This window comes from Candidatus Thiothrix putei, from assembly GCA_029972225.1.
In the GTDB taxonomy this organism is placed as follows: Bacteria; Pseudomonadota; Gammaproteobacteria; order Thiotrichales; family Thiotrichaceae; genus Thiothrix; species Thiothrix putei.
Map to the genome: position 1 here is coordinate 2,970,801 of CP124756.1, position 115,343 is coordinate 3,086,143.

Genomic DNA, 115,343 nt, shown 5'->3' on the forward strand with positions numbered 1-115,343 from the left:
ACGTACCCGTGCCATCAGCATTGAACTTGGCAGCGTACAATTTGCCGGCATCCATGTATTTATCGCCTGCGGCTGCTCCGGCATTCGCATCAGCAGCACTCCACAATGCAGTGGAAACAAACTTATAGATATATTCGTTACGCGAGTCATCACCCATGTAGAACACCACCGGTTTGCCCACTACTGGCTTGGCAGGCCAACAACCTTCGTGACCAAAACGCCCAAACGCGGTACGTTTTTTCGGGGTAGACGTGGGGTTGAACGGGTCAATTTCCACAATCCAACCAAAGGTGTTCGCCACGTTGCGGAAGTCATCGGCAGCCGTTGCGCCCGTTGCACCCGCATTCCAGCGGCGGTACAAGTCTGTGGTATCGTTTGCCCCTGGACGTGACCAGTTGTAACGCCCAGAAGTCGCACCACCTACCCCATAACGCTTAAATGAAGCAACTTCTTTAGGAGTACGTGCTGTATCGGCTTCTCGGCGGTAGAAATAACCCGCCCAGTTTTCTTCACAGGTTAGGTACGTACCCCACGGGGTGTAGCCGTTACCACAGTTGTTGATCGTGCCACGGGTATTGGTTCCGGCAGTGGAATAGGCGGTGGTCATCATCGCACCACGCGCAGGGCCGGTGATTTCCATATCAGTCGCCGCGTTAATACGGCGATTCAGGGTAGAAGCGCGATTCAACTGATAGGTAGCACCGTTTCTAGCTACTTCAACGACCGTGACACCGTGCAGTGCCACTTCCTTGTCGATTTCAGTGGTCGGGCGAGCAACAGTACCTGTGGTGTCGGTGATACCTGTAGGACCATTCGCGTGTACAAACCCAAGATCTTCCGCAACTTCATGGTTGCTGCACAATACGCCCTTGCTGGAGTTGCTGGAATCAACACCTGTACCGGCAGCATTCAGACCGAAATAATGCATACCGTCATGATGATCGCCAACACGGAACGCAAAACTGGCAGCATCATCGGTTCCCTCGTTACTGTAAGCTGGGGTACTGGCATTGATCGGGTCGCCAGTGGCCATCAAGACAGTCGCGGTGTAACCTGCTGGCACGGTCAATGCATCGGCAATACTTTTAGCAACGGGGTTAAAACTCAATGTCAGGCCACTCGTGCCATCACCAGTAGTCGCTACCGTTGCATCATCACTACCACAGCCACTCAAACCCACGCCGAGTACTGATGCTGCCATTAAGGCAAAACTGCCACGCAGCAATCCACGACGGGTCATTCGAGCTTCAAGAATTTGTTCAAAGGAAGGATTATTCGAGGTGTTGTAACCAATGTCATCTGGATCAACCAAATTACTCATGCCTATATCCTCAACAAGTGTTGGTAAAGGGAATGTACGGGCAAAAGCCTAACGCTTCATTGTGAAGGTTATATTTCAATTGGATTAAGAGATGATGTCAGTGTTTGGGTAAGCCCCAGGAATGCCGTACACTGCTTGGCATAGAGCCAATCAACTAATGAAGTCACCACTAGCATGAAAAATCTTGCCCTCCATTCCCAAACGGATGACAGCATCCGGGTACGTGCCGCCTTAATCGGTAGCCGCATTGATACCAAACCCTTCCGCGCTGATGAAACTCTTGCCATCAATCCTTTGACCATTGCGATTCCCGGCGGTGGCTGTGTGGTGTTATTCCGCTACGGTGTCATCGTATTCTTTGGCATGAGTACCGAACAAGAAGCCGCTTTCATGGAACGCTTGCTGCCACTGACACACGATGTACGTACCTGGCCTGACGAGGAGTCAGTCAACTTACGCATTGACTCCACACAGTTGGAAGGTGTTGATGCCCAAGGTTGCTTGTGGTTACACGATACCTCAGTGCAACGCTTGCAATTGGTGGCGGAAATGCTGGCACGCAGCACGGTACTCTCCGATGACGAAGCCCGCTTAACCAAAACCTTCGAGAAGATCGAACCTCTAGCACAAAACCTTAGTAAACAAGGGCATGTGCGGCAAAAACAGCAGGAATTGCTAACCTACATCGGTGATTCATTACTCAGCCAACAACGCATGGTCGGGCGTGCCGAAGTTGCTGATAAACCTGATCTGCTGTGGGAACGCCCCGAACTGGAAGGCTTATACCTGCGACTGGAAGATGAATTCGAGTTGCGCGAACGTCATCTGGCATTGGAACGCAAGCTGCAAGTCATCTCGAATACCGCCGAAACCTTGCTGGATTTATTGCAAACCCAGCGCAGTTTACGGGTGGAGTGGTATATCGTCGCGTTGATCGTGATTGAGATTTTCCTGACACTGTATGAAATGTTTTTTCGGGGGCATTAATGATCGCGTTCAGGCAAGGCAATATTTAATTCCAACACATCAAAATCCGCGCCTTTCTCGAATTGGACATTGACCTGTTCATCGCTAATCGGTACGTATTTGCGGATGACCTCCATAATATCACGGCGTAATTGCGGCAGATATTCAGGTCCATTACGGTCAAGGCGCTCATGAGCAATGACAATTTGCAGGCGTTCTTTAGCAACCTTGGCACTGGTGGGTTTCGATTGCTTAAAATAATTAAACCATCCCATAAATCACCCGAACAACTTTTTAAAGAAGCCCTTTTTCTCCACTTCCAGGAAGCGGTGCGGGACGGTTTCGCCTAAAAAGCGGCGTACAAAGTCATCATAGGCTTGGCCTGCGTCACTCACTTTATCGAGAATAACGGGTGCGCCACTGTTAGATGCCTGTAATACACTTTGTGACTCTGGAATCACCCCAATTAAGGGTACTGCCAGAATTTCCAGAATATCCTCCATCGCCAGCATTTCACCTGCCTGAACCCGTGTGGGCGAATAGCGTGTAATCAACAGGTGTTCCCGCACGCTTTCGCCACGTTCTGCCCGATGTGTTTTGCTTTGCAGCAAACCTAAAATACGGTCTGAATCACGTACTGAGGACACTTCAGGATTAGTCACCACAATGGCATCATCGGCATAATACATCGCCATGTGTGCCCCTCGCTCAATACCTGCGGGGGAATCGCACACAATGAAATCGAAGCCTAGTTCGTGTAAGTCATCCATGACTCTACCTACACCTTCCGGGGTCAGTGCATCCTTATCACGGGTTTGAGAGGCAGGCAGAATATGCAAGTTTTCAACATGCTTGTCGCGAATCAAGGCTTGCTTGAGGGATGCTTCATTATTAATAACATTGACAAAATCGTATACGACACGGCGTTCACACCCCATGATCAGATCAAGATTGCGCAGCCCGACATCGAAATCAATGACAGCAGTTTTATAACCATGCATAGCAAGCCCCGTAGCGAACGCCGCACTGGTGGTGGTTTTACCAACGCCACCTTTGCCTGAGGTAACGACAACTATTCTGCTCAAAAGATGCTCCTTCTTATTGACACGGTATAACGGGTACTTACCACGAAATACCTCAGCGATACTACCAGATAACGCACATATTATTTAGCATAAAAACCCGAAATATTTAGAATATGGGGGTAATTTTCAATTTTTCGCCATCCAGCCAAACCATCGCCGGAGAGCCTTTCAGATTCGTGTCCATGTCATCCAGCAAACGGTAATGTCCTGCAATCGAAACCAATTCTGCCTCTAGCTTCTGGCAAAAAATGCGGGCGCTGGTATCCCCGGTAATTCCAGCCAATACCCTGCCACGCAAGGAACCGTACACATGTACTGAACCACCCGCGAGAATTTCTGAACCTGCACTAGTATGCTGCAATATCACCAGACTACCTTCAGGGAAATACACCTGTTGACCTGAACGTAATGGGCGATCAACTACCTTCACACTCGTGGCGGTGCTGGCGGTAATATCTGGCTCTATCGCTACCATTTCCGGCTCTACGGAGCGCTCTGGGCGGCTGGGAGCACCGGTAGCTCGTCCTGCTCGTAATACCGCCCAACCTGCTTGCATGGCTTTTTCGACACACTCTTCAGCAATGTTGCGTATCCCAACAGGGATAAAACCCAAAGTCAGTAACATTTCCCGCAACCCTGCCATATCCAACGCTACACAGGCTTCTCCCAAAGGACTGCAATCCACCAATAACGGGCTGTTGTCGAATAATTGCGGCAAACTGTCGCGCTTCTTTTGCAGTTTTTCCCGAATGGTCTCCAAATTAGCAGAAGCCAACCGCAACACGCTGAGCAAGGTCATTTCGCCCTTTATTTCAACCAATTCTCCAGACAAACCGCGTACTCCTGACTAAACAAATGCATGAACCTGACAGTAACCTCAACCGACAAAAGGTACAACATTGCTGGCATATTTTGCACAAAATCATTTTATTGAAATATTTTATGTGCGTATAATTGACACAATAAATGCTTTTGCTGATTTTTTGCACTAGAGGCTTCAATTATCATGTACAGGGGTACATCTTCGTCAACTCTCGGCGTAACTGCCGCGTTACTACTGGTATTAGCTATACCAACACTGGCTGCCACAGGGCAAACTGCTATTACAACAACATCCTCCCCAACACTCACAACATCTGATGACACACAAGACGAGCCAATCTATTTCGACAAAGCCACCACACTCTTGGTTTCTAAAAACGGCAGCAAACCAGACTTAAGCAATGGCCTAAAATGGCTCGAACGTTCTGCGGCACTTCGTTACCCACCCGCCTTGTTTGAGCTTGCTAATCTGTATGAAAACGGTGTTTACGTAAAGCAGGATACCCACAAAGCGGTCAGTTTTTATGAACAAGCGGCGCAACAAAGGCATGTTGATGCCCAATACAATTTAGGGATGCTGTACTTACGCACACTCAAAGAAACAGATAAAGCACGTTACTGGCTGGAACAAGCAGCACAGCAACAAGATGCTCAAGCCCAATATAACCTTGCGCTATTGCATGACTTCGCCACAGATAAACAAGCTGACCCAGAGGAAGCGACGCATTGGTATCGCCAAGCCGCACAAAATAAACATATCAATGCCCAGTTCGACTTAGGGGTACGCTACCTGCAAGGCATTGTCTTGCCAAAAAATCTTTCACAAGCCGCTTACTGGTTCCGCAAAGCGGCCGAACAAGGTGACCCCGCTGCGGCTTTCAATCTAGGCTTGATGTACGAAGAAGGTAAAGGCTTAACTCAGAACCTGCCAGAAGCGATTCGCTGGTATCAAGAAGCCGCCCAACAAGGTGAAGCCGGGGCGCAATATAACCTTGGCATTAAGTACCTCATGGGTCAGGGGATTACACAAGATATGCCCAAGGGTATTGATTGGATACGCAAAGCGGCTGAAGGTGGCAACCCTGCTGCTCAGTACACGGTAGGCTTCATGTATGACCAAGGTTCAAATCTGCCTAAAGACGACCATATGGCGCTGCACTGGTATCGTCAATCCGCCGAACAAGGGTATACCGATGCACAAATTGGGCTGGCTATCATGTTCACACAGGGGCAAGGTGTACCCGTCGATCTAACAGAAGCCCAGCAATGGTTCCTTAAAGCAGCAGAATCAGGCAGCGCTGTTGCTCAATTCAATTTAGGTACACACATGGCACACGGTATTGGCACGGCTAAAGATTTGCTATCGGCAGCCTTTTGGCTCTCCCGTGCAGCCGCGCAAGGGCATGAAGCCGCAATTGCCAACCGCGATTATGTATTACAACGTCTGACTAAACAGGAACATGATGAATTAGTACGTCGATTGAAAACGGTCACAGACACAACACGGATTCAGGACAAGCAACTCGCCATCCAGTAGAATGCGGGGCTTTAAGAAAATAAGCTCGTACTCATGTCTGCATTGCTCAAGCCCCAATTCCCCGCAAACCCCAACGGTCACATCCGCTGGGGACAGTTATACGGAGCATCCCTCGACTGGCTGATTGCCCAATCTGCACAAGGGTTTGATGGCTTGACCCTGCTGGTTGTGCCGGATGTGCATACGGCTTACCAGATGGAATCCTCGCTACAATTTTTCGCCCCGGAAATTTCCCGCCACATTTTCCCGGATTGGGAAACCCTGCCCTACGACGTGTTTTCGCCGCACGAAGACATTATTTCCGAACGCTTGAAAACGCTGGCGACGCTGCAAAACCTGAAGCGCGGCATCCTGCTCGTACCTGCCACGACGATGCTGCACCGGGTTGCACCGACCAGTTACGTACACGGACATACCTTCGTGGTGCGCAAAGGCTCGCCGCTCAATATCGACAAATTGCGCAAGCAACTGGAAGAAGCAGGCTACCGCAATGTCAGTCAGGTGATGGCACATGGCGAATATGCCACCCGTGGTTCGCTGGTCGATTTGTTCCCGATGGGCAGCCATACGCCGTATCGGATTGATTTGTTCGACGAGGAAATTGACTCGATCCGCACCTTCAACCCGGAAACCCAGCGTACTGAAGAGGTGGTAAACAGTATTGAACTGCTGCCTGCGCGGGAATTTCCGCTGGATGAAGCAGGGATTCGCACCTTCCGCCAGAACTACCGGGCGCAAGTTGAAGGCGATTTGACCCGCAGTCGCATTTACGAGGGCGTGAGTCAGGGCAAGCCGCCAGCGGGGATTGAGTATTACTTGCCGCTGTTCTTTGAGCATACCGCGACGTTGTTTGATTATTTGCCGAAGAAGACGCTGCTGGTGTTGGCGGAGGGCGTGGATGCGGCGGTTAAGACATTCTGGGAGACGGTGGAATATCGCTATGAGCAACGGCGGCATGATATTGAAAGGCCGTTGCTTGCGCCGGAGAAGTTGTTCCTGACAGCAGAGATGTTGGGGAGTTGGGTTGGGGATTATCCTCGGGTTGAGGTGCAGCGGTTTAAACACGAAACCGAAGGGCTGAACTACCCCATCGCTGCCCTGCCCTCGCTCCTAATCCACGCCCGCCAAGAACAGCCCCTGTTCCTGCTATTCAACTTCCTCAAAGACCTGAAAGGGCGGGTGCTATTCACCGCCGAATCTGCCGGACGGCGCGAAGCCTTCCTCACCCTGCTGAAAGACAACGGTATTGCGGTCAAAACGCTGGAAACCTGGCAGGATTTCCTCAACAGCAAAGCGGAAATGGCGGTCACGGTCGCGCCGTTGGAAAACGGTTTCTGGCTGCCCGATGCGAAGATTGCGGTCATTCCCGAAAACCTGCTGCACGGGGTGCAAATCCAGCAGCAACGCCGTCGCCGTAAAGCCACCCGCGATGCCGATGCCATTATCCGCAACCTGACCGACCTCAACGAAGGCGCACCCGTAGTCCACGAGGAACACGGGGTCGGGCGGTATCTGGGGCTGGAAACGGTCACGGCGGGCGGGGTGACGGCGGAATATTTGCTGATCGAATACGCCAACCACGACAAGCTGTACGTCCCCGTTGCTGCGCTGCATCTGGTCAGCCGTTACACGGGCGCAGACCCAGAACACGCGCCCTTGCACCGCCTCGGCAATGAGCAGTGGGACAAGGCACGGCAAAAAGCGGCGGAAAAAGCCCGCGATGTGGCGGCGGAATTGCTCGACATCCATGCCCGCCGTGCCGCGCAGCAGGGGCATAGCTTCCCGTTTGACGACAACGATTACCGCCTGTTTGCGGGCGCGTTCCCGTTTGAGGAAACGCCGGATCAGGCACTGGCGATTGAAAACGTGATCAAGGATATGCGTTCTGCGCAGCCGATGGATCGGGTGGTGTGCGGCGACGTGGGTTTCGGCAAGACCGAAGTGGCGATGCGGGCGGCGTTCGTGGCGGCGAATGCGGGCAAGCAGGTGGCGATGATTGCGCCGACCACCTTGCTGGCGCAGCAGCATTTGAACAATTTCCGTGACCGTTTTGCCGACTGGCCGTTCAATATCGAATCGCTGTCGCGCTTCAAGACTGGCAAGGAAACCAGCAAGGCACTGGAGGCACTCGCCTCTGGCAAGATCGACATCGTGATCGGTACGCACAAGCTGTTGCAGGACGATGTGCATTTCAAGCAACTGGGGCTGGTGATTATCGACGAAGAACACCGCTTCGGGGTGCGCGACAAGGAGCAGATGAAAAAGCTGCGTGCCAATGTCGATATGTTGACCATGACCGCGACGCCGATTCCGCGCACCCTGAATATGTCGCTGTCGGGCTTGCGCGATTTGTCGATCATTGCCACCCCGCCGACGCAACGCCACGCGATCAAAACCTTTGTGTGCGAGTGGAACAAGACCATCATTCAGGAGGCGTGTGCGCGGGAATTGTCACGCGGCGGGCAGGTGTACGTGCTGCACAATGAGGTCAAAACCATCGACAAGGTGGAGCAGGAACTGAGCGCGATGTTGCCCGGTGTGACGGTGCGCCATGCCCACGGGCAGATGCGGGCGCACGATCTGGAAAATATCATGAGCGACTTTTACCACCAGCGTTTCCAGATTCTGATTGCCACCACCATCATTGAAAGCGGCATCGACGTGCCGACCGCCAACACGATTTTGATCAACCGTGCCGACAAGCTGGGGCTGGCGCAGTTGCACCAGTTGCGCGGGCGGGTCGGGCGTTCGCACCACCGCGCTTATGCCTATTTGATTGCGCCGCCGAAATCCGCGCTCACGCCGGATGCGGTCAAGCGGCTGGAAGCGATTGAATCGCTGGAAGAACTGGGGGTCGGTTTCACGCTGGCGACGCACGATCTGGAGATTCGCGGCGCGGGCGAATTGCTCGGCGAAGGGCAAAGCGGGCAGATTCAGGAAATCGGTTTCAACCTCTACAACGACCTGCTGGAACGCGCGGTGAAGGCGTTGAAATCGGGCAAAGTGCCGGAACTGAGCGCGACCAGCCGCCGCACCACGGTGGAATTGGGTGCGCCTGCGCTGATCCCTGACGATTATTTGCCGGATGTCCATGCGCGGCTGATCCTCTACAAACGCATTGCCAGCGCGGAATCGCAGGCGGCACTCGACGAATTGCGGGTGGAAATGATCGACCGCTTCGGGCTGCTGCCAGAGCCGACCAAGACGCTGTTCAGCGTCACGCGGGTCAAGCTGCTGGCGCAGGAACTGGGCATCCGCAAGCTGGATATGCACATCAAGGGCGGGCGGATTATCTTTGACGACAAGCCGAATATTGACCCGATGAAGGTGATTACGCTGATCCAGAAACGCCCGTGGGTGTTTAAGCTGGATGGGCAGGATAAGTTGCGGTTTGAGATTGAACTCCCGACGGTGGAGGAGCGAGAGGAGTGGGTGATTGGGTTGATGGGGGAGATTGGGGAGTGAAAAAACGACATTTAACAGTCATAAAAAATACATTGACAAACAATTAAGCTATCTATATAAATCCTGCCTATGGAATTTACAGACAGGAATTTTACGTGATAATTGACCTAAGCAAGCAAGCAAGCAAGCAAGCAAGCAAGCAAGCAAGCAAGCAAGCAAGCAAGCAAGCAAGCAAGCAAGCAAGCAAGCAAGCAAGCAAGCAAGCAAGCAAGCAAGCAAGCAAGCAAGCAAGCAAGCAAGCAAGCAAGCAAGCAAGCAAGCAAGCAAGCAAGCAAGCAAGCAAGCAAGCAAGCAAGCAAGCAAGCAAGCAAGCAAGCAAGCAAGCAAGCAAGCAAGCAAGCAAGCAAGCAAGCAACTAATTCTCTAGCCTCATGGCTGCTATTGCCAGCCGTTTTCCTGCTCTTTTCATCCCCTGCCTCTGCCGACCTTCCGCTCACCGTTGAAAACCTGCTCAGTGACAAGGGCAAGCTGCGCCTTGAACTGTCCGCCAGTTATGCCAACTCCGAACGCCGGGGCGTGGAAACGAGTGATCCGGTAGAAATCCAAACCGGGGCGAATAGTTTTGTGTACATCCCCACCTTGGTAGGCGAACGCCTCAGCAACAGCGACGCGCTGGTGACTACCGCAGGCATCCGCTACGGGCTCACCAAAGACACCGAAATTTACGCCCGCGCCTCCGCCATCGGCATTGACCGCCGTGCCGAAACCGCCAGCGGGGACACCCTCAAGGATAGTGAAAGCCGTTTTGCCGACGCATGGCTGGGGGTGAATCAGCGTATCCGCGATGATGCTGACAAGCCCGCCCTGTTTGTATTTGGCGAAATTCAAGCGGCTGAACGCCAAGACAGCGGCAAAAATATCTATGGCAAATCCCTGACGGCAGGCTTCACCACTTACCAAACCTATGATCCAGTTGTGCTTTCCCTCACGGGGGCAGCCCAACTCAATGCCACGCGCAAGGATGGCAGCACAGAACACCGACCCGGCAATAGCCTGAGCCTTTCGCCTTCCGTGGGGTTTGCGGTCAATGACAAGGTGACGCTCACAACAGGTCTGACGTGGCGACTGCGCCAAGCTGACAATGTTGACGGGAAAGAAACAGGAATCCGACGCACCACCACCAGCCTTGATCTGGGGCTGGGTTATGCGCTGGGCAAGCGTGACACGCTTAACCTCAGCGCACGTCCCCAAGTTTCCGGCAACGGTGATGTCCAAGTTGTAGCGAACTGGATTCACCGACTGGAAAAGTAGCGAAAGCTAATTTCAACATGACGCAATCAATTAAGGAGTTAATGTCATGAAAAAACTGTTGATCACATCTCTCTTGGCAACGAGCCTCGCTTCCGGTAGTGTACTGGCAAACTCTGCCTCGCAGCAAGGCGACCTCGACCAAAGGGTGTGAACAAAAGTGCGGTGTCCTGTAGACTAAGATGGCATCCCCTAAAACCAGAGAAAAAGGACTTTCCCATGTTGACAGTTAGCTCCCGCGACCAAAAACTTTTAGAAGCCTTGAACCGCAACCCAGCATTAAAAGCTCGGATGGAAGGGCTAATCGAGGTGGTTGAAAATGCCGGTGATGACATTATCAAAGCAGCAGACGCCGAACAGCGGGTGATAGAAGAACTGCGCCAAATGGGAAATGATGCGATCACTGCATGGGCAAACAAACGTGTAGAAAAATGCACAGCCCCAGCCTGTGAAGAAGGCATTGGGAAGTATGTAAAGAGTGGAAAAAAAACTGTCATTGGCACACGACCTACGGAAAAATCCACATAAGCGAACCGGTCTACCGGATTCCCGGCAAGCGTGTCCGCCCCTTTAGCCAGAGTGCCGAGGTTGTTTGCCGAGGCTGTTCGCTCCCGCTGCAACGGGCGGTGACGGACTTTGGGGCGGACTGTTCATTTGCTCAAGTGCCTGATAAATTAGAAGAACATTACGGGATACGGCTGGCATCCAGCAGCATCCGACACATCACCGAAGGTCACGCCAAACGCATCCATGAACAGGGCAATCGCTTGAAAGTTTGGTTGCAAAACATGCATAAATAAGGTTTTTCCCGAAAGGACAAAACCGATGCCGAACTTGCCGTCCAGCGCTATCAGCCGCCTACTGGAGGGTGTGAACAAAAGTGCGGTGTCCTGTAGACTAAGATGGCATCCCCTAAAACCAGAGAAAAAGGACTTTCCCATGTTGACAGTTAGCTCCCGCGACCAAAAACTTTTAGAAGCCTTGAACCGCAACCCCGCATTAAAAGCTCGGATGGAAGGGCTAATCGAGGTGGTTGAAAATGCCGGTGATGACATTATCAAAGCAGCAGACGCCGAACAGCGGGTGATAGAAGAACTGCGCCAAATGGGAAATGATGCGATCACTGCATGGGCAAACAAACGTGTAGAAAAATGCACAGCCCCAGCCTGTGAAGAAGGCATTGGGAAGTATGTAAAGAGTGGAAAAAAAACTGTCATTGGCACACGACCTACGGAAAAATCCACATAAGCGAACCGGTCTACCGGATTCCCGGCAAGCGTGTCCGCCCCTTTAGCCAGAGTGCCGAGGTTGTTTGCCGAGGCTGTTCGCTCCCGCTGCAACGGGCGGTGACGGACTTTGGGGCGGACTGTTCATTTGCTCAAGTGCCTGATAAATTAGAAGAACATTACGGGATACGGCTGGCATCCAGCAGCATCCGACACATCACCGAAGGTCACGCCAAACGCATCCATGAATCCCAAGTGTTGATAAAAGACTATCCAAGCACGTTGGGAAAAGCCTATGTCATTGCCGAAATGGACGGCAGCATGATCCCCATCGTCGAGATTGACGAAACAGCCCCCGACAAGCGCAAAGGCAAAAAGGAAAGCTGGAAAGAAGCCCGCCTGTGTCTTGCCCACGCCAAAGGCAGTGCTACGCCAACGTTTGGCGCAATATTCGGTGGCACGGTAGAAGATGCTGGAAAAATCTTATTCGACACCGCCTGCCGTGCTGGATTTGGAAAAAGCACGTTCCTCCATGCGGTGGGTGATGGGGCAAGCTGGATCAACCGTCAAGTGGATGAACAATTTGGCACACAAGGACATTACCTGATTGATTTTTATCATGTTTGTGAATACCTATCAGCAGCATCCGCAAGCTGTTCATGCCTCAAGGACAAGGATAAATGGTTTGCCAAACAGAAAAAAGCCCTACAGGATGGTCAAGCTCAAGCGGTCATCGACACACTGAAACCTTTCCTCGAAGCAGAAACGGTAGAAGACAGTAACGCCCCAGTACGAGCTTGTCACCGTTACCTGAGCAACCGCATTGAGCAACTGGATTACCCGACAGCAAAATCCCTCGGATTGCCCGTGGGGTCGGGCGAAATAGAAAGTGCACACCGTTACATCATCCAGCAACGCTTAAAAAAATCGGGGGCATGGTGGAAAAGTGATAATGCGGCGGATATGTTGGCGTTGAGGGTCATGCGGGGAAACCAGCAATGGAAGCATTATTGGCGAAACACCGCTGAGGCGGCATGAGGTTTACCGCACTTTTGTTCACACCCCCTACTGGAACAGTTGTCAGTTTTAGAAGACCCACGCCAGCAAGCCAAAGTTCTCTACCCCCTACCTGAAATCCTATTGCTGGGTTTGGCAGGCAGCTTAGCAGGGGCAGACGATGTGGTGGAAATGGTGCGCTGGGCAAAGCTAAACGCGGATTTCCTGCGCCGCTATTATCCCTATGCACGGGGCTTTCCCAGCCATGACACGGTGAGTGACGTGTTCAACGCGCTGAATGCTAAGCTGTTTTCGGAACTGTTTATCCGTTGGACAAACAGCCTGTCCGCAGGGGAGGCTGACCTATTGAACATTGACGGCAAAACCTCACGGCGCAGTGGTGGCAACGGGCAGAGCCCTCTGCACCTGGTGTCAGCGTGGGCAAACCAGCAAAATCTAGTGCTGGGGCAGGAAGCCACCGACCAGAAATCCAATGAAATCACTGCCATCCCCGCCTTGCTACGCAAGCTCGACATTGAAGGCTGCTTGATCACCATTGATGCGATGGGGACACAAAAGGCCATCGCCAAGCAAATCGTGGAAGCAGGCGGTGATTACCTACTGGCAGTCAAAGACAATCAGAAAACGTTAGCAGAAGACATCGCCCTGTTTTTCGAAAAGCCGCCTGCCGGTTATGTGCTGGATGAAGACACCCAGGTGGAAAAAGACCACGGGCGGCTCGAAACCCGCCGTTGCCGCATTTGCACCGATGTTGCTTGGTTGGAACAACGGCAGGAATGGGCAGGACTTGCCAGCATCATCTGTATCGAGTCCTGGGTCGAAAAAGCAGGAAAATCAACCTATTCCATCCGCCACTACATCTGTTCACTGGCGATGATCGCCAAGGCCGCACAATATGCCGTCCGCTCCCACTGGGCAATCGAAAACAAGTTGCATTGGGTGCTGGATGTCCTGATGCGGGAAGATTTGGCGAGAAACCGTAGCAACCATGGCGCACATAATCTCGCCATCCTGCGCCACATGGGTACTAACCTGCTGCGCAATGACAAAACCAACAAACATAGCCTCAAAGTCCGTCGTAAACAGGCAGGGTGGTCAACTGACTATCTGGCACAACTGCTGGAGCAAGTCATGTAAGTAAGGCGATTATTCAAGCGATTGCCCTACATCCATGAATCCCAAGTGTTGATAAAAGACTATCCAAGCACGTTGGGAAAAGCCTATGTCATTGCCGAAATGGACGGCAGCATGATCCCCATCGTCGAGATTGACGAAACAGCCCCCGACAAGCGCAAAGGCAAAAAGGAAAGCTGGAAAGAAGCCCGCCTGTGTCTTGCCCACGCCAAAGGCAGTGCTACGCCAACGTTTGGCGCAATATTCGGTGGCACGGTAGAAGATGCTGGAAAAATCTTATTCGACACCGCCTGCCGTGCTGGATTTGGAAAAAGCACGTTCCTCCATGCGGTGGGTGATGGGGCAAGCTGGATCAACCGTCAAGTGGATGAACAATTTGGCACACAAGGACATTACCTGATTGATTTTTATCATGTTTGTGAATACCTATCAGCAGCATCCGCAAGCTGTTCATGCCTCAAGGACAAGGATAAATGGTTTGCCAAACAGAAAAAAGCCCTACAGGATGGTCAAGCTCAAGCGGTCATCGACACACTGAAACCTTTCCTCGAAGCAGAAACGGTAGAAGACAGTAACGCCCCAGTACGAGCTTGTCACCGTTACCTGAGCAACCGCATTGAGCAACTGGATTACCCGACAGCAAAATCCCTCGGATTGCCCGTGGGGTCGGGCGAAATAGAAAGTGCACACCGTTACATCATCCAGCAACGCTTAAAAAAATCGGGGGCATGGTGGAAAAGTGATAATGCGGCGGATATGTTGGCGTTGAGGGTCATGCGGGGAAACCAGCAATGGAAGCATTATTGGCGAAACACCGCTGAGGCGGCATGAGGTTTACCGCACTTTTGTTCACACCCTGATTCACCCATTGGTCATAACGTTGCTTGAGTTCAGTCATTTGCTCCAGCGACAATGCCGTTTGTTGCGCGTCTTTTGCTTCAGCCACTGCGGTCTTAGCATCAATCAAGACCTGTTTGAGTTGTGCAGGCCATTGATGTTTGAGGGTTTCATCAAAGTAGTTCAACTCCCGCAGCAGATGCGCCCCACAAAGGCTGTGTACCACCTGATCAAAGCGGAAATACGGTTTCCAATGGTCATGAACCGCAACGCCTTGGAATACCGGCAGGATTCCCGCCGCTGTCATGGCCTCGTATCCGCGCCGTGCATGGGCAGTGTAGTAAACGGCTTCGGGTGTTGCGGCTACATGCAACCATTGGGTTTTGCCTTGCGCCCGCATTCCGCTTTCATCAAAGTGAGCCACGTCGCTGCTACTAATGGTGTTCTGAATAGCTGTATAAGTGGCCGTCAGGTTTTCACTCGCCTGACCGATCCAGTGCTGCACACTGCCATCGGAAGGCTTAACACCGTATTGGTCGAATACAATCTCGCTTGCCCGTGACAGCGAAATGAAATGACCTTGTACCAAACCCACCGTATAGGCCTTTAAACGTGCGCCGTAACTGATGTAAGGGGCGAGTGTTGCCGGGAATTCGCCTTTATGAACCTTGCCACAACCACACGTGCAAATCAGTTGGCGGTGTTCCGTGACCACGATTTGGGGTTCGGGAATGTCCCACTGTTGCCGACATTCACCTGTCTCAATCAGGGCTTCGGTTAGCGGCAAACCACAGTCGCAATGCCCGGCAACACCGTAATATTCCACGTGATCGGGTGATGGGTGCATCACGAGGCTATGCCCTTTATGACCTGGCTGGCCACCTTTTGGGCGTTGTCCAAGCTGACGCGGCTGTGCGGGTTGGCGTTTCAGTCCATCCGATGACGGGGGCTTGTGTGAATTTTTACTGTTTTTGTTGAGCTGTGCTTCCAGCTCATTCACGCGGGCGGTCAACTGATCAATACGGTCAAACAGCGTCAACACTAACTCCACCAATTCGGCGTGGCTTAACTGCTGGAGACTTTCTCGTGTTGGGCGGGGTAGCTGGTTCATATCGATAGTGTAGCTGATTTTTTAGGAGACTGAGTAGTTACGATAAATTAAATAATATTGGTTGTTATAATGTTGAAATATTCGATGATATTGAAGTTAAAATCAATATAGATCTCAATTTCTTTGGAAAAAAAACGTGCGTTGATATTTGGTTTTCAGATTATGACTTAACCAGTATTAAATCACAGGATTTTATAATTAATAGTTTACATGAGTTTGAAGCTGGCATTTCTTTGGTAGAGGTTGAAATTGATGAATATATTACAAAGGAGCGACTTGCAAAATCCGACAAACTGAGTTGCTCAATTTTCAGCATTGACCGAACGCCGCATATTCAGCCGATTTTTTACTCAATTTGACCAACGAAACCTGAGCTTTTTCAGTTTTACCGTAACTTTTGCTAAATTTCACCCATACCAATGCGACTGCTCCTGTTTTTCAGTCAGTCTTCCCGTGTTTTTTCAAAACCAGTCGCCTTATAACAAGACACGCATCAGTTGATCAGCACTCAACACCAAAATCCCAAACATCAGGTGGCTGTAAACTTTTTGTGCGCCTTGCACCCACACATTCCGACCACCAAATTCATCCTTCAGGCGGGCATTGGTTCGTTCTACGGTGCTGCGAATTTTGTAACGCTCGGCATCAGCAGGTTCAAACGCTTCTTTCTGTCCGCCGCGAGGATTGTGATCAATCAGAGGGACATGCCCCAGATGACGGCTGTATTCGTGCAAATCAGCACTGCAATAGGCTGCATCCATCAGGTCGTAGAGACTGGTGACACGTTGGGCACTGATTTGAGAGAGTGGGATGGCTGCCCCGCTGTCGTGAAAGGAGGCGGAAGACAGAATGGCTGCTATCGGGACACCACAATCGGCGGTATCGATATGCAGTTTGTAGCCGTTCCAACTGTGCTTGTAGCCTTGGGCATTCTTCTTCGTCCCCCGGTTACACTGAACCGGTATCTCATCGAGTGCTTGCTGAAGTGACTGTTCCCGTTGGCGCTGAATCCGTGTTTGCCCTTGTTTTTTCTTTGGCTTTTCCTCGGCAACAGGCCGTTCACGTGCCTCAATGGCTGTTGAATCCCGACACAGGTGGCCGATCAGCGCATCGCCCAAATACGTTTTCACCAACGTTTCATGCACACGTTCCGCTAAACGCTGTTCAGCAAATTCAGCGAAGGCACGTGAAAAGGTGGATTCGGAAGGCAGTTTCTTGGTCAGGGGAAACCCGCAGATGCGTCGCAGGGAGCGATCGTTTTGCAGCCGGTCAATGAGTGCTCGCGTATTGACAATATTGAGCACGCTTTTGGCGACAAAAGCATTGGCAAACCAAGATCGCTCCGTCGCTGGCCGTCCAGACCCATCACGAAAAGAGCGCACAAAATCTTCAATGCGCGTCAGCTCCAGTACGTGAATGAGTTTTTCAAGCTTGGGGGTCAATGTGCCAAAGGTATCATTGAAGCAAGGTAGTATTTCAATTTGCAGCAAACTCCAGCGTTGTGCAATCAGGGCGCGTTCGGTAGAATTCATAGCGTGGGCTTAATGGTTGTTTTGACGCTTCTATTATCGCCGAAAACGGCAGCCCACACTTCTTTTTTCCTTCAGATGAAGGAAGGTTCACGCTGAAAATGTAATTTTGCAAGTGGCTCAAAGGTAAACGGTCATTCTAGGGGTGTGAACAAAAGTGCGGTAAACCTCATGCCGCCTCAGCGGTGTTTCGCCAATAATGCTTCCATTGCTGGTTTCCCCGCATGACCCTCAACGCCAACATATCCGCCGCATTATCACTTTTCCACCATGCCCCCGATTTTTTTAAGCGTTGCTGGATGATGTAACGGTGTGCACTTTCTATTTCGCCCGACCCCACGGGCAATCCGAGGGATTTTGCTGTCGGGTAATCCAGTTGCTCAATGCGGTTGCTCAGGTAACGGTGACAAGCTCGTACTGGGGCGTTACTGTCTTCTACCGTTTCTGCTTCGAGGAAAGGTTTCAGTGTGTCGATGACCGCTTGAGCTTGACCATCCTGTAGGGCTTTTTTCTGTTTGGCAAACCATTTATCCTTGTCCTTGAGGCATGAACAGCTTGCGGATGCTGCTGATAGGTATTCACAAACATGATAAAAATCAATCAGGTAATGTCCTTGTGTGCCAAATTGTTCATCCACTTGACGGTTGATCCAGCTTGCCCCATCACCCACCGCATGGAGGAACGTGCTTTTTCCAAATCCAGCACGGCAGGCGGTGTCGAATAAGATTTTTCCAGCATCTTCTACCGTGCCACCGAATATTGCGCCAAACGTTGGCGTAGCACTGCCTTTGGCGTGGGCAAGACACAGGCGGGCTTCTTTCCAGCTTTCCTTTTTGCCTTTGCGCTTGTCGGGGGCTGTTTCGTCAATCTCGACGATGGGGATCATGCTGCCGTCCATTTCGGCAATGACATAGGCTTTTCCCAACGTGCTTGGATAGTCTTTTATCAACACTTGGGATTCATGGATGCGTTTGGCGTGACCTTCGGTGATGTGTCGGATGCTGCTGGATGCCAGCCGTATCCCGTAATGTTCTTCTAATTTATCAGGCACTTGAGCAAATGAACAGTCCGCCCCAAAGTCCGTCACCGCCCGTTGCAGCGGGAGCGAACAGCCTCGGCAAACAACCTCGGCACTCTGGCTAAAGGGGCGGACACGCTTGCCGGGAATCCGGTAGACCGGTTCGCTTATGTGGATTTTTCCGTAGGTCGTGTGCCAATGACAGTTTTTTTTCCACTCTTTACATACTTCCCAATGCCTTCTTCACAGGCTGGGGCTGTGCATTTTTCTACACGTTTGTTTGCCCATGCAGTGATCGCATCATTTCCCATTTGGCGCAGTTCTTCTATCACCCGCTGTTCGGCGTCTGCTGCTTTGATAATGTCATCACCGGCATTTTCAACCACCTCGATTAGCCCTTCCATCCGAGCTTTTAATGCGGGGTTGCGGTTCAAGGCTTCTAAAAGTTTTTGGTCGCGGGAGCTAACTGTCAACATGGGAAAGTCCTTTTTCTCTGGTTTTAGGGGATGCCATCTTAGTCTACAGGACACCGCACTTTTGTTCACACCCTCATTCTAGCCCGTCGTTGACATCCGCAAACAAATCCGAGCGCAATGGCTTATCCGCAAACCGTTGTTTCCAACATCTTGGCGTAAGGTCTTGCACCTGAGAAGCGGGATGCTCACTAACGCGCAACAGAACATCCATCAGATAGACATACGGGTTAATGTCATGCAGGCGGCAGGTGGTGATCAGGCTTTGGATGATGCCCACGTGTTCCGCGCCGAGTTCTGTCCAGCAGAACAACCAGTTTTTCCTGCCCATGGGGATGGGCCGCAGGGCGCGTTCGATGTGGTTGGTATCCATTGGCACGTCGGGATCTTCCAGAAACACGCGCAGTTCGTGTTCGCGGCGGATGACATAACCAAGGGCTTTGGTCAGCGGGTTGGAGGGGACTAAATCGGCACGTTGTAATTGGGTTTGGCACCATTCAAAGAACTGGTCGACCAACGGCTTGCTGTGGGTGAGGCGGTAGGTACGTTTGGCTTCCCCGTCGAGTTTTTTCTCGTTAATCTGGGCTTCGTGCTGATAGAGTGCCGCGATAGTGTCAAGGGCTTGGCGTACTGCTTGTGGTTCAGTAGTTTCGGCGGCAATGAAGGTGCGACGGCTGTGTACCCAGCATTGGGCATGGGTAATCTTGTCATTGGCGTTGACGTAACTGGCATAAGCACGGTAACCGTCGCTGAGCAGTGTGCCGCTGAACTGTTGGCGAAGGGTCTTTTCAATGTGTTGCCGCCCACGGCTGGCGGAGAAGGTGAAGACGATTTCGTCCTGATCCCCGTACAGCGGCCAGAAGTAGCCTTGCTTCATCTTGCCGTTGCCTGCGGGGCTGGCTTTGATGGGGGTTTCGTCCATCGTCAGCAGCTTGCTTTGCAGTACGCTGGCGAGTTGCGCTTCGGCAATGGGCTTGAGCAGGTCGATGGCACGTTTCACCGCATTGGTCAGCGTCGTGCGGCTGAGGGTGATCCCCGCCTGGGTCAGGCGTTGGTGCTGGCGGTACAACGGCAGGTGGTACTGGAACTTGTCCACCAACATCCCCACCAAAAAGCTGACATCGGTGACACTACGTTCCAGCACGTTGGCGGGTGCAGGGCTGGGAAGTGGTGGGTTGCTGAGCGAAGCCGAAGCACTGCCCTTGCGTTTGATCACGGGGCGCTCGTATTGCAGGATGAGGTAGCTGGCAGGGCGTTGCGCCACCCGATGGGTCACCTGGGTGCCGATCACCTCATACTGGTCAGCCTCTTCCCCCTGAAGTTCCGGCGGGGTGAGGTGAATCACCTTGACCGGGACATCGGCGGTAAAGCGTAACCCGCTGTCATTCACGCAGTCATCGGGGCGCAGCTTGGGGGCTTTGCCGCGTTGGTAGGTGACGGTAATGCTTTCACCCTCGGGTGCGGCAACCGGGGTGGCGGCGGGGGCAAACAACGGCAACTGCGCCACCGGTATCTCAACCGGACGCTTTTCCGATTTGCTGCCAAAGACCTGTTGCCTGAACCACACCAGTTGGCGTTTTAATTCAGAGACCGCCTGTTGCAGGACGGCATTGTCTGCACGTAACCCCGCATTTTCCTCACGCAACGCCAGCATTTCCGCCACAATCGGCGGCATGGGAACGCTGGTGTCAGACGGGGTGGATGGCTTTAAAATCATGGGCTTATTGTACCAGAATGTGGCTGCACAGGGTACTGGTAACGCTTGAATTGTCTGGATTTTTGCACCTCAATGCCTGCTAAAATCAACTGCAAATCCGTCCGGGTCAGTTCGCGCTGCCCGCTGGTTGTCGGCTGCACCCGGTATTGCCCCTGCTCCAAGCGTTGGCTCCATAAGCAATAGCCGCTGGGTTCAAAATAGAGGATCTTCATCTGGGTTTTACGCAGGTTCACAAACACGAAATAATGCCCACTCAGGGGATTTTGCCCTAACTGGTTTTTCACCAAAGCGGTCAGCCCCGTAAAGCTTTTGCGCATGTCGGTGGCTTGGGTGCATAGCCAGATGCGGGCGGTGGCTGCGGGGGCAAACATCAGCGTTGGCTCAGGCGTAGTTCAACACCATTCCCCAAACTCAGCACAATGTGCCAGCCTTGCCCCAGCGCGGCATGACCCGCCGATAATGCTCCCAAGTCGATGAAGGTATTGGCGGGAACGGCTGGTTCCTCCACGCCATCTGCGGAGCGTAGACGCTGCCGCCATTGGCAAAAACTGGCGTAACCGATACTGTGCTGTTCACAAAATGCCGGGGCGGATAAGCCGCTGGCTTGCCATTGGCTAATGAGGGTTTGCCATTCGCTGGCGCGGCGGTGAGGGCGTTTCATTGAGGTTTCCTTCGGTTGTTCAGGTTGGAAACCAGTTTAGGGCGTGGAAATCGCGAGGGCTAGACGTGCTGAAATGGTCGCTTACCTGGGTGATGCGCCCGGCACTTACGTGCGCCAGAAAGTCTAATCCGCCAGCATCTGCAATACGCCTTGCAGCGCGTATTGCACTGCCTGATAGCGTACCGCCTCCCGATCACCTTGAAAGTATTGGGTTGCGGTACGAACTTCCCCATTCTGCGCTGCCCAGCCGAAACAGACCATGCCGACAGGTTTGGTGGTTGTGCCGCCACCCGGCCCCGCAATACCACTGACGGATACCGCGACTTGCGCTCGCGAATACAGTAACGCACCGGTTGCCATCGCCGCAGTCACGGCTTCGCTCACCGCACCGTGCTCTGCCAACGTTGCTGCTGGCACACTCAGCATTTCCTGTTTCGACTCATTACTGTAAGTAACGAAACCGCGTTCAAACCACGCCGAACTGCCCGCTAAATCAGTACACGCTTTAGCAATTGCACCGCCGGTACACGATTCTGCGGTGGTGAGCATCCAGCGCTTGGCTTGCAATGCCGCTACCACTTGCACCAGCAGGGTTTCCATCAACGTAACACCGTGCGCGGTGTGGAATCCAGCGACATAAGTGACTGTACAGAGGTTTCGACACGTTCACTCAAACGCTGAAAGAAATCTTTTTTAGCGCTGAAATCAATCATTTCCTCAGCTTTTATCAACTCACGTGCCACGTAAGCATCACTACCCAAACCGTCGATCAAACCCAATCTGACCGCATCCTCACCTGTCCAAAACAAACCAGAAAAAATATCCGGGTTGTTTGACAAACGTTCGCCACGCCCCTCTTTCACCACCTTGATGAACTGCTGATGGGTTGTGTTTAACATGTTATTGACATGCGCCACCTGTGCTTGGTTTTCAGGCAAAAACGGGTCAAGCATCCCCTTATTCGCCCCCGCAGTGTACAAACGGCGCTCAACCCCTAATTTTTCCATCAACTCAACCGCACCGAAGTTATCCATGCGCACCCCAATTGAGCCAACAATGCTGGCTTTATCTGCATAAATTTCATCAGCAGCCACGGCAATGTAATAACCACCGGAAGCACACAAATCAGACACAACCGCGTAGACAGGAATGTCCTTATATTTCGCCTTTAAGCGCTTGATTTCATCATTAATTATGCCTGACTGCACTGGGCTACCACCGGGGCTATTAATCCGTAAAATCACGCCCTTGGTTTTTTCATGCTCAAACGCATCTTTCAGCGCAGGGATCAGCATCTCGCCGCTGGCTTCTGCGCCATCCATAATCACGCCGTTAATGTCGACTACTGCTGTGATTTTGTCCGCGACCGTCAATTTACTATCCGAAGCACCACTGCCGATCAGCGCAATCAAGCCAATCAACAAATACGCCACAAAAAATAGCTTGAAAAATATCCCCCAACGCCGCGCCCGCCGCTGCTCTTTGATGGACTCCATTGCTACCTCTTTAAGGGCTTGCAATGCTTGCGTATTTTCTTCGTTCATTCTGTAACCTTTTGTTTTTCTAGCCAATCAGGAATATGCGTCACATCATCCACGTACCCACGCGGTTGTGCTTGTTGTAACCGTGCCAAATCATGCACGCCGTAACTAACCGCCAGTGAATCCATTCCGATAGCTAAAGCCATGTGTAAATCGTATTCGCTGTCACCGATCATCAACGCATCATGTGGTGCTGCATCATAGTCTGTCAAAATCTCTTCCAACATTTGTGGATGCGGCTTGGAACGGGTTTCATCCGCACAGCGTGTGATCGGAAACAACTCGCGCAACCCGGTTTCATCCAACACCTTATCCAGACCCCGCCGCGATTTGCCTGTCGCCACTGCCAAGTCATAGCCTTGTTCGGCGAGTGTATACAACGTTTCACGCGCCCCCGCAAACAACTCGCTACCGTGCGTGGTGCGCACCAAAAATTCCTGGCGATATTCATCCGCAATCGCCCGAATCAAGCTCGTGGGCGCTTGAGGGTACAAGGCGCGAATCGCTTCATCCAAGCCCAAGCCGATAATATGGCGAATTTCCTGATCAGTGCGCGATTCTGCGCCCACCAACTGAATCGCATTGCGCATACATTGGGTAATGTGCGCCGCTGAATCCATCAACGTGCCATCCCAATCAAAAATCAACAGGGAATAAGGTTTCATTCGGTACGCTCAACTGCGTTAATTTTTATATTGATCAATACTTCTTTTAAATCATCGGGTAACGGCGCTTCCACCACGTAACGCCGCCCGGTGGCTCGTAAGGTAAAATCCACGCTGGCAGAATGCAAAAACAAACGTTTTAAGCCCATCTCACGAAACTTACGGTTCAGCGCGAAATCGCCATAACGGTCATCGCCCAAAATCGGATGCCCCAAATTTTGCAATTGCACCCGGATTTGATGCATTCTTCCGGTGAGAATTTGTGCTTCCAGCAACGACGCGCCGTGCAGGTTTTTCAACGACGAGAAAATGGTTTCCGACACTTTGCCTTCGCCCTCTTCCACGCGCTGCACTTTCTGGCGTGTGCCTTCTTCCTGACTCAAATCCATGGTTACGTGTTGGCGACCGTGTTTCCAACGTCCGGCAACCAAGGCTTTGTAACGCTTGTCGATCTTGCCGTCGCGAAACAAGCCGTGCAATTCGGTCAAAGCTTGGCGCGATTTCGCCAGAATCATCACGCCGCTGGTGTCACGGTCAATGCGATGCGCCAATTCCACATACGGCAAATTTTCGCGTAACTGGCGAAATGCCTCAATCAAGCCCAATTTATAACCGCTACCACCGTGTACCGGCAAACCGGATGGCTTATTGATGAAAATAAGCTGCTCATCTTCATGCAATACCGCTGCTTCCAACACCGCTAATAAGGATTCGGATGCCAGTGCGGGCTTATCCGGAGGGTTCACTTCAGTTTCCAACTTAATCGGGGGAATCCGAATAATTTCACCTAATTCCAGCTTTTTTTCCGGCTTCACCCTTTTTTTATCAACACGCACCTCGCCCTTGCGCACAATCCGGTATAAGGCGCTTTTGGGCAGTTGCTTCAAATGCCGCAGCAGGAAATTGTCGATGCGCTGCCCGACTTCGTTTTCAGTAACTGTGTAATATTCGACTGCCATAGTGAAAAAACATACCAACTAAATTTAAATGCAAATTGAATATAATTAACCGAATTGATATATTCGCAACAGGCAAACGTTAAGGTGCAAACCTGACACAATGGGTTCGATCAAATCAGAACACGATGATATGACCCATGCCTGATTGATTCAATCACAAATTCTAGCGGTCAGAACATTCCCCAGAATTTGTGCAGGGGTAAACAGGATAAAAGTATTCTGCCCCCGATAACTCAACGCTTGTTATGCAGTTTAAAAATTAAGCAGACAGGTGTGGCATTAACAGCAGAACTTGTTGCTGATGTCTGTTGCAAGAATGCGCCAGCGGTTTACAATTTTCATGCGCCCTTATGAGGCAGTTCCATGACCCGTAACAACCGAACGATTCTTTCTGAAGGTAGGCCCGATTAAGGTTAATCCATAGCTTGGCGAAAAGAACATTTCTAACGCTTTGATATTAAACGAAATAAACTAATCGACTCCACCTGAAACAAACAGGTAACAGGTGCTGCATAACCAAGGCTTATGTAGTACATGAAACGTATTTTAATTAATGCAACCCAACCCGAAGAAATTCGCGTTGCCATGGTTGATGGGCAACGCCTATACGACCTCGATATTGAACATTCCCTACGCGCTCAGAAAAAGGCCAATATTTACAAAGGGGTAATTACCCGCGTCGAACCCAGCTTAGAAGCCGTCTTTGTTAATTATGGCGCACAACGCCACGGTTTCCTCTCCTTCCGCGAAGTTGCGCCTGAATTTTACAACCCGAACGCCAAGTACACCGGTCGCCCTAACGTCAAAGACGTGATGCGCGAAGGTATGGAAATTCTGGTACAAGTCGATAAAGAAGAACGCGGCAACAAGGGCGCAGCCCTGACCACCTACCTCAGCCTTGCCGGGCGTTATTTGGTGTTGATGCCCAATAACCCTAAAGCGGGCGGGGTTTCTCGGCGCATTGAAGGCGATGACCGCCAGCAAATCAAGCAAACCCTGAGCGAGTTAGACATCCCCGACAGCATGGGCGTGATCGTGCGCACCGCCGGTATCGAGCGCGATGCCGAAGAACTCTCATGGGATTTGGACTACCTCAAAACCTTGTGGAATGCCATCCAGCAAGCCTACCAACAGCACAAAGGTCCGACGCTGCTGTATCAGGAAAGCAATGTCATTATCCGCGCCTTGCGTGACTATTTCCGCCGCGACATCGGTGAAATTGTCATCGACAATGACAAGGTATTCAACCAAGCGCGTGATTTTATGCAGGCGGTGATGCCGCACAATATCCGCAAGCTCAAGCTTTACACTGACGGCACACCGCTATTCAGCCGCTTTCAGGTGGAAAACCAGATCGAAACGGCGTATCAGCGCACCGTTGCCCTGCCCTCTGGCGGCGCAATCGTCATTGACCATACCGAAGCGCTGATTTCCATCGACATTAACTCGGCGCGTGCCACCAAAGGGCATGACATCGAAGAAACCGCGCTCAACACCAACCTCGAAGCGGCTGACGAAATTGCCCGTCAATTGCGTTTGCGTGACTTGGGCGGCCTGGTGGTGATTGACTTTATCGACATGCTGCCCAGCAAACACCAACGCGAAGTCGAAAAACGCTTGCGTGATGCCATGAAACTTGACCGCGCACGGGTACAAGTCGGGCGTATTTCCCGCTTTGGCTTGCTGGAAATGTCACGCCAACGCTTGCGCCCGTCACTGGGCGAATCCAGCCAGATCGTCTGCCCACGTTGCACCGGTCAAGGTCACATCCGCAGCACCGACTCGATGGCTCTGTCCATCCTGCGCTTGGTCGAAGAAGAAGCCATGAAGGAAATGACCGGCAAAGTCATTGCCCGCCTACCAGTTTCCGTTGCGACCTTCTTGCTGAACGAAAAGCGTCAAGCAATCACCGACATTCAACAACGTCGCAATGTCGATTTGACCATTATTCCCAACCCGTACATGGAAACACCGCATTACGACATCAGCCGTATCCGCAATGACAACCTCGAAGACGAGGAGGGGCAAAGCAGTTATCAATACATTCCTGCCCCTCCCGCGACGGAAGAGACTGTCCAGCAAGATACCAGCAAACTCCAGGCGCCAACTGAGGCTGCTGTCACCAATGTCATGCCCAGTACACCTGCACCTCAAAGTGCACGCAGTTCTCAAACTGAAACCAGTGCCGCAACCTTGAGCGTGACAACAGTTACCCAGATCAAGGGGCCTGGACTCATGCGGCGCATTTTTAATAGCTTATTTGGCAGCAGCCCCAATGTAGACAAAGCGGCAGAAGTCGCTGAAAGCAAAGCAGAAACGGCAGCACCAGCAATACCTAAGCGCAACGATCAGCAGCAACGTAATGATCGACGTGGTGAGCGGAATAGCGAACAACGTAACCGTAATCGCAATAATGGCAGAAGTGACGTAGCGCCCGATGCTGAACGTACAATCAACGAGGGTTCACGCAACCGCAACGCAAATAATGCACAGGAAACCCAGCAACCTCGCCAGAATCGCCAAGACGAACAACGCGGTAATGAGCGGAACAACGACCGCCGCAACGAGCGTCAAGTAAATGAACGTCCTGCTGGCAATACAGAGCGGAACAACGACCGCCGCAATAACCGTAACCGCAATGAGCGAGAGGAAAGTAACACCGGCAATGTTGGTGATAACCGTCGTCCACCGCGTGAGCCACGTCCGCCTAAAATACAGGAACAGGAGGCAGTAACAACAACCTCCATGAATGAACAAACACCTGTTGAAATCGTATTACCAGCACCTCGCGAAACACGCGAGAACAGCCGCGATTACGGGCAACAGCAACAGCCCCGTCGCGACCGTTCCCGCCGCGAATCACGCAACCGTTCAGCGGGTGCGGGTAACGAACTTGATACTCAAGCCCTCACTGCCTCACCCGTAAACGAGACTTCAATAGAACAACTACAGCAACAGCATCTGCAAACTAACAATGATGCTGACAACGCAGTTGCCGAAGCTGAAACTGCCATGAAGGATGTAGCGCAAGCTGAACCGGCATCTTCCAACGATAGCCAGAGTAACAAAGATATCTGCCAACAATCTGATTTACCAACGCCAGAGATGGACGATAATATTGACGACATCATCGCAGAAACTGACAACGACAACGACAACGACAATGTGACTACTGAAACCCAACCACGCGGGCCACGTGAACGCAGAGGACGCACTCGCCGTCCACGCGGTAATCAAAATCGTCAACAGCGCCCGCCGCGCCCCGCATCTACGGAACAGGATTCTCAGCTTGCGGCTGAAAACATGGAACCGTTCATCATTGACCTAACCGCAGCACAACCTGCACATCAGCCACGCTATGAACGACAACCTGCCACACCTGAGCCAATAGCTGTAGTAGCACAGAAAATATCCGTAACCGAACCGGTCGTAACCGAACCTGTTCACACGTTAGCGGAGCCTGCCCCCGCAACAAACATGCCCTTAGTTGAAACGGATACAGTAAAACCCACTGCGCCAGAAGTGCCACTTGCACCTCCTACAGCAGAAGCACCTGTAATCGCCACTACTTCAACCACAGACAATGAGGCTGAAAAAAGTGCTCCGCCCGCTGTGAAAAAACGCCCATCATGGATGCACACTGAGCCAGAGTAACCCCCCAGCAGCTTGTCTAAACTGACAACTACAAATGAGTGCGGCGGATGTGCGCTAACAAGCCTTCCGCTGCATCCTCTACCATATCCAGCACCCGCTCAAAGCCACTGCTGCCACCGTAATAAGGATCTGGCACCTCGTCAGTATTCCAGCGCGTCGCAAACCTCATAAATAGATAAATTCGCTCTTGCTGTGGCGGAAAAGCCAACTGCTGCAAATCTTGCAAATTGGCACGATCCATCGCCAAAATGTAGTCAAAACGCTCAAAATCTAGCATATCCACTTTGCGGGCGCGTTGTTCTGACAAATCCAAGCCACGATCTTTTGCCGCTGCCTGCGAACGAGAATCGGGTGGCTTGCCGATGTGATAAGCATGAGTTCCTGCTGAATCAATCAAAATACGATCTGCCAAACCTTGCGACTGCACTAAATGTGCAAACACACCTTGCGCCGTGGGTGAACGACAGATATTGCCCATGCATACAAAAAGAACCTTCACTTTTTCCATAAAATCACACAGCTCTTAACATTTAAGGTTTTAACAATATACCCATTGCCCATGATCGTTAGCAATAACAGACTAAGACTTGGGTGGCTGTTTCGTGGGACTCACATGAATATGTCCCGGCGGGTGCTTGACCATAATAGGTTGAGAACAATAGGGGCAATGTGTGTAAGTCTGTAAACGGGTTTCTTGCTTAACCTCCTCAAATACCAAACGGGCATCTGCACGGCTAATACCGATTTTCACCCGCATTTTTTCCAGATAACGTAAGCCGCCAAAATCCAGCTTACCATTTTCCATCGCACGTACTAGCTCGAAACGGAAGTTTTCACGGCGACGTTTTAGTTCATTAATCATGCCAGAAGCTAAAATAGCGGCAGGCAGTGCTGCCACTGCAATCCCGGTTACGATAATAGTTCCACTGAATACTTTACCCACTAAAGTCTGCGGCACAACATCACCGTAACCCACGGTTGCTACTGTAACGGCTGACCACCATAATGCCCGTGGAATGCTGCCAAACTCATCAGGCTGGATATGCCCTTCCGCTAAGTAAATTCCAGTAGCTGACAATAAGATCAACATGCATAAAATAAACAGTGCTGACACCAAATTATCAGCTTCTTGATGCAGTACCGCCACCAACAACCCTAGGGACTGAGAGTAACGTGTCAATTTCAATAAGCGCAATAAGCGCAAACTACGTAGTACCCGTAAATCTAACCCAGCCACGAAAAAACTGAGATAAAAAGGCAAAATCGCTATTAAGTCCACTACAGCCATTGGTGACAGCAAATAACGCCCGCGACTTCTGATTGGATACTGGAGATTCCTGTGATTAGACTCCACACACACCCAAGCTCGAACAAGGTACTCTAACGTAAAAACGCCAACTGAAAAGATTTCAAACCACTGAAAAGAAAGCGCATAGGCTTGATAGATACGGTATTCAGATTCTGCTACCACCACGCATACATTGACGACGATTAACAGCAACAGGCAACGATTCAAGCATTTCGCCAAATCGCTGCCTTTTTGTTCTTCCAATGCCAGATATAACCACCGCCGGATATGAGCTAAGCGCATACTATTTAAAAATGACTACGGATTTTCCGATAAAGCTCGGCAAGTTCCTCGCCCACTTCATGCAACTCCTCCACCACTTCCAGACGAATATCTTCCACTTTATTACCGATTTTATGTTGTAACTTATCGACATCTTCACCTAAGTCATGAATTTCTTCCTTAGCTTTCAGGTTCAGCTCCCAACCCGCATCACGTAAGCGCAACTGCATGTTTTGCCATTTCTCTTCTGCTTGTTCTAATTCTTCCTTTGCCTCCAAACCCAACAAATGCAAACGCACGCGCAACTCCTCACGCTCACTAGTCAGCACCTGCATAAGCTGCTGTAATTTCTCTTTCATGACATCAACCTCCTGTGTTATTTACACTAATAACTATACGCTTTTAGCCAAATTAAGCACTGGCATTGCTCAAAGAATGGAACTTTTCAATATCAACGAGGCTCTATCAACTTGAATCCATACAGGTATTCTGGCGTGAATACCTTTTTTATTTTACAAGGACACAAGGGCTTGTCATGAAAAAAATAGCATTGTCACTGGTTGTTATTGCTGGTTTAGGGTTATCTGCCTGTGCACCAATGAGCCAACAGACGCCTCCTACACCAACAGTGGTTCCCGCCAAAGACTTGAATTGGATTGCCGACAAGGTTTATCGCAATGAAACCAGTGGTAACCCCGCGTTACTAGTGGTGTGGAATGACCGCGAAGAATTCGCCTCACTCGGTATCGGACACTTCATCTGGTATCCAGCAGGGCATCGTGGCCCTTATACCGAAACCTTCCCCGGCCTGATCGACTACACCAAAGCACAAGGTGTTCCCGTACCACAATGGCTAACTAATCGCACAGTACGTACCGCACCATGGGCAAACAAAGCGGCGTTTGAACGCGCTCGCAATGACCCGGAAATGCAGCAATTACGCACATTCCTGCAACAAACCATGAATATTCAGGCCAATTACATGGCAGAACGCCTCACCCGCGCTTTACCCATTATGCTGGCACAAGTCGCCCCACAAGACCGTGACCGCGTACTGCAAAACTACCAAGCGATCGAAAAAACTCAGCGCGGATTATATCCACTATTGGATTACGTCAACTTCAAAGGAGAAGGCACTAGCCCTACTGAACGCTACAACGGTCAAGGTTGGGGCTTGCTACAAGTACTATTGACCATGCGCCCGGTTCAAGCAGGTTCACAGGCTTTAGATGAATTTGCACGGGCTGCCGAAGAAGTTTTGGTGCGTCGTATCGCCAACTCCTCACCCGAACGCGGCGAAGCCAAATGGCTCCCAGGCTGGCGCACTCGTCTGAATACGTACCGTGCCCAATCATTGTTAAGCACCTACTAGTCCTGTATCAGCAACCGCTTATCTTTAAAACCTTAGCGGTCAGAAACGTCATCCTTGTTACGCCAGCTTTGTCTGGCGTATTTTTTGTGCAAAATTCACAAATGGATTTTTTTCAAAGGATTGATCAACACAAGGATTCATGACATGCAAAACATTGACAACAATACCCGCTCCTCATCCCAAGGATACGGGCAAACTTCCGCCTCAGGCAGCACCAGCGGCATCCTGACAGCCACGCCGCAAGCCATCAGTGCATTGCTTCAGTTACCTGGCTACAACGGCGGCAATAAGAACGCTTTGCAGAATGTAGCGAATTTGATTCAGCAACTGCTGGCGCAACTCGAAAACAAGTACAACCCCAAACCTCAGCCACAACTCACTGAATACCGCAGCATAGATGGCACTGGCAATAACAAGAAAAATCCAACATGGGGTTCGGCTGGCATCCAACACAAGCGCAGCATTCCCCAAGACAGCAGCCGTGAACCCGGTGGCGCTACCGAACAACGCCTGCCTAACCCGCGCACCATCAGTAATGCTGTTGCGGCACAAGATGGCGCAAATACCGTCAACCAAAAAGGCTTAAGCGACCTATTCTGGATGTGGGGGCAGTTTCTTGACCATGACATCACCGAAACCCCCACAAACACTGCCGAAAAAGCACCAATTGCCATTCCAGCCGGTGATCCACAATTTGACCCTGAAGGCACAGGCACCGCTTCTATCCAACTATCACGCAGCGCTGCTACCTTAGATGCCAACGGACAACGCCAACAAAGCAATCACATTACCGCATTTATTGACGGCTCCAATGTGTATGGCTCAGATGCTGAATATGCCAGCAAACTACGCACCCATGAAGGCGGAAAATTGCAGATGTCTGCAGGGGACATGATGCCCATGGAAAACGGGCAATTCATCGCTGGGGATGTTCGTTCTAACGAAAACATTGGCTTAACGTCGATGCACACCTTATGGGTACGTGAACACAACCGTCTGGCGGATGAGATTGCACAAAAGAATCCGTCCATGAGCGATGAACAAATCTATCAAGAAGCGCGCAAAGTCAACGTCGCACAAATGCAAGCGATTACTTACAACGAGTTCCTGCCGAATCTGATCGGTAAAAATGCGATTCCAAAATACACCGGCTACAAACCCAACGTTGATCCGTCGATTGACAATGCTTTTGCCACCGCCGCATTCCGCATGGGTCACACCATGCTGTCTCCTAATCTGCTGCGCTTGGATGAAAACGGGCAAACCATCGAGCAAGGCAATGTAGCGTTACGTGACGCTTTTTTCCGCCCAGATAAAGTCATGGAATCCGGGATCGACCCTATTTTACGTGGTGCAGCGTCGCAAACCGCGCAAGCCGTTGACCCCATGATTGTGGATGATGTGCGTAACTTCCTGTTCCCACAAGGTGGTTTAGACCTCGCCGCCGTCAATATCCAACGCGGTCGTGATCACGGTTTGGCAGGCTACGGCGATACCCGTGAAGCCTTAGGGTTGCGCCCAGTCAATAGCTTTGACTCCAATGTCTGGCGCGAAGGCTTTGGCGACAAACTGGCGAGTGTTTACGATAAGCCTGCCGATGTTGACCTGTGGGTAGCCGGTTTAGCAGAAAAGCCGGTCGGTGATTCCTTATTCGGGCAAACCTTCACCAAGATCATCGGTGATCAATTCACCCGTTTACGTGATGGTGACCGTTTCTGGTATGAAAACCAGTTCTCCGGTAAAGAGCTACAAACTATTAAAAACACCAAACTGTCTGACATTATCGAGCGCAATACCGACTTCGATAATGTGCAGAAAAATGCGTTTGTTGCGTCCAATAGCCATTTGAGCGAACAACCGCAACCCACCACACCAGCACAGCAATCGCCTGTGACACAAAGTTACAGTGTCACCCGCTCACTAGGGGTGGATACCCGCAACAATAGCCGCTCACAGATGAGCACGATGCTTCAGCAAATGATGCAATCAGGCCAACCGCTGACACCGCAGCAAGTCCGAGACTTCATGCAATCACTCAGAAACGGTTTCCTTGGTTAAACACGTGCTGCAATAGCGCAAGGGTGGCGTAGGACTCACTACCTGCGTCACCTTGCAACACCGTGAAAGGCGCATCCGCCTCACCAAACTGATCCACCACCAACACTGCTTTGCTGAAATCGTGGTCGCGGGTGTAATCGTTAATGGTCACAATGGTTTTCAGATTGGCTGCTGTGGAAGAGCGAATGCCATTATCAGAATCTTCAAACGCCAAACACTCTTCAGGCTGCAAGCCCATTTGTTGCATGGCATACGCATAAATATCCGGCGCAGGCTTTTTCTTAGGCACAATATCACCCGCCGCAATGCACTCAAACCAGCCAATAGATTCCTCACCCAAAGTAGCTTTCAGCAAATAAGTAACATTTTCAGGCGTCGTCGTGGTAGCAATTCCTAAACGTAAGCCAGCCGCACGCGCTTCCCGAATCAAGCGTTCTGCCCCTACACGCAAAGGAATTTCACCCGCTTGCAACATCTCCAAATAAAAATGGGTTTTGCGTTTATGCATCCGTGCTGCAAACCCGGCAAGCCCCTCTTCGGGAGTAAAACTTGGCAGGTATTTTTCGACGAAATAGCGAATACGCTCTTTACCACCGGTTACGGTCAGCAGATCGGCATACAGTTCCACCGTCCAATCCCAATCTAAGCCCGCTTCGGCAAAAGCCTTGTTGAAGGCGGGGCGATGTCCATCACGTTCGGTATCCGCAAGCGTACCGTCTACATCGAATAACAGTGCAGTGAGTTGTGGCATGATTTTTTCCTAAAGTTATATTGGGCAAGGTAATTTATGGATTTTTTAACCACTCCGCCACCTGCTTGGCGTAATACGTCAAAATCCCATCCGCACCGGCCCGTTTCATCCCCAACAAGGCTTCCAGCACACATGCCTTTTCATTGATCCAGCCATTCATGCCCGCCGCTTTCAGCATCGCGTACTCCCCGCTGACATGGTAAACGTAGGTCGGTGCTTTGAACTCTTCTTTGATGCGGCGCACGATGTCGAGGTAGGGCATCCCCGGCTTGATCATCACCATATCCGCACCTTCTTGCAGGTCGAGCGCGACTTCCCACAAGGCTTCGTCGGAATTGGCAGGATCCATCTGGTAACTGTATTTATTACCGCCCTTCAAGTTTGCTGCTGAACCAACGGCATCCCGGAACGGACCATAAAAGCTGGAAGCGTATTTCGCAGAATACGCCAGAATCCGTACATTCAAATGCCCGTGCTGTTCCAACACGTCACGGATTTCACCGATGCGCCCATCCATCATATCAGAAGGCGCAACCACATCTGCTCCCGCTTCAGCATGGGAAAGTGCCTGTTTCACCAGTGCAGATACCGTTTCATCGTTAAGGATGTAGCCATTCACATCCATCAAACCGTCTTGCCCGTGCGAAGTGAACGGGTCAAGCGCCACGTCGGTAATCACACCCAGTTCCGGCACGGCAGCTTTGATTGCCCGCACTGTGCGTTGCGCCAAGCCATCTGGGTTCCACGCCTCTTCCGCCTTATCGGTTTTAGCTGCTTGCGGGGTCACGGGGAAAATCGCCATTGCCGGGATACCCAGTTTGAATGCCTCCTCCGCTTCTTTCACCAACAGGTCGATGCTGATGCGTTCCACACCGGGCATAGAGGCAATGGCTTCGCGCTGATTTTCGCCTTCCATCACAAATACTGGCCAAATCAAATCATTGGCAGTCAACACGTTTTCGCGCATTAAACGGCGGGAAAAATCATCACGGCGCATCCTGCGCATACGGGTGTAAGGGTACATTCCGGGATAAATAGCCATTGCAAGCCCTGTCTATGAATAAAAGGTGCCTTATTTTGCCCGTTTGTCGGGGGAATGCCAACTATTGGCGTCTGTACGGGTGTGAACAAAAGTGCGGTAAACCTCATGCCGCCTCAGCGGTGTTTCGCCAATAATGCTTCCATTGCTGGTTTCCCCGCATGACCCTCAACGCCAACATATCCGCCGCATTATCACTTTTCCACCATGCCCCCGATTTTTTTAAGCGTTGCTGGATGATGTAACGGTGTGCACTTTCTATTTCGCCCGACCCCACGGGCAATCCGAGGGATTTTGCTGTCGGGTAATCCAGTTGCTCAATGCGGTTGCTCAGGTAACGGTGACAAGCTCGTACTGGGGCGTTACTGTCTTCTACCGTTTCTGCTTCGAGGAAAGGTTTCAGTGTGTCGATGACCGCTTGAGCTTGACCATCCTGTAGGGCTTTTTTCTGTTTGGCAAACCATTTATCCTTGTCCTTGAGGCATGAACAGCTTGCGGATGCTGCTGATAGGTATTCACAAACATGATAAAAATCAATCAGGTAATGTCCTTGTGTGCCAAATTGTTCATCCACTTGACGGTTGATCCAGCTTGCCCCATCACCCACCGCATGGAGGAACGTGCTTTTTCCAAATCCAGCACGGCAGGCGGTGTCGAATAAGATTTTTCCAGCATCTTCTACCGTGCCACCGAATATTGCGCCAAACGTTGGCGTAGCACTGCCTTTGGCGTGGGCAAGACACAGGCGGGCTTCTTTCCAGCTTTCCTTTTTGCCTTTGCGCTTGTCGGGGGCTGTTTCGTCAATCTCGACGATGGGGATCATGCTGCCGTCCATTTCGGCAATGACATAGGCTTTTCCCAACGTGCTTGGATAGTCTTTTATCAACACTTGGGATTCATGGATGCGTTTGGCGTGACCTTCGGTGATGTGTCGGATGCTGCTGGATGCCAGCCGTATCCCGTAATGTTCTTCTAATTTATCAGGCACTTGAGCAAATGAACAGTCCGCCCCAAAGTCCGTCACCGCCCGTTGCAGCGGGAGCGAACAGCCTCGGCAAACAACCTCGGCACTCTGGCTAAAGGGGCGGACACGCTTGCCGGGAATCCGGTAGACCGGTTCGCTTATGTGGATTTTTCCGTAGGTCGTGTGCCAATGACAGTTTTTTTTCCACTCTTTACATACTTCCCAATGCCTTCTTCACAGGCTGGGGCTGTGCATTTTTCTACACGTTTGTTTGCCCATGCAGTGATCGCATCATTTCCCATTTGGCGCAGTTCTTCTATCACCCGCTGTTCGGCGTCTGCTGCTTTGATAATGTCATCACCGGCATTTTCAACCACCTCGATTAGCCCTTCCATCCGAGCTTTTAATGCTGGGTTGCGGTTCAAGGCTTCTAAAAGTTTTTGGTCGCGGGAGCTAACTGTCAACATGGGAAAGTCCTTTTTCTCTGGTTTTAGGGGATGCCATCTTAGTCTACAGGACACCGCACTTTTGTTCACACCCCGTCTGTACTGGTCATCAGACACCTAATTGACAGTGACCTTAAGTACGAACTTACCTTTCCACGGATCAGCCTTCTTACACTCGACCACCTGAATGTTGTAGTCGCCTGCAATAGTCGGCTTGACCGTTGCATTGCTGTGGCAGGACAAATCCATATCGTTAGCGTTTTCACCCTTGGGGTCGGTGATGTAGATGGAAACCTTGCCATCACTTTTACTGCCAAGCTGTTCAACGGTCATGGCTTGGCCTTTGCCCACCCCGATGACGTAGTTTTGTTCGCTGTCAAAGTCCGCCAACTTGCCTGTAACGGTGGCACTGGATGCACCCTTGGCAAATTTGATGCGTTCAGCTGCCTTACTGGTTTCCGATAGGCTCGCACGTTCATCCGCCAACGCCTTGCGGGTGGAATACAGCCTTTTGCCATCGGGATACAGAATGTCGTCCGCCACCCATTGCCCGTTTTCCTGCACCATTCGCATCTTTGACGAAAGTAAGTACTTAGGCATCAGTTACTCGGAACTTTGCAATCGTAACCGATTGATTTGTAAGGGGTGGTTTTTCCGAAAAACTTTTGCATAAGTACTTAGCAAGGTAACGCTCATAAAACCCACGCACTGTATCAACAGCCGTAGCCGCTTTTTCGATGGTTTTTCCTGGTGATTTTTCAGCGGCAGTGCTGGTCGCACATCCAGCCAATGGCAATAAAACACACAACGCCGTCACCACTAGAGAAATACGCTTCTTCATAGACAACACTCCACCGTTATTTCAAACCTACCCAAATCTACTTATAGCTAACTAAAAGTAGTCATGGTGTTGAATTCCTGCTTCACGGGGGCTGGTTTCGTCTTCGGCTTGCGCCCAAGACCAGAGCCTTCCCCTCCACAGGCAGACACCGTGTAACTCACGGCATATTTTTTCAAATTTTTGGCGGCATTGATGTCACGGTCATGGACTGCACCGCAAACGGGGCAAGTCCATTCACGTACCGACAGTGGCAGCTTGTCCACTTTATGCCCACAGCCAGCAGTAGAACAGGTTTTGCTGGAGGCAAAAAACCGATCAGCCACCACGACCACCGCACCGCGCATTTCCGCCTTGTATTCCAGTTGACGGCGAAACTCGAAAAACCCCATGTCACTGATGGCACGCGATAAATGACGGTTTTTCACCATGCCCGATACGTTCAAGTTTTCAATGCCGATGGTGTGAAAACGGCGGGTCAAATCCGTGGTGAGCTGGTGCAAACTGTCTTGGCGGATATTGGCGATACGGGCGTGAAGTTTTGCCAGCTTCTGCTTCGCCTTGTGGCAGTTGGCACTGCCTTTGACCTTGCGGGACAGGCTGCGCGAGAGCCGTTTTAGGCGGGAAAGCAAGGCTTTATGCGGCTTTGCCCCAACTACTTTTTCCCCCGTTGATAGGGTTGCCAGTGCAGATACGCCCAAATCCACCCCTACCGTGCCTTGGTTTTTGGCAGGCGGGAGGTGGTTTGAGGTGGTGTCCACGGTGATGCTGGCGAACCACTGATCAGCGGTGCGGGAAATCGTGGCAGAGAGAATTTTACCGGAAAAGCGTAACGTTTCCCGCATCCGTACTAACCCAAGGTTGGGAATGCGGATGCGGCAACCGTCAAGGCTGAACTGGTCGTTGGTGAGGGTGAAACTGTCGCGGCTTTTGCCTTTCTTTTTGAATTGCGGGTACTTGGCTCGCTCCGCAAAGAAGTTCTTGAAAGCTGCACCGAGTTGGATAATCGCCATTTGCGGGGCGTTTTTGGTGACTTCCAGCATCCAGGGGAATTGTTCGCGTTTGATGGCGTTCAATTGGCGGCGCAAGCCCATTTGGTTGGGTTTTGGCTGGATGTTATCGTCTTTCCATGCGGCGTATTGGGTTTGCCATTCTGCCAACGCCCAGTTGTAGGCGAACCGTGCTGTGCCAGCGGCTTTGGCAAAGTACGTGGCTTGCTGGTTGTTGGGGTCGAGGCGGATTTTGTGGCTGATGATCATACTTGCGATTCTTCCACGGCTTTCTTTACCCCGTCCAGCAACTTTTTGTTTTTGCGCGAACGTGAGCCGTACAGCCGTGCCGAGAAAACCGTGATGATTTCCAGCACATCGGTTGCCAAATCTTCCTCAAAGGTGGTGTCTTCGCCCTTGTTTACGATCACCACTTCCACTTGTTTGGCTTCGCAGATGGAGAACACCAGTTCCGCACCAAACCGCAGCAGGCGGTCTTTGTGGGTGATGACCAGTCGCCCGACATTGCCAACCAAAATCTTGTTGAGCAGGCGTTTTAGTCCTTTTTTGTAGTAGTTCATGCCTGAACCGAGGTCGGATATTAGCTCGAATGTCCAGCCCTGTTGGGCACAATAGAGTTCCAGCACTTGCTTTTGGCGTTCCAAATCGTCTTTTTGGTCAGCACTGGATACACGGGCGTAGGCAAGCGTCTTGCGACTGTCTTCGCTGGCACGGAACAGTTCCGGCTTGAGTTTCAACATATCGTAACGGCGGTGTTTACCGGAGGTGTGTTCGGGGATTAGCCGACCTTCCGCTTCCCAGCGGCGCAGGGTGGAAACTGACACGCCAAGCAGTTTTGATGCTTCACTGATGGGGACTAATCTATTCATATTGATTAGCATAGAGTAGATTTAGTTATATTTCAATAGAACTGTTCAAACCCCTCGCACAGGGATTATTGCAACCAATAAAAAACATTCATCATTAACATAGGACTTATATTGATATTTATCAATGTAATAAGCAGTATCGGCAGGCTGCGCGGTTAAATAAACACTCTCATCCTTAGGTGTCAGAGCCAAGAACCAACCTAATATCTGCGGCCCTGGCATAGCGATATTAATGACTCGCCCTTCCGACTTTGAGGCCATTGACTGACTACCACTGTGTGAAGCAGCAGATTGCGTTCCAAGCCTGGTGGACGGCATGAGCAACGCCTGAATCGCAAGCCACACAGCTTGGTATCGACAGCTATTCCGTTCCTGAGCCAGCGCATCCACCAGCCTAAACAACAAGATGGCGTGTACGGCAAAAAAGCCCAGGGGAAAGGGAATGCTCACCAGAATCGTATACCTTACAGCGTCAAGACCTGAACATTTTTAAAGGTTTGAAAATTTGTTGTCATCAACTGGGTCAGTTCTTTCTTGTGATCGGTATCCAGCTTGTCGAGACAGTTGGTGATGGCCGCCTTGAAAGCGGGAAACTTATCATAGTATTTCGAGTACAAGCATTTTTTCTTGACGAACTTCCACAACCGTTCAATCAGATTGAGGTTGGGTGAATAGGTCGGTAAAAATAATAGTTCAATATTGAGCCTTTTCGCACAGGCAAACACGGCTTCACAGCGTTGATACTTGGCATTATCCAAGACCAAAGTGATCGGTATTTTGAGTGCTAACGCTGCAATTTTTTCCAATAATTCACACACGCTGTTAGCGTTGATATAGGAGTCGTTAGTGATCGTGATGAGTTGTAGCGTTATCGCATTGAGTGCGCCCAATACGTTGTAGCGTTGTCGACCACAGGGGGCTTTGATGAATACGCGGGAAAATGACCACAAAAACCCCAGAAACGGTGCTAACACGAAGTGGGCGGCATCGACAAAAAAAGGGCGCGTTTGCCCTCCTTAGCCTCCTGAATGCGCGGTTTTAGTTCATTTTCCAGGAACTTTTCTTGTGCTTCCACATCAGCTTTGGCGGGTATCATCCCCACTTTATGGATGTCCATCCCTATTTTCTTCATAAAGACACGTACCCTGTCCTCACTGCGTTTGATGCCTGTCAGCTCCTCAATCTTAGCGGCTGCCGCCTTGCTGGTTGCGGGGGGATATTCACGAAAATAGGCTTCAATCTTGTCTTTATATGCCATCAAATCACTCTGTGGTTTATTGAATCGTATTTCTTTAAGAGCTTCTAAACCGTTAGGTTGTAGGTAGGCGTTTAGGTAGGCAAGCAGCGTGGCTTCTGTAATCCTTTCCAATCGTTTGATTTCCTTATGCGTCAACTGTTGGGATTTCAGGTACAGCACGGACATTTTCTTACGGACTCTGGGATGAGGATGGCGCTCCTTCCAGTAGAACAGCTCCGCTATCTCATCCTCAGTGAAAGTGATTTTTAATGTCATACATTACTCATGGCTGCTTTTGTTACCAGTCATCTAACCATATTTCCTTGATCAAAAAAACTATTTTATGGCACGGACTGGTATAGCTTCGACCCACCCTTTTGGGCTGGATTGGCGTTGAAAATAGAAGGCAAACAGTAAAAAACCAGACATCGCCAATGCGCCAAACACGCTAACAAACGGCAGGGCGAATTCCGCATAGGAACTGTCCCGAAATAACTTCCCGAAATCAGGGGGACTGAGGGACAGCGGAGTAGTTCCATTTTGGCAGGAAGTCATCGAACTGGATGGTCATGTTATCCTTGAACGCTTGGGTATACTTGCGCCCGGTTTCAAAAACTTTACTGATGATGCGGACAGCGACCTTCAAGCCAGTGGTGGTTTCCGTTTTTGCCATGTAGTGTTTGGCGGTTTCGACCGTTTCCAACGGCACACCCCGGCAGGCACGGGTCACATGGGGGAACAGTCGGTGTTCAATCGGGTTGTATTTGGAGCAATAGGGCGGGTAGTGGGCGATGCGTATTGTCAGGTTCAGGCTGTCCGCCAATGCCTGCAAGTCTTGCTTGAACAGGTACGCAGAGGAACTGTTGCTGCCACCACCGTCACATAAGACCAACAGCTCGTCAGCTTCGGGGTAGTTGGGTTTCCCTTGCTCACGCCACCATAAGCCAAGGCTTTCGCAGGCAAACTCGGTGGTGTCGTGGCTGGTGTTCAGGTGCAGTGCCGCTTCGTTGCGGGCAAGGTCGTAGATGCCGTGGGGGATCACCTGACCATTGCCATAGCTGGGGAAGTCATGGTCATTGACCTCCGTGGGTTCGACGGCATCCGTTACCCCTTCACGGTAAAAGTTGCCCAGCAGTTCCTTCTTTTTGGTGTCAATGCTGATCACGGGTTTGCCTGCTTGCAGGTAGGTTTGTTTGAGTTGGGCAATCTTTTCAAACTGGGCATTACGGTCAGCGTGTTGCCCCATGGTGCGTTTCTTCTGGGGCTTGCGGCGGCGGTAGCCGTGCTCCCGTAATAGGCGCGACACCACGTTTTTCCCAGCCGATGTCCCCAATGCCTGCATCCGCCGGGCAATCTGCCGACGTGACAGGTTCGTCCATTTCACCGCCTCCCGCATGGGGTCGCCTGCCGTATGATCCTTTAAAACTTGGCGAAAATGCTCATCCAATTGCAGGTGCGTAGCGTTCAGCCGTTTGCGCCCGCCCCTTTTTTTCGCTGCCTTACGGTGGGCAAGCCATCTTCCGATTCCAACTCCGTCAACCCGTGGCGGATGGTTTTGGGGTCACAGTCCAATAACCGGGAAATGTAGTCCTGCCCCCCGTGCCCAAGCCGGACGGCTTCCACGGCGGCGTAGCGGCGGCGGTCACGCTCATTGAGCGATTGGTAGAACCGCTGCATTTGTTTTTCTATGGCTGATGGGTAAACATCCATTGGCTCATCCTCGGTGTTGATTGGCATTACAAGGGGCTATCTTCCCCCTTTCGCTGTTAGCAGAAAAGAGGGAAGTTATTTCGGGACAGTTCCATAGTCGGGGTGAAGTGCAATACCGAGAAATTGCAGCAGCGTGCCGCAACTTGCCGAGGCAAAAGTCAGCAACAAGAAAAATGCTATTTTAACGTTTACCCGCGTGCGGAGCGCGTTTGCCAAGCGTACTGCGAAATAGCTGGTCAACAGGGATACCATCAGCAATTCGATGAAAAAATTGATGGCCAGAGGAGTCCAGAACAGTTGCAGCATGTTCAGTTTGACCGGGTTCGATGGTGAGCACCAATATTAGCCCATAAAAAAAGCCTCGACCAGTGGGGGCTTTGGTCGTAGCAAGGCGGCAATATTCAGCGACTCCTCTTCACGGAAATAGTTGAACATCGCATGCGGCGTGATTCATAGAATCGCATTTTATCTACAACTGAAAGACTGCAACTAACGGGGCATGGCTAACCCCTTAGTTTCTAAAGTGAAATTGGTGGGCCCAGTAGGACTCGAACCTACGACCAAGGGATTATGAGTCCCCTGCTCTAACCAACTGAGCTATAGGCCCTGAAAAACGCTACGATCAGTTTGTCGGCAAGACGCCTGGTTCGTATTCAAGGAAGCTGCGAAGCATATCCGAACGGCTCGGATGACGCAACTTGCGCAAGGCTTTTGCTTCAATCTGACGGATACGTTCGCGGGTTACGTCGAACTGTTTGCCCACTTCTTCCAGCGTATGGTCGGTGTTCATATCGATACCGAAACGCATCCGCAGCACTTTAGCTTCACGTGAAGTCAGGCTGGAAAGCACTTCGCGGGTCACTTCCGACAGACTTGACGTTGTAGCCGACTCAATAGGCGACAGGATATTGCCATCCTCAATGAAATCACCCAGATGCGAATCTTCGTCATCACCGATCGGGGTTTCCATTGAAATCGGTTCTTTGGCGATTTTCAGGACTTTACGGATTTTGTCTTCCGGCATATCCATCGCTTCAGCCAACTCTTCCGGCGTGGCTTCACGGCCTTTCTCCTGCAACAGCTTGCGCGAAATGCGGTTGAGTTTATTGATGGTTTCGATCATGTGTACCGGAATACGAATGGTACGCGCCTGATCCGCAATCGAACGGGTAATCGCCTGACGAATCCACCAAGTCGCGTAAGTCGAGAACTTGTAACCACGACGGTATTCAAACTTATCAACCGCTTTCATTAAGCCAATATTGCCTTCCTGAATCAAATCAAGAAATTGCAAGCCACGATTGGTGTATTTTTTAGCAATGGAAATCACCAAACGTAAGTTGGCTTCAACCATTTCTTTCTTAGCACGACGTGCTTTCGCCTCACCCACCGACATGCTGCGATTAATGTCTTTGATTTGCGTAATGGAAAGATTGCATTCACGTTCAATGCCCAACAACTCACGCTGCGCTTCATGAATTTTCGGCAGAAATGTTTGTAAACGAGTATGATCGCCACGCTTATCTGCACAGTAACGATTTAACCATTCCAAATCCGTTTCATTTTGCGGGAAGCTGTCTATAAAATCTTGACGCCCCATACCACCCTTTTGAACACACAACTTCATAATATGGCGTTCATTTTGGCGAATACGGTCAACAATCTCGTTCAACTGCACCGTCAACTGCTCAATAATCGGCTGAGCTAAGCGAAACTCCATAAATTTAGTCGCTACAGCATCACGCGCTGCGGTATAAGATGCTGGATTATTTGCCAAACTAGCCGCTTTAGATGCCTCATATAATTCGCGTAATTCAGCGAATTTAATACGCGCTTCCTCAGGGTCAGGCCCTGTATCAACGGGATCAGCAACATCGTCTTCATCTTCATCAGCAACCGCTGAGTCATCTTCAGCAACCTCAGCAATATCAGCATCATCAACGACGGCAACCGGAAATGCACTCAAATCCTCATCGGGATTTACGAAACCATTAATAATATCGGTGAGACGAATCTCTTCGGAATCAATCAACGATGCTTTTTCAAGCAAAAGCTCGGTAGATGCAGGGTATTGTGCCAACGCCCGCAGAATTTCGTTCAGACCATCTTCAATACGGATCGCAATCTGAATTTCGCCCTCACGAGTCAAGAGTTCCACCGTGCCCATTTCGCGCATGTACATACGCACCGGGTCAGTGGTTCGCCCAAAATCGCCATCCACATTCGCCAACGCAGCGGCTGCTTCTTCAGCGGCTTCATCGTCGGCTTGTACCGCTTCATCGTTTAGCAGTAAGGAATCGGCATCCGGGGCATGTTCATACACCGTAATACCCATATCGTTGATCATCGCAACAATATCTTCAATCTGCTCCGGGTCAACGATGGTATCGGGAAGGTGGTCGTTGACCTCAGCATAGGTGAGGTAGCCCTGCTCCTTACCTTTGGCAATTAACTCTTTCAAGCTGGACTGCTGCTGCTCTTCTTGACTCATGCCCTAAAACTCTCTGGAAAAAGGTCGGTAACTATATCACATTTTTCTAAAATGCAACCACATGCGCTCATTCATGCCCCCGGACTTTTATAGTCTTGGAGCAGTAAATAAGCTAAATCACTGCGCTCTTGCTCACTCAATGCGTGGGTTTGGCCCCGATGCAACAAGGCTTCAAGCTGTTTTTGACGCGATTGCCGTCTGATTTGTTGCAGACAGTCGGCAAATTCACGCCGTATGACGGTTTCATCATCCGTCTCAGGTCGCCAGTTGGTGAGGCGTTGAATAATAGCCTCGTGTTCGGTCTGGCGAAAACGCTCTAGCAAACCCGCCAAGTGTATATGGGGGTTCTCCTCGATATTTTCAATGATAGCCGCCAGCAATGCTGTGCCAGGCAGGTCATAGCCAAGAATCTGTTCGGAACTACCCGCCAGCTCCACCAATACCGGATGGTGCAACAGCAATGCAATCGCGTGCCGTATGGGGGTGCGCCGCACATCTTGGTCGCCCAAACGCGCCTGATTATAGGCGAGTGGCGCATCACCCGTTGAACTTTTTTTCAGGTGACGGCGCACCAGCTCTAAAGGCGTATTGGTGAGTGTAGACAATTCTCCGAGAATTTGCTCGCGCAGCAAAATAACCGGCATGGTAGAAAGTAATTTCACCCCATCATTTAAGAGGCGTGCTTTGCCTTCCTTGGTACTCAAATTGAAACGTTCTTTCAGCACTGCCAATAAATAAGCACTGAGCGTGAGGGCGGTCTCGAAGCCTGCTTCAAACGTATCTTTACCCATTTGGCGGATTTGCGTATCAGGATCCTCACCTTGCGGCAAAAACAAAAAACGAATTTCTTTATCATCACGCAACTCTGGCAAAGCGTTTTCTAACGCTCGCCATGCCGCATCCCGCCCCGCACGGTCGCCATCGAAACAGAACACCACTTCTGGCACCAGACGCAATAATTGGCGGATATGTTCTGGTGTGGTCGCGGTTCCCAGCGTTGCGACCGCATACGTAATGCCGTATTGCGCCAGTGCAATCACATCCATGTAGCCTTCGACCACCAACAAACGTTCCAGCTTACGGGTATCATTACGCGCTTCAAACAAGCCGTAAAGCTCAGCACCTTTGTGGAACACTTCCGTTTCGGGTGAATTTAAATACTTGGGTGAGCCATCGCCAATCACCCGCCCACCAAAACCGATCACGCGCCCACGCCGATCCCGAATCGGGAACATAATGCGTTCCCGAAAACGGTCATACACCCGCCCCACATCATTACGAATCGACATGCCGCTGGCGACTAATTTATCTTCACCGTAGCGAGCCAACTCCCGCCCTAATGAACTGTTTGGTGGTGCAAACCCTAAACCAAACCGTTTCGTTACTTCCTTGCTCAAGCCCCGCCGCTGCAAATACCCAAGCGCATCAGGGTTTTGCTGCAATTGTGCTTGAAACCATACCGCCGCCTCTTCCAGCAAGGTATACAAGTTTTTGTCTTTACGCGGGCGTTTTGGGGCATCTTCTGCACCTTCACGGGGAACAGGCACGCCAATGGTGCGGGCTAACGCCTCAATTGCCTCTGGATATTCAAGATGTTCGTATTCCATTAAAAAAGTAATGGCCGAACCGTGTACCCCACAACCAAAACAATGGTAGAACTGTTTCGTCGGACTCACCGTGAAAGATGGCGTTTTTTCATTATGAAACGGGCAACACGCGGTATATTCGCGCCCTGCCTTTTTTAATGGCACACGCCCGCCGATCACGTCGATAATGTCGACGCGAGCTAACAGTTGGTCAATGAACTCTTTTGGGATGCGACCTGCTGTACTCATAAGCTGTGTGCGATCTTGCTCCGTTACGCTAGCAGCGTAGTATACGCTAATTAAGGCAATGCTTTCTGGGCATGTCGACAAAAACGCGCTAAGGTGTCTAGCCCTAAACTGGCATTTTAGTCCATAATACTCACCCTTTTATCGCCTGAGACTACGATGAGATACACTGAACTACCCCCATCGCAAGGGCTTTACGACCCTGGCTTTGAACACGATGCATGTGGCATGGGCTTTGTGGCTCACCTGAAAGGTGTTAAGTCACATCAAATCGTCCAACAGGCATTAAAAGTATTAACTCACATGGAACACCGGGGCGCGTGCGGCTGCGAGGAAAATACCGGCGATGGCGCGGGTATCCTGCTCCAACTGCCGCATGAATTCCTTGCCGCTGAGTGCAAATCACTCAATATAAAACTACCCGCACCCGGTCATTATGCGACTGGCATGGTGTTCCTGCCACAAGATGCCGACGCACGCGCCGAGGTTGCCGCTATCTTCGCCCGCATCGTCGAAGAAGAAGGTCAAACCCTGCTCGGTTGGCGTGATGTCCCCACCAATCCGACCCCGATTGGCAAAACCGCACTCAAAGCCATGCCTTTTATTCGCATGGTATTTATTGCCAAATCTGCCGACATTGCGGAAGGCATCGACTTTGAACGCAAGCTCTACGTGATTCGCAAACGCACGCAAAACAGCGTTGATACCCCGGAAGTCGCAGGACACGTTTATTTCCCTAGCCTGTCGTCGCGCACCCTTGTTTACAAAGGCATGTTGACCACCGAACAGGTGGGGCAGTTCTACCGCGATTTAAGCAATCCGCGCATGGAAACGGCGATTGCCATGGTGCATTCACGCTTTTCAACCAACACTTTCCCAAGCTGGGAACGCGCCCACCCCAACCGTTACCTGATTCACAATGGTGAAATTAACACCATGCGCGGTAACGTTAACTGGATGAATGCACGGCAAGGTGTGATCAAAACCGACGTATTCAATACCGATATTGAAAAGCTATTTCCCGTCGTCAACCCTCACGGCAGTGACTCCGCGATGTTTGATAACACGCTGGAATTCATGTACTTGTCTGGTTATTCCCTGCCCCATGCGATGATGATGATGGTTCCCGAACCTTGGTCAAACCACGAAAGCATGAGCGCGGAAAAGAAAGCCTTCTACGAATACCACAGTTGCCTAATGGAACCGTGGGATGGCCCTGCCGCAATGGGTTTCACCGACGGCACACTGGTTGGCGCAACGCTGGATCGCAACGGTTTACGCCCCTCACGTTACTACATCACCAATGACGACATGATTATCCTCGCCTCCGAAGTCGGGGTATTGGATGATCTTGACCAAAGCACGATCGTATCCAAGCAACGCCTGCAACCGGGGCGTATGTTGCTGGTCGACACCGCGCAAGGCCGCATTATTGCTGACGAAGAAATCAAGCAGCAAATCGCCACCGCCAAGCCGTATCAAGATTGGCTGGCAAGCAATCTGGTCGAACTGCAAGACTTACCGGCTGCTCCACAAAGCGCCCTGCCAGAACACGAAACGCTGGTACAACGCCAGAAAATGTTTGGCTACACCTACGAAGACGTGCGCAAAGTCATTGTGCCGATGGCGCGTGACGGCATCGACCCGCTGGGTGCAATGGGTATCGACTCACCGATTGCGGTGCTATCCAATCAAGCACAGCCGCTGTTTAACTACTTCAAACAGTTGTTTGCGCAAGTGACCAACCCGCCGATTGACTCGATTCGCGAAGAAATCGTTACCTCGTCTTACACCACTTTGGGGTCAGAGGGCGATATTACTGCGCCTACAGCAGCAAGTTGCCAGCAAATTCTGCTGAAAACCCCGATTCTGGACAACGACGAGCTGGCGAAACTGACACACATTAACCGTGAAGGTTTCAAGTGCGTCACCCTGCCGATTATGTTCCGCGCTGCCGATGGCAAACATGCACTGGAAGCCGCATTGGAACACCTGTTCGCAGCAGCCGATAACGCTATTAATGACGGCGCAAATTTGATCGTGCTATCCGATCGCTTGGCGGATGCGGATAATGCACCGATTCCGTCACTCTTGGCGGTCGCGGGCTTGCATCATCATTTGATTCGTAACGGTTGCCGCACCCGTGTGAGCCTGATTCTCGAATCCGGTGAACCGCGTGAAGTGCATCATTTCTGCACACTGTTGGGTTATGGCGTGCAAGCAATCAACCCTTACCTGGCGTTTGAGTCGATTGGTGATTTGATTCGCGAAGGTTTATTGCCCGGTATTCAGCACGATTACGCTGTACAAAAGTACATCAAGGCAGCCACCAAAGGCGTGATCAAGGTCATGTCCAAGATCGGTATTTCCACGATTCAGTCTTACCGTGGGGCGCAAATCTTTGAAGCTTTGGGAATTAGCAAAGCGGTCATCGACAAATATTTCACCGCGACAGCATCGCGTATCGGGGGTATTGATTTAGCCACTATCGCGAAAGAAGCCTTGATTCGCCATCAAACCGCTTACGATCACCATGACGCGGAACAACGTTCATTGCGTGCCGGTAACGTGTTCCAATGGCGCAATGAGGAAGAAGAGCATCAATACAACCCTGCGACCATTTACGCGCTGCAAAAAGCGGTGCGGCTAGGTGATTACGGTTTGTACAAGCAATACAGCCGTTTGATGCACGAAGATGCGGAGGTCAAATTCAATCTGCGCAACTTGCTGGAGTTCAATTTTGCGGCGCAACCTATTCCACTGAGTGAAGTTGAACCCGCCAGCGCTATTGTCAAACGCTTTAAATCCGGTGCAATGTCCTTCGGCTCTATTAGCCAAGAAGCGCACGAAGCCTTGGCGATTGCCATGAACCGTTTGGGCGGGCGTTCCAACTCCGGCGAAGGTGGCGAAGATTCCGCACGTTTCATTCCTGATCCGAATGGCGATTCACGCAACAGCGCTATCAAGCAAGTGGCTTCAGGACGCTTCGGTGTCACCAGCCATTACCTGAACAATGCGCAAGAAATCCAGATCAAGCTGGCACAAGGCGCAAAACCGGGTGAAGGTGGCCAGTTGCCGGGCAAGAAAGTGTACCCGTGGGTAGCACGAGTGCGTGGCACTACACCGGGCGTCGGGTTGATTTCGCCACCACCGCATCATGATATTTACTCGATTGAAGATTTGGCGCAGCTCATTCACGACCTGAAAAACGCCAACAAACGTGCGCGGATCAACGTCAAGTTGGTATCCGAAGTCGGCGTTGGCACAATCGCAGCCGGTGTTGCCAAAGGCAAGGCGGATGTCATCCTGATTTCCGGTTATGACGGTGGCACGGGGGCTTCCCCGAAAACCAGTGTCCAACACGCCGGTTTGCCGTGGGAATTGGGGCTGGCCGAAACGCATCAAACCCTGTTGCTCAATAACCTGCGGAGTCGGGTACGTCTGGAAACCGACGGCAAGTTGATGACTGGGCGTGATGTCGCGATTGCGGCATTGCTGGGTGCGGAAGAATACGGCTTCGCGACACTGCCATTGGTGGCGCTGGGCTGTGTGATGATGCGCGTTTGCCATCAGGACACTTGCCCGGTTGGGATTGCGACCCAGAACCCAGAGCTGCGCAAAAAGTATGCTGGCGACCCGCAATACGTGGTGAATTTGCTGATGTTCATCGCCGAAGAATTGCGCGAATACATGGCGAAACTCGGCTTCCGCACCATTGATGAAATGGTCGGGCGTGTCGATAAACTGCGCCAAGGCACGGCGGAAGGTCACTGGAAAGCCAGCATGGTCGATTTGAGCACCTTGCTGCATACCCCAGCACTGGAAGAATGCGACGGTATCCGGTGTTTGCGCGAACAAGATCATGGCATTGCGCAATCCTTGGATGAACGTGAAATTCTCAAAGCGTGCCAGCCCGCGATTGATCACGGCACACCTGTCACCGCAACGTTTGCCATCAAAAACATTGACCGCGTGGCAGGCACGATCACCGGCTCAGAAGTCACCCGCAAATACGGCGCAGCAGGCTTGCCCGAAGACACGATTCGCCTGAAATTTAACGGCTCAGCGGGGCAAAGTTTCGGCGCATTCCTGCCCAAAGGCATGACGCTGGAACTCGAAGGCGATTCCAACGACTACATCGGCAAAGGGTTGTCGGGCGGTAAGCTCATCGTTTACCCACGTAAAGATGCGCAATTTGCGGCGGAAGATAATATTCTGATCGGCAATGTGGCATTCTTTGGCGCAAGTGACGGTGAAGCCTATGTACGCGGCGTCGCGGGCGAACGTTTCTGTGTGCGCAACTCCGGGGTGCGTGTCGTCGTTGAAGGCACGGGCGACCACGGTTGCGAATACATGACCGGCGGGCGCGTGGTGGTGTTAGGCAAAGTTGGGCGTAACTTCGGCGCGGGCATGTCCGGCGGCGTGGCTTACGTGTATGACCCCAGCGGCATTCTCGCGGTCAGCGGCAATACTGAAATGGTCGCTTATAGCCCACTGAGTGTTGCCGACGAAAAAGCCGAAGTCAAAGCGATGATCGAAAAGCATGTGCTGTATACTGGCAGCGTGCGCGGTAGCCTGATTTTGGCGGACTGGGACAAATACTCAGCCGATTTCGTGCGCGTCATGCCGAACGACTATCAACGAATGCTGGAAGCGATTCGCTCGTTTGAGCAGCAAGGTCTCTCCGGGGAAGAAGCATTGATGGCCGCTTTCACCGCCAACAATAGCGACGCTTCGCGTGTCAGTGGCAATTAAGGATTAAGGGTAACAATCATGGGTAAACCTACTGGTTTCATGGAATACCAGCGCGAGCTGCCAGCCGACCGCGCCCCGTTGGAACGGATTAAAGACTGGCGTGAAATGCATTTGCATTTCGATCGTGAAGCGGAAAGCCGCGAACAAGGGGCGCGTTGCATGGAATGCGGCATTCCGTTTTGTCAAACCGGCAAAATGTTGCCCGGTGGCGCGAGCGGCTGCCCGGTACACAATTTGATTCCTGAATGGAATGACATGATCTTTCGCGGCTTGTGGAAAGAAGCCTACGAACGCCTGCGCATGACCAATAACTTCCCGGAATTCACCGGGCGGGTTTGCCCGGCGCCGTGCGAAGGTTCTTGCACATTGGGTATCAATGAACCGCCTGTGACCATCAAATTGAACGAAGTGTCGATCATCGACAAAGCATTCGAGGAAGGTTGGGTGACACCACAGCCCCCCGTTGAGCGCACTGGCAAGAAAGTGGCAGTCGTTGGTTCAGGGCCTGCGGGCTTAGCCTGTGCTGACCAGTTGAATACTGCCGGTCATACCGTCACCGTTTACGAACGCGCTGACCGTATCGGCGGCTTGTTGATGTACGGCATCCCCAATATGAAACTGGACAAGCAGGACATCGTGCAACGTCGCGTTGACCTGATGGCAGCCGAAGGCGTGAACTTCGTGACAGGTGTGGAAGTCGGCAAAGACGTTTCTGCTGAACAGTTGCGCAGTGACTTTGATGCGGTGGTTTTGTGTGCGGGTGCTACCCAGCCGCGTGATCTGTCGGTGGAAGGCCGTCACCTCAAGGGTGTGCATTTCGCGATGGATTTTCTCACCGCGAATACCAAAAGCTTGCTGGATTCGGGCTTGGCGGATGGTCAGTATATTTCGGCAAAAGGCTTGGATGTGATCGTTATCGGTGGCGGTGATACTGGCACGGATTGCGTGGGTACGTCAGTACGGCATGGCTGCAAATCGGTCACACAACTGGAAATCATGCCGCGCGCACCGGACTCACGTGCAGCGGATAACCCTTGGCCGGAATGGCCGCGTGTGCATAAAGTCGATTACGGTCAGGAAGAAGCGGCGGCGGTCTTTGGGCGTGATCCGCGTGATTACCTCATTTCCACCAAGAAACTGGTCGGTGATGAAAACGGTCATGTGAAAGAAATTCATACCGTCGGGGTGCGCTGGGAACAGGGTGCTGGCGGGCGCATGAATTTGATTGAAGTCGAAGGCACGGAAGAAGTATTGCCCGCACAATTGGTGTTGCTGGCAATGGGCTTTACCGGGCCGGAAAAAACACTGGTGGATGCGCTGACGCTGGACACTGACCCACGCGGCAATGTCAAAGCCGATTATGGTAAATACACCACCAACCTGCCGGGTGTGTTTGCAGCGGGCGATATGCGCCGTGGGCAAAGTCTGGTGGTGTGGGCAATCAATGAAGGTCGCGAAGCTGCGCGGGAATGTGATCGGTTTTTGATGGGCAAGACTTACTTGCCGTAAGCTCAAACCAACACTTCACATGACGAGGAATCGCCCCATTACTGGGGCGTTTTTCGTGAATCAAGACCTAGAGAATACCCCATGATTATCTACATCCACGGCTTCAATTCCTCTTCCGCTTCGCTAAAAGCCCAGCAATTGCAACACTGGTTAGCAGCACGCGGGCGAGCGCACGAATGGGTTTGCCCTGACCTGCCAGACCGCCCGTTATCCGCGATAGCCTTGCTGTCAGACTTGATCGAACAAGCCCCAACACCACCCAAGCTCATTGGTAGCTCTCTCGGCGGTTTTTACGCTACTTACCTCGCCAGTCAATACACACTTAAAGCTGCCTTGGTCAATCCAGCCATACACCCCGGTTTGTTATTGCGCTCATTGTTAGGCGGCGTGCAGCAACACTGGCATGATGCAGGTACTTACACCTTCACCCAAGCGCACCTCGATGATTTGCTGGCAATGGATCAACTCAGCCCTGCCAATCCTCACAATCTGTTAGTACTGTTAGAAAATGGTGACAAAACGCTGGACTGGCGCGATGCAACCAGTTATTACCGCAAAGCGCATCAACTCATCTTTCAGGGCGGGAACCACGGTTTCACCCGCTTTCTGGATGTGTTGGATCTCATCGACAGATTCTAATACCCATCTGGTTAAATAACGGGAGCAAGATTCAAACCCTTTCGCTTACCCTTGACCGGTTTAGCAGTAGGTTGGCTCGGAATACGGGTGTGGTAACGGTCATAGTAGCGGTAATCTGTCACTTCTTCCTGCGACTTTACCATCAAAAAACCCACGATATTCTGTTTCACCCGTTGCAATTGTTCAATCACCGTCAACAAGCGTTTGCGGTTAATACGGTCTTCATCCGCCACAATCACCGTGGCCTCAGCCATTGAGGATAGGTAAATCGCATCAGCAAAACCCGCCGTTGGTGGGCCGTCAATAATCACGCTATCGAAATGCTTAGTCGCAAGATTCAGCAACTGTGCCATCGCGGGGCTGGATACCATCCGCACAGGGTCAGCCATCAAGGTTCCCGCCAGAATTAGATATAACCCTTTCATTTCACGGGATGGATGCGTAACACTAGCAATATCGACCTCGCCGTTGAGGTAATTGCTCAAACCTCTGGCGTTAGGCAAGCCCAACTTAACATGCACGGAAGGGCGCCGTAAATCGGCATCAATCAATAAGACTTTTAATCCCTGTTGTGCTTGGCTTAGCGCAATATTGACCGCCGACGTTGATTTACCCTCTGCTGGATTGACGCTGGTAATCAATGTTACACGAGGGGAATTACCGCCCGGTAACACAAAACGCAAATTCGCCGTCATCACCCGATACGATTCGGCCAGCAACGACCCTGCATCACGCACAGTTGCCAACGCCAAATTGCTTTCTGACAAATGCCGCACGTGCGGAATAGTACCCAGTATCGGCAAACCACTCAGTGCTTGCAACTCACCTACCGAAGCTACCCCTTGATTCAGGGTTTCACGCAATAATGCTGCCCCAATTCCCAGCATCAACCCCACTAACCCACCCAGAATGAGGTTAAGCGCCTTCTTCGGGCGAAACACATTATCGTCAGGCGCGGCAGCATCCACTACCCGAATATTGCTACTGGTAACATTGGAAGCGACATTCACTTCTTTCATACGCTGCAACAAACCATCATAGAGGTCACGGCTAGTTTCAACTTCACGCTTCAACGCGTTGTATTCAATACTACGGTCACGTAAATCAACCAATTCACCTTTATAAGCATCTAATTGGCTACGCAGGTCATCCTCCAGCTTTTTTGCTGCTGCGTATTCCGCTTGCAAGGATTGTTTTAGCCCCCCCACTTCCTTTTGTAACTGGCTGCGGACTTCCTGAATTTGTTGCTGCAAACGCTGCATATCGGGGAAAGCCGGTTTAAACAGTTTGAGCTTTTCCTGATACTCGGCTTCTAAAGTATTAAGATTTTGCTTAATGCCCTCCACCACAGGGTTATTCAGTACTTCACGAACATTACCGTGCCTGCCCCCTTGTATCATCTGGCTTTCCGCCTGAATACGGGCACGCTCGGCAGCCCCTAAAGCGGAATAGAGTTCGTCAAGTTTACGTTCTTGGCTGGACTGGCTATTGTTGACTTCTAAAATGCCGTTTTGCTTAGCGTATTCAATGAGTTTAGCTTCCTGCAAAGTCAAACGCTGACGTGCTTTTTCTAGCTCCTGTTCCAGAAACTCTTTGGCATAGGTATCGGTTTCACTTTGGGAACTGATATTTTCTTTGATGAACGCATTAATCAATGCATTTACAATATCCGCCGACAACACCGGGTCTGAGCTTTCATAAAATACCTTAACCAAATGTGTTTTCTCAATCGGCTCTATATACAGTTTTTCTGCAAATTGTTGCGCATAATCGGGGGCTTTACCGTCGTCTGTGTTTTGCTTAGCAGGCAGCCAGGCACCAATAAACCCCTTGATAATCACTTTAATAGATGTCAACACATTGAATTTTTCAGGGCGTTCAAATAAGCGCGTTCTCAAATCCAAATCAGCAATGACCCGCTCCGCTAACTTGCGGCTTTTCAACTGCTCGTATTGAGTACGAAAAAAAGGATCTTGTTCCCCCATATCCGGGGAAGCACTGGTCACCGTGCCAAAATTCACAACCTGCACCCCCTCTTTTTCGATCTGGATGGTAGCACTGGCACGATAAGAAGGCGTCGCTGTCCAGGTAAAATACGCAGTTAACAGCAGAATCGACAATGCAGTCAGTAATAGCGTCCATTTTTGTCGCAGCAAACGCCGCCACACATCCTCCAGTGTCAGTGTATGAGTAGACACCCCTGTAGCAGGCACAGCCAAATACGGCACTGGCGCACTAACGGTATGGGGGGAACTGACGACACGTGTATTATTGTTGACGGTTAGCATAGTTCTCTGGTGGATATAATTGTTGATTATGCGGGCTATTCTCCAACAGCCTTGTACAGACCGCAAAGTTTAGCCTGCATTCGCGGGCATTTTCTAGATAAGCGGACATACTCCCCGATCACTTGCCGCCTAACCTACAAAGTTCCCCGTTAATCTGCCAGCACTGGCATCACTTTTCCTAACATCATACAAATAGGCAATTATAAAAAAACAAAGCCTTTGGGAATATGAGTATAACGATTACCCCCGATCAGCCATCCACGCAACCAATGCCGGTTACAGTAACAGGTGAGATTTTCTCTACCTCAGCCTTTCGCGCCATTATTGCGCATGAGTTCCGCCTAAAACCGGTGCAAGTACACGTAGCAACAACAGGCCAAACGTTTACGATCCCCGCATTTTTGCGTACTCATTGGCGAGGCAAACAAACCCTCATCATCGGTGCAGGTTTTGATAAAACGGGGCTAATTCCCAATATTGCCGCTGATGATTATGGCACTGTAATCGAAACATTAGCACAGGCGTTAACCACCACGAAGGTTAATTGCTTAGAAATACGTACCCCCCAACGTATTCCCTGTCTGAATGACACTGCCGATAAAGTCGAGTTGAATGTCGACATTCAACCTTCAGTGGCAACTATCTGGCAGAACCTCTCCAGTAATACCCGTAAAAATATCCGTCGCCCTTTAAAAATGGGGTTTACCTCGGTCATTGGGCTAAATTCGCAACTATTGGATGAGTTTTACCAGTTGTATCGCATGAGTTTGCATGATCTTGGCAGTTTGCCGCATCCCAAAGCATTTTTTATGGATTTGATGACACAATGCCCCAGTCAAGTTGAAATTTTTATGGGCTATATCGACGGTATTCCAGTGGTGTCATCCCTTAATTTTGTGAGTGAGGATGAAGTCTATGGCGCATGGTCAGGCATCCATACCCTGTACAAGAAGCACAATGTATTTCTCGCCATGCTGTGGCAAATAATTGAATATTGTGGAACAAGCGGGCGTAAAACTTACAACCTAGGACGCTCATCCGCAGGCAGCAACCCGCATCAATTCAAGCTAAAACTTGCCAATCGTAGCCACAAAATTTACTACTACCAATTACCAATCGCCAAGCCCTCTCCAACCGTTTCCAAGGTACAAGAAGCTGCTTCTTGGCTCATCCGCCATACCCCAGAAGTCGTTATGGATGGGTTATCTCGTGTCCTGCTCCACAAATTTTATTGAACACCACAGATGAAAGCTAACCATATGAAAATTCTGGAAGTTTGCACCGTCAGCAGTTCAGCCTATGCGCTGGTTTTTCACCGTGCCCATGCACTGAATCAACGTCATGCCGGTAACATGCAGGTCGATATACTGTGCAGTGATGGCCCTGAAGTTGCCTTAATGCAAGCACAAGGCATGAATGTAGTAGTAGAAACCCTGCACCGCAGTCTCAACCCGTTGCAACTGGCGCGTTCTGCCTGGAATCTGCACCGTGCTATTCGTCAAGGGGATTACGATACTGTGCATCTGCATTTTGGCATACCAGGGTTAGTCGGACGCTTTCTGGCTTTTTTTGATCACAAAACTGTCTGGATTTACCAAAGCCATGGCTACAGTATCGCAGAAAACACCAGCCCATTCGCACGTAAGGCTTATATTCTGATTGAAAAGCTGCTGAAAAAAACCGTGCGTTATTCACTGTTCCAGTTACGTGAAGATATGCAATTAGCACGGGAACATCACCTACTCGATGAAACACAAATGGTGTTTTTGGGGAATGGCATAGACGTAGAAAAATTCGAGCCAAGCCACACATCCCCTTCCGGCATCACGACGTTTGGTATGGTGGCACGCTTTGAGCCGATCAAAAATCATGCCTTGCTATTGGATGCTGCCGAACACTTGGCAAAGCAGACCCGTGACTTCAAAATTAAACTCATTGGTCAAGGACATCTACAAGCCGAAGTACAAGCGGCTATCCAGCAAAAAGGGCTGACTGACGTGATTGAAATTCAAGCATACCGCAATGACATGCCAGCGTTTTATCAAAGCATTGATGTGGGCGTACTGACCTCATTTGCTGAAGGTATTCCACGTGCTCTGATCGAACCCATGGCCTCCGGCAAACCCGTTATTTGCACTAATGTTAAAGGCAGCCGCGAAGCTATCATTGATCAGGAAACCGGCTTCAAAACCCCCATTGATTCCCCACAAATGCTTGCCGACCACATGCTTTGGTTCATTCAACACCCTGAACAACGCCAACAAATGGGTAAAACCGCACGTCAACATGCGATTCAACACTTCTCAGAATCACGGGTGCTCGATATTCTCGGTGAAATCTACCTATCTTGCCGTCCCTTCCAACTCACAGGAGCCACCGTATGATTTTTACGGCTGACATCGAAGACTGGCAGCAATCGGTTTACGATTTTGATCGGGCAGTTTCCAATCGCGTGGTACGCAATACCAGCCGTTTGCTGGATATTCTGGACACACACAACATTAAGGGGACCTTTTTCATACAAGGCATGGTTGCCGAAAAATTTCCGCAACTGATTAAGAGCATTGCCCAAGCAGATCACGAACTCGCCAGTCATTCACATACCCACCGGATGATTTACAACCTCACCGAAGCCCAATTTCGCGCTGAAATGCAACGTTCCGTGGGGTTACTCGAAGACATTAGCGGCATCAAAGTCATCGGCTTTCGCGCCCCCACGTTCTCGGTACGTGATGATATTCTCGACTGGTATTGCGATACACTACGGGAACAGGGGATCATTTACGACTCATCCATCATGCTGGCGACCGTAAGAAGCTGCTACGGCTTCAGCGATGACCGTATTTTGCAACGTATTGCCGAACGCGGCCTAGATTGTTACCCCATGAGCGTCAGTCGCGTATTGGGCAAGAGTTTACCCGTGATGGGAGGCGGCTATTTTCGTATCTACCCCTACTGGTTATCGCGCTGGTTAGCACGTGATTTGGATCATGACACCAGCATTTTCTACATGCACCCTTATGAATTGGATACGCATGAACACCGTGAAGTATCAAAACAGGTAACTATTCCCCTAAAAATGGCAGTACACCAATTTGCACGCCGCAGCAGTATTCCGGGAAAACTCAACAAACTGTTGCAGGATTATCCCTTTACGTCGTTTCGGGATCATTACTACACCAACACGACTACGGCAATAAACGCGCCCCAATAATGCGGTAAGTATCCGCACTCAGCAAAGTATCCCAAAATGCATGGGAATCCGGTACAACGGCCCATGCAATAATGGTAGCCACTACCAAGGCCGTCGACTTCTCGCGTTTTTTCCAATCGAGTATTTTTAATGCTGTACCAAAGGAACGTTTAATGCGGTGGTTCATAAAATCCACACTGTACAACTCATCCAACACCAGATGCAGCACAAACCCCAAAAATACAAACAGACCAAATAGCCATGCAATAAACGGGCTTTCACCCATCACATGGAAGGCAAAGGCAGCCGTCAAAAACATGAACAATACCGCAGCAACGAGCGAATGAATCGAGCCACGGTGTGTGGTGTATTCATGAAACACCGTCCAGATAGGAAAGCGGATTAACCCAAACGTGATTAATCCCACACCCCATAACTCCACAATCGACAGATTATTCTGATTGGAAAATACCACCATAAACGCGGCAATAATCGCAAACAGAGAAAACATAATGCGACTGGGGTAAGCGTGCTGCAAATCAATATCGGGCAAAATACCGCCGATTGTTCCCAGCAGCGCCAACATCAACGCTTCACGCGGCTCCACTAACCCTACTTGCAGGCAAAGGACGGACAATAAACCCGCCCCCGCTGCTGCCACGGTAATATGGGTACTAAAATTTGCCATCTGTGATGCAGCTTATGCTGTTTTAGTCACAATAAACTGCTTGATGGCCTCAGCATCTGCTGCCATCACCTCGAAACGCTGCGGCAAACTTTCCAAATTCTCCATCCCCGCAGGGCGTACCGGATCACGCCCTAAAGCCTCACGAATAGCATCTTCAAACTTCGCAGGTAACGCGGTTTCTAGCACTAACATCGGCACACCGGGTTCACGCAACTCCAAGGCCACTTTCAAACCATCTGCCGTGTGCGTGTCAATCATCACACCGTAGGTTTCAAACGTTTGACGAATGGTTTGCATTCGATGCGTATGCGAACTCACACCCGACTGGAAACCAAAACTAGGTACACGTGTAAAAGCCGCTGGTTCACTGAACTCAGACGAAGCGAGATTAAATGCGCCCCCCTTATCAACTTCGCTCCACAAAGCACGTACTTTATCGCCATCACGCCCCACTAAGTCAAACACGAAACGCTCAAAATTAGACGCTTTGGAAATATCCATCGACGGGCTACTGGTATGGTAAGTATTTGCCGAACCACGCGGACGGTACACACCTGTGCGGAAAAACTCATCCAAAACATCGTTTTCGTTGGTTGCCACGACGAGATGCTTGATCGGCAACCCCATCATTCGTGCAATATGTCCGGCACACACATTGCCAAAATTACCGGAAGGCACTGCGAAACTTACCTGCTGATCATTGGAGTCAGTTGCCGCAAAATAACCTTTGAAGTAGTACACAATCTGTGCCGCTACCCGCCCCCAGTTGATTGAATTAACAGCACCAATCTTGTGTGCTGCTTTAAACACATGATCATTCGACACCGCTTTCACAATGTCCTGGCAGTCATCGAATACCCCTTTCACCGCAATATTGAAAATATTGGCATCTTGCAAACTAAACATTTGTGCGGTTTGGAAACGGCTCATCTTGCCATGTGGTGACAGCATGAACACATTCACGCCGTGCTTGCCACGCATGGCATATTCAGCAGAGGATCCGGTATCTCCAGAAGTTGCACCCAAAATATTGATACCCTGCCCCGCCTTATCCAGCACGTATTCAAACAAATTGCCGAGCAATTGCATGGCCATGTCTTTAAATGCAATCGTTGGACCATTCGACAAACACAGCAAATGCAAGTCCGGCTCAAGCGAATGCAACGGGGTAATGTCTGCGGCATTTTCGCCGTCACGTACATTGCAATACACGTCAGCGGTGTAAGTCTTGTCGATAATCGCTTGCAGGTCAGCCGCCGGAATATCGGTCGCAAAGCGCGACAGCACCGCAAACGCCAGTTCGCGATAATTCATGCTGCGCATTTGCGTCAAATCATCCGCGCTAAAATGCGGATAGACTTCCGGCAAATACAAACCGCCATCAGGCGCAAGTCCGCCCAACAAGATTTCGGTGAAAGATTGCGCAGGCGATTGCCCGCGAGTCGAAATGTATTTCATGTTATTAGCCCAAAGTCTCTACACGAATGCGCGTCACGCTACTGCAAATCGTTTCCAACGCCTCAATCGCCGCAATCGCTTCATTCATATTGCCTTCGCGTACGCGTTGGGTCAGCATGATGATGTCCACTTTATCCACACCACTGGTAGGTTCTTTCTGAATAAAAGCTTCAATACTGATCTGGCGCTCGCCCATAATACGCGTCACGTCGGCCAATACACCGGGGCGGTCAAGCGCACACATCCGCAGATAAAATGCTGTTTCCACCTCATCAATCGGCAGAATAGCGGTATCCTCAAGCTGTGAAGGCTGGAATGCCAAATGCGGTACACGATTTTCCGGGTCAGCCGTTAATGCACGGGTAATATCCACCAAATCAGCAATGACGGCGGAAGCCGTCGGCTCCGCACCCGCACCCGCCCCGTAATACAAGGTAGCACCGACCGCATCACCTTTCACCAATACCGCATTCATGACGCCATCCACATTCGCAATCAAACGCCGTTGCGGAATGAGGGTTGGGTGTACGCGCTGCTCAATTCCCGCATCAGTACGACGGGCAATTCCCAATAGTTTAATACGGTAGCCCAATTCAGCCGCGTAACTCACGTCTTCAGCCGTGATTTTGGAAATGCCTTCCGTATAAGTTTGCTTAAATTGCAGCGGAATACCGAATGCAATAGAAGACAAAATGGTCAGCTTATGGCCTGCATCAATACCTTCCACATCAAACGTCGGATCCGCTTCGGCATAGCCCAACGCTTGGGCTTCAGACAATACATCGCCAAAACTGCGGCCTTTGTCACGCATTTCGGTCAGAATAAAGTTGCTCGTACCGTTGATGATACCCGCCAACCATTCAATACGGTTTGCAGCCAAACCTTCGCGCACCGCCTTGATGACCGGAATACCGCCTGCAACGGCCGCTTCAAACGCGACCATCACGCCTTTGGCTTGGGCAGCAGCAAAAATCTCATTGCCGTGCAAGGCAATCAATGCTTTGTTTGCGGTAACGACGTGTTTGCCATTATTAATCGCCTGCAACACCAAATCACGCGCCACGGTATAGCCACCGATCAATTCGACCACTATTTGGATGTCGGGATCGTTAACCACATCGAAAGCGTCCTGCGTTAAACGCACGTTCCCCAAGCCTAATTCTTCTGCACGGCTGAGGTCGAGGTTTGCAGCATAGTCAATCACAATACCGCGACCTGCACGGCGGGCAATTTCTTCTGCATTACGCTTCAACACAATGGCAGTACCACCACCGACAGTCCCCAGCCCCAGCAGGCCAACCTTGACGGGATCCATGCTCACTCCTTTAAACCTTGATCTTTACGAAACATTTGTTTGATATTACGGATCGCCTGACGAGTACGGTGTTCGTTTTCAATCAGACTGAAACGCACGTGATCGTCGCCGTATTCACCGAAACCAATCCCCGGTGATACTGCCACTTGTGCATCTTTCAACAACTTTTTAGCGAATTCCAACGAGCCCATCGCAACATACTGTTCGGGAATTTTTGCCCACACAAACATGCTGGCTTTGGGGCGTTCAACTGCCCAACCTGCTGCATTTAAACCATCGCACAACACGTTGCGACGACTTTCGTACATTGCGCTGATTTCTTTGACACAATCTTGCGGGCCATCCAGTGCAGCAATCGCAGCAATCTGGATGGGTGCAAACATACCGTAATCCAGATACGACTTAATACGCTCCAGCGCTTTGACCAACACAGGATTACCGCACATAAAGCCAACACGCCAGCCCGGCATATTGTAGGTTTTGGACAAGGAATAGAATTCTACTGCGATGTCTTTTGCACCCGGCACTTGCAATATAGACGGCGCTTGGTAGCCATCGAAGCAAATTTCACCGTAAGCAATGTCATGGATAACCCACACATCATGCTCTTTGGCTACTTTAATCACACGCTCGAAAAAATCGAGTTCCACGCACTGCCCTGTCGGGTTGCCGGGGAAATTGATGATCAGCATCTTCGGCTTAGGCCATGAGTTTTTAATAGCGGCTTCCAGCTCGACAAAGAAATCCTTACCTTCCACTAATGGCACATGGCGAATATCGGCATCGGCAATGATGCTACCATAGGGGTGGATCGGGTAGGCTGGGTTCGGTACAAGCACGGTATCGCCACGACTCAAGGTTGCCAGTGCCAGATGTGCCAAGCCCTCTTTCGAGCCGATGGTGACAATGGCTTCGGTTTCCGGGTCAATGTCCACGTCAAACTTACGCTTGTACCAATTGCTAATGGCTTTGCGCAACCGTGGGATACCCCGTGACATCGAATAGCGATGCGTGTCGCCACGTTGCGCGGCTTCTACCAGTTTGTCTACAATGTGTTTGGGCGTCGGCTGATCGGGATTACCCATCCCAAAGTCGATAATATCTTCGCCCTTGGCGCGTGCTTCCCGCTTAAGCGCATCGGTGATTTTGAAAACGTAGGTGGGAAGCCGGTTTATTCTTTGGAAATCGTCCTGCACGGTTCTGTGTCCTGGAAGAAAACAACCCATCACTGGGGCCATTGTTAAGCCAGCCACATTACAATTCACTATGCAGGCTGTCAATTACAGATAAAGGCTAAGGGAAAGGAAATGAAGTTTAGTGAGGAATTGAACAGCACTCATTATCGTGTCACCAGTTACGGTGACGCATGGGTAGCCGTCAATCAAAACATTTTAACCAATAGCTTCTTGATTGGCTCACAAACGCTGATCACGGACTGGCAACCACAATCCATTATGGAATTACAACCAACACATTTAGCGCCCTTGTTTGCGATTGGAGCAGAAGTGATCTTGATTGGCACTGGGAAAAATCAACAATTCCCGCAACCTGATACGTGGAGAGCGTTGGTACAACACGGTGTGGGTTTTGAAGTGATGACGACTGCTGCTGCTTGCCGCACTTATAATGTATTGTTGTCCGAGGCAAGACGTGTGGCGGCAGCGTTTTTCTTAAATTAGCCAATACCTAGCAGGTTTTCACCGGACAAGCCTTTGTTTTCCAAAATACGGCGTAAACGTTTCAGCGCATCCATCTGAATCTGACGAACCCGTTCGCGGGTTAAACCTAAGGCTTCACCCACTTGTTCTAACGTAGCGCGTTCATGACCGTGTAAACCAAAACGGCGTACAATTACTTCCTTTTGCTTGAACTCCAACTGACCTAACCAACTATCGACTGACTGAGTAATATCTTCATCTTCTAAGCGACTGTCCGGCTCATCACTGGTTTCCGCACTGACGAAATCGACCAAAGGACTATCACTGTCTTTACCTACCGTCACATCCAACGACGTAATGCGTTCGTTGAAATCCAACAATTTGCGTAAGACTTCAATCGGTTTATCCAGCGCTTCCGCCACCTCCGGCAAAGAGGGTTCATACCCCAACTTTTGGGTCATTTCCCGAACTTTGCGTAAATAAGCATTCAGCTCTTTATTCACATGGATAGGCAAGCGAATGGTGCGCGTTTGATTCATCAACGCGCGTTCGATATTTTGACGAATCCACCACGTGGCATACGTTGAAAAACGGAAGCCACGCTCCGGGTCAAACTTTTCAACCGCATGAATCAACCCCAAATTGCCTTCTTCAATCAAGTCAGGTAAAGGCAAACCACGTCCCATGTAACGGCGGGCAATTTTCACCACCAAGCGCAAATTACAGGTAATCATTTTCTTGCGACCGAACTCATCACCATCACGGGCGAGACGACCATAAAAAACTTCTTCTTCTGGGGTTAACAGCGGAGAAAATTCAATTTCACGTAAATACAATTGAGTAGCATCAATTTCACCTGTGGACACTGACACAGAAACTTGTCCGGTCAGACTAAGGGAGGCATCTTCATCTGAGACATCATCATTGATACTGTCATCCTCAAGATCATCGTCCATTTCTATAACATCGACGGCTTCCGATGAGACGAAAGCTACTATTTCTTTGCTATCTATATGGGTCTGTGGTCGTGGCATTCTTGAGACTCCTTTGTGTAAAGGCATGGTTACCTTATTTGGTATTTTCAGCATAAAACAATTGGATTTGTACCGCTGCGCCGACACAAATCGCTTCAACCCCAGCAGGACTCACATGCTTTAAACAGCTTATTGTGTATACACAGTAGCACAAATCGACATCAACGAGAAGACCTTAACGCTAACCATTTAATTTTAAATGAAATTATTTTCCAATAAGTAAAAATGATCAAAAGTTACCCTGAATGAAACCTGAACGAATAAAAAATAATTAAGAATATCATTAGAAAATCAATTGATTTTCTAATGATTACTCGTATGTCCCATATTTTTGCTGCAAGTCTTTCATATAAGCCTTACGCTCAGCATTATTCATATTGGGCCATTGTTCACGTAATTGCTTACGTTCCGCTTCTGGCAGCTTTTTTACCCACTCATGCCATTGCTTAATCTTGGCTTTCTGTGCGGGTGACATGACCTTGTAACGTTTGAGTTGTTTGGCAATTTTCTTCTGTTGATCCGTGGAAAGCTGCTTCCAATCACTAAAACGTTGCTTGATTCGAGTACGCTCTGCCGCTGGTTTCGCAGCCCAACGACGTAAATTACCTTGGGTCTTATCCGATAAAGACTCCCACTCGCTTTGAAAAGACTTTAGTACTGATTTTTCATTGTCACTTAGCATCTCCCACGTTACTGTACCCGCCATTGCGTTCCCACCTATGAAAAACACTATCGCCATCAGGAGCGCCATTAAAAAACCAATAAAATGAAATTTATTGCTGCTGTTGTTCATCGCTTTTCTCCACCGTGTTATCTGCTAGCAGGTACTCCTGATCAACACCGGCAAACTCGATAAATTCCCCAGCTTTCTCCCAATCACTCCCCACTTCATCCCACCAAGTGAGCATTGTTGCAATCTCATCGGCGGTTTCTGCGGCCGAAACCGAGGCGATGCCACTCAACAACACCAGCAATGTGCCACACATCAACAGGATTCCTTTCCTTCGCATTGTGTTCTCCTTAACTAACTTAACGTTACCTGGTTAACCGTATTCGGCCTCCAACCACTCATACATATCCAGATTCTCCAGCAACTCCATATCCTCACTGGCGGTTAGAATCTCCATGACGTTCACATCCTCATCAACTGCGTTTGCATCCGTAAAATTATCGCCAGAGGCAACCGGTTCATCTGGATGCAATTTGACAACATCCGGCAGCACCCATAGCGTCACTGCTAATGTGACAGCCGTTGCAACAGCAAATCCCCGTGAAAGCGATGAAGAATTAAAACACGCCGACCAATGGCGCTTTGGTTCCAATTCCAAGGCTTGTAAACGTAACTGGGTCAACTTTGCCTGAGTCTGCCAATCCAGTTCTATAACAGCCTGATCCATCCCCTGTCTCACGGCACTTACTAATAACTGCTCAGTAATTTCGTGTCTCATCTTTGTCATTGATAATCTCCCAGTTTTTTCCGCAAACTGTGGACAGCCCTTGAGTAATGTGTTTTTACGCTCCCTTCAGAGCACTTCATAATTTTTGCTGTTTCAGCAATGTCGTAACCTTCCCATCCCCTTAATAACAGCGCTTGCTGCTGACGCAGCGGTAATTGCCCTATTGCAGTCTGCATTAGCACACTCATTTCGTCCTGCAATAACTGACTTTCTGGCTCCAAAAACTGAGTCTGTACAACCTGATCTTCTACATCGACATCCTCTTCTTCTGTGTTGTAGAAAAAAATACCCGCCAGCGATTACGTACTCTTTGGCGTCGATGCCAATCATTAATACGACTATGCAGAATGGTATAAAATAACGCACCCCATTCGTTGTACGGATGTCCTGAATATTTCTGCACCAGTTTGAATAAGGCATCTTGTACAATATCCAGCGCCTCCTCTTCATCCTGAGTTGCCATACGTGCAACGATGAAGGCACGCCGACTCATATCCCTCAGGAAATGATTCAGGCGTGTTGTATTATCCAAACTTTCATCTTTGTGCGAATCTCTCTCCAACTCCTCATTATGAGCAGTTATCAATGCCGCCATTCTCATCATATTCCTTTGAGTGCCCCTCGTTCCCCTGTCCATAACCGGGGACTCCAGTAGATTAACGCTGTAGTCATTTATAAGTTGACAGATTCCACTTAATTAGCTTTAGTTCTTCGCAACACGAAATAATTCCTGCAAATATTTTTATGGAGAAATCAAGATGCGCTGGAGAACAGGACGACAAAGCAACAATGTGGAAGACCGGCGTGGACAAGGCAGCAGTCGCGGCAAAGGGGGCATGAAAATCGGCTTACTCGGAACAATCGCCATTGTGCTGATTGGCTGGTACATGGGTGCAAACCCTATCCAACTATTAGGGCTAGTTGGGGGCGCTAATATACCAGTCCGTGCCATAAAATAGTTTTTTTGATCAGGGAAATATGGTTAGATGACTGGTAACAAAAGCAGCCATGAGTAATGTATGACATTAAAAATCACTTTCACTGAGGATGAGATAGCGGAGCTGTTCTACTGGAAGGAGCGCCATCCTCATCCCAGAGTCCGTAAGAAAATGTCCGTGCTGTACCTGAAATCCCAACAGTTGACGCATAAGGAAATCAAACGATTGGAAAGGATTACAGAAGCCACGCTGCTTGCCTACCTAAACGCCTACCTACAACCTAACGGTTTAGAAGCTCTTAAAGAAATACGATTCAATAAACCACAGAGTGATTTGATGGCATATAAAGACAAGATTGAAGCCTATTTTCGTGAATATCCCCCCGCAACCAGCAAGGCGGCAGCCGCTAAGATTGAGGAGCTGACAGGCATCAAACGCAGTGAGGACAGGGTACGTGTCTTTATGAAGAAAATAGGGATGGACATCCATAAAGTGGGGATGATACCCGCCAAAGCTGATGTGGAAGCACAAGAAAAGTTCCTGGAAAATGAACTAAAACCGCGCATTCAGGAGGCTAAGGAGGGCAAACGCGCCTTTTTTTGTCGATGCCGCCCACTTCGTGTTAGCACCGTTTCTGGGGTTTTTGTGGTCATTTTCCCGCGTATTCATCAAAGCCCCCTGTGGTCGACAACGCTACAACGTATTGGGCGCACTCAATGCGATAACGCTACAACTCATCACGATCACTAACGACTCCTATATCAACGCTAACAGCGTGTGTGAATTATTGGAAAAAATTGCAGCGTTAGCACTCAAAATACCGATCACTTTGGTCTTGGATAATGCCAAGTATCAACGCTGTGAAGCCGTGTTTGCCTGTGCGAAAAGGCTCAATATTGAACTATTATTTTTACCGACCTATTCACCCAACCTCAATCTGATTGAACGGTTGTGGAAGTTCGTCAAGAAAAAATGCTTGTACTCGAAATACTATGATAAGTTTCCCGCTTTCAAGGCGGCCATCACCAACTGTCTCGACAAGCTGGATACCGATCACAAGAAAGAACTGACCCAGTTGATGACAACAAATTTTCAAACCTTTAAAAATGTTCAGGTCTTGACGCTGTAAGGTATACCATCTTAGGCGGGTTTGGCGGTGGCAGCAGCAGTCAAGAAGTTACAACCGGCGTACCACAAGACGATGCAGGGCGATTCGCTTCCGTTGTCTTAGCATCGACTGAAGACGTGTGGAATCCCGTCTTCCGACAATTAGGTGGGCGCTATGTGGAACCAAAACTGGTGTTATTCACCGATAGCACTGACTCCGTATGTGGTTACTCTACAGCAGCAACAGGCCCTTTCTATTGCCCCGGCGACCAAAAAGTCTATATCGACCTCGGCTTTTTCCGTGAACTCCAAAACCTAGGCGCATCAGGTGATTTTGCACAAGCCTATGTACTGGGGCACGAAATCGGGCATCACGTCCAGAATCTCATGGGTACAACAGACGAAGTAACCCGCTTACAAAACAGCATGAGTAAAACCGACGGCAATGCTTTGTCAGTCGCTTTAGAACTACAAGCAGACTGTTATGCGGGTGTGTGGGCACATCATGCCCACCAACAATTCAATATTCTGGAGTCCGGTGATATTGAAGAAGCCATTAACGCGGCGGGTTCTATTGGTGATGACCGCCTGCAACGCATGTCAGGGCGACGCATCAACCCCGACTCCTTCACCCATGGCTCCTCGATGCAACGCATGGAATGGTTTCAGCGTGGCTTAAAAACCGGCAATTTGAAAAACTGCAATTCTTTCAAAAGTTAATGTCTGAACTGGGATTTATAGGATAAACATGATTAATAGGATGAAGACGCCCCTCTCTTCTCTTCATCCTGCTAATCCTTTAATCCCAGCAATCCTAGTTCAAGACGTTCCACTGCTTGCTCTAACCGTGCCACATGCGTGGTATAAGCAAAACGCACATGAGTCGTCGCCTGATGGCTGCCGAAGTCGATACCCGGTGTGAATACCACGCCGGTTTTGTCCAGCAAACGTGCGCACAACGCTTGCGCATCATTCCCGAAACGTTCCGAACCCGCGTAGATGTAAAATGCCCCTTGCGGCTCGGTTCGCACCGAAAAACCCAGCTCTCGTAAGGCAGGCAGTAAAAAATCCCGCCGCCGTTGCAACGCCTGCCGTTGCGTCTCCATCACTGCCAAGGCTTCAGGCGTGAAGGCAGCCAATGCCGCGTATTGCGCGGGCGTTGATGCTGCTAGAAAAATGTTTTGTGCCAAACGATCCAGCGTTGCAACTGCCCATTCTGGCGCAACCACCCAACCCAAACGCCAACCCGTCATACCAAAGTATTTAGAGAAACTGTTAATCACCCAAATATTATCCGCATCCACCGCCAAGGCCGTTACATCAGGTATGCCGTAGGTCAGCCCCTGATAAATTTCATCAACAATGAATTGTCCACCACGTGGCTGCACTTCCGCATAAAGCGCTGCTAATTGCGCCACACTCAATACTGTTCCCGTGGGATTAGCAGGTGTTGCCAACATCACGGCACGGGTGCTTTTCCTCCAATAGTGCTGAATGTGTTCAGGCGTTAATTGATAAGCCGTTTCCGCGCCCACGGGTAGCCCGGTGGCAATACCTTCAAACAAACGCACAAAATGGCGATTGCAGGGATAGCCGGGATCAGTCATCAACACCTCATCACCCGGATTCAACAGTGCACCTAGCACCAATTGCAATGCGCCGGAAGCGCCCGGTGTAATCACAATGCGCTGCGGTGAAATATTTACCCCAAAACGACGGGTATAATAATCTGCAATAGCTTCCCGCAAAGCAGGCAATCCACAGGCTGCCGTGTATTTCGTTTTCCCTGCTTGCAACGCTTTTACTCCCGCTTCCACAATCGGTGGCGGTGTTGGGAAATCAGGTTCCCCCACTTCCATATGGATGATGTCTTGCCCCGCAGCTTCACGCTGCCGCGCTTCTGCCAATAAGGCCATCACATGGAATGATTGGATGTCCCGCATTCGTTCAGCGGCTATGCTATGCTTCATCGTATATTTTGTACCAACTTGATCAGGTCAATAAAAATGAAAAAATGGTTACTGTTAAGCATGGCGTTCTATTCTGCTAATGTGCTGGCTTTGCCACGTGAAAACCCTGTACCGGGTGGAATTGTACACATCCCTATTGCACCACTTTCTGAACCAGCGCCCATTGTACAATACGCTGGTAATCGGGTAACGGTTGTCCCGCAGGATTCGCAATGGCTGGCTATCATCGGCATTCCTCTCGATGCGGGAGGTGATACGCAAAGCATCAACGTACAAGGGCAAGAGCCTATTGCCTTTCCCATCCAACCCAAGCAATACAAAACTCAGCGTATTACCATCAAAGATAAAAACAAAGTAGAACCGGATGATGAATCCACTCAACGCATCCTTCGTGAACAAACGCTACAGCAACAACTCAAAACGCGTTTCAGCGCAGGTGAAGCACAATTAGACTTCATCAAGCCCGTGCCGGGACGCGATACAGGACGCTTCGGCTTGAAACGTTTCATCAATAATCAACCGCGTAATCCGCACAGTGGCATGGACATAGCAGCAGCGACTGGCACACCGGTTAAGGCAACCACCGCTGGCAAAGTTATACACACAGATGATTTCTTTTTCAGTGGCAATACTGTCTACCTTGATCACGGCGCAGGCGTGATTAGTATGTATGCGCACTTAAGTGAAATTCAGGTAGAAACCGGTGATATTGTTCAGCAAGGGGATATTATCGGCAAGGTAGGCAGCACTGGTAGAGCAAGCGGTCCGCATCTGCATTGGTCTGTGTATCTGAACGGTGAGGCTGTCGACCCAGCATTATTTCTATCGAACAAAAAATAAGCCAAGAGTTCAGGTTTGATTCAGTGACTCAAGACTAGTATAGACCCAACTTCAGCAGGAATCGCGAACTTGGGGTTTGTGGTAACGATTTCGTCGTCAGAAGTATCTGAAATAAAAAATAAGCTTGTTCCGCCGTTCTGACACTCAATGGCATAAGAGATTCGGGATGACGGCACGCTGAAGTTACAATCTCAACCCCCACCCTTACAACCGGCCATTTTATTGGGGAGCTGGTTGAATGGTGAGGCTTGAGCATTGAATGCAAGTTAGTAAACTGGGGGTTTACCTGCATTCACTACCGGAGCTATTAGCTGCGGCGTTCTTGATTAACCTTTCACAAAAAGCGAGTCTTTCATGGCTCGCTTTTTTTTGTTCTGACACAAGCATTCCCCGCCATTATACAGCTTTCGTTCATAAATAAAATCTTTTTGTGTACCAAATACCGGAATAGAATAGGTTATCCCTCGCCAGACACGCTACACTTAGCAACAGATTATAAAAAGGAGGACAGATGTCATGGCTTATGCCTTACGCAAGACGGTTGGTTTTATTCTTTTAGTGGTCACGGTTGGTGGCGTTAGCGTGCTATCCATCTTCAACTTATTTCCACCGCTGTTCTAATGGGAGACACCATGACCACGACCGTCAAATCGGCTGCCAAACGTTATGAGCCTACCATTCACAATGTCCGTTATGGCATCAAAGGCATTCTGCTTTACTTGCTTCCGCTACCCGCACTGATTACTGCCATTGGTTCACTCATGCGCGGTGATGTAATGGCCACCTTGGTCACAGGCGGGGTATTTGCCGCTTTCATGGTTGGCGCGAGTGTGGCTCGCCACGGTTTCCGACTGGAAGGTGAATACGAACGGCGTAAAATTGCCCGCGCACCATCGACTCCGTTTAAAACCGTTGCCGCGATTATTATCAGCACGGCCACCGGTGTTTTGGACTGGTGGAGTTCGGATTATGCCATGAGCGGGATTCTGCCAGCAGTGCTCATTGGCGCGGCGACCTTCCTTGGATTTGCCTTGTATTACGGGCTAGACCCGCGCAAAGACAAAGCAGGCAATATTTCCATCGGTGTCACGATCGAAGAAGTCTTGGACGCACTCGATGCCGCCAATGTGAAAATCGACGCGATCGAACAAGCACGCCGCCAAATTCCCAACCCCGAATTCAATGCCCGCCTGCAACGCATCACCAGCAAAGCCCGCGAAGTGCTCACCAGTATCGAAGATGACCCGACCCGCCTGTCACGCGCCCGCAAATTCCTCAAAGTTTATTTGGATGGCACACAACGTGTGACCGAAGGCTATGCACGCACTCATCAGGGAGAAAAGGCAGTTGCTCTGGAAACCAATTTCAGTCGTGTGCTGGATTCGATAGAACAGACCTTTGCCGAACAACAGGCAAAATTATTGGAAGACAACCATTTTGATCTGGACGTGCAAATCGAAGTCCTCGAAACCCAACTCAAACGCGAAGGCGTTCTCTAATTAAGCGATAAACCCAAGGAGAAGACCCCCATGAATGAAACTCAAACCACAACTACCGTAACCCAAACTGCACCTGCCATCGTTCCCGGCACTGCACTCGCTCCCCTGCCAGAAATGACCACCGAACTGGTCGCTTACGCCCAAGCCGATGATACCAATAAAAGTAAACTCGAAACTATCATCGCGGAAATCGACATGAGCGACCGCAGCAGCATTATGTTCTTCGGCACCAAAACCCAAGAACAAATGACCGCCATTTCTGAAAAAATGCTCAACGGTGTTAAAAACAAAGACATTGGCTCTGCTGGCAAATCCCTGACCAATATGGTCGTTGCCATTAAAGGCTTCGACATTGATTCCCTCAACCCCAATGACGAACCCAGTTGGTGGGAAAAACTCATCGGCAAAGCCAAACCTGTCGTCGAATTCCTCAACAAATACGAAGAAGTCCGCAAGCAAATCGACACCATTACCGACGAAATGGAAGGGCACAAAACCCAATTGCTGACGGATGTGGTCACGCTCGACAAGCTTTACGAAGCCAATCTCGAATTTTTCCACAATCTCGAAGCCTATATTGCAGCCGGTGAAGAAAAGCTGCGTCGCCTTGAAGCCACTGAAATTCCTGAACTGGTTGCCAAAGTCGAAGCCAATACCACCGACATGATTCTGGCGCAAAACCTACGCGATTTACGCAGTTCGCGTGACGATCTGGAACGCCGCGTACACGATTTACGCCTGACCCGCCAAGTCGCCATGCAAAGTTTGCCCAGCATCCGTTTGGTGCAAGAAAACGACAAAACCTTGATCAATAAGATCAACTCCACGCTGATCAACACCGTGCCGTTGTGGAAAAACCAATTAGCCCAAGCCGTCACCATTTTCCGCATGAGCGATGCCGCCGAAGTCGTCAAAAAAGCATCCGACCTCACCAATGAATTACTGGAAAAAAATGCCGAAACCCTGCGCATGGGCAATGCCGAAACCCGCAAACAAATGGAACGCGGCGTGTTCGACATCCAATCCGTGAAAAAAGCCAACCAAAGCCTGATCGACACCATCAACGACTCGCTGCGCATTGCCGATGAAGGCAAAGCCATGCGTGCCAAAGCCGAGGAAGAAATCAAGGTCATGGAAAGCGAATTGCGCCATGCGCTGACTTCCGCTAAAGCCAAGGCAGACAGCCCCCGCCAAGGAGTATAAATCATGGGATTATGGGACAAATTGATGGGTGAGTTTGTTGATGTCATCGAATGGACTGACAACAGCAGCGACACCATGGTTTACCGTTTCGAGCGCCACGGCAATGAAATCAAATACGGCGCGAAACTCACCGTGCGTGAATCGCAAGTCGCGATTTTCGTCAACGAAGGTCAGGTAGCCGACGTACTCACGCCCGGCATGTACGTGCTGGAAACCCAAAACTTGCCGCTACTGTCCACCCTGCAACACTGGGATCACGGTTTCAGCAGCCCGTTCAAAGCGGAAGTGTACTTTTTCAACACCAAGCAGTTCACCAATCTGAAATGGGGAACGCGCAATCCGGTGATGATTCGTGACAGCGAATTCGGCGGGGTACGCATCCGCGCTTTCGGTACGTATGGAGTGCGCATTGAAGATTCGCGCAAATTCATGCAAGAAATCATGGGGACAGATGGGCATTTCACCGTCGATGAAATCAGTGACCAATTGCGCAATCTGATTGTGACACGCTTTAGCAGCATCGTTGCCAGCTCCAACATTCCGGTGTTGGATATGGCTGCCAATTACGAACAATTGGGGCAATTCGTCACCCAGAAAATTGTCCCGGAATTTGCGGCTTATGGTCTGAAGCTTACCAATATTCTGGTGGAAAATATCTCCCTGCCCACCGAAGTCGAAGAAGCGCTCGACAAACGCACCAGCATGGGCATGATTGGCAACCTCGACAAATACCTGCAATACCAAACCGCGCAAGGCATTGGCGAGGGCGGTTCCAACAGTGCGCTGGATATGGGCATGGGTTTTGCGGTTGCCAATAAAATGGCAGAAGTGCTGAACAAACCGGCAACAGCAACGCCACCACCGTTACCGGATACTGGCTGGCACGTTGCCATCGGGCAGGAATCCAGTGGCCCGATTGGAATGCCACAATTGCAACAAATGGCGCAAAATGGGCAACTAACGGCAGCAACGCTGGTGTGGCAAGCGGGCATGGCAAACTGGCAAGCGGCAGGGGAAACAGCCGCACTGCGTGGTTTGTTTGCTGGGCAAGCAACGCCACCGCCGCTTCCACCGTCAGCGCCCCCTCACAGTAGCGAATAACAGTGCAGGCTTAAATGGCGGCTAATAACAACACCAAACAACAGCATTTTCCGTGCGAACAATGCGGCGCTGATTTGCTCTACCAACCGGGTACAGAAGCGCTCCAGTGTAACTATTGCGGGCATCAAAACCTGATCCACCCTAACCAGCAAGAAATTCGTGAATACAGTTTCGAGCAGGCATTGCGGGCTATCCAACAGGGCAAGTTGCGCCCGATAGATAATACTCAGGTCATTAAATGCCCTAATTGTGCCGCCACATTTGAGCTGAAGCCAAACACCCACGCCGGAGACTGCCCATTTTGTGGCACACCGGTAGTGACGGGAACAGAACAGGCACGGCTGTTCCAACCCAAATCGTTGCTGCCGTTTTTGATCACCGAAAAAGATGCCCGTAGCGCGTTTGATAAGTGGATTGGTGGCTTATGGTTTGCGCCTTCTGCCCTGAAAAACAAAGCCAAACGCGATGAAAAATTGCTGGGCATTTACATCCCATATTGGACGTATGACAGCCATACCGACAGTTATTACCGGGGTGAACGCGGGGTGGTTTATTACGAACGTCGCATGGTGACGGTGATGGTGAATGGGCAACCACGCCAACAAGTGCAAAATGTACCACGTGTGCGCTGGACACCGGTCAGTGGGCGGGTTCGTTTATTCTTTGACGATGTATTGGTCGGCGCTACGCATACCCTGCCCCGTGCGATCCTTGACCGCCTCGAACCGTGGGATTTACCCAACCTCGTGCCTTACAACGAAAGCTACCTGAGCGGTTTCCAGAGTGAAATTTACCAAGTGGATTTGGACGAAGGCTTTGAGCAAGCCCGTGGCATTATGGATAGCCGCATTTACAATGCCATTGTCAGCGACATTGGCGGTGATCAACAGCGCGTTCACAGCCTGCAAACCCAACATTCAGCCACCACGTTCAAACATGTTTTGCTGCCGGTTTGGTCGGCAGCTTTCCGTTACAATGGCGAAACCTATCGCTTTGTGATCAACGGGCGTAACGGCAAAACCCAAGGCGAACGCCCTTACAGTGTGGTGAAAATTGTGTTCGCCGCATTGTTGGGGCTAAGCGTGCTGGGTGGTTTAGGCTACGTCATGGAAAAAGCAGGCGTATTTGAACAAGCCTTGCAACAAAGCGGAAATTATTACCAGTACCAGCAATACCAAACACCTCGGCGCTCGCCTGACCCTTACCGTTACGACCCTTATCGTGCACCAAGGTATTAGTGCCGAATTTACACACCGTACAATTGCTGCATTAAACGCAGTTGCTCCAATACCGCCCAAGGCGTATCCAAAAACAGCATGGCATCACGGTGAGCGCTATGTTGTTGCAAATGCTCGAATATGGCACGTAACGCTTGCGGCGATAACACTTCATTGGTACGTATTAAGCCGATTTGAGCCTCTGCACCTTGCGGCATGGCAGCAAACCACTCACCTTCCGCCACAATATGAATCGCAAAGCGCTCCAACCACGCCGCTGGTATCCAAGGGATTACCCCAGCATCAGCAACCATACCTAACACTTGCTGTGCTAATTCCTGCTCAATTGCGCGACGCACTGCCTCCCAATGCGCGGCTTGCAACAATTCTGGCGTTAATTCCACATAGAAACCGAAATCTTGCCCAACTTCCGCTGACCATGCTTTGGCTTGCTCTACAGGCGTTATCCATTCACGCGCAGGGATCAGTAAGCGACTGAATTCATTTGCATAATACGCAGCCTGCCAATCCACTGGCAAATCATCCGGGTAAAAGACACTTGCCCAATTAGCAGGCGACCAGCCGTAAGCCGCTAAGGTTAACGTCGTCAACGTGGGGGTAATAGCGTTCATGAACACTCGACTATGCAGTGAAATAACAGTCGCTTAGCATACCACGCGGCTCAGGCGCAGACATAACTTGACTTATAGACTCGGAAATACTACTTTTAGGATATAAGCAAGGTATCAAACCACACCACTAGAGATAGCTAGGTTTGTCATCACCACAGAAAACACTCAGGAGGATTGAGTTATGATTTTTAGCGATGTTTCTTTGGATGAGATGTTCCCACGCGCCCATGCGGTCATGCGAGCGCCGTTGCCTACCCTCAAAACCAATGACGTTTACCAACTAATCCGCACCAACGCTGCCGATCGCGGAATGACCTTGACCACAGAACACATGGCAGTGATCAATTTCATACTCGATTTTTACGAACACTGCGATGACTGTCAGAATGCGCGAATGCTGGCGGATATGCTGCAAGACGAATTTCTGCCCCAAGGCGGGCGTAAATACCTGTATCAGCTTTTCCCCGATGGCCCACTGAGCACCATCCACGACATTGCTGAATTGCCCAAATTAGGCAATGAAACCGATAAAAGTTTTGGTACCAACTGGTAACAACGCTTAACAACGGCTAAAACCCCAACCCAATCGCCTGAAGGGATTGGGTTTTTTGTTTGTGTTCAGGATTGAACTTATAGAATGCCCTTACATTCTAAATGCATAACAAAAAAACAGGGCAGATCATAATGGGCAATATTAAAGCAGCACTGCTAATGGGTGCAGTCACTACTGTACTCGGCGGATGCGCACCAATGGGTTCATACCCGCAAACCGCGCAATACCCTTACTGGAATCACACCGTTCCGGGGGTTTACCAAAACCAAGCACGACCGTATTTCACCAGTTATAATCAACCCTCGATGTCGCAACCGGCATTTTCACAACAATACCAACCGTTTTCGCAACAAACCGAACCGTATGATGCACCCGCCCGCCGCGCCTTATTAGCACAAGCGCATCAAGCCCTAGGCGTGCGCTACACGTTTGGGGGTGAAACCCCACGCGAAGGCTTTGATTGCAGCGGCCTGACCCAATACGTCTACAAAAATGCCCAAGGCATCACCCTACCCCGCACCGCCGCCGAACAAAGTGCCGCCAGTCGCACCCTTAGCTTTGAACAAATGCGCCCCGGTGACTTAATTTTCTTCCGCACCAGTGGCAGCAAAGTCAACCATGTGGGTATTTATATTGGGCGCGGGGATTTCATTCATGCCGCATCCGGTGGCAGCAAGGTGAGTATCGACAACTTGAGTAAAACCTATTGGCAACAACGTTTGGTTAAATTTGGCGCTTTTCTCGCTTAAAAACCCTCCATCTATGAACCTTTCAACAAGATTTGCCGACTGACCGTCAGGCCAGTTGTTAATTTTGGCTGAATAACGTCTATACTACGAATGGAGACCAATCCATACGTAAATCATAGGAGAAAATAAGATGGGACTGTTTGATTTTGCCCGTAACATTGGCAAGAAAATCTTCGGCAAGGAAGAAGAAGCACCTGCTGCTCTGACTCAACACATCAATGAAGACAACCCTGGCGTTGACGGCTTGCAAGTGGAAGTCAAAGACGGCGTGGCTACGTTGACTGGTCAAGCGCAATCGGCTGAAGCACTGGAAAAAGCCGTATTGATGGCGGGCAATGCCATGGGCATTGAATCCGTGAAAGCGGATGGCATGACCATTGCGGACGGCAGCCAAGTCGGTGGTGATGACGAATTCTACGTGATTGAAAAAGGCGACACCTTGTGGGAAATCGCTGAGAAAGCATACGGCAATGGTTCAAAATACACCCGTATCGTCGAAGTTAACCGTGAAGTCATTAAAGACGCAGACAAAATCTTCCCAGGTCAAAAAATTCGCATCCCGAAAAGCATTTAAGTAAAGGTACAGGCACACATGGACATAATGCAAATTGCTACCCAAGTATTCAAAAGCCAATTGGATACTGACCGTGATGGTCAATTAGAGATCACTGAAATTGCATCAGCCATGATGAAACTCATGGGCAATAGCGGTAATCAAGCACAAGCAGGCGGTTTGGGTGGCTTAGCCTCCATGATTTCCGGTATGCAAGGCGGCGGTGACTCTGGTTTGGCATCACTGGCGGCTTCATGGTTAGGCAATGGTCAAAATGTACAACCTTCTAATAGCCAGCTGACTCAAATGTTTGGTCAAGATAAAATTGCAGCATTTGCCCAGCAATTAGGTCTTACCCCAGATCAAGCAATGAAAGGTCTGCAAGCGGCTGTTCCAGAAGTCGTGGATAAAGCTTCCCCTAACGGTTCATTGGATATGGGTAGCCTGTTAGATTCCGTTGGTGGCGTGTCCGGCGCTATCGGTCTGGCAAGCAAGTTGTTCGGGCGTTAAGCAATCTGACCGACCATTAAAGTCTGAAAGCCGCCCTAGTAAGGCGGCTTTTTATTTTCTAACACTGAAATTCACGTATGCATAATGTTTTTACTTACGGATCATTGATGTTTGATCGTGTATGGTCACGCCTTGTAAACGGTCACTACACCGCGATACCCGCTACCCTACACGGGTATCAACGCCTTGCCGTCAAAGACGAAGAATACCCTGTTGCTGTCGCCGAACCCGCCGCAACTATCACTGGTATGCTATATTTGAACATTAGTCTTGATGATATTGCCCGACTGGATAAATTCGAAGGTGACTATTACACACGGCTCCCTGTACCAGTCATAACAATAAAAGGGGTTATCTACCCCGCAGAAACCTACATCCTCAAACCAAACTACCAACACATTGCCACCAGCCATGTTTGGGATGAGAAACACTTTCGTACCCATGGCATTGAAAAATTCATCGCCCGCTACCAAGGTTTTCACTAAACCGTAATTTTCATGGGAATACTGTTCTATTACCAGAATCTCACCTATAGTTAGCAGATTATTGTACAAGGCTGTTACAAATCTTATGACTTTCGTGACTGATCACAACACCTCTGACATAACGGCACTTTTCCCTATTGGCACAGTATCCGAACAGACAGGGGTAAACACCGTTACATTACGGGCATGGGAACGCCGATATGGTTTAATCAAACCCCGACGCACCCCCAAAGGACATCGTCTTTACAGCCACCAAGATGTCGATCGTGTCAAGCAAGTGTTAGTTTTGTTGGGGCAAGGCATTCCTGTTGGACGAGTACGCGCCGTACTCGATAGCGGTGAGAATCCGCCAATGTTATTACGTGCTGCGCAAGACGTACAAACTGATGACCCGTGGGGACACTATCACAACTTACTCCAACGCTGCATCCATAAGCTTGATGTCCGCTCACTGGAACATGCGCTCAATGAAGCTGTGTCGCTATACTCCCTAGAATTGGTTGCGAAAAAACTGATCCTGCCACTGCATCAACAGCTTTGGCAACAACAAGCCATGCTTCCCTCTACCCGCGCTGACTACGCTTTCCTGCATGAGTTTCTATGCGTGAAACTCGGCTCGCGTTATTTACACCATAACAGCCGTGCGAATGGCAAACGTATCCTGCTAGTGAATACCCAAACCCATGCTGTGCAATTGGAAGTGCTTTTACTGGCGAACATTATCAGTCAACACGGTTATCAAGTCAGTTTGCTAGGCGTAGAAACTAGGTTGGATCATTTACCGTTAATTATTGAGCGAGCCTCTTTTGACGCGCTGTTACTTCCCAAGACTGGTTTATCTGCCAGCTTGCAAGCCCTGAGCACCATGACACAAATCCCTGTTTTTCTTAGTGGTCAGCACACCTCAGACATACATGAAGAAACTGCTAACAACCAAATCTTACACAACAATATTCACTGGCTCCCCGATGAATTAAGCGAGATTTGTCAAACCCTTGATCAAGTGCTCGTGAAAGAAGCTACTCACACACCAATCCTGCTCGCTTCAGCATGACAACTGCACTGGTTTGGTTACGTCAAGACCTGCGCTTAGCAGATAACCCAGCGTTGTACCATGCTTGTCGTACCTGTGAACACGTTATCCTCGTCTTCATTGATGACCCGTTACCGACCTCTATCAGCCAGTTAGGGGCTGCCAGTCGCGCGTGGTTACATCATAGCTTGCAAGCATTCGACGAACATTTGCAGGCACTGGGGAATCGCCTGATCTTGCGCCAAGGGGCTGCCTTACCTGTCTTACAACAATTGCTCGCAACCACCGGCGCAACCCATGTGTATTGGAACCGCGTGTATGACCCCGCAAGTCTTGCTCGCGATAAGCACATCAAGGAAACCCTCAAACAAACGTGTAAGGTTCACAGCTTTAATGCCAGCCTGCTCAATGAGCCATGGGAAGTGTTAAAACCTGATGGCACGCCTTACAAAGTGTTTACACCGTTCTGGAAAGCAATGTTGAAATACGGCATTCAACACCTGCCATTACCCACTCCAGAACGTATCCCTGCGCCTGCTTATTTGCCCGATAGTTTGCCGTTGAATGCTTTGGCGTTATTGCCCACTATCCGCTGGGATATTGGCATGATGGCACATTGGCAGGTCGGTGAAGTGACTGCGATGCATAAATTGCTGGCATTTCTGCCAAAAGGGGCGAATTACAAAGAGGCACGCAATCTGCCTGCACAAACTGGTACAGCCCGGCTTTCGCCGCATTTGCACTTTGGAGAAATCAGCCCACGTCAAGCCGTGTATCACGCCGAACACTATTTGCAGTCACACCCTGATGCAGAAAATGGCTTGCGGCATTTTCTGCAAGAAATTGGCTGGCGAGAATTTTCATACCATTTACTGTACCACTTTCCGCATACTCTGGAACGCGCACTGGATGCACGTTTCGACGCTTTCCCCTGGGCGGAAGATCACGCGGCAGTACTAGAACGATGGCAGCATGGGAAAACCGGTTTTCCAATTATTGATGCGGGGATGCGTGAGTTATGGCAAACCGGCTGGATGCATAACCGCGTGCGCATGATTGTCGCCTCTTTATTGACCAAAAACTTGCTGGTTCCCTGGCAAGCGGGTGAACAGTGGTTTCGCGATACCTTGGTAGATGCTGATCTGGCCAGCAATGTGTTTGGTTGGCAGTGGACAGCGGGCTGCGGGGCTGATGCAGCGCCCTATTTCCGCATTTTTAACCCGATTTTACAAAGCCAGAAGTTTGACCCCGAAGGGAAATACATTCGCCGCTGGGTTCCAGAGTTACAAAATCGGGATAATAAACAAGTGCATCTGCCTCGTGAGAGGGGCGATGATTTACGCGAATATCCTTTGCCCTTGGTAGATTTGAAAGCAAGTAGAACGGCAGCATTGACACTATTCAAACGGATTTGACAATTTATAATGCAAAACCAAGACAGAGAGCAAAATGCTCCCTGTCTCAATTATTAAAGGATATGGCGCTATACACATAGTTTTTAGAAATTAGACAATAGCGAATAAGCTATCTAAAAATTTAGTGACCTCTATAAACAAATCCTACCGTTTTACTCACGTTTTTAGCTAACGAGCCAAATGCATAAGTTACTTTACCGGCAACATCTCCACTAAAGGGTTCTGTTGTATTGGATGCTGGCGAACAGTCTGTTTTTGGGAACCCCGTAAAATTCCCTGTAGACGTTGCACGAGCGTATTTCAGTGTATTTGCAGTGAGTGATAATAGCCCATTTCCTAGGGGATCACTGAGCGCAACAACCCCCGCACGGCTATTACTCATCACATCACTACCAGAAGCATTGTCAATATTGGCGTCAACCATTCTCGCAAGCGACACATCAGGGATTGTAGCACCGCTAATATTCTTGAGTACCATTGTCACCGTAATACTTTTAGTAGCCGCCGCAAAAGCATATTTTTGCACCAGACTAAACGCACCGTCACTGGTAGTTCGGGTAATTGTTAAAGGTAGCTTATTCGGCCCGTTAGGCTGGACAATAACAGGATCATTCCACCCAAATTCCCCTGCCGGAGCATTATCATAGTAGGATGCTCCCTCACCGGTACACACGGCATAGCCCTCAAAAGCAAATGAATCAACGTTGATGTGTTCGATGCCATTAGTAAGAAAACTCATGATATTGCCATCTTGGGTGACACACGCACTGATAGCATCCGCTCCCGTACCACCACTAAAGGTAGCAAAGCATGTACCCGAACTATCAAAACCCATAGCAGTCATTGAACTTCTGGCACTACCCCGTTCTCTGGAAACATCAGGATCGGCAGCAGCCATGGCGGCTTGAGATGCCATGACCCCTCCCATCACCATACTCAATAACAACAAACGCTTAGTCTGACAGACAGCAGAAACTTTCATGGCTAATACTCCTACACGCAATGGATTCAACGCTAAACTGTTTACGAGATTTTTTGGCGAAATACCTTTAAAGCTGTACATAAATCACTCCCCAGTGTAGACAAATGCCACTGTCCGGCTGATATTCTTAGCCAATGAACCAAACTCATACGTCACTTTACCGACAGTATCCCCACTGTAAGGCGTTGTTGTGTTGGCTGCGGGTGAACAATCTAACCAAGGAAAGCTTGAATAATCCCCCGAAGAAGTGACAATAGGGTATTTCAAGGTGTTAGCAGTGAGTGATAACCGCCCAGCACCAAGCGGATCCTTAAACGCAACCACTTCCGCCCGACTGTTACTCATGATGTTGTCAAAAGACTCAACATCAGCATCCACAATACGAGATAACCGTACATTAGGTTGAGTGACACCACTGGTATTTTTTAAGGTCATCGTCACAGTGATACTTTTAGACGCTGCGGCAAAGGCATATTTTTGCACCAGACTAAAGACACCATCGGCGGTGGTTCGAGTAATCGTTAACGGTAGCTTATTGGGGCCATTAGGCTGTAAAATAGTCGGGTCATTCCACCCTGTCTCTGATTGTTTTCCCGCATCGGCTGCATTCCCACTAGCTGAGCACACTGCATACCCTTCGGTATAAATATAATTACCACTGGGAAGATCGAAGCGTGCAATATTGCCATCAGCCGTGACACAAGCACTAAAAGCATCGGCCCCTGTACCACCACTGAATGTGGAAAAACAGGTGCCATTATTGTCTAAGCCCAATGGGCTTATCATCATCGTTCCTCCCTTCTGGTAATTATCCGAAGTAGCCGCGCCCACAGCCGTCTGACTTGAGATAATACTTAGCATGGAACCTAATAAAAGCATGTACTTATACTTAGCCAAAGTAGAAACTTTCATGATTAATACTCCAACAAATTGTTAATATCATTAAAAAACGTTCTACCTGTTTTCCATGTAAAACGTACTTAAAAGATTAGTAGTTAAATTTATAAATATAATTATTAATTTTATATCAAATCACTGTCATTAATCCAAATTATAGATTGTTTATTTATGTTGCATAAAATATTTGAATTAGTTAAAAATAGCCATGAAACAGAATAGGTCATGTGCCATCGTCTGGTATCTCATAAAGGTAAGATTCTGGTACGATACCCACCTTATTTAAACTGCTGATGATGTAACCATGAACCGCACAACCCAACTCCAGCAAGCCCTAGCGAGCCGCATCCTGATCCTTGACGGCGCGATGGGCACGATGATCCAACGCTACAAGCTGGAAGAAGCCGATTATCGCGGCACACGGTTTGCCGACTGGCACACAGACATCAAGGGCAATAACGACTTGCTGGTGTTGACCAAGCCGGAAGTCATCCGCACCATTCACGGGGAATACCTCGCCGCTGGCGCGGATATTCTCGAAACCAATACCTTCAACGCCACCACCATTTCGATGCACGACTACGACATGCAAGAGCTGTCGTATGAAATCAATGTGGAGGCGGCGAAACTGGCACGTTCGGTTGCCGACGAATACAGCACACCCAGCAAACCGCGCTTCGTCGCAGGTGTGTTGGGGCCGACTAGCCGCACATGCAGCATTTCCCCCGATGTAAACGACCCCGGTTTCCGCAACGTCACCTTCGACGCGCTGGTCACAGCCTACATGGAATCCACCCGTGGTCTGATTGAGGGCGGCGCGGACATTATCCTGATCGAAACCATTTTCGACACGCTCAACGCCAAAGCAGCGGTGTTTGCGGTCAAGCAGGTGTTCGACGAAAACAATATCGAACTGCCGATTATGATTTCCGGCACGATTACTGATGCGTCTGGTCGCACATTGTCCGGGCAAACCACCGAAGCGTTCTACAATGCGCTGGCACACGCCGACGCGATTTCCTTTGGTTTGAACTGCGCTCTTGGCCCTGATTTGCTGCGCCAATATGTCGAAGAAATGTCCCGCGTGTGCGCTTCCCACGTTTCTGCTCACCCGAATGCCGGTTTGCCGAATGAAATGGGTGAATACGACATGGATGGCGCGGAAATGGCAGTCCACATCCGTGAATGGGCGCAAAGTGGCTTCCTCAACATCGTCGGTGGTTGCTGCGGCACGTCGCCTGCACACATCAAAGCCATTGCCGACGCAGTAGCGGGGATTGCGCCACGCAAAGCACCAGAACTTGCCAAAGAATGCCGCCTTTCCGGTCTTGAACCGTTCAATATCGGCGCAAACAGCCTGTTTGTGAACGTCGGCGAACGTACCAATGTAACGGGTTCAATCAAATTCAAGCGCCTGATCAAAGAAGGCAATTACACCGAAGCCCTCGAAGTCGCGTTAGAACAAGTCGAAAGCGGCGCACAAATCATCGACGTGAACATGGACGAAGGTTTGTTGGATGCCGAAAAAGAAATGACGCGCTTCCTCAATCTGATCGCTTCTGAGCCAGACATTGCCCGCGTGCCGGTCATGGTCGACTCGTCTAAGTGGGAAGTCATCGAAGCCGGTCTGAAATGCATTCAAGGCAAAGGCATCGTCAACTCGATTTCGATGAAAGAAGGCGAAGAAAAATTCATCGCCCAAGCCAAGCTGGTTCGCCGTTACGGGGCGGCAGTCATCGTGATGGCGTTTGATGAACAGGGGCAAGCGGATACGCAAGCACGGAAAATTCAAATTTGTACCCGTGCTTACAAGATTTTGACCGAACAAGTCGGCTTCCCACCCGAAGACATTATTTTTGACCCGAATATCTTCGCGGTCGCCACGGGGATCGACGAACACAATAATTACGCGGTGGACTTTATCGAAGCCACGCGCTGGATTCGCCAAAACCTGCCGCACGCACACATTTCTGGCGGGGTTTCCAATGTGTCATTCTCGTTCCGGGGCAATAATCCGGTGCGCGAAGCCATCCACAGCGTGTTCCTTTACCATGCCATTAAAGCGGGCATGGATATGGGGATTGTGAACGCGGGGCAAATGGCGATTTACGACGATATTCCTAATGAATTGCGCGATGCGGTTGAAGACGTAATCCAGAACAAGGACGCGGGTGCGACCGAACGCTTGCTGGATATCGCCGCGAAATACAAGGGCGATGGCTCGGCTGAAGTGAAGAAGGAAGACCTCGAATGGCGTTCATGGCCGGTTGAAAAACGCCTCGAACACGCGCTGGTGAAAGGCATTGATGCCTTCGTCAACGAAGACACCGAAGAAGCGCGGGTAAAACTCGGTCGCCCGCTGCTGGTCATCGAAGGCCCGTTGATGGACGGCATGAATGTGGTCGGCGACCTATTCGGCGCAGGCAAAATGTTCCTGCCGCAAGTAGTCAAATCCGCCCGCGTGATGAAAAAATCGGTAGCGTACCTCGACCCGTTCATGGAACTGGAAAAAGCCGGTTGCGAGGTGCAAGCCAACGGCAAAATCCTCATGGCAACGGTGAAAGGTGACGTGCATGACATCGGCAAGAACATCGTCGGCGTGGTGTTGCAGTGCAATAGCTACGAAGTCATCGACCTTGGCGTGATGGTTTCTGCCGAAAAAATCCTGCAAGTGGCGCGGGATGAGAAGGTGGACATTATCGGGCTGTCTGGTCTAATCACGCCGTCGCTGGATGAAATGGTGCATGTTGCCAAGGAAATGCAGCGGCAGGATTTCCATGTGCCGTTGCTGATTGGCGGGGCGACTACCTCCAAAATTCATACGGCGGTGAAGATCGAACCGCAGTACCAGAACGACATCGTGGTGTATGTGCCGGATGCGTCGCGGGCGGTGGGCGTGGCGAGTGCGCTGCTGTCCAAAGAGCAGAAGCCGGATTATGTGGCGAGCATTCGGGCGGAATATGAGCAGGTGCGCGTGAAGCGTGCTGCGAACCAGACTGAACGCAAATTGGTGAGCATCGCTGCTGCGCGGGCGAATAAGTTTCAGGTGGATTGGGCGAATTACACGCCGCCTAAACCGAAAATCCTGGAAGAAAATCCTCCCCTAACCCCTCCTTTTGCAAAGGAGGGGAACAAGATTGTGTTTGACGATTATCCGTTGGCGGAACTGGTGGAGCGCATTGATTGGACACCATTTTTCCGTAGTTGGGAATTGGCGGGCAAGTTCCCTGCCATTCTGACGGATGAGATCGTGGGCGAGGAATGCACCAAGCTGTATGCGGATGCGCAAGCGATGCTGAAGAAGATGGTGAATGAAAAGTGGGTGCAAGCCAAAGCGGTGGTTGGGTTCTTCCCGGCAAATGCGCAAGGCGATGACGTGGTGCTGTACACCGACGAGAGCCGCACGCAAACCTTGAGCGTATTGCATAACTTGCGGATGCAGATGGAACGGAATGGGCAGCAGCCGAACTTCTGTCTGGGCGATTTCGTTGCGCCTGTGGAATCCGGCAAAGCGGACTGGATGGGCGTGTTTGCGGTGAGTACCGGGTTTGGGATTGAGCCGCACCTGAAAGCCTTCCGCGACAAGCACGACGATTACAGCGCGATCATGCTGGAAGCCTTGTGTGACCGTCTGGCGGAAGCCTTAGCAGAGCGGATGCACGAGCGGGTGCGCAAGGAATTCTGGGGCTATGCGGCGGATGAAACGTTGGATAATGACGCGATGATTGCCGAAAAATATCAGGGGATTCGCCCTGCCCCCGGCTATCCGGCTTGCCCTGACCACACCGAAAAAGGCACGTTGTGGACGTTGCTGGATGTGGAGGCGAATACCGGGATGATCATTACCGAATCGTTTGCGATGTATCCGGCGGCTTCGGTGTCGGGCTGGTATTTCAGTCACCCGGATTCGCGGTATTTCGGGATTGGGCGGATTGCGCGGGATCAGGTGGAGGATTATGCCAAGCGTAAGGGGATGACGGTGGCGGAAGCGGAGCGGTGGTTGGCTCCGGTGTTAGGGTATGAAGTTTGACAAGAAAGTATGTAATCTATCGGGACTTGACACTGTCCAAGTTCATTAGACCATTACATATCATTAAAATTTTTCATGAAAATGCAAAAAAATTGATGTCATATAAACCGCTCATTACATACTTTGTGTTAATCTCCCATTAGTTCGTTGATTGGGTATAAAACATACGACGAATAGGGCTTGCCGCTCCGGGCTGGTCGGTGTGCTGCTTTTTTGTATTTCATAAATTGGAGATAAATCATGCATCAGATGACATCGCGTTTTGCGACCTTTTCCGCCACTACCCTGCTGGCTTCTAGCCTTGTGTTGCTATCCGCCTGTGGTGGCGGCGGCAGTGGTTCTACAGCCATCACCGATACCAGTGTTAAAACCGGTGTCTTCATCGACGCACCCGTGAAAGGGCTGGCTTACAAAACGCCTACACAAAGTGGCGTCACTAATGAGAAAGGTGAGTTCAAGTTCATCGCCGGTGAAACCGTTACTTTTACCATCGACGGCGTAGAACTCGGCTCAACCAAAGCAGAAACAAGGGTATTGGTCACGGCGATTTCACAGGGGGGGATACATATCGCACAGCTTCTGCAAACCCTAGACACTGATGTGAATCCTGACCTGATTGATGTATCCAAAATCAAACTGGATGCATCCGTCAAAAATGATCTGACCGCGCTGATTGCGAATGGCGGTGAATGCCGCAATATCAAGTGCATCGAAACGATATTGGATACACCGACATTGACCACAATCCAGACGAATAGTCAGGTTGCTTTGGTTCATCAGAGTGTCGTCAGCGAAGACGCTGCAAGTCACCACGTTTACCAGTCGGCAGGCTCCATCCCTTGGCAAACCAGCGACGTATCCGGCAAAGTCTTTACTACGGTAAAGGGTGGATATACCGAGCTTGCTGTTGTTAGAACGGATGGGACTTTCTCAATTTATTCCGAAGATAATTCAGTTCCCTATAGCACCCCGAACACCTCTGGCACTACGTCTAGCGCCTCTGCAACTGGACCCAGCACCCCCACCCCTCAGCCGCCTAGCACTTCTTATAGCGCTGAACCCGGCACTACTGCCACCACAGACACCTCTCCTAGCACTCCCATCCCTCCTCCGCCTAGCACTTCTTCAACTGGCTCTAGTAGCTCTGGCACTACGTCTAGCGCCTCTGCAACTGGACCCAGCACCCCCACCCCTCAGCCGCCTAGCACTTCTTATAGCGCTGAACCCGGCACTACTGCCACCACAGACACCTCTCCTAGCACTCCCATCCCTCCTCCGCCTAGCACTTCTTCAACTGGCTCTAGTAGCTCTGGCACTACGTCTAGCACCCCCACCCCTCAGCCGCCTAGTACCTCTGGCACTGAATCTAGCACTACTGCCACGACAAGCACTTCCGGCTCTAGCACTACTGCCACTACTTCTAGCTCCTCTAACGATTCTGAATCTGAATCCATGGGTGGTACTTGGCAATTGAATAACGGTGAATTGTTATTCACATTCACAACAGGTAAGAGTTCCCAATATAAACTCCACAAACTCAGTCAGGATGACAATACCATTGACTTCATGGCTGAAAATACCGATGGCTCCGAAACCAGCCTAGTTCAATGGCATCCAGCCAAGCCGCTGACATTGGCAGCACTGGAAGGCAAACACTTTGCTGATGACACCACTGGTGAAACAGAATGCAGCGCCCGTACTTTCACATTCGTCCATTCCAGCCTGATTATCCGGGAGAAATGCACCGGCGGCTTTTTTGAATTCACCCTGTCAGCTTCTGAGGTTCCCAGCGTCAGCAACCTGATCCAAGGAACTTTGGGTACAAAAACCTTCTACTTCGCACTCACCGGCGGGGATATAAACAGCACCATCAAAGGCGTTTCCGCACATCTCGAAAATGACGTACTTGATGATGTTGAAACCAGCACATGGACGGCTGTCAGCGCACCGTTGCAACCCTGATTTTAGTTTACAACTTCTAAACAAACCCGGAGCAGGTAGGCATTACCTGCTCCACCATATGTTCTTATTTCAAAACGGCTCATCACAACCTACAATCCAATGCTCCACCAGCACAGTTGTATCACACCCATGAACGATGAATACCTCCTCCGCTACAGTCGCCAAATTCTGCTACCCGACGTTGACATCAGCGGACAAGAACGCCTGTTAGCCTCAAAAGTGCTCATCATCGGCATGGGGGGCTTAGGCGCACCGGTTACACTTTACCTCGCCGCTGCGGGTGTTGGGCAACTCACCTTGGTCGATTTCGATACTGTGGATTTAAGCAATTTACAACGCCAAGTGATTCACACCACCACCAATATCGGGCAACCCAAAGTGGAATCTGCTGCGCAAACTGCCAGGGCGTTAAACCCGACCATTCAAATACACACCATTCAACAAAAACTTGAATACGCTGAACTGCTTAGCACGGTTACTTCACACGATGCCGTTGTGGATTGTAGCGATAACTTCCCCACCCGTTTTCAACTCAACTTAGCCTGTAAAACTGCCGGAAAACCCTTGATTTCAGGGGCTGTGATTCGTATGGAAGGCCAAATAACCACCTTTGACTTCCGCCAGCCCGCAATCGCCTGCTACCGCTGCCTGTATAGCGAGGACGGTGACAATGAAGATACCTGTAGCACGACCGGCATTCTTGCCCCCGTTGCAGGCATTATCGGCAGTATGCAAGCCACTGAAACCCTCAAAGCCTTACTCCAGATGCCCACGCTGAGTGGACGGCTCTTACTGCTAGACGCGAAATACATGCAATGGCGCGAAATGCACTTGAAACAGGATCCCACTTGCCCTGTTTGCCATGCTTATTAACTCATAGTCCTGCGTTTCATACCGAAAATATCTGGGATTATCTGAAAACAATAGTTCACTCAATGCTCTACACTTAGGATCGTGAAGATGAACCAAAAGGGTATCTGTATCGTCAAATAAAGGGTTTTTTTAAATAACTGGAGGTATTTATGAGTTTTATCAGTGAATTCAAAGAGTTTGCCATGAAAGGCAATGTGGTTGATCTCGCCGTTGGTGTCATCATTGGCGCAGCCTTCGGCAAAATCGTCTCCGCATTCGTGGATGGTATCGTCATGCCATTATTGGGTTTGCTCGTCGGCGGGGTCGATTTTAGCAAAATGGGGATTATGCTAAAAGCGGGGGATCCCAACGCTGTACCCCCTGTACCGGATTTGGTATTGGCTTACGGCGCATTCGTTCAAACCATTTTCGACTTTACCATTGTGGCACTGGCTATTTTCATCGCCATCAAAGCCATGAACAAACTGAAGCGTAAAGAAGAAGCAGCGCCTGAAGCACCTGCTGCACCATCAAACCAAGAAGTATTACTGGGCGAAATCCGCGATTTGTTGAAACAAAAGTAAGTCACACAGTACTACCGGTAGGGGCATGTATTCCATGCCTCTGCCTCAATATTCCAAGTGCAGACCATCAGGGTCAACACGTAAAAAGCTAAGCCTGTCTTCGTGCCAGTCACCCAACACAAAACGTTGTGCCGTGGCATCAGCTAAGCTGACATCATGGATGGCGGGACGGTGTGTATGCCCATGAATCAAACGCAATATCCCTGCTTCACGCAAGGTTTCCACCACAGCTTGTTGATTGACATCCAAAATAGTTTCTGACTTGCCCTGCATACTCAGACGGCTTTGCGCCCGCATCGCCTCAGCCTGTCGGATACGCTCCGCTAAGGGTAACGCCAAGAATTGCTGCTGCCATTGTGGGTTACGAAATAACGTGCGGACTTGCTGATAGTCCACATCATCCGTACACAATGTATCGCCGTGTAGCAATAATGTCGGTGTACCATACAGGTCAATCAGGTGGCTCTCTGGTAATAAGGTACACCCTGTCACCGCCGCGAATGCTTCACCTACCAAAAAATCACGGTTGCCATGCTGGAAGTAAAGTTGCACCCCACGTTTACTCAATTGCCGCAAATGCTTCACTACCGGTCGTAACCACAGGGTATGTTCCGTCTGTAAAGCATCATCACCTACCCAATATTCAAATAAATCCCCCAAAATGTATAAAGCTTCTGCGCGTTCCTCAATCTGGGCTAACCACTCCAGCAGCAAATGAATAGTGCCGGATCGAGACGCATCTAAGTGTAAATCAGCAATAAACCAGCTTGACATAGGTATCACTTATCCTAAAAACCATTATTATCGTCGCAAAATAACAAACAACGTCACGAGAACATTGACCTGTCGCAAAGAGCCTAATAAGTTATCTTAACCTTAACTACCCCTTAAACTGACATGACATATTGTATTGGCATTTCTCTCGATGCTGGGCTTGTATTGACCTCTGATTCTCGCACGAATGCAGGTATTGATCATGTCAGCACTTACAGCAAGATGCACCGTTGCATCACCACGCCCGACCGTTGTTTAGTGATTATGAGTGCTGGGAACCTCGCAACTACCCAAGGCGTGATTCAACAAATTCGCCGTGATGTCCAAGAAGGTGCACCACGCAATATCAATACGCTGAATTACCTAGCCGATGTTGCTGAATACCTAGGGGATGTATTGGTCACTCGCATCCGTAAACATACGGAGCAAACCGGCTTTGTACCCGATGCCACCCTGATCTTGGGGGGGGCAGATTCAAGGGCGCAACCCCAACATTTACATGATTTACCCGCAAGGTAACTACATTACCTCATCAGATGACACACCCTACTTGCAAATTGGCGAAAGCAAATACGGCAAACCCGTGCTGGATCGCTTCATCACCCGTGATGCCTCCTTAGAAGATGCTGCTATCTGTTCGCTGATTTCGATGGATTCCACCATGAAAAGTAACGCCAGCGTAGGGCCACCCATTGAAGTTCTGATTTACCCACGCGACCAATTTAATAAGCCAAAACACTACAAATTTGAAGCTGAAGACCCGTATTTGCTCGAAATTCGCCACGAATGGGCCAATCAGTTAAACCGTGCATTTCGCTCAATGCCCAGACTCGAAAGCCATGCACAACCTGATAGCAACCTACATACCTTCTGAACCTGTCACCAACTGGTGAATAAGCCGCAACTTGACAATCACCTGCCGTGACAAGGTGAAGGGGTAAGCATCTGCTTGCCCCATGCTGCGGTTTAGTGCATTCATCATGCGCGTCAGTTGCCGCCACTCCTGCATCAACAAATGAAAGCCGCTGGAATCGACCGCATCACGGTGAATCAAACCAAAACCCGTTGCGGTTTCCAGTGTATCCATAATGTGCAGATAATGTGCCCATGTTTCCGCCCAATCCTCCCATGGGTGAGCACTGGCATACGCACTGATATGGCGCTTTTCCCAATTGGGAACAGGCCCGTAAGCATAATAATAATCCAATGCCTGCCGGTAGTTTTCCTCCCCCCCCAAACAGGTAGCGAAAACGTGGATACCATGCCGAATCCCTAACCAACACATCCCAGTAATAATGCCCACTTTCATGGCGCATATGCCCTAGCACAGTTCGGTAACGCTCATTCATTTGTTCCCGTGCTGTCATACGGTGCGCATCATCCGCCTCCACCGCATGTAGCGTAATAACACCACTCTTATGCCCAGTATAGACCAATCTTTTTTTTACCAATGGATTAGTACGCTGGTCCTCCAGAAAATCAAACACCAACCCCTGACAAGGGTCTTGTTCACGCCCAACTAATGGCAATCCCAACGCAATAAGGGAATATACCAAGCGCCGTTTAGCACGTTCTAAAACCTTCCAACGCTGGACATTAATCGGAATATTTTGCGCAGGAACGGTACGAGTCAAACGGCAAGAACGGCATTGCTTGTGGCTGTCCCCCTGTGTTAGCACCCAATTGCAAGCAACAGGGTGATTTCGCAACGCGCAGGCACGTAGATGAGGCGCACGAAGTAACACGACCATCTGCAAGGTATCGGGGTTAAAACCTAAAGGACTACCACAGCAGGGACAATCTTTATCCTCGAAAAGAACCTCCTGCCCGCAAATACAATAGAAACGCTTCAAGAAAGACCTCCAGCGGTGCTGCTCATTATTGCTTTTTCCCGTACCTTGTCGCGGTAAAACAGATTCCAGGTGTCAAACGGATAGATCTTCCCGTTAGGCTCGACAAAATGGGTGCAAGAGCGTTTCACTGAACCAATATCGAAGTCGTATTTATCCATGAAAGCCATGATGACAATGCGAAATACGTTATTGTAGGTCAGCCCCTGACTTTCAATTTTGGGCAGGCAACACAGCATGGTTTGCAGGTTTTCCGTGGTCTGTTCGCTGCACGCATCCAGCGAGAACAGTTTGAGGAAAGCGTCTTTTAGCCCGGCACTCTTTTCAAAGGTAATGGTGTTGTCCACGCCCTTGAGCAGTTCCTCACGCGGTAACAAACCTGTCACAGGCACGATTTCCCCGCCCATTTTAATCCCGTAGCCAATGGAAATGTTTTCCGGGTGGCAAGGCAGTGGAATCATGTCGGTATCGGTAAACGGGTTATCCGCCTCAATAATGCGGGTACGGATTTCACTCAGGGTAATACGGTTGGCGGGCTTGTCGCCGTCGTTGCGCCCGGCATCCTGCACGGGCTGGAAAGTAATCCCACGCACGCACTGCCATTGCTGGGCAAACTGGATGATCTCGCCAATTTCGTCGTCATTCACGCCCTTGCGGATCACGCATACCAGCGTGGTGGAAATATTGTGCTGTTCGAGCTTTTCCAGTGCTTGCTGGCGAATATTGCGCATGTCCTGCCCGCGAATGTTTTGCAGGGCGACGGCTTTGAGCGAATCGAATTGCAAATAGACCTCGAAACCCGGTTTGAGGGTAGCGAGTTCTTCCACCAGATGCGGATCGCGGGCAATGCGGATGCCGTTGGTGTTGAGCATCAGGTGGCGAATCGGGCTGGCCTTGAGGCGGCGCAAAATGTCCATCAGTTGCGGATGCAAGGTCGGTTCACCGCCGGACACCTGCACCAGATCGGGTTGCTGTTCGCTCGCCAGCAGGGTTTGCAACATGATTTCGATGGCTTCCATGCTGCGTGGATTGCCCATGCCGGGTGCGGAATTGGCGAAACACACCGGGCAGTGCATATTGCATTCGTCGATGATTTCAAACAGCGCCAGACAGGAATGCTGTTCGTGGTCGGGGCACAGGCCGCAATCATGCGGGCAACCCTGGTTGATGTCGGTCTGGAAGGCTTGCGGCATGTCGCCCGGTTTCAGGTATTCCTTGCAACGTTTGTAATAGTCGATGTCGGTGGAAACCAGCGTTTTTTGCACCCCGTGTTCCGCGCAGCGTTTCTGGTAATACACATTGCCGTGCTGGAACAGGATTTTGGCGGGTACGACCGCGAGGCATTCCTCACACAAGGACTGGGTTTGACCGTAGAAAATGTACGGGCGGGCTTTATTCGACATCGGTTTGACTCCGGTTAAGCATAAGCAGCGCGTACACCAGCAGCGCCAGACTGATCCAGTGAAACAGGTTCAAACCGGCGAAGACGGGCGGGTACGGTTTGAGGAATTCCCATGCAAAACGTTGCCCTGCATACACCAGCACGAATACGTAAAAACCGTGACGTTGCCAAAACAGCGGTTGGCGCGGGTAACTGATGAGCAATACAGCAAGGCAAGCGAACATCGTTAGGGTTTCATACAACTGCACCGGATGCCGCTGGACACCATCGCCGAAATCCACGCCCCACGGCAGGCTGGTTTCAACGCCATAGGTGAAATCCGGCAATCCGGCGAGAAAACAGCCGATACGCCCCACGGCAATTAACATAATAAGGCCGGGGACGAAATAGAATCCGGTCGATTGGCGGATTCCGGCAAAATACTTAAAGGTTTCCGCTGCCAGGATTGCGCCAAAAATACCGCCTAGCATACTTTTGGCTAAACCACCCTGCCCCGCTAGATGCAGATTCAGCGTACCGAACAGCGTACTGCCCACCACCAGCCCGAGCAGCAAGGCCAGCAGGTAGTAATGGTGCTGATCCTGCTGCGTGATTCCAGCCGGACGTTCCAGCCCAGCCTTACGCCGGAACCAGAAACTTATGAGCACTCCGACAGTAACGCCCCCATCTCCAGTCGCAACGTGCGCTTTCTGCGACGTGATGATGCTGATTACGCCAAACACCGCCAGATCTTCAACAAACGCATTACTGCCATGCCTAAAATCATTGCGGTATGTATCAATGAAAAAGGCGTTCAAGAAGCCGTTGCCTACGCCCAAACAGCCAAGCTCCCCATTGCAGTCAAAAGTGGCGGGCATAGCTTTGAAGGCTTCTCAACCAATGACGGCGGGCTAATGCTGGATTTATCCGGCATGAATAAACCGAAGTACAACAAAACCACGAAACGCCTGACTATCCAACCGGGCGCGAAACTCGGCAAGGTGTATGAATATTTGCATCAATACGGGCGCTTGATCCCCGCCGGTTCGTGTGCTGGGGTTGGTGTCGCAGGGCTGACCTTAGGGGGCGGCTACGGCTTTTTTGCCCGGCAATTGGGGTTAACCTGTGACAGCTTGCAACGAGTACGCATGGTAGATGGTAAGGGCCAGTTACACGACTCCAACGACAACCCCGAATTATTATGGGCTTGTAAAGGCGGTGGCAATGGCAATTTCGGTATCATTACCGAACTGGAGTTTAAAACACACCCTGCCCCAAGCTATTTCAGCAGCTACCGCTACAAGTACCGCAACTTGACCCCCGCCAGCGCTACTCAACTCGCAGAACGCTGGTTTAACTGGATGAAAACCTTACCCAAGACCGCCTACTCCTCATGGGTACTGAATGGTAAACATGTCACCGTGATCGTGACAGATACCAGCAATACACCGTCAACAGCCTTGAAAACCATTCTTGCCAAACTGAAAGCGGGGGCGACTGAAACCCTGCCCCCACGCAAGGATGCTTTCTTACCCGGTATCCAACGTTACAAAGGCGGCGTGGATCCGATGTATTTTAAGAACGTTTCTGCCGGTTATTACCGTGATTTCACCGACATAAAAGCGCTGTTACCAACCATTTGCGAGCAAATTGCCGTCGCAAAATTGACCACTATTCTGCAAATTAACACCTTAGGCGGGGCAATTAACAACCCGACATTAGAGGCTACTGCTGCTTATCCGCATCGTGCATTCGGCTATCTGGGTGAATTGCAAACCTATTACGACAAAGCAACACAAACCAACATGGCGGAACACATCGTGCGTGACATCCAAGGAATGCTGACTGCCGGGGGCATCAAAGCGCATTACCGCAATTACCCAGATGTGGAATTACCAAATTGGGAAACGGCGTATTACGGTAAATCTTACCCCCGTTTACAGGCACTCAAGCGCCAATTCGACCCAGACAACCTGATTCGTCACCCACAAAGCGTCAAACTTTGAGAATGTCTGCCAATTGCCAGATACACGCATCCGCATTGCGCTGCTGAATTTCAAGCCGCAAGCCATTTTCCTGCGCTGCCAGCAACCCTTCCAGCAAACGAATGTGACGCACCCGTAATTTGAGCAATTCCACGCTTTGGGTCATGGGTGACAACAGTTCTTCTGCTTCATTAATATTGTCATACACATGCCGCCGCACTTGTTCGGCATAAGCGATAATGCTACCGCAATCGTCGTATTGTGCGGCTACTTTGCTGGTGTGTAATCCATGGCTATCCGCTTCGTCTTCCACACGGGGATCACGCTTGCTGAGTGCGGAAAGTTCGCGGATTTGCTGACGAATGTGTGCAAGCTCATGGCGATTGGTATGGATGGTTTGCTTATTGGCTTCCAATTGCTCCACAAGCTGACGGTAAACGCCTAATGCAGAGGTAAGCACCTTATCATTCGAGTCGGCAGGCGGGTTAACCGGCTGCTCAGGTGCTATACCTTACAGCGTCAAGACCTGAACATTTTTAAAGGTTTGAAAATTTGTTGTCATCAACTGGGTCAGTTCTTTCTTGTGATCGGTATCCAGCTTGTCGAGACAGTTGGTGATGGCCGCCTTGAAAGCGGGAAACTTATCATAGTATTTCGAGTACAAGCATTTTTTCTTGACGAACTTCCACAACCGTTCAATCAGATTGAGGTTGGGTGAATAGGTCGGTAAAAATAATAGTTCAATATTGAGCCTTTTCGCACAGGCAAACACGGCTTCACAGCGTTGATACTTGGCATTATCCAAGACCAAAGTGATCGGTATTTTGAGTGCTAACGCTGCAATTTTTTCCAATAATTCACACACGCTGTTAGCGTTGATATAGGAGTCGTTAGTGATCGTGATGAGTTGTAGCGTTATCGCATTGAGTGCGCCCAATACGTTGTAGCGTTGTCGACCACAGGGGGCTTTGATGAATACGCGGGAAAATGACCACAAAAACCCCAGAAACGGTGCTAACACGAAGTGGGCGGCATCGACAAAAAAAGGGCGCGTTTGCCCTCCTTAGCCTCCTGAATGCGCGGTTTTAGTTCATTTTCCAGGAACTTTTCTTGTGCTTCCACATCAGCTTTGGCGGGTATCATCCCCACTTTATGGATGTCCATCCCTATTTTCTTCATAAAGACACGTACCCTGTCCTCACTGCGTTTGATGCCTGTCAGCTCCTCAATCTTAGCGGCTGCCGCCTTGCTGGTTGCGGGGGGATATTCACGAAAATAGGCTTCAATCTTGTCTTTATATGCCATCAAATCACTCTGTGGTTTATTGAATCGTATTTCTTTAAGAGCTTCTAAACCGTTAGGTTGTAGGTAGGCGTTTAGGTAGGCAAGCAGCGTGGCTTCTGTAATCCTTTCCAATCGTTTGATTTCCTTATGCGTCAACTGTTGGGATTTCAGGTACAGCACGGACATTTTCTTACGGACTCTGGGATGAGGATGGCGCTCCTTCCAGTAGAACAGCTCCGCTATCTCATCCTCAGTGAAAGTGATTTTTAATGTCATACATTACTCATGGCTGCTTTTGTTACCAGTCATCTAACCATATTTCCCTGATCAAAAAAACTATTTTATGGCACGGACTGGTATAATGCCGATATGTCAGGCTCTACATCAGGCGTGCTGTCTTCCAAAGTGCTGGCTTCAGGCATAAGGGTTTCGTCAAGCGGGGGAGTATAAGTTTCAATGTCATCAGGCATAGGACAATTCCTTAGGTTGCTTATTACACTGATGATGCGGGCTGGTGTATCCGCTGTCTTCTGTTCGTCAAATAAACTCTCGTGATCTTCAGATAATCGGCAAACTACAAAAAAATCCCCCGCCACGGTGCGTATCCGCTGACGGGGGAAAGTGCTTGGAGTGTGCCAAGAAAAGAATGGTGTACTTAATGTGTGCTTATGGTTTGTTGACTGCAATAAAGCGGGTTTGTTCCCCTTGCATAACCAACATAGCAATGGGTTTACCGGCTGGTGCAGCCTGTACCACCGTCTTGAGATCAGCCGCTGTTTTAACCGGCTGGTTATTGACGGAGACAATCACATTACCCACCGTCAAGCCTGCTTGTTCGGCTGGACTATCTGCTAAAACTTGTTCGACCACAACACCATGGGTCAACTTGCGCGTGTTGAGTTCTTCACTACTCAATGTTGCAACAGCCACTCCTAACATCCCACTTTCACTGGGAGTCGTTGCAACTGGCGAAACGTCTTCATCATCCCCTAATTTTGCAATCGTAACATCCAAGCTCTTTTCTGCCCCTGCCCGCAGGAGTTTGAGGGGGACTTGTGTACCCACTGGCGTATTACCCACTAACAATGGCAAGTCAGAGGAAGATTTCACCTTCCCCTCACCAAACCCGATGATAACGTCCCCCGCTTGCACACCGGCTTTATCGGCAGGGCTACCCGGCTGGACGCTAGAAACCAATGCACCATCAGGCTGATTCAAATTAAAAGATCTGGCTAAATCTTGATTCATATCCTGAATCGCAACACCCAACCAACCGCGTTCGACTTTACCTTTGCTCTTAAGCTGTTCGATGACGGTTTTTGCCACATTCACCGGGATAGCAAACGAAATCCCCATGTAGCCACCGCTACGGCTATAAATCTGCGAATTTACCCCGACCACACGCCCGCTCAAGTCGAATAAGGGGCCACCGGAATTACCAGGGTTCACCGCCACATCAGTCTGGATAAAGGGAACATAAGTACCATCCGGCAAGCTGCGCGATAAAGCACTGACAATGCCCTGCGTCGCCGTGAGGTCAAGGCCAAACGGTGCACCAATCGCTACTACCCACTGCCCTACTTCCAAGCCATTCGAATCACCCAATTGCACGGTAGGCAGGTTCTCGGCTTTTACTTTCAGCAAAGCAACGTCACTGAGGGTATCAACTCCAATGATTTCAGCAGGTAACTCACGACGATCATTCAAGCCGACAGTAATGGATTTAGCATCCTCCACCACATGGGCATTGGTAACAATGTAGCCATCTGCTGAAATAATGAATCCTGAACCACTGGCTCGTGCACGCTCCGAACGCGGACTTTCGCTATCAGGCAAGCCCCGGAAAAAACGCTCCAATTCAGGTGGAAAACCTTTCGGTAAACCGCCCATACGCTTAGACGACGCGCTGGCTTCAACGCTGATGCTCACCACAGCCGGACTATTTTGTTTAATTAATGTCGTCAATTCTGGCAATGAGCCTGCAATCGGGGCAGGCGCTGGCGTGGTTACAGGGGCTGATACTAACGGCGCTGTGGTTTCTGCCAATACAGGCAGGCTTCCCAACACCAGTACAGAACTCATCAGCAAACCTGCGCTTAACATCCGCTGCTTACGTTTGAACATGAATGGCTTACTCCTTTGCAATAATGCTGTGTATAGCCATGATTGTGGCAGAAGCAACATTACCAAGGGTTTGCGGAAAGGTTACAAAATCTTCATGTTCTGCGCTCGTTAAAACAGGCGCTACGCAAGCGAGCCTCCACCCGTAACGCCGTCATGCGCTGTTTATCGGCTACAGCGGGGTATAAATGAAAATGGGCAGCCACTTCCTGCGCGTAACGACTTGCCATTTGCTCTACCCTATCGCGACTTTCCAGTGATAATGCCTGCAAGGTTAATAAACGTGGGGCAATGCGCTGCAAATAACGGGTACACAACGCATTTTCTGCCACTTTGCCCCACGTTTCACGCAATAACAATGGGGGAAAATGACTTGCTGCCAGCACGTCACTGGCAATCTCGCCATTAGCATTCAATGCCTGACCCGTACCATCTACCGCCCGTAAAAACCATTGGGCTTGCGGATTTTGCCCAGCATAGTGTTTAACCTGCTGCTCCAAACGGTAACTGAGCGGGGGTAACCCACGACGTGCTTCTTCTGGGGTATTTTCCAGATCCAATTGACTGGCACTGATGCACTTCCAGACAGGGTGAACCGTTGCCTGACGCATTTCCTGCCTCTGGCGACAACTGGCTAATAAAGCTAAGGGCTGGCGGGTAGTGTCTTCTAACAACCAAAACTCATAGTAATCGTCTTGATGCAATGGCATTTGTGCCGTTTCCAGCACCGTCACAACCGCCACATACGCGGCTTCCACCGAGAGGGGGTCAATACTAGGGTCGAGAGGATAAGGTTTGAAACCGGCACTGCGTTCCCAGCGCCCGATCCGCGCATACCCAACACCGCGTGGCGTTATGCATTTAAACTGAAGCTCCCAGTCCACTCCATTGAAACTCAGGGCACGCATCTGCTCATTAGCCACCACCTGCAAAACACCACTAAAAGGGTTGTGTAAGCGTTTGGCGTAGGCATCCATACGGTTTAACCTGCGTTAGGGTTAGAACGGGGTCGTCTGCGCCGCCGCTGCTCACCGCCGCTATTGCTGGCCTGTGAACGGTGCTTATCCTGACCATGATGCCCCACCCGCTCACGCTGGCTACGCTGTGGACGCTGAAGTTCTGCTGGCAATAACGCGGCGGTGATCTTGGCTACCGGAATGGATTTACCCGTGTATTGCTCAATATCCGGCAAATAAAACGCCGTATCTTCACACGCAAAACTGTGCGCTTCACCCGATGCCCCGGCACGCGCAGTACGCCCGATACGGTGCACATAATCTTCCGCCAATTGTGGCAAGTCGAAATTGAAAACGTGCGATACATCAGGAATATGCAAGCCCCGCGCTGCCACGTCGGTGGCAATCAGAACCTGAAAATCCCCCGCTTCAAACGCTTGCAACAGCTTTTCACGTTTATTCTGGCGCACATCGCCCGAAATCAGGTCAGAACTAATGCCATTAGCACGCAGGTAATCGTCAATTTTCTCGGCAATATGCTTCGTATTCACAAACACAATGGCACGGAAAGGGTTTAGCTGACGAATCAAACCAATCAACAAGGGAATTTTTTCTTCATTTGCCGGAAAATAAACGTGTTCAGCGATATTATCCGCCCGCACCGATTCCGCTTCGATTTTGATTTGTTGCGGGTTATTCATGTGTTCATAAGCCAATTCCAATACACGCTGTGACAACGTAGCCGAAAATAGCATGTTCAAGCGTTTCGTGGGTGGCGGCAGTTTCTGCATCAAGTAGCGCACATCTTGAATGAAGCCCATGTCGAACATACGATCAGCTTCATCCATCACCAAGGCTTGCACCTGTTTCAGGGTAAATACCCGTTGCTTGTAATAGTCAATCACCCGCCCCGGCGTACCGATTAATACATCGACAGCCTCTTCAAACTGACGACGTTGCTTGTCATAACCCGCACCGCCGTACACCAACACAGAACGTAAGCCAGTATGCTTACCCAACGCTTCAGCATCACGGGCAATCTGAATCGCCAGTTCACGAGTCGGTGCCAGAATCAGACAACGCACCGTACCAGCCCCCGGATTCGGCAGTGGATTTTTCAACAAATGTTGAAACACCGCCACCAAAAATGCACCGGTTTTGCCCGTACCCGTCTGCGCTTGACCGGCAATATCTTGCCCCGCCAAGGCCAACGGCAAGGTTTCTGCCTGAATACGCGAGCAGAATTCAAAACCCGTCTCATGAAGCGAGGCTAGTAAGCGCTCATCCAACGGGAAATCAGTGAAACGTGTTTGACTTAAGTAGAAATTTTCCATTGCTGGAGAATATCACACTGACTCTGCAAGTCAGCACAAAAAGCACAACAACTTTTATCAATTTTTCAAGAAAACCCTAGGCAATGACATGCTGTCGACACACCAATATTAATATGTCGACAATATTGCTATTTATCACTAAATTTACACTAAAACATATTCTAATAGTCGACATCGTGCGCTATTATTCTTTGCCTTCTTAACACCTATACGACATATTGTCGACACTATGCGGCGCTACCGGAGGCGTAATTATGAGTACAACAGATACCCTGGCACAGCATCTCGCCAGTACATTGGGGCTAAAAAATACCACTAATCTTTATTGGAATCAGTTTTCCCCAGTTCTTTACGAACAAGCACTCAACCGTAGCGAAGGTAAAATCAGTGAAGACGGGGTTTTTGTGGCTTATACCGGTACCTTTACAGGACGCGCCCCCAATGACAAATTCATCGTGGATGATGCCGGTTCACACGACAAAGTATGGTGGGGCAAAGTCAACAAGGCTCTGAGCGAAGCCCAATTCAATCAAGTCTTAGCCGATGCCCTGCAATTTTTAGAGGGGCGGGAATTGTTCGTACAAGATTTACTGGCAGGGGCAAACGCCGCCGATGAACTCCCCGTGCGGATTATTACGCAGTATGCCTGGCACGCGTTGTTTGCACGTAATATGTTCATTCGACCCGATGACCTGAACCGTACCCTTGACGTTACTGAACCTAAATTCACCGTCATCCATGTACCGGATATGCAAGCCGACCCAGATAAGCACGGCACTCATTCCGGGGCATTTGTCCTGTTAAACCTGACCCGTGGCCTGATTCTGATTGGCGGTACGCATTACGCGGGTGAAATCAAGAAATCCATTTTCTCCGTCCTCAACTACCTCTTGCCACAACGCGGCATTATGTCCATGCACGCTTCTGCCAATGTTGGCAAAGAGGGCGATGTGGCTATTTTGTTTGGCTTATCCGGCACGGGCAAAACCACCCTCTCCGCAGACCCTAATCGCGCCCTGATCGGTGATGACGAACACGGCTGGAGCGACACTGGCGTTTTCAATCTGGAAGGCGGTTGTTATGCCAAAGTCATCAACTTGTCGCCAGAACAAGAGCCAATGATCTACAAAACCACCCAAACGTTCGGCACAGTGCTGGAAAATGTGGTTATGGATCAAGCGACGCGCAAACTGAATCTGGATGACAACAGCATCACCGAAAACACCCGTGCCAGCTACCCGATTACTCAGATTCCGGGCGCGTTATATCCGGGTAAAGCCGGTCACCCCAAGCACATCATCATGCTGACGTGTGATGCGTTTGGCGTATTGCCACCGATTTCCAAATTGACGACAGAACAAGCGATGTATACCAGTCCGTGCCATAAAATAGTTTTTTTGATCAGGGAAATATGGTTAGATGACTGGTAACAAAAGCAGCCATGAGTAATGTATGACATTAAAAATCACTTTCACTGAGGATGAGATAGCGGAGCTGTTCTACTGGAAGGAGCGCCATCCTCATCCCAGAGTCCGTAAGAAAATGTCCGTGCTGTACCTGAAATCCCAACAGTTGACGCATAAGGAAATCAAACGATTGGAAAGGATTACAGAAGCCACGCTGCTTGCCTACCTAAACGCCTACCTACAACCTAACGGTTTAGAAGCTCTTAAAGAAATACGATTCAATAAACCACAGAGTGATTTGATGGCATATAAAGACAAGATTGAAGCCTATTTTCGTGAATATCCCCCCGCAACCAGCAAGGCGGCAGCCGCTAAGATTGAGGAGCTGACAGGCATCAAACGCAGTGAGGACAGGGTACGTGTCTTTATGAAGAAAATAGGGATGGACATCCGTAAAGTGGGGATGATACCCGCCAAAGCTGATGTGGAAGCACAAGAAAAGTTCCTGGAAAATGAACTAAAACCGCGCATTCAGGAGGCTAAGGAGGGCAAACGCGCCCTTTTTTTGTCGATGCCGCCCACTTCGTGTTAGCACCGTTTCTGGGGTTTTTGTGGTCATTTTCCCGCGTATTCATCAAAGCCCCCTGTGGTCGACAACGCTACAACGTATTGGGCGCACTCAATGCGATAACGCTACAACTCATCACGATCACTAACGACTCCTATATCAACGCTAACAGCGTGTGTGAATTATTGGAAAAAATTGCAGCGTTAGCACTCAAAATACCGATCACTTTGGTCTTGGATAATGCCAAGTATCAACGCTGTGAAGCCGTGTTTGCCTGTGCGAAAAGGCTCAATATTGAACTATTATTTTTACCGACCTATTCACCCAACCTCAATCTGATTGAACGGTTGTGGAAGTTCGTCAAGAAAAAATGCTTGTACTCGAAATACTATGATAAGTTTCCCGCTTTCAAGGCGGCCATCACCAACTGTCTCGACAAGCTGGATACCGATCACAAGAAAGAACTGACCCAGTTGATGACAACAAATTTTCAAACCTTTAAAAATGTTCAGGTCTTGACGCTGTAAGGTATATGATAAGTTTCCCGCTTTCAAGGCGGCCATCACCAACTGTCTCGACAAGCTGGATACCGATCACAAGAAAGAACTGACCCAGTTGATGACAACAAATTTTCAAACCTTTAAAAATGTTCAGGTCTTGACGCTGTAAGGTATATCACTTTATTTCGGGGTATACCGCCAAAGTCGCGGGAACCGAAAAAGGTGTGACTGAGCCAACCGCCACCTTCAGCACGTGCTTTGGCGCACCGTTCATGGCGCTGCACCCTTCTGTGTATGCGGACTTACTGGGTGCAAAAATCAATGAACACGGCGTTTCTTGCTGGTTGGTAAATACGGGCTGGACAGGCGGCGGCTATGGCGTGGGCAAACGCATGAACATTCATCATACCCGTAGCATGGTCAACGCTGCCTTGAATGGTGATTTGGATCAAGTCGCTACCCGTCGTGATGCTATTTTCGGCTTAAACATCCCGGTTGCCTGCCCGAATGTCCCCACGGAAGTGCTGGAACCTTCATCAACATGGGCAGATAAAGCCGTTTATGAAGCCAAAGCCACTTATCTGGCATCGCTGTTCCACGAAAACTTTGCCAAATACAGCGAAGGTGTTGCAGAAACTATCTGTGCTGCCGGGCCATTAAAAGGTCGAGTTTAAATACACAGTGGAGCAGTTGGGGATAGTGCCAGTCAGACTAACTGACTGGCATTACGTAATGCAGGGGGTTATTGCGGTTATAAAACCTTACGATTTTTTCGCAGTATCATCTGCTTTAGCCGCATCACCTTTGCCAAACGGATCAGGGCGCGGTGTATCGTTAGTAGACGGAGGCAAAATCGGCAACTTAATGTCAGGCTGTTTACCTGTCAGGGTTTTCAAGAATGCCACAATGTCAGCCGTTTCAGTGTCAGAGAATTTCTTACCCAACTGAATTTGACCCATGATCGTGACGGCTTCTTCCAACGTTTTCGCAGCACCATCGTGGAAATACGGATACGTCATTTCTACGTTACGCAGTGTAGGCACTTTGAACTTGAAACGGTCAGCATCTTTACCAGTAACCCCCACCAAACCTTCGGCTTTGCTGTCGGTTTTGTACGGTTCAACTGCACCCATTTTCTGGAAGCTGGAGCCACCTACCGCAGGGCCATTGTGGCAAGCCACGCAGCCACTGTCTTTGAACAACTTGTAACCATTGAGTTCTTTGTCATTCATCGCGGTCTCATCACCTTTCAACCAGCGATCAAATTTGGAATCGGGTGTAACCAAGGTTTCTTCAAATGCCGCAATTGCATCTGTCACCATGTCGATGTCGATCGAATCTTTGCCGAATGCCATCTTGAACTCGTCTTTATAGGCAGGAATGGATTCCAAGACACCAATGGCAAGTTCATGCGTGAATGCCATTTCTCCGGGGTTGGCAATCGGACCACCGGCTTGAGCTTTCAAGTCTTTGGCACGCCCGTCCCAAAATTGCGCCACGTTCATGCTGGAATTGAGCACAGTTGGTGAATTGATTGGGCCTTGTTGCCAATGATCGCCGATGGAAGTGGGCAGGTTATCCGTGCCCCCCATGCTCAGGTTGTGGCAAGAGTTGCAGGAAATAAAACCGGACTTGGATAAACGCGGGTCAAAGTATAACTTTTTCCCCAACTCTACCATCGCCTCTTTCGGCACATAAGAAGGTAAGGGTTTAATCGGTTCGTCTTTCACAACGCTGGCTGCTTCTGCCACCTTAGCTGTCTCAGCCTTGGTAGCTGTGTCCGCCCACACAGCAGTGGCAACGCCAAGTGCCAGCAATGAAATCATCAGGGCTTGCGCTTTCATGAGTATCTCCTACTTTTTTGGGTAAATCTTTTGTAGACTCATGTTATCGGGAAGGGCTTTATTCAACTTGATACAGATCAAGTAATTTCCGGTCACATCATAGGGTTTTTAGTTCATCATGATCGGTTTTTTGGGATAATCCGCTATTGTATTCATGCATTTCCCCTGGTATTGGAGCCAATCTTGAAAAAACTTCTGTCCTTTGTATTCAGCATTCTCTTGCTAGGTGGCTGCATCGACCGTTTCGAGGTACAACCGGATAATAAACTGCAAGCCCAACTACCACCGGGCGCACGCATTACCGACGCTGGCACAATGCTGGCACAAGGGCGCGTAGTCGGCGTTAGCGATGGCGATACCTTGACCGTGTTAGCCAGCAACAAACGCAATTACAAAATCCGTTTACAAGGTATTGATGCGCCTGAAACCAAACAAGCGCATGGGCAAAAGTGCAAAGAAATGCTCATGACCCGCGCTGTCAATCTCACTGCTGATGTTGAAGCTTACAAACTCGACCGTTACGGGCGCGTGATTGGCAAAGTCACGGTAGAAGGCAAAGATGTCGCGCTGGAACAAATCAAAGCCGGTTGCGGCTGGCATTATGACGCATACGCTAAAGAACAAAGCTCTGACGATCAAGCCGCGTATGCCGCCGCAGAAAAACAAGCCCGCAAAGCCAAGCGCGGCTTATGGCGCGACAAACAACCGCAAGCGCCGTGGGATTTCCGCAAACAATCATCCAATAAACAATAGACGCGCAACGGCAATACGTAACGCGCCTCATCACCTAAATAATTCCGCTTGTCTGGAGAATATAGCCACTGTCAATACCAAGGAACATAAATATAAGTGACAACAATTAAAACCAAATTAAAACTATTTTTATAATTTAAGAGTATGTGGTCGCACACATTATATCAATGCGGTTATAGAGCGTTATAAATAGGGAGAGGCTTAGGGATACAGCTATCCCATAAGTTTTTATTTATAGGAAATAGCAAGCAAAAGGAGTTTGTTATGTCATCCATTAACGCTCAATTCACATCAGATAAATATATTCCACAAAACCTCGCCACCTCCTCCTATGGCGCCCCCCCCCTCATGGCAACAAAACGCCACATCCGCCATGCAGAGGCAGCCTCCGAATCTGTCAAACAATTCAGAGACACTTAAATCACTGCTCAATATCGTGGCACAACTCCTTCAGTTACTCACACGACAACTGGGAGGTGCTGGTGCTACGGGTGCTACGGGTGCTACGGGTGCTACGGGTGCTACGGGTGCTACGGGTGCTACGGGTGCTACGGGTGCTACGGGTGCTACGGGTGCTACGGGTGCTACGGGTGCTACGGGTGCTACGGGTGCTACGGGTGCTACGGGTGCTACGGGTGCTACGGGTGCTACGGGTGCTACGGGTGCTACGGGTGCTACGGGTGCTACGGGTGCTACGGGTGCTACGGGTGCTACGGGTGCTACGGGTGCTACGGGTGCTACGGGTGCTACGGGTGCTACGGGTGCTACGGGTGCTACGGGTGCTACGGGTGCTACGGGTGCTACGGGTGCTACGGGTGCTACGGGTGCTACGGGTGCTACGGGTGCTACGGGTGCTACGGGTGCTACGGGTGCTACGGGTGCTACGGGTGCTACGGGTGCTACGGGTGCTACGGGTGCTACGGGTGCTACGGGTGCTACGGGTGCTACGGGTGCTACGGGTGCTACGGGTGCTACGGGTGCTACGGGTGCTACGGGTGCTACGGGTGCTACGGGTGCTACGGGTGCTACGGGTGCTACGGGTGCTACGGGTGCTACGGGTGCTATCGACTGTCCAAATCCAATAGCGCCTTGGATTGGCACCAATAACGACGACTTTCGAACAGCCGACCAATGTGGTCAATCATTATCTGGTCGCAATGGTAATGATGTTTTAACCGGCCAACAGAGAGGTGACATCTTGTCTGGTGGAAATGGCTTAGACCGACTATCAGGAGAAGGGGGCAATGACTACCTCTACGGGGGCAATCATGAAGACTGGCTATTCGGTGGCACTGGTACTGATTACCTTGATGGTGGTCCGGGTGATGATATTTTGATAGGAGGCTCCAATGGCAATGAGGAAATACGAGTCGATGGAAAGCTCCAAGGAGAGACACTGAGAGGTGGGGATGGTAACGACAAATTGTATGGTGATGATTATCCAACATCAAATGCAGGAACTTCGGGAGATATTGATGCTGATGGCACTCCTGCCCCTACTTTCCCGAATAATGACATCCTTGAAGGTGGTAACGGTGATGACCTATTGGACGGCGGGTCTGGTAATGACAAGCTGGACGGCGGCGATGATAATGACACCTTATATGGCGGCGTAGGCAATGATGAACTATACGGCGGCGATGGTGATGATCTACTGGATGGGGGATCAGGTAATGACACACTCGAAGGTGGCTACGGAATAGATACAATCATCGGGGGAACAGGCGATGATACCATCAATGAAACTGTAGAAATTGGCATTCCTCCAGGAGAGGGCTTCCACGACAAAATTCAAGCAGCCATTGGCGACCCACAAGCGATACTGGACTTAATGGCAAAGGAAAGAGCGGGAGAAATCAAATTGGAACAAATTGATGGCTCAGTGGGAAATGATACTTTCCATTTGAAGCAGGATCTATTTACTAACGATACTAACGGGCAACCAAAAGCAAATTATCGTGTCATCCACTTTGCCGCAAACACACCAGATGATGAAGCCGTGTTTATTACCAATAACGCCGACAATAATACTTACAAGTTAAAGAACATTGAACGTATCACATTTGGCGTGGACAACTCTCTTAGTCTGCCAATCTTTTTAAGTACTTATGCAAAAGTTTTTCGGAAAAACCACCCATTACAAATCAATCGGTTACGATTGCAAAGTTCCGAGTAACTTATGCCTAAGTACTTAACAACTTACGCTAAAAAAATCAATGCTGACGGCAGCATTGTTTAGTTGTAATTGATTCCTGTATCAAGCCAACATTCTCCTCTATTTTTATGATAGAGGGGAATATTAAACGATAATTTAGCAAACCGGCGTTTTGGCTTTTTCCCCCGCCACTTCACGCACCAATTTCGGCACGAGGAAACCGGGTAACTGTTGGCGCATTTCTTCCAGAATGCTGACAGCCTCACCTTCCGCCACCTCAAAATGCGCCGCCCCCGCCACCCTATCCAACACATGCAAGTAATACGGCAAAACCCGCTCGGCAAACAACGCCTCGCTCAAATCCACTTGTGCCTGCACACTGTCATTCACCCCACGCAATAGCACCGCCTGATTCAACAAGGTCACACCCGCCGAATGCAAAGCGGCTAATGCTTGGCGCACATCGTCTGCTGCTAACTCTTGCGCGTGATTGGCATGAATCACCATGACCACTTGCTGCCGGATACTTGCCAGCACCTGCAAAAATCCCGCATCGATCCGTGACGGCAACACCACCGGCAAGCGGGTATGAAAACGCACACGTTTTACATGAGGGATACCGCTCAACTGCTTGAAAAACAATGCCAAGCGCTCATCAGCAAGTGTCAGCGGATCACCGCCACTCAAAATCACTTCGCACACATCAGGATTGGCACGGATATACGCCAATGCCCCTTCCCATTCGCCCTTCACCGGATTCGCGTCGCTGTACGGAAAATGCCGCCGGAAACAATAACGGCAATGCACCGCACACGCGCCCGTCGTCACCAGTAACACGCGCCCGTGATACTTGTGCAATACACCATCGGCTACCAATGCCTGATTATCACCCACAGGGTCAGCGTGGAAACCCTCCACCACTTGCAACTCAGCATCCAGCGGCAACACCTGACGTAACAGTGGGTCGTTCCAATCGCCATATTTCATCCGAGCGATGTAGCTGTGGGGAACTAGCAGGCGAAACTGGCGAACAGCATCCGTGCTCACATCTCCCCCTTCCAACCCCAACGCTTGCATCAACACCAGTGGATCACGCACCGCACCCGCTAATTCACGCTGCCAAACCGCTACCGGCGTTTGTTTATAAAGCAACATAGGGAATATCCGAATGGTTGAAATCATCGCCCTTGAACAACAACGGCTCACCCGCGTACTTCGCCAGCGCATACGAACAACAGTCACCGATATTCAACGCTGCCCGATGCCTCCCCTTCCCAAACTGCCGCCAGCCTTCGCGAGCAAGTTGCGTCTGTTCGGCATTCATATCCACAATTTCAACTTGTAAGCGGTACAGTAGCAAATCCAGCTCACGCCCACCAGCTTCGCCTTTGCGACTTTCGATCACAATGCTGCATTCCAGTAACGAAAAAGCACTCATCAAACGCTTGGGGTCATCTAAAATGGCTTTGGAAAGGGCTTCAGTTTCTGGTTCACCCAATAAAATGGCGATAATGGCAGACGTATCAATTACCACAAGGTATTTACCCCGTGTTCGTCATAACCGAGGATGTCGTCAGCACTGCGCGTATCCAGATCAGGCAAGGCACTACAGCGCCGCGAAATGACCATAATTTCATCCAGCTTGCCATTCACTCGGCGGAAACGTTGCAGACGCTCCAACTTTTCTTCCAAAGCCATAATAATCGCGGAAGTCATGTTGTAACCCGTCAATTGCGCGATTTCGCGAGCCAACTGTTCGGCGCGTTCGTTGCGAATGCTGAGTGCCATCTCACACCACCGTTGTATTGAATATAAAGGATTGTATATACAATACGACATTATGTGAGTTCATGCCAATTTCTACCTGATTTTTTATCTGGATTCCGGTTATCATAGCGGGCTATTTTGGCTATGAACGATTTTGGAGATGGACAATGGCTACCTATGGTGCAAATGATTTACGGGTTGGTGTGAAAATTATTATCAACGGCGACCCTTACACTGTCGTAGAAAGTGATTTCGTGAAACCCGGCAAAGGGCAAGCCTTCACCCGCGCCCGCGTCCGCAACCTCAAAAGTGGGCGCACCATTGAGCAAACCTTCAAATCCACGGAAACAGTCGAAGGGGCTGACGTTGAAGACCGTGATATGGAATACCTCTATACCGACGGCAGCGTCTGGACATTCATGGATAGCAGCTCCTTTGAACAGCTCGAAGCCGGTGAAACCGCGATGGGTGATGCCGTCAAGTGGCTCAAGGGCAATGAAAAATGCGTCGTCACCTTGTGGAACGGCGTACCGCTTCAAGTCACTGCCCCTAACTTTGCCGAACTGAAAATCACCCAAACCGACCCCGGTGTCCGTGGTGATACCGCGACCGGTGGCACTAAGCCTGCCACGCTCGAAACCGGCGCTGTCGTCAAAGTGCCGCTTTACATGGAAGAAGGCGAAATCCTCAAAATCGACACCCGTACTGGCGAATACGTTTCCCGCGTCAAAGCGTGAATCTAGCGGCTTTGCACGAACGCGCATCCCTGAACCAGCAGGTGCGCGTTTTTTTTGCCGAACGCAAGGTGCTGGAAGTTGAAACCCCAGCACTCTCGCAAGCGGGCAACACCGACCCCTTCATTGACAGCTTCAGCGTCAACACGCCACAGGGTTTGCGCTATTTACACACTTCGCCGGAATACCCGATGAAACGCTTGCTGGTCGCGGGGGCGGGTGATATTTACCAACTCTGCAAAGTGTGGCGGCGTGATGAAAGCGGCAAACGCCATAACCCCGAATTCACCCTACTGGAATGGTATCGGCTCGGCTTCACTTGGCAACAATTGATGCACGAAGTCGCTGATTTATTACACATACTGATTCCGCACCTGCAAAAACCCCCGCGTTTTTGCAGTTATCGTGAGGCATTCCTTGAAAGCGTGCAGCTTGATCCCCATCTTGCCACAGAAGCCCAATTGTCGGCTTGTGCGCAAGCTCACGGCATCGCCATCAGCGGTGACATGCCAGTGCAAGCTTGGCGGGATTTGCTGTTAACGCATTGTGTGGAACCGCAATTCCCTACCGACCGATTGACGTTTCTGTACCATTACCCAGCCAGTCAATCTGCGCTGGCAACCATACAGCAGGTGGATGGGCAGGCGGTTGCGGAACGTTTCGAGGTGTATTTAGGTGCATTGGAGCTTGGCAATGGTTATCAGGAACAAACCGATTCAGCGCAGAATCGCTTAATTCTGGTACAAGATGCGCACACTCGCGGGCATGACATCCCTGTTGATGAACGTTTTCTTGCGGCACTCGAACACGGCTTGCCAGAATGCGCAGGCGTTGCCCTCGGTATCGACCGGATTCTGCTGTGCAGGATGCAACGCGATGACCTGAAACAGGTTATCGCTTTTTCATGGGAGGTGGCATAATAGCCGCCGACAATAACAGTCAAGGAGATTGAACGTGGACTTTCTGATATCTAACGCTCATGCCGAAGGTGCAGCCGCACCCGCAGGTGGTGGCATCGAAATGTTGCTGATGATGGGCGTATTTTTCGCCATTATGTATTTCATGATTATTCGCCCGCAGCAAAAGCGTGCCAAAGAACACAAGATGATGATCGAATCCCTCGGCAAAGGCGATGAAATCGTTACCGGTGGCGGCGTGATTGGTAAAATTGCTGGCTTAGGTGATAGCTTCGTCGACTTGACAGTTGCGGATAATGTCACCATCAAAGTACAAAAACAGGCTGTTGCTTCTGTCCTGCCCAAAGGCACGATGAAAGGCGCATAAACGGTAAGTGGGGGGATTTTCCCCCTCACCTCCAACCCACACGGAATCCTATAACAATGAATCGCTATCCACTCTGGAAGTACCTCATGATCGCAGTCGTGCTGCTGATTGGGGTTATCTACTCTGTTCCCAACTTTTTCCCCTCCGAACCGGCGGTGCAATTAAGCCCTAAAACCGAACAGGCTATCGACCCGGCAACCATGCAGCGCTTCGAGCAAGCGTTACAGGCGCAAGGCTTAACCATTCGCGCCAGTGAGAACAACGGTCAACAAGCCTTATTCCGCTTTGAAGACACCGATGTGCAACTCAAAGCGTCGGAAGCCTTGAAAGAAGCGGTCGGCGATCAGTTTGTGGTAGCACTCAACCTTGCCCCTTCCACCCCAAGCTGGTTACGTGCCTTGAATGCTAACCCGATGTTTTTAGGGTTGGATTTGCGCGGCGGGGTACATTTCCTCATGGAAGTGGACATGAAAGCAGCGCTGGATAAGCAGATTGACCGCTACGAAGACGAATTCCGTGATTTCCTGCGCGAACAAGACATCAAATATCTGGGCATTGCCCGCGAAGGTGACACCGTACTGGCAAAATTCCGCGACGCTGCCAGCCGTGATGCCGCCATGGCAGCACTTGGCAAGGAATACCAGAATAGCCTGCAATTCACCGCACTGCCCGACACTAACGATTTGCAAGCCAGTATTTCACAAACCGCGATGCTGGACATTCAAAAATTTGCCCTGCAACAAAATATCACCACCCTGCGCAAGCGCGTTAATGAGTTAGGGGTTTCCGAGCCAGTTATCCAGCAACAAGGCGCTAACCGCATCGTGGTGCAACTCCCCGGTGTGCAAGATACCGCCCGTGCCAAAGAAATTCTGGGCGCAACCGCCACCCTCGAATTCCGTTTGGTCGATGAACAAAATGACCCAACGCAAGCGCAACAAAGTGGGCGTGCACCGCTTGGTTCGCAGCTTTATAAAGAGCGTAATGGCGACCCTATTCTACTGAAGCGACAAGTGATGCTGACTGGGGATTACATCATTGATGCCTCTTCGGGCTTTGATGACAAAAGCCGTCCTGCGGTACATATTACCCTCGATGGCAAAGGGGCAGCTCGTTTCAACAAAGTCACCGGTGAAAACGTCCAAAAACTCATGGGTGTGGTCTTCATTGAAACCAAAATCGAGAGCCAAACCGTCGATGGGCAAACAGTCAAAACCAGCAAAACCACCCAGGAAGTCATCAACGTTGCCCGCATTCAAGAGCAATTGGGGAAACGTTTCCAGATTACCGGGTTGGACTCCCCCAAAGAAGCACGTGACCTTGCCTTATTGCTGCGTGCCGGTGCATTAGCCGCGCCGGTTTATATCG

The 115,343-nt window shown here is 50.1% G+C and carries 105 protein-coding genes, 1 tRNA gene and 8 pseudogenes (2 of these 114 cut by a window edge); 52 read left to right on the forward strand and 62 right to left on the reverse strand.

Annotated features, from left to right (window positions below; translation table 11 throughout):
* A protein-coding gene (locus tag QJT81_15265; GenBank protein WGZ93167.1) for a PhoX family phosphatase crosses the window boundary here: on the reverse strand, nt 1-1,321 show its 5' portion. It extends 875 nt beyond the left edge of the window; 1,321 of the gene's 2,196 nt are visible here — the first part of the coding sequence; the start codon lies at nt 1,319-1,321; its stop codon lies off the left edge, out of view.
* A gap of 174 nt (nt 1,322-1,495) precedes the next feature.
* On the opposite strand from QJT81_15265, the gene QJT81_15270 reads away from it, so the two are divergent.
* Nucleotides 1,496-2,308 carry an RMD1 family protein gene (locus QJT81_15270; GenBank protein ID WGZ93168.1) on the forward strand — a complete coding sequence of 271 codons (813 nt, stop codon included), beginning with the start codon at nt 1,496-1,498 and terminating at the stop codon, nt 2,306-2,308.
* Here the strand turns inward: QJT81_15270 and minE are convergent.
* From minE to minC, 3 genes are all read right to left on the reverse strand, one after another.
* A complete protein-coding gene (gene minE / locus QJT81_15275) occupies nt 2,305-2,562 on the reverse strand; it encodes a cell division topological specificity factor MinE (GenBank protein ID WGZ93169.1) in 258 nt (85 codons plus the stop codon). The genes QJT81_15270 and minE overlap by 4 nt on opposite strands.
* Before the next feature lie 3 nt (nt 2,563-2,565).
* The gene (minD, locus tag QJT81_15280; GenBank protein WGZ93170.1) at nt 2,566-3,372 is read right to left on the reverse strand and encodes a septum site-determining protein MinD; all 807 of its coding nucleotides are present in this window, start codon (nt 3,370-3,372) and stop codon (nt 2,566-2,568) included.
* 106 nt (nt 3,373-3,478) lie between these two features.
* Nucleotides 3,479-4,204: a septum site-determining protein MinC gene (gene minC, locus QJT81_15285; GenBank protein WGZ93171.1), complete on the reverse strand. Its 726-nt coding sequence runs from the start codon at nt 4,202-4,204 to the stop codon at nt 3,479-3,481.
* A 174-nt stretch (nt 4,205-4,378) separates the two neighbouring features.
* Between minC and QJT81_15290 the strand changes: the two genes are divergently transcribed.
* From QJT81_15290 to QJT81_15330, 9 genes and pseudogenes are all read left to right on the forward strand, one after another.
* Complete coding sequence (locus tag QJT81_15290; GenBank protein ID WGZ93172.1) at nt 4,379-5,731, forward strand: SEL1-like repeat protein; 1,353 nt, start codon at nt 4,379-4,381, stop codon at nt 5,729-5,731.
* 33 nt (nt 5,732-5,764) lie between these two features.
* A complete protein-coding gene (gene mfd, locus QJT81_15295) occupies nt 5,765-9,196 on the forward strand; it encodes a transcription-repair coupling factor (protein WGZ93173.1) in 3,432 nt (1,143 codons plus the stop codon).
* Between the two features lie 95 nt (nt 9,197-9,291).
* Nucleotides 9,292-9,555 carry a hypothetical protein gene (locus QJT81_15300; protein WGZ93174.1) on the forward strand — a complete coding sequence of 88 codons (264 nt, stop codon included), beginning with the start codon at nt 9,292-9,294 and terminating at the stop codon, nt 9,553-9,555.
* A 22-nt stretch (nt 9,556-9,577) separates the two neighbouring features.
* Nucleotides 9,578-10,447, forward strand: a complete 870-nt coding sequence (locus tag QJT81_15305) for a transporter (GenBank protein WGZ93175.1) — start codon at nt 9,578-9,580, stop codon at nt 10,445-10,447.
* Between the two features lie 216 nt (nt 10,448-10,663).
* Complete coding sequence (locus tag QJT81_15310; GenBank protein WGZ93176.1) at nt 10,664-10,972, forward strand: hypothetical protein; 309 nt, start codon at nt 10,664-10,666, stop codon at nt 10,970-10,972.
* A gap of 134 nt (nt 10,973-11,106) precedes the next feature.
* A complete protein-coding gene (locus tag QJT81_15315) occupies nt 11,107-11,244 on the forward strand; it encodes a hypothetical protein (protein ID WGZ93177.1) in 138 nt (45 codons plus the stop codon).
* Nucleotides 11,245-11,383: 139 nt separating this feature from the next.
* Nucleotides 11,384-12,708, forward strand: a pseudogene (locus QJT81_15320) (UPF0236 family protein).
* 30 nt (nt 12,709-12,738) lie between these two features.
* The gene (locus QJT81_15325; protein ID WGZ96499.1) at nt 12,739-13,824 is read left to right on the forward strand and encodes an ISAs1 family transposase; all 1,086 of its coding nucleotides are present in this window, start codon (nt 12,739-12,741) and stop codon (nt 13,822-13,824) included.
* Nucleotides 13,825-13,869: 45 nt separating this feature from the next.
* A complete protein-coding gene (locus tag QJT81_15330) occupies nt 13,870-14,652 on the forward strand; it encodes a UPF0236 family protein (GenBank protein WGZ93178.1) in 783 nt (260 codons plus the stop codon).
* Here the strand turns inward: QJT81_15330 and QJT81_15335 are convergent.
* From QJT81_15335 to QJT81_15380, 10 genes and pseudogenes are all read right to left on the reverse strand, one after another.
* On the reverse strand, nt 14,594-15,769 hold the full coding sequence (locus QJT81_15335) for an IS66 family transposase (GenBank protein ID WGZ93179.1): 1,176 nt from the start codon (nt 15,767-15,769) through the stop codon (nt 14,594-14,596). The genes QJT81_15330 and QJT81_15335 overlap by 59 nt on opposite strands.
* A 476-nt stretch (nt 15,770-16,245) precedes the next feature.
* Complete coding sequence (locus QJT81_15340; protein WGZ93180.1) at nt 16,246-17,301, reverse strand: transposase; 1,056 nt, start codon at nt 17,299-17,301, stop codon at nt 16,246-16,248.
* Between the two features lie 166 nt (nt 17,302-17,467).
* A pseudogene (locus QJT81_15345) lies at nt 17,468-18,792 on the reverse strand (UPF0236 family protein).
* Between the two features lie 73 nt (nt 18,793-18,865).
* Nucleotides 18,866-20,506, reverse strand: coding sequence for an IS66 family transposase (locus tag QJT81_15350; protein ID WGZ93181.1), 1,641 nt, complete (start codon nt 20,504-20,506; stop codon nt 18,866-18,868).
* Entirely contained in the window at nt 20,503-20,877 is a 375-nt protein-coding gene (gene tnpB, locus QJT81_15355) for an IS66 family insertion sequence element accessory protein TnpB (protein WGZ93182.1), read from the reverse strand. Before tnpB ends, QJT81_15350 begins: the two co-directional genes overlap by 4 nt.
* A complete protein-coding gene (locus QJT81_15360) occupies nt 20,877-21,167 on the reverse strand; it encodes an IS66 family insertion sequence element accessory protein TnpB (GenBank protein ID WGZ93183.1) in 291 nt (96 codons plus the stop codon). The genes tnpB and QJT81_15360 overlap by 1 nt, the downstream gene beginning before the upstream one ends.
* 123 nt (nt 21,168-21,290) lie before the next feature.
* Nucleotides 21,291-21,767: a nicotinamide-nucleotide amidohydrolase family protein gene (locus QJT81_15365; protein ID WGZ93184.1), complete on the reverse strand. Its 477-nt coding sequence runs from the start codon at nt 21,765-21,767 to the stop codon at nt 21,291-21,293.
* Nucleotides 21,767-22,711, reverse strand: a complete 945-nt coding sequence (locus QJT81_15370) for a S49 family peptidase (GenBank protein ID WGZ93185.1) — start codon at nt 22,709-22,711, stop codon at nt 21,767-21,769. The genes QJT81_15365 and QJT81_15370 overlap by 1 nt, the downstream gene beginning before the upstream one ends.
* Nucleotides 22,708-23,373, reverse strand: a complete 666-nt coding sequence (locus tag QJT81_15375) for an HAD-IA family hydrolase (GenBank protein WGZ93186.1) — start codon at nt 23,371-23,373, stop codon at nt 22,708-22,710. The genes QJT81_15370 and QJT81_15375 overlap by 4 nt, the downstream gene beginning before the upstream one ends.
* Nucleotides 23,370-24,332 (reverse strand): RluA family pseudouridine synthase, encoded by a 963-nt coding sequence (locus QJT81_15380; GenBank protein WGZ93187.1) that lies wholly within the window; start codon nt 24,330-24,332, stop codon nt 23,370-23,372. Before QJT81_15380 ends, QJT81_15375 begins: the two co-directional genes overlap by 4 nt.
* 534 nt (nt 24,333-24,866) lie before the next feature.
* Here QJT81_15380 and QJT81_15385 point away from each other — a divergent pair.
* Nucleotides 24,867-27,986 carry an Rne/Rng family ribonuclease gene (locus QJT81_15385; protein ID WGZ93188.1) on the forward strand — a complete coding sequence of 1,040 codons (3,120 nt, stop codon included), beginning with the start codon at nt 24,867-24,869 and terminating at the stop codon, nt 27,984-27,986.
* Between the two features lie 28 nt (nt 27,987-28,014).
* Here the strand turns inward: QJT81_15385 and QJT81_15390 are convergent, their stop codons facing one another.
* From QJT81_15390 to QJT81_15400, 3 genes are all read right to left on the reverse strand, one after another.
* Nucleotides 28,015-28,494, reverse strand: a complete 480-nt coding sequence (locus QJT81_15390; protein ID WGZ93189.1) for a low molecular weight protein-tyrosine-phosphatase — start codon at nt 28,492-28,494, stop codon at nt 28,015-28,017.
* A gap of 72 nt (nt 28,495-28,566) precedes the next feature.
* Nucleotides 28,567-29,577: a potassium channel family protein gene (locus QJT81_15395; protein ID WGZ93190.1), complete on the reverse strand. Its 1,011-nt coding sequence runs from the start codon at nt 29,575-29,577 to the stop codon at nt 28,567-28,569.
* A 5-nt stretch (nt 29,578-29,582) separates the two neighbouring features.
* A complete protein-coding gene (locus tag QJT81_15400) occupies nt 29,583-29,915 on the reverse strand; it encodes a hypothetical protein (GenBank protein ID WGZ93191.1) in 333 nt (110 codons plus the stop codon).
* Nucleotides 29,916-30,091: 176 nt separating this feature from the next.
* Between QJT81_15400 and QJT81_15405 the strand changes: the two genes are divergently transcribed.
* Nucleotides 30,092-30,928, forward strand: coding sequence for a hypothetical protein (locus tag QJT81_15405; GenBank protein WGZ93192.1), 837 nt, complete (start codon nt 30,092-30,094; stop codon nt 30,926-30,928).
* Between the two features lie 144 nt (nt 30,929-31,072).
* Nucleotides 31,073-32,986 (forward strand): peroxidase family protein, encoded by a 1,914-nt coding sequence (locus QJT81_15410; GenBank protein WGZ93193.1) that lies wholly within the window; start codon nt 31,073-31,075, stop codon nt 32,984-32,986.
* Here the strand turns inward: QJT81_15410 and QJT81_15415 are convergent.
* The 15 genes and pseudogenes from QJT81_15415 to dnaG form a co-directional block, all read right to left on the reverse strand.
* Nucleotides 32,964-33,737: an HAD family hydrolase gene (locus tag QJT81_15415; protein WGZ93194.1), complete on the reverse strand. Its 774-nt coding sequence runs from the start codon at nt 33,735-33,737 to the stop codon at nt 32,964-32,966. The two genes, QJT81_15410 and QJT81_15415, sit on opposite strands and share 23 nt — an antisense overlap.
* Nucleotides 33,738-33,771: 34 nt before the next feature.
* On the reverse strand, nt 33,772-34,779 hold the full coding sequence (hemB, locus tag QJT81_15420; protein ID WGZ93195.1) for a porphobilinogen synthase: 1,008 nt from the start codon (nt 34,777-34,779) through the stop codon (nt 33,772-33,774).
* 103 nt (nt 34,780-34,882) lie between these two features.
* Nucleotides 34,883-36,207, reverse strand: a pseudogene (locus QJT81_15425) (UPF0236 family protein).
* Nucleotides 36,208-36,303: 96 nt separating this feature from the next.
* On the reverse strand, nt 36,304-36,786 hold the full coding sequence (locus QJT81_15430) for a hypothetical protein (protein ID WGZ93196.1): 483 nt from the start codon (nt 36,784-36,786) through the stop codon (nt 36,304-36,306).
* The gene (locus tag QJT81_15435) at nt 36,779-37,027 is read right to left on the reverse strand and encodes a hypothetical protein (GenBank protein WGZ93197.1); all 249 of its coding nucleotides are present in this window, start codon (nt 37,025-37,027) and stop codon (nt 36,779-36,781) included. The genes QJT81_15430 and QJT81_15435 overlap by 8 nt, the downstream gene beginning before the upstream one ends.
* A gap of 47 nt (nt 37,028-37,074) precedes the next feature.
* On the reverse strand, nt 37,075-38,283 hold the full coding sequence (locus QJT81_15440; GenBank protein WGZ93198.1) for an RNA-guided endonuclease TnpB family protein: 1,209 nt from the start codon (nt 38,281-38,283) through the stop codon (nt 37,075-37,077).
* The gene (locus QJT81_15445) at nt 38,280-38,903 is read right to left on the reverse strand and encodes an IS607 family transposase (GenBank protein ID WGZ93199.1); all 624 of its coding nucleotides are present in this window, start codon (nt 38,901-38,903) and stop codon (nt 38,280-38,282) included. The genes QJT81_15440 and QJT81_15445 overlap by 4 nt, the downstream gene beginning before the upstream one ends.
* 45 nt (nt 38,904-38,948) lie before the next feature.
* On the reverse strand, nt 38,949-39,353 hold the full coding sequence (locus QJT81_15450; protein WGZ93200.1) for a hypothetical protein: 405 nt from the start codon (nt 39,351-39,353) through the stop codon (nt 38,949-38,951).
* A gap of 14 nt (nt 39,354-39,367) precedes the next feature.
* A pseudogene (locus QJT81_15455) lies at nt 39,368-40,416 on the reverse strand (IS630 family transposase).
* Between the two features lie 229 nt (nt 40,417-40,645).
* Nucleotides 40,646-41,587, reverse strand: coding sequence for an ISAzo13 family transposase (locus QJT81_15460; protein ID WGZ93201.1), 942 nt, complete (start codon nt 41,585-41,587; stop codon nt 40,646-40,648).
* 17 nt (nt 41,588-41,604) lie between these two features.
* Nucleotides 41,605-41,877 (reverse strand): hypothetical protein, encoded by a 273-nt coding sequence (locus tag QJT81_15465; protein ID WGZ93202.1) that lies wholly within the window; start codon nt 41,875-41,877, stop codon nt 41,605-41,607.
* A 48-nt stretch (nt 41,878-41,925) separates the two neighbouring features.
* Nucleotides 41,926-42,156 carry a hypothetical protein gene (locus tag QJT81_15470; protein WGZ93203.1) on the reverse strand — a complete coding sequence of 77 codons (231 nt, stop codon included), beginning with the start codon at nt 42,154-42,156 and terminating at the stop codon, nt 41,926-41,928.
* Nucleotides 42,157-42,380: 224 nt separating this feature from the next.
* Nucleotides 42,381-42,457 (reverse strand) — tRNA-Ile (locus QJT81_15475).
* Nucleotides 42,458-42,472: 15 nt separating this feature from the next.
* Nucleotides 42,473-44,341, reverse strand: coding sequence for an RNA polymerase sigma factor RpoD (gene rpoD / locus QJT81_15480; GenBank protein WGZ93204.1), 1,869 nt, complete (start codon nt 44,339-44,341; stop codon nt 42,473-42,475).
* A 71-nt stretch (nt 44,342-44,412) separates the two neighbouring features.
* Nucleotides 44,413-46,176, reverse strand: coding sequence for a DNA primase (gene dnaG, locus QJT81_15485; protein WGZ93205.1), 1,764 nt, complete (start codon nt 46,174-46,176; stop codon nt 44,413-44,415).
* Nucleotides 46,177-46,332: 156 nt separating this feature from the next.
* On the opposite strand from dnaG, the gene gltB reads away from it, so the two are divergent.
* From gltB to QJT81_15500, 3 genes are all read left to right on the forward strand, one after another.
* On the forward strand, nt 46,333-50,928 hold the full coding sequence (gene gltB, locus QJT81_15490; protein WGZ93206.1) for a glutamate synthase large subunit: 4,596 nt from the start codon (nt 46,333-46,335) through the stop codon (nt 50,926-50,928).
* Nucleotides 50,929-50,946: 18 nt separating this feature from the next.
* Complete coding sequence (locus tag QJT81_15495) at nt 50,947-52,437, forward strand: glutamate synthase subunit beta (GenBank protein ID WGZ93207.1); 1,491 nt, start codon at nt 50,947-50,949, stop codon at nt 52,435-52,437.
* 81 nt (nt 52,438-52,518) lie between these two features.
* Nucleotides 52,519-53,076, forward strand: coding sequence for a YqiA/YcfP family alpha/beta fold hydrolase (locus tag QJT81_15500; GenBank protein ID WGZ93208.1), 558 nt, complete (start codon nt 52,519-52,521; stop codon nt 53,074-53,076).
* Nucleotides 53,077-53,087: 11 nt separating this feature from the next.
* Here QJT81_15500 and QJT81_15505 read toward each other — a convergent pair whose 3' ends face one another.
* On the reverse strand, nt 53,088-55,364 hold the full coding sequence (locus QJT81_15505; GenBank protein WGZ93209.1) for a polysaccharide biosynthesis tyrosine autokinase: 2,277 nt from the start codon (nt 55,362-55,364) through the stop codon (nt 53,088-53,090).
* A gap of 227 nt (nt 55,365-55,591) precedes the next feature.
* Here QJT81_15505 and QJT81_15510 point away from each other — a divergent pair, with 227 nt between their 5' ends.
* Genes QJT81_15510 through QJT81_15520 form a run of 3 tightly spaced genes read left to right on the forward strand, consistent with a single transcriptional unit; the run spans nt 55,592 to nt 58,578 of the window.
* The gene (locus QJT81_15510) at nt 55,592-56,599 is read left to right on the forward strand and encodes a GNAT family N-acetyltransferase (protein ID WGZ93210.1); all 1,008 of its coding nucleotides are present in this window, start codon (nt 55,592-55,594) and stop codon (nt 56,597-56,599) included.
* A 9-nt stretch (nt 56,600-56,608) separates the two neighbouring features.
* Nucleotides 56,609-57,748 (forward strand): glycosyltransferase family 4 protein, encoded by a 1,140-nt coding sequence (locus tag QJT81_15515; protein WGZ93211.1) that lies wholly within the window; start codon nt 56,609-56,611, stop codon nt 57,746-57,748.
* Entirely contained in the window at nt 57,745-58,578 is an 834-nt protein-coding gene (locus QJT81_15520; GenBank protein WGZ93212.1) for a polysaccharide deacetylase family protein, read from the forward strand. The genes QJT81_15515 and QJT81_15520 overlap by 4 nt, the downstream gene beginning before the upstream one ends.
* On the opposite strand, the gene QJT81_15525 is transcribed toward QJT81_15520, so the two are convergent.
* From QJT81_15525 to alaC, 4 genes are read right to left on the reverse strand one after another with little or no spacing between them, the layout of a single operon-like run.
* Entirely contained in the window at nt 58,553-59,245 is a 693-nt protein-coding gene (locus QJT81_15525) for a metal-dependent hydrolase (GenBank protein ID WGZ93213.1), read from the reverse strand. The two genes, QJT81_15520 and QJT81_15525, sit on opposite strands and share 26 nt — an antisense overlap.
* A gap of 12 nt (nt 59,246-59,257) precedes the next feature.
* Nucleotides 59,258-60,703, reverse strand: a complete 1,446-nt coding sequence (thrC, locus tag QJT81_15530) for a threonine synthase (GenBank protein ID WGZ93214.1) — start codon at nt 60,701-60,703, stop codon at nt 59,258-59,260.
* A gap of 4 nt (nt 60,704-60,707) precedes the next feature.
* Entirely contained in the window at nt 60,708-62,018 is a 1,311-nt protein-coding gene (locus QJT81_15535) for a homoserine dehydrogenase (GenBank protein ID WGZ93215.1), read from the reverse strand.
* A 2-nt stretch (nt 62,019-62,020) separates the two neighbouring features.
* Nucleotides 62,021-63,214, reverse strand: coding sequence for an alanine transaminase (gene alaC, locus QJT81_15540; protein ID WGZ93216.1), 1,194 nt, complete (start codon nt 63,212-63,214; stop codon nt 62,021-62,023).
* A 111-nt stretch (nt 63,215-63,325) separates the two neighbouring features.
* Between alaC and QJT81_15545 the strand changes: the two genes are divergently transcribed.
* On the forward strand, nt 63,326-63,697 hold the full coding sequence (locus QJT81_15545) for an Mth938-like domain-containing protein (GenBank protein ID WGZ93217.1): 372 nt from the start codon (nt 63,326-63,328) through the stop codon (nt 63,695-63,697).
* On the opposite strand, the gene rpoS is transcribed toward QJT81_15545, so the two are convergent.
* From rpoS to QJT81_15575, 6 genes are all read right to left on the reverse strand, one after another.
* Nucleotides 63,694-64,710: an RNA polymerase sigma factor RpoS gene (gene rpoS / locus QJT81_15550; GenBank protein WGZ93218.1), complete on the reverse strand. Its 1,017-nt coding sequence runs from the start codon at nt 64,708-64,710 to the stop codon at nt 63,694-63,696. The genes QJT81_15545 and rpoS overlap by 4 nt on opposite strands.
* A gap of 310 nt (nt 64,711-65,020) precedes the next feature.
* The gene (locus QJT81_15555) at nt 65,021-65,503 is read right to left on the reverse strand and encodes a DUF3106 domain-containing protein (GenBank protein ID WGZ93219.1); all 483 of its coding nucleotides are present in this window, start codon (nt 65,501-65,503) and stop codon (nt 65,021-65,023) included.
* On the reverse strand, nt 65,484-65,720 hold the full coding sequence (locus QJT81_15560) for a hypothetical protein (GenBank protein WGZ93220.1): 237 nt from the start codon (nt 65,718-65,720) through the stop codon (nt 65,484-65,486). The genes QJT81_15555 and QJT81_15560 overlap by 20 nt, the downstream gene beginning before the upstream one ends.
* A 33-nt stretch (nt 65,721-65,753) precedes the next feature.
* Nucleotides 65,754-66,167 carry a hypothetical protein gene (locus QJT81_15565; GenBank protein WGZ93221.1) on the reverse strand — a complete coding sequence of 138 codons (414 nt, stop codon included), beginning with the start codon at nt 66,165-66,167 and terminating at the stop codon, nt 65,754-65,756.
* Complete coding sequence (locus QJT81_15570) at nt 66,164-66,355, reverse strand: sigma factor-like helix-turn-helix DNA-binding protein (protein ID WGZ96500.1); 192 nt, start codon at nt 66,353-66,355, stop codon at nt 66,164-66,166. The genes QJT81_15565 and QJT81_15570 overlap by 4 nt, the downstream gene beginning before the upstream one ends.
* Before the next feature lie 59 nt (nt 66,356-66,414).
* A complete protein-coding gene (locus QJT81_15575) occupies nt 66,415-66,762 on the reverse strand; it encodes a sigma factor (protein ID WGZ93222.1) in 348 nt (115 codons plus the stop codon).
* 163 nt (nt 66,763-66,925) lie between these two features.
* Here QJT81_15575 and QJT81_15580 point away from each other — a divergent pair, with 163 nt between their 5' ends.
* From QJT81_15580 to QJT81_15590, 3 genes and pseudogenes are all read left to right on the forward strand, one after another.
* Nucleotides 66,926-67,126, forward strand: a complete 201-nt coding sequence (locus QJT81_15580) for a neutral zinc metallopeptidase (protein ID WGZ93223.1) — start codon at nt 66,926-66,928, stop codon at nt 67,124-67,126.
* A 60-nt stretch (nt 67,127-67,186) separates the two neighbouring features.
* Nucleotides 67,187-68,234 (forward strand): annotated as a pseudogene (locus QJT81_15585) (IS630 family transposase).
* A gap of 8 nt (nt 68,235-68,242) precedes the next feature.
* Nucleotides 68,243-68,932, forward strand: coding sequence for a neutral zinc metallopeptidase (locus QJT81_15590; GenBank protein ID WGZ96501.1), 690 nt, complete (start codon nt 68,243-68,245; stop codon nt 68,930-68,932).
* Nucleotides 68,933-69,003: 71 nt separating this feature from the next.
* On the opposite strand, the gene QJT81_15595 is transcribed toward QJT81_15590, so the two are convergent.
* Nucleotides 69,004-70,182: a pyridoxal phosphate-dependent aminotransferase gene (locus tag QJT81_15595; GenBank protein ID WGZ93224.1), complete on the reverse strand. Its 1,179-nt coding sequence runs from the start codon at nt 70,180-70,182 to the stop codon at nt 69,004-69,006.
* 36 nt (nt 70,183-70,218) lie between these two features.
* Between QJT81_15595 and QJT81_15600 the strand changes: the two genes are divergently transcribed.
* The 5 genes from QJT81_15600 to QJT81_15620 all read left to right on the forward strand — a co-directional run bounded on the left by QJT81_15600 (nt 70,219) and on the right by QJT81_15620 (nt 76,063).
* Nucleotides 70,219-71,022, forward strand: coding sequence for a peptidoglycan DD-metalloendopeptidase family protein (locus tag QJT81_15600; protein WGZ93225.1), 804 nt, complete (start codon nt 70,219-70,221; stop codon nt 71,020-71,022).
* Nucleotides 71,023-71,654: 632 nt separating this feature from the next.
* On the forward strand, nt 71,655-72,521 hold the full coding sequence (locus QJT81_15605) for a 5-bromo-4-chloroindolyl phosphate hydrolysis family protein (GenBank protein WGZ93226.1): 867 nt from the start codon (nt 71,655-71,657) through the stop codon (nt 72,519-72,521).
* A gap of 30 nt (nt 72,522-72,551) precedes the next feature.
* Nucleotides 72,552-73,724, forward strand: coding sequence for a toxic anion resistance protein (locus tag QJT81_15610; protein ID WGZ93227.1), 1,173 nt, complete (start codon nt 72,552-72,554; stop codon nt 73,722-73,724).
* Between the two features lie 3 nt (nt 73,725-73,727).
* Nucleotides 73,728-74,825: an SPFH domain-containing protein gene (locus QJT81_15615; protein ID WGZ93228.1), complete on the forward strand. Its 1,098-nt coding sequence runs from the start codon at nt 73,728-73,730 to the stop codon at nt 74,823-74,825.
* Nucleotides 74,826-74,839: 14 nt separating this feature from the next.
* On the forward strand, nt 74,840-76,063 hold the full coding sequence (locus QJT81_15620; GenBank protein WGZ93229.1) for a primosomal protein N' (replication factor Y) - superfamily II helicase: 1,224 nt from the start codon (nt 74,840-74,842) through the stop codon (nt 76,061-76,063).
* A gap of 8 nt (nt 76,064-76,071) precedes the next feature.
* Here the strand turns inward: QJT81_15620 and QJT81_15625 are convergent, their stop codons facing one another.
* On the reverse strand, nt 76,072-76,674 hold the full coding sequence (locus QJT81_15625) for a hypothetical protein (GenBank protein WGZ93230.1): 603 nt from the start codon (nt 76,672-76,674) through the stop codon (nt 76,072-76,074).
* A 181-nt stretch (nt 76,675-76,855) separates the two neighbouring features.
* Here QJT81_15625 and QJT81_15630 point away from each other — a divergent pair, with 181 nt between their 5' ends.
* The 7 genes from QJT81_15630 (at nt 76,856) to QJT81_15660 (ending at nt 81,972) form a co-directional block, all read left to right on the forward strand.
* Nucleotides 76,856-77,227 (forward strand): TusE/DsrC/DsvC family sulfur relay protein, encoded by a 372-nt coding sequence (locus tag QJT81_15630; GenBank protein ID WGZ93231.1) that lies wholly within the window; start codon nt 76,856-76,858, stop codon nt 77,225-77,227.
* Between the two features lie 131 nt (nt 77,228-77,358).
* Nucleotides 77,359-77,976 (forward strand): C40 family peptidase, encoded by a 618-nt coding sequence (locus QJT81_15635; GenBank protein ID WGZ93232.1) that lies wholly within the window; start codon nt 77,359-77,361, stop codon nt 77,974-77,976.
* A gap of 130 nt (nt 77,977-78,106) precedes the next feature.
* Nucleotides 78,107-78,550 (forward strand): peptidoglycan-binding protein LysM, encoded by a 444-nt coding sequence (gene lysM, locus QJT81_15640; protein WGZ93233.1) that lies wholly within the window; start codon nt 78,107-78,109, stop codon nt 78,548-78,550.
* A gap of 18 nt (nt 78,551-78,568) precedes the next feature.
* Nucleotides 78,569-79,039 (forward strand): YidB family protein, encoded by a 471-nt coding sequence (locus QJT81_15645; GenBank protein ID WGZ93234.1) that lies wholly within the window; start codon nt 78,569-78,571, stop codon nt 79,037-79,039.
* A gap of 107 nt (nt 79,040-79,146) precedes the next feature.
* Nucleotides 79,147-79,524 (forward strand): gamma-glutamylcyclotransferase, encoded by a 378-nt coding sequence (locus tag QJT81_15650; GenBank protein ID WGZ93235.1) that lies wholly within the window; start codon nt 79,147-79,149, stop codon nt 79,522-79,524.
* Nucleotides 79,525-79,618: 94 nt separating this feature from the next.
* Complete coding sequence (locus QJT81_15655; protein WGZ93236.1) at nt 79,619-80,578, forward strand: MerR family transcriptional regulator; 960 nt, start codon at nt 79,619-79,621, stop codon at nt 80,576-80,578.
* Entirely contained in the window at nt 80,575-81,972 is a 1,398-nt protein-coding gene (locus tag QJT81_15660) for a deoxyribodipyrimidine photo-lyase (protein WGZ93237.1), read from the forward strand. The genes QJT81_15655 and QJT81_15660 overlap by 4 nt, the downstream gene beginning before the upstream one ends.
* 121 nt (nt 81,973-82,093) lie before the next feature.
* On the opposite strand, the gene QJT81_15665 is transcribed toward QJT81_15660, so the two are convergent.
* Together QJT81_15665 and QJT81_15670 are read right to left on the reverse strand one after the other, a co-directional pair.
* Nucleotides 82,094-83,035, reverse strand: a complete 942-nt coding sequence (locus QJT81_15665; GenBank protein WGZ93238.1) for a hypothetical protein — start codon at nt 83,033-83,035, stop codon at nt 82,094-82,096.
* Between the two features lie 3 nt (nt 83,036-83,038).
* A complete protein-coding gene (locus QJT81_15670; GenBank protein ID WGZ93239.1) occupies nt 83,039-83,866 on the reverse strand; it encodes a hypothetical protein in 828 nt (275 codons plus the stop codon).
* Nucleotides 83,867-84,155: 289 nt separating this feature from the next.
* On the opposite strand from QJT81_15670, the gene metH reads away from it, so the two are divergent.
* The 4 genes from metH to mscL all read left to right on the forward strand — a co-directional run bounded on the left by metH (nt 84,156) and on the right by mscL (nt 91,279).
* Nucleotides 84,156-87,881 carry a methionine synthase gene (metH, locus tag QJT81_15675; GenBank protein WGZ93240.1) on the forward strand — a complete coding sequence of 1,242 codons (3,726 nt, stop codon included), beginning with the start codon at nt 84,156-84,158 and terminating at the stop codon, nt 87,879-87,881.
* 240 nt (nt 87,882-88,121) lie between these two features.
* The gene (locus QJT81_15680; GenBank protein WGZ93241.1) at nt 88,122-89,843 is read left to right on the forward strand and encodes a hypothetical protein; all 1,722 of its coding nucleotides are present in this window, start codon (nt 88,122-88,124) and stop codon (nt 89,841-89,843) included.
* Between the two features lie 129 nt (nt 89,844-89,972).
* Nucleotides 89,973-90,716 carry a molybdopterin-synthase adenylyltransferase MoeB gene (locus QJT81_15685; protein WGZ93242.1) on the forward strand — a complete coding sequence of 248 codons (744 nt, stop codon included), beginning with the start codon at nt 89,973-89,975 and terminating at the stop codon, nt 90,714-90,716.
* 149 nt (nt 90,717-90,865) lie between these two features.
* Nucleotides 90,866-91,279 carry a large-conductance mechanosensitive channel protein MscL gene (mscL, locus tag QJT81_15690; protein WGZ93243.1) on the forward strand — a complete coding sequence of 138 codons (414 nt, stop codon included), beginning with the start codon at nt 90,866-90,868 and terminating at the stop codon, nt 91,277-91,279.
* Between the two features lie 45 nt (nt 91,280-91,324).
* On the opposite strand, the gene QJT81_15695 is transcribed toward mscL, so the two are convergent.
* Complete coding sequence (locus tag QJT81_15695) at nt 91,325-92,053, reverse strand: UDP-2,3-diacylglucosamine diphosphatase (GenBank protein ID WGZ93244.1); 729 nt, start codon at nt 92,051-92,053, stop codon at nt 91,325-91,327.
* 165 nt (nt 92,054-92,218) lie between these two features.
* Here QJT81_15695 and QJT81_15700 point away from each other — a divergent pair, with 165 nt between their 5' ends.
* Nucleotides 92,219-92,572, forward strand: coding sequence for a hypothetical protein (locus QJT81_15700; protein ID WGZ93245.1), 354 nt, complete (start codon nt 92,219-92,221; stop codon nt 92,570-92,572).
* A complete protein-coding gene (locus tag QJT81_15705; protein ID WGZ93246.1) occupies nt 92,553-92,927 on the forward strand; it encodes a hypothetical protein in 375 nt (124 codons plus the stop codon). The genes QJT81_15700 and QJT81_15705 overlap by 20 nt, the downstream gene beginning before the upstream one ends.
* Here QJT81_15705 and QJT81_15710 read toward each other — a convergent pair.
* The 4 genes and pseudogenes from QJT81_15710 to QJT81_15725 form a co-directional block, all read right to left on the reverse strand.
* Nucleotides 92,913-93,338: a putative zinc-binding metallopeptidase gene (locus QJT81_15710; protein ID WGZ96502.1), complete on the reverse strand. Its 426-nt coding sequence runs from the start codon at nt 93,336-93,338 to the stop codon at nt 92,913-92,915. The genes QJT81_15705 and QJT81_15710 overlap by 15 nt on opposite strands.
* Nucleotides 93,339-93,345: 7 nt before the next feature.
* A pseudogene (locus QJT81_15715) lies at nt 93,346-93,906 on the reverse strand (putative zinc-binding metallopeptidase).
* Nucleotides 93,903-95,306, reverse strand: a complete 1,404-nt coding sequence (locus QJT81_15720) for a radical SAM protein (protein ID WGZ93247.1) — start codon at nt 95,304-95,306, stop codon at nt 93,903-93,905. The pseudogene QJT81_15715 and the gene QJT81_15720 overlap by 4 nt, the downstream one beginning before the upstream one ends.
* Entirely contained in the window at nt 95,296-96,102 is an 807-nt protein-coding gene (locus QJT81_15725) for a prolipoprotein diacylglyceryl transferase (protein ID WGZ93248.1), read from the reverse strand. The genes QJT81_15720 and QJT81_15725 overlap by 11 nt, the downstream gene beginning before the upstream one ends.
* Here QJT81_15725 and QJT81_15730 point away from each other — a divergent pair.
* Nucleotides 96,058-97,290: an FAD-binding oxidoreductase gene (locus QJT81_15730; protein WGZ93249.1), complete on the forward strand. Its 1,233-nt coding sequence runs from the start codon at nt 96,058-96,060 to the stop codon at nt 97,288-97,290. The genes QJT81_15725 and QJT81_15730 overlap by 45 nt on opposite strands.
* Here QJT81_15730 and QJT81_15735 read toward each other — a convergent pair.
* From QJT81_15735 to QJT81_15760, 6 genes and pseudogenes are all read right to left on the reverse strand, one after another.
* Entirely contained in the window at nt 97,280-97,729 is a 450-nt protein-coding gene (locus QJT81_15735) for a hypothetical protein (GenBank protein WGZ93250.1), read from the reverse strand. The genes QJT81_15730 and QJT81_15735 overlap by 11 nt on opposite strands.
* Before the next feature lie 51 nt (nt 97,730-97,780).
* Nucleotides 97,781-98,829, reverse strand: a pseudogene (locus tag QJT81_15740) (IS630 family transposase).
* 65 nt (nt 98,830-98,894) lie between these two features.
* The gene (locus tag QJT81_15745) at nt 98,895-99,023 is read right to left on the reverse strand and encodes a hypothetical protein (protein WGZ93251.1); all 129 of its coding nucleotides are present in this window, start codon (nt 99,021-99,023) and stop codon (nt 98,895-98,897) included.
* 196 nt (nt 99,024-99,219) lie between these two features.
* On the reverse strand, nt 99,220-100,677 hold the full coding sequence (locus QJT81_15750) for a DegQ family serine endoprotease (protein WGZ93252.1): 1,458 nt from the start codon (nt 100,675-100,677) through the stop codon (nt 99,220-99,222).
* A 92-nt stretch (nt 100,678-100,769) separates the two neighbouring features.
* Nucleotides 100,770-101,651 (reverse strand): hypothetical protein, encoded by an 882-nt coding sequence (locus tag QJT81_15755; protein WGZ93253.1) that lies wholly within the window; start codon nt 101,649-101,651, stop codon nt 100,770-100,772.
* Between the two features lie 5 nt (nt 101,652-101,656).
* Entirely contained in the window at nt 101,657-102,964 is a 1,308-nt protein-coding gene (locus QJT81_15760) for a DEAD/DEAH box helicase (GenBank protein WGZ93254.1), read from the reverse strand.
* A gap of 254 nt (nt 102,965-103,218) precedes the next feature.
* Between QJT81_15760 and QJT81_15765 the strand changes: the two genes are divergently transcribed.
* From QJT81_15765 to QJT81_15775, 3 genes and pseudogenes are all read left to right on the forward strand, one after another.
* A complete protein-coding gene (locus QJT81_15765) occupies nt 103,219-104,394 on the forward strand; it encodes a phosphoenolpyruvate carboxykinase (ATP) (GenBank protein WGZ93255.1) in 1,176 nt (391 codons plus the stop codon).
* Nucleotides 104,395-104,416: 22 nt separating this feature from the next.
* Nucleotides 104,417-105,465: pseudogene (locus QJT81_15770) on the forward strand (IS630 family transposase).
* Between the two features lie 197 nt (nt 105,466-105,662).
* On the forward strand, nt 105,663-106,112 hold the full coding sequence (locus QJT81_15775) for a phosphoenolpyruvate carboxykinase (ATP) (protein WGZ93256.1): 450 nt from the start codon (nt 105,663-105,665) through the stop codon (nt 106,110-106,112).
* Between the two features lie 87 nt (nt 106,113-106,199).
* Here QJT81_15775 and QJT81_15780 read toward each other — a convergent pair whose 3' ends face one another.
* Entirely contained in the window at nt 106,200-107,282 is a 1,083-nt protein-coding gene (locus QJT81_15780; protein WGZ93257.1) for a cytochrome-c peroxidase, read from the reverse strand.
* A 183-nt stretch (nt 107,283-107,465) separates the two neighbouring features.
* Between QJT81_15780 and QJT81_15785 the strand changes: the two genes are divergently transcribed.
* The 3 genes from QJT81_15785 (at nt 107,466) to QJT81_15795 (ending at nt 110,211) form a co-directional block, all read left to right on the forward strand.
* On the forward strand, nt 107,466-108,035 hold the full coding sequence (locus tag QJT81_15785) for a thermonuclease family protein (GenBank protein WGZ93258.1): 570 nt from the start codon (nt 107,466-107,468) through the stop codon (nt 108,033-108,035).
* Between the two features lie 482 nt (nt 108,036-108,517).
* Nucleotides 108,518-109,120 (forward strand): hypothetical protein, encoded by a 603-nt coding sequence (locus tag QJT81_15790; protein WGZ93259.1) that lies wholly within the window; start codon nt 108,518-108,520, stop codon nt 109,118-109,120.
* 113 nt (nt 109,121-109,233) lie between these two features.
* Nucleotides 109,234-110,211, forward strand: a complete 978-nt coding sequence (locus QJT81_15795) for a calcium-binding protein (GenBank protein ID WGZ93260.1) — start codon at nt 109,234-109,236, stop codon at nt 110,209-110,211.
* 135 nt (nt 110,212-110,346) lie between these two features.
* Here QJT81_15795 and epmB read toward each other — a convergent pair whose 3' ends face one another.
* From epmB to QJT81_15810, 3 genes are read right to left on the reverse strand one after another with little or no spacing between them, the layout of a single operon-like run.
* Complete coding sequence (epmB, locus tag QJT81_15800) at nt 110,347-111,345, reverse strand: EF-P beta-lysylation protein EpmB (GenBank protein ID WGZ93261.1); 999 nt, start codon at nt 111,343-111,345, stop codon at nt 110,347-110,349.
* On the reverse strand, nt 111,332-111,724 hold the full coding sequence (locus QJT81_15805; GenBank protein ID WGZ93262.1) for a type II toxin-antitoxin system VapC family toxin: 393 nt from the start codon (nt 111,722-111,724) through the stop codon (nt 111,332-111,334). Before QJT81_15805 ends, epmB begins: the two co-directional genes overlap by 14 nt.
* Nucleotides 111,718-111,978 (reverse strand): type II toxin-antitoxin system VapB family antitoxin, encoded by a 261-nt coding sequence (locus tag QJT81_15810; protein WGZ93263.1) that lies wholly within the window; start codon nt 111,976-111,978, stop codon nt 111,718-111,720. Before QJT81_15810 ends, QJT81_15805 begins: the two co-directional genes overlap by 7 nt.
* A 146-nt stretch (nt 111,979-112,124) precedes the next feature.
* Here QJT81_15810 and efp point away from each other — a divergent pair, with 146 nt between their 5' ends.
* The 4 genes in view from efp to secD are tightly spaced (at most 56 nt apart) and all read left to right on the forward strand, a layout consistent with a single transcriptional unit that may run on beyond the window.
* On the forward strand, nt 112,125-112,694 hold the full coding sequence (gene efp / locus QJT81_15815) for an elongation factor P (GenBank protein WGZ93264.1): 570 nt from the start codon (nt 112,125-112,127) through the stop codon (nt 112,692-112,694).
* Nucleotides 112,691-113,611 carry an EF-P lysine aminoacylase EpmA gene (gene epmA, locus QJT81_15820; protein WGZ93265.1) on the forward strand — a complete coding sequence of 307 codons (921 nt, stop codon included), beginning with the start codon at nt 112,691-112,693 and terminating at the stop codon, nt 113,609-113,611. The genes efp and epmA overlap by 4 nt, the downstream gene beginning before the upstream one ends.
* Nucleotides 113,612-113,645: 34 nt before the next feature.
* Complete coding sequence (yajC, locus tag QJT81_15825; GenBank protein ID WGZ93266.1) at nt 113,646-113,975, forward strand: preprotein translocase subunit YajC; 330 nt, start codon at nt 113,646-113,648, stop codon at nt 113,973-113,975.
* A 56-nt stretch (nt 113,976-114,031) separates the two neighbouring features.
* Nucleotides 114,032-115,343, forward strand: the 5' portion of a protein-coding gene (gene secD / locus QJT81_15830) for a protein translocase subunit SecD (protein ID WGZ93267.1). 542 nt of this gene lie beyond the right edge of the window; the window shows 1,312 of its 1,854 coding nt (coding positions 1-1,312); its start codon is at nt 114,032-114,034; the stop codon falls past the right edge of the window.

What these genes read in the sequence shown, in the direction of transcription:
- QJT81_15405 (WGZ93192.1), top strand. Translation starts at nt 30,092, where the DNA reads ATGAAAAAAATAGCATTGTCACTGGTTGTTATTGCTGGTTTAGGGTTA.
- QJT81_15665 (WGZ93238.1), bottom strand. Translation starts at nt 83,035, where the DNA reads ATGTACAGCTTTAAAGGTATTTCGCCAAAAAATCTCGTAAACAGTTTA.
- metH (WGZ93240.1), top strand. Translation starts at nt 84,156, where the DNA reads ATGAACCGCACAACCCAACTCCAGCAAGCCCTAGCGAGCCGCATCCTG.
- QJT81_15385 (WGZ93188.1), top strand. Translation starts at nt 24,867, where the DNA reads ATGAAACGTATTTTAATTAATGCAACCCAACCCGAAGAAATTCGCGTT.
- QJT81_15270 (WGZ93168.1), top strand. Translation starts at nt 1,496, where the DNA reads ATGAAAAATCTTGCCCTCCATTCCCAAACGGATGACAGCATCCGGGTA.
- QJT81_15520 (WGZ93212.1), top strand. Translation starts at nt 57,745, where the DNA reads ATGATTTTTACGGCTGACATCGAAGACTGGCAGCAATCGGTTTACGAT.
- QJT81_15375 (WGZ93186.1), bottom strand. Translation starts at nt 23,373, where the DNA reads ATGAAACCTTATTCCCTGTTGATTTTTGATTGGGATGGCACGTTGATG.
- gltB (WGZ93206.1), top strand. Translation starts at nt 46,333, where the DNA reads ATGAGATACACTGAACTACCCCCATCGCAAGGGCTTTACGACCCTGGC.
- QJT81_15535 (WGZ93215.1), bottom strand. Translation starts at nt 62,018, where the DNA reads ATGGATCCCGTCAAGGTTGGCCTGCTGGGGCTGGGGACTGTCGGTGGT.
- QJT81_15465 (WGZ93202.1), bottom strand. Translation starts at nt 41,877, where the DNA reads ATGCCAATCAACACCGAGGATGAGCCAATGGATGTTTACCCATCAGCC.
- QJT81_15745 (WGZ93251.1), bottom strand. Translation starts at nt 99,023, where the DNA reads ATGCCTGATGACATTGAAACTTATACTCCCCCGCTTGACGAAACCCTT.
- QJT81_15310 (WGZ93176.1), top strand. Translation starts at nt 10,664, where the DNA reads ATGTTGACAGTTAGCTCCCGCGACCAAAAACTTTTAGAAGCCTTGAAC.
- QJT81_15380 (WGZ93187.1), bottom strand. Translation starts at nt 24,332, where the DNA reads ATGGCAGTCGAATATTACACAGTTACTGAAAACGAAGTCGGGCAGCGC.
- QJT81_15680 (WGZ93241.1), top strand. Translation starts at nt 88,122, where the DNA reads ATGCATCAGATGACATCGCGTTTTGCGACCTTTTCCGCCACTACCCTG.
- QJT81_15430 (WGZ93196.1), bottom strand. Translation starts at nt 36,786, where the DNA reads ATGCCTAAGTACTTACTTTCGTCAAAGATGCGAATGGTGCAGGAAAAC.
- QJT81_15720 (WGZ93247.1), bottom strand. Translation starts at nt 95,306, where the DNA reads ATGTCGAATAAAGCCCGCCCGTACATTTTCTACGGTCAAACCCAGTCC.
- efp (WGZ93264.1), top strand. Translation starts at nt 112,125, where the DNA reads ATGGCTACCTATGGTGCAAATGATTTACGGGTTGGTGTGAAAATTATT.
- dnaG (WGZ93205.1), bottom strand. Translation starts at nt 46,176, where the DNA reads ATGAGTACAGCAGGTCGCATCCCAAAAGAGTTCATTGACCAACTGTTA.
- QJT81_15625 (WGZ93230.1), bottom strand. Translation starts at nt 76,674, where the DNA reads ATGAACGCTATTACCCCCACGTTGACGACGTTAACCTTAGCGGCTTAC.
- QJT81_15600 (WGZ93225.1), top strand. Translation starts at nt 70,219, where the DNA reads ATGAAAAAATGGTTACTGTTAAGCATGGCGTTCTATTCTGCTAATGTG.
- QJT81_15445 (WGZ93199.1), bottom strand. Translation starts at nt 38,903, where the DNA reads ATGAATAGATTAGTCCCCATCAGTGAAGCATCAAAACTGCTTGGCGTG.
- QJT81_15510 (WGZ93210.1), top strand. Translation starts at nt 55,592, where the DNA reads ATGAGTATAACGATTACCCCCGATCAGCCATCCACGCAACCAATGCCG.
- QJT81_15695 (WGZ93244.1), bottom strand. Translation starts at nt 92,053, where the DNA reads ATGTCAAGCTGGTTTATTGCTGATTTACACTTAGATGCGTCTCGATCC.
- QJT81_15370 (WGZ93185.1), bottom strand. Translation starts at nt 22,711, where the DNA reads ATGAACGAAGAAAATACGCAAGCATTGCAAGCCCTTAAAGAGGTAGCA.
- QJT81_15685 (WGZ93242.1), top strand. Translation starts at nt 89,973, where the DNA reads ATGAACGATGAATACCTCCTCCGCTACAGTCGCCAAATTCTGCTACCC.
- QJT81_15765 (WGZ93255.1), top strand. Translation starts at nt 103,219, where the DNA reads ATGAGTACAACAGATACCCTGGCACAGCATCTCGCCAGTACATTGGGG.
- tnpB (WGZ93182.1), bottom strand. Translation starts at nt 20,877, where the DNA reads ATGTTTGCCCCCGCAGCCACCGCCCGCATCTGGCTATGCACCCAAGCC.
- QJT81_15710 (WGZ96502.1), bottom strand. Translation starts at nt 93,338, where the DNA reads ATGTGTTGGTTAGGGATTCGGCATGGTATCCACGTTTTCGCTACCTGT.
- QJT81_15635 (WGZ93232.1), top strand. Translation starts at nt 77,359, where the DNA reads ATGGGCAATATTAAAGCAGCACTGCTAATGGGTGCAGTCACTACTGTA.
- thrC (WGZ93214.1), bottom strand. Translation starts at nt 60,703, where the DNA reads ATGAAATACATTTCGACTCGCGGGCAATCGCCTGCGCAATCTTTCACC.
- QJT81_15515 (WGZ93211.1), top strand. Translation starts at nt 56,609, where the DNA reads ATGAAAGCTAACCATATGAAAATTCTGGAAGTTTGCACCGTCAGCAGT.
- QJT81_15365 (WGZ93184.1), bottom strand. Translation starts at nt 21,767, where the DNA reads ATGGAAACCCTGCTGGTGCAAGTGGTAGCGGCATTGCAAGCCAAGCGC.
- QJT81_15645 (WGZ93234.1), top strand. Translation starts at nt 78,569, where the DNA reads ATGGACATAATGCAAATTGCTACCCAAGTATTCAAAAGCCAATTGGAT.
- QJT81_15580 (WGZ93223.1), top strand. Translation starts at nt 66,926, where the DNA reads ATGCGCTGGAGAACAGGACGACAAAGCAACAATGTGGAAGACCGGCGT.
- QJT81_15395 (WGZ93190.1), bottom strand. Translation starts at nt 29,577, where the DNA reads ATGCGCTTAGCTCATATCCGGCGGTGGTTATATCTGGCATTGGAAGAA.
- QJT81_15670 (WGZ93239.1), bottom strand. Translation starts at nt 83,866, where the DNA reads ATGAAAGTTTCTACTTTGGCTAAGTATAAGTACATGCTTTTATTAGGT.
- QJT81_15755 (WGZ93253.1), bottom strand. Translation starts at nt 101,651, where the DNA reads ATGGATGCCTACGCCAAACGCTTACACAACCCTTTTAGTGGTGTTTTG.
- QJT81_15360 (WGZ93183.1), bottom strand. Translation starts at nt 21,167, where the DNA reads ATGAAACGCCCTCACCGCCGCGCCAGCGAATGGCAAACCCTCATTAGC.
- QJT81_15570 (WGZ96500.1), bottom strand. Translation starts at nt 66,355, where the DNA reads ATGAGTGTGCTAATGCAGACTGCAATAGGGCAATTACCGCTGCGTCAG.
- QJT81_15340 (WGZ93180.1), bottom strand. Translation starts at nt 17,301, where the DNA reads ATGAATTCTACCGAACGCGCCCTGATTGCACAACGCTGGAGTTTGCTG.
- QJT81_15565 (WGZ93221.1), bottom strand. Translation starts at nt 66,167, where the DNA reads ATGACAAAGATGAGACACGAAATTACTGAGCAGTTATTAGTAAGTGCC.
- QJT81_15290 (WGZ93172.1), top strand. Translation starts at nt 4,379, where the DNA reads ATGTACAGGGGTACATCTTCGTCAACTCTCGGCGTAACTGCCGCGTTA.
- QJT81_15650 (WGZ93235.1), top strand. Translation starts at nt 79,147, where the DNA reads ATGTTTGATCGTGTATGGTCACGCCTTGTAAACGGTCACTACACCGCG.
- QJT81_15350 (WGZ93181.1), bottom strand. Translation starts at nt 20,506, where the DNA reads ATGATTTTAAAGCCATCCACCCCGTCTGACACCAGCGTTCCCATGCCG.
- QJT81_15750 (WGZ93252.1), bottom strand. Translation starts at nt 100,677, where the DNA reads ATGTTCAAACGTAAGCAGCGGATGTTAAGCGCAGGTTTGCTGATGAGT.
- mfd (WGZ93173.1), top strand. Translation starts at nt 5,765, where the DNA reads ATGTCTGCATTGCTCAAGCCCCAATTCCCCGCAAACCCCAACGGTCAC.
- QJT81_15415 (WGZ93194.1), bottom strand. Translation starts at nt 33,737, where the DNA reads ATGCCACAACTCACTGCACTGTTATTCGATGTAGACGGTACGCTTGCG.
- QJT81_15760 (WGZ93254.1), bottom strand. Translation starts at nt 102,964, where the DNA reads ATGGAAAATTTCTACTTAAGTCAAACACGTTTCACTGATTTCCCGTTG.
- QJT81_15435 (WGZ93197.1), bottom strand. Translation starts at nt 37,027, where the DNA reads ATGAAGAAGCGTATTTCTCTAGTGGTGACGGCGTTGTGTGTTTTATTG.
- QJT81_15410 (WGZ93193.1), top strand. Translation starts at nt 31,073, where the DNA reads ATGCAAAACATTGACAACAATACCCGCTCCTCATCCCAAGGATACGGG.
- QJT81_15660 (WGZ93237.1), top strand. Translation starts at nt 80,575, where the DNA reads ATGACAACTGCACTGGTTTGGTTACGTCAAGACCTGCGCTTAGCAGAT.
- QJT81_15610 (WGZ93227.1), top strand. Translation starts at nt 72,552, where the DNA reads ATGAATGAAACTCAAACCACAACTACCGTAACCCAAACTGCACCTGCC.
- QJT81_15605 (WGZ93226.1), top strand. Translation starts at nt 71,655, where the DNA reads ATGACCACGACCGTCAAATCGGCTGCCAAACGTTATGAGCCTACCATT.
- QJT81_15495 (WGZ93207.1), top strand. Translation starts at nt 50,947, where the DNA reads ATGGGTAAACCTACTGGTTTCATGGAATACCAGCGCGAGCTGCCAGCC.
- QJT81_15615 (WGZ93228.1), top strand. Translation starts at nt 73,728, where the DNA reads ATGGGATTATGGGACAAATTGATGGGTGAGTTTGTTGATGTCATCGAA.
- QJT81_15575 (WGZ93222.1), bottom strand. Translation starts at nt 66,762, where the DNA reads ATGGCGGCATTGATAACTGCTCATAATGAGGAGTTGGAGAGAGATTCG.
- minE (WGZ93169.1), bottom strand. Translation starts at nt 2,562, where the DNA reads ATGGGATGGTTTAATTATTTTAAGCAATCGAAACCCACCAGTGCCAAG.
- QJT81_15505 (WGZ93209.1), bottom strand. Translation starts at nt 55,364, where the DNA reads ATGCTAACCGTCAACAATAATACACGTGTCGTCAGTTCCCCCCATACC.
- lysM (WGZ93233.1), top strand. Translation starts at nt 78,107, where the DNA reads ATGGGACTGTTTGATTTTGCCCGTAACATTGGCAAGAAAATCTTCGGC.
- mscL (WGZ93243.1), top strand. Translation starts at nt 90,866, where the DNA reads ATGAGTTTTATCAGTGAATTCAAAGAGTTTGCCATGAAAGGCAATGTG.
- rpoS (WGZ93218.1), bottom strand. Translation starts at nt 64,710, where the DNA reads ATGCCACGACCACAGACCCATATAGATAGCAAAGAAATAGTAGCTTTC.
- QJT81_15595 (WGZ93224.1), bottom strand. Translation starts at nt 70,182, where the DNA reads ATGAAGCATAGCATAGCCGCTGAACGAATGCGGGACATCCAATCATTC.
- epmB (WGZ93261.1), bottom strand. Translation starts at nt 111,345, where the DNA reads ATGTTGCTTTATAAACAAACGCCGGTAGCGGTTTGGCAGCGTGAATTA.
- QJT81_15730 (WGZ93249.1), top strand. Translation starts at nt 96,058, where the DNA reads ATGCCTAAAATCATTGCGGTATGTATCAATGAAAAAGGCGTTCAAGAA.
- QJT81_15400 (WGZ93191.1), bottom strand. Translation starts at nt 29,915, where the DNA reads ATGAAAGAGAAATTACAGCAGCTTATGCAGGTGCTGACTAGTGAGCGT.
- QJT81_15560 (WGZ93220.1), bottom strand. Translation starts at nt 65,720, where the DNA reads ATGCGAAGGAAAGGAATCCTGTTGATGTGTGGCACATTGCTGGTGTTG.
- hemB (WGZ93195.1), bottom strand. Translation starts at nt 34,779, where the DNA reads ATGGCTATTTATCCCGGAATGTACCCTTACACCCGTATGCGCAGGATG.
- QJT81_15470 (WGZ93203.1), bottom strand. Translation starts at nt 42,156, where the DNA reads ATGCTGCAACTGTTCTGGACTCCTCTGGCCATCAATTTTTTCATCGAA.
- QJT81_15390 (WGZ93189.1), bottom strand. Translation starts at nt 28,494, where the DNA reads ATGGAAAAAGTGAAGGTTCTTTTTGTATGCATGGGCAATATCTGTCGT.
- rpoD (WGZ93204.1), bottom strand. Translation starts at nt 44,341, where the DNA reads ATGAGTCAAGAAGAGCAGCAGCAGTCCAGCTTGAAAGAGTTAATTGCC.
- QJT81_15630 (WGZ93231.1), top strand. Translation starts at nt 76,856, where the DNA reads ATGATTTTTAGCGATGTTTCTTTGGATGAGATGTTCCCACGCGCCCAT.
- QJT81_15780 (WGZ93257.1), bottom strand. Translation starts at nt 107,282, where the DNA reads ATGAAAGCGCAAGCCCTGATGATTTCATTGCTGGCACTTGGCGTTGCC.
- QJT81_15620 (WGZ93229.1), top strand. Translation starts at nt 74,840, where the DNA reads ATGGCGGCTAATAACAACACCAAACAACAGCATTTTCCGTGCGAACAA.
- QJT81_15440 (WGZ93198.1), bottom strand. Translation starts at nt 38,283, where the DNA reads ATGATCATCAGCCACAAAATCCGCCTCGACCCCAACAACCAGCAAGCC.
- QJT81_15500 (WGZ93208.1), top strand. Translation starts at nt 52,519, where the DNA reads ATGATTATCTACATCCACGGCTTCAATTCCTCTTCCGCTTCGCTAAAA.
- QJT81_15335 (WGZ93179.1), bottom strand. Translation starts at nt 15,769, where the DNA reads ATGAACCAGCTACCCCGCCCAACACGAGAAAGTCTCCAGCAGTTAAGC.
- QJT81_15525 (WGZ93213.1), bottom strand. Translation starts at nt 59,245, where the DNA reads ATGGCAAATTTTAGTACCCATATTACCGTGGCAGCAGCGGGGGCGGGT.
- QJT81_15545 (WGZ93217.1), top strand. Translation starts at nt 63,326, where the DNA reads ATGAAGTTTAGTGAGGAATTGAACAGCACTCATTATCGTGTCACCAGT.
- QJT81_15810 (WGZ93263.1), bottom strand. Translation starts at nt 111,978, where the DNA reads ATGGCACTCAGCATTCGCAACGAACGCGCCGAACAGTTGGCTCGCGAA.
- QJT81_15555 (WGZ93219.1), bottom strand. Translation starts at nt 65,503, where the DNA reads ATGAACAACAGCAGCAATAAATTTCATTTTATTGGTTTTTTAATGGCG.
- QJT81_15705 (WGZ93246.1), top strand. Translation starts at nt 92,553, where the DNA reads ATGATTTACCCGCAAGGTAACTACATTACCTCATCAGATGACACACCC.